This is a genomic window from Streptomyces erythrochromogenes (assembly GCF_036170895.1).
GTDB classification, from domain to species: domain Bacteria; phylum Actinomycetota; class Actinomycetes; order Streptomycetales; family Streptomycetaceae; genus Streptomyces; species Streptomyces erythrochromogenes.
The window spans coordinates 4,314,866-4,425,954 of record NZ_CP108036.1 but is presented as its reverse complement, the minus strand read 5'-3'; the positions used below and the strand labels follow the sequence as shown (position 1 = coordinate 4,425,954).

The 111,089-nt window shown below is 71.8% G+C and carries 105 protein-coding genes, 12 tRNA genes, 1 other RNA gene and 2 pseudogenes (1 of these 120 cut by a window edge); 57 read left to right on the top strand and 63 right to left on the bottom strand.

What is annotated here, in order from left to right:
* Positions 1–59: 59 nt before the first annotated feature.
* The 5 genes from OHA91_RS20135 to OHA91_RS20115 all read right to left on the bottom strand — a co-directional run bounded on the left by OHA91_RS20135 (position 60) and on the right by OHA91_RS20115 (position 4,552).
* Complete coding sequence (locus OHA91_RS20135) at positions 60–2,402, bottom strand: DEAD/DEAH box helicase (protein WP_328739694.1); 2,343 nt, start codon at positions 2,400–2,402, stop codon at positions 60–62.
* Between the two features lie 278 nt (positions 2,403–2,680).
* Positions 2,681–3,220: a hypothetical protein gene (locus tag OHA91_RS20130; RefSeq protein WP_051893597.1), complete on the bottom strand. Its 540-nt coding sequence runs from the start codon at positions 3,218–3,220 to the stop codon at positions 2,681–2,683.
* An 86-nt stretch (positions 3,221–3,306) separates the two neighbouring features.
* A complete protein-coding gene (locus OHA91_RS20125) occupies positions 3,307–3,681 on the bottom strand; it encodes a fluoride efflux transporter FluC (RefSeq protein WP_031156379.1) in 375 nt (124 codons plus the stop codon).
* Positions 3,678–4,205 carry a FluC/FEX family fluoride channel gene (locus OHA91_RS20120; protein ID WP_266499707.1) on the bottom strand — a complete coding sequence of 176 codons (528 nt, stop codon included), beginning with the start codon at positions 4,203–4,205 and terminating at the stop codon, positions 3,678–3,680. Before OHA91_RS20120 ends, OHA91_RS20125 begins: the two co-directional genes overlap by 4 nt.
* Entirely contained in the window at positions 4,202–4,552 is a 351-nt protein-coding gene (locus OHA91_RS20115) for a metallopeptidase family protein (protein WP_030012899.1), read from the bottom strand. Before OHA91_RS20115 ends, OHA91_RS20120 begins: the two co-directional genes overlap by 4 nt.
* 104 nt (positions 4,553–4,656) lie before the next feature.
* On the opposite strand from OHA91_RS20115, the gene OHA91_RS20110 reads away from it, so the two are divergent.
* The 3 genes from OHA91_RS20110 to OHA91_RS20100 all read left to right on the top strand — a co-directional run bounded on the left by OHA91_RS20110 (position 4,657) and on the right by OHA91_RS20100 (position 4,941).
* Positions 4,657–4,729 (top strand) — tRNA-Glu (locus OHA91_RS20110).
* Positions 4,730–4,768: 39 nt separating this feature from the next.
* Positions 4,769–4,842: transfer RNA gene (locus OHA91_RS20105), tRNA-Asp, on the top strand.
* 22 nt (positions 4,843–4,864) lie between these two features.
* Positions 4,865–4,941 (top strand) — tRNA-Phe (locus OHA91_RS20100).
* A 38-nt stretch (positions 4,942–4,979) separates the two neighbouring features.
* Here OHA91_RS20100 and OHA91_RS20095 read toward each other — a convergent pair.
* From OHA91_RS20095 to OHA91_RS20085, 3 genes are read right to left on the bottom strand one after another with little or no spacing between them, the layout of a single operon-like run.
* Positions 4,980–5,816, bottom strand: a complete 837-nt coding sequence (locus tag OHA91_RS20095) for a cytochrome c biogenesis CcdA family protein (protein ID WP_328739693.1) — start codon at positions 5,814–5,816, stop codon at positions 4,980–4,982.
* Entirely contained in the window at positions 5,813–6,571 is a 759-nt protein-coding gene (locus OHA91_RS20090; protein ID WP_031156375.1) for a DsbA family protein, read from the bottom strand. Before OHA91_RS20090 ends, OHA91_RS20095 begins: the two co-directional genes overlap by 4 nt.
* Before the next feature lie 52 nt (positions 6,572–6,623).
* The gene (locus tag OHA91_RS20085; RefSeq protein WP_328739692.1) at positions 6,624–7,040 is read right to left on the bottom strand and encodes a hypothetical protein; all 417 of its coding nucleotides are present in this window, start codon (positions 7,038–7,040) and stop codon (positions 6,624–6,626) included.
* 111 nt (positions 7,041–7,151) lie between these two features.
* Here OHA91_RS20085 and hrpA point away from each other — a divergent pair, with 111 nt between their 5' ends.
* Together hrpA and OHA91_RS20075 are read left to right on the top strand one after the other, a co-directional pair.
* Entirely contained in the window at positions 7,152–11,075 is a 3,924-nt protein-coding gene (gene hrpA, locus OHA91_RS20080; protein ID WP_266499698.1) for an ATP-dependent RNA helicase HrpA, read from the top strand.
* 71 nt (positions 11,076–11,146) lie between these two features.
* Positions 11,147–11,220: transfer RNA gene (locus OHA91_RS20075), tRNA-Asp, on the top strand.
* A gap of 633 nt (positions 11,221–11,853) precedes the next feature.
* Here OHA91_RS20075 and bldC read toward each other — a convergent pair.
* Together bldC and OHA91_RS20065 are read right to left on the bottom strand one after the other, a co-directional pair.
* Positions 11,854–12,060, bottom strand: a complete 207-nt coding sequence (bldC, locus tag OHA91_RS20070; protein WP_003949541.1) for a developmental transcriptional regulator BldC — start codon at positions 12,058–12,060, stop codon at positions 11,854–11,856.
* Positions 12,061–12,628: 568 nt separating this feature from the next.
* Positions 12,629–13,483, bottom strand: coding sequence for a hypothetical protein (locus OHA91_RS20065; RefSeq protein ID WP_209441549.1), 855 nt, complete (start codon positions 13,481–13,483; stop codon positions 12,629–12,631).
* Positions 13,484–13,675: 192 nt separating this feature from the next.
* Here OHA91_RS20065 and OHA91_RS20060 point away from each other — a divergent pair, with 192 nt between their 5' ends.
* On the top strand, positions 13,676–14,794 hold the full coding sequence (locus OHA91_RS20060; RefSeq protein ID WP_030664648.1) for a Leu/Phe/Val dehydrogenase: 1,119 nt from the start codon (positions 13,676–13,678) through the stop codon (positions 14,792–14,794).
* A gap of 280 nt (positions 14,795–15,074) precedes the next feature.
* Complete coding sequence (locus OHA91_RS20055; protein WP_030839703.1) at positions 15,075–15,338, top strand: DUF3073 domain-containing protein; 264 nt, start codon at positions 15,075–15,077, stop codon at positions 15,336–15,338.
* 79 nt (positions 15,339–15,417) lie between these two features.
* Here OHA91_RS20055 and purM read toward each other — a convergent pair whose 3' ends face one another.
* Entirely contained in the window at positions 15,418–16,488 is a 1,071-nt protein-coding gene (gene purM, locus OHA91_RS20050; RefSeq protein WP_031156365.1) for a phosphoribosylformylglycinamidine cyclo-ligase, read from the bottom strand.
* Positions 16,489–16,581: 93 nt separating this feature from the next.
* Positions 16,582–18,099, bottom strand: a complete 1,518-nt coding sequence (gene purF, locus OHA91_RS20045) for an amidophosphoribosyltransferase (protein WP_266499691.1) — start codon at positions 18,097–18,099, stop codon at positions 16,582–16,584.
* Positions 18,100–18,247: 148 nt separating this feature from the next.
* Here purF and OHA91_RS20040 point away from each other — a divergent pair, with 148 nt between their 5' ends.
* On the top strand, positions 18,248–18,343 hold the full coding sequence (locus tag OHA91_RS20040) for a putative leader peptide (protein ID WP_328739691.1): 96 nt from the start codon (positions 18,248–18,250) through the stop codon (positions 18,341–18,343).
* 116 nt (positions 18,344–18,459) lie between these two features.
* The gene (locus OHA91_RS20035) at positions 18,460–19,884 is read left to right on the top strand and encodes a sulfatase-like hydrolase/transferase (RefSeq protein WP_328739690.1); all 1,425 of its coding nucleotides are present in this window, start codon (positions 18,460–18,462) and stop codon (positions 19,882–19,884) included.
* Between the two features lie 101 nt (positions 19,885–19,985).
* Here OHA91_RS20035 and OHA91_RS20030 read toward each other — a convergent pair whose 3' ends face one another.
* From OHA91_RS20030 to purS, 6 genes are all read right to left on the bottom strand, one after another.
* A complete protein-coding gene (locus tag OHA91_RS20030) occupies positions 19,986–20,792 on the bottom strand; it encodes an META domain-containing protein (RefSeq protein WP_031156362.1) in 807 nt (268 codons plus the stop codon).
* 52 nt (positions 20,793–20,844) lie between these two features.
* Complete coding sequence (locus OHA91_RS20025) at positions 20,845–21,636, bottom strand: maleylpyruvate isomerase family mycothiol-dependent enzyme (RefSeq protein WP_031156359.1); 792 nt, start codon at positions 21,634–21,636, stop codon at positions 20,845–20,847.
* Positions 21,637–21,645: 9 nt separating this feature from the next.
* Positions 21,646–22,818: a hypothetical protein gene (locus tag OHA91_RS20020; RefSeq protein WP_328739689.1), complete on the bottom strand. Its 1,173-nt coding sequence runs from the start codon at positions 22,816–22,818 to the stop codon at positions 21,646–21,648.
* 225 nt (positions 22,819–23,043) lie between these two features.
* Positions 23,044–25,293 (bottom strand): phosphoribosylformylglycinamidine synthase subunit PurL, encoded by a 2,250-nt coding sequence (gene purL, locus OHA91_RS20015; protein WP_037633613.1) that lies wholly within the window; start codon positions 25,291–25,293, stop codon positions 23,044–23,046.
* Complete coding sequence (gene purQ / locus OHA91_RS20010; protein ID WP_031156354.1) at positions 25,290–25,970, bottom strand: phosphoribosylformylglycinamidine synthase subunit PurQ; 681 nt, start codon at positions 25,968–25,970, stop codon at positions 25,290–25,292. The genes purL and purQ overlap by 4 nt, the downstream gene beginning before the upstream one ends.
* A gap of 2 nt (positions 25,971–25,972) precedes the next feature.
* A complete protein-coding gene (gene purS / locus OHA91_RS20005) occupies positions 25,973–26,224 on the bottom strand; it encodes a phosphoribosylformylglycinamidine synthase subunit PurS (protein WP_008740952.1) in 252 nt (83 codons plus the stop codon).
* Positions 26,225–26,545: 321 nt separating this feature from the next.
* Here purS and OHA91_RS20000 point away from each other — a divergent pair, with 321 nt between their 5' ends.
* From OHA91_RS20000 to OHA91_RS19965, 8 genes are all read left to right on the top strand, one after another.
* Positions 26,546–26,863 (top strand): histone-like nucleoid-structuring protein Lsr2, encoded by a 318-nt coding sequence (locus OHA91_RS20000; protein ID WP_031156352.1) that lies wholly within the window; start codon positions 26,546–26,548, stop codon positions 26,861–26,863.
* Positions 26,864–26,951: 88 nt separating this feature from the next.
* Positions 26,952–27,023 (top strand) — tRNA-Gly (locus tag OHA91_RS19995).
* Between the two features lie 72 nt (positions 27,024–27,095).
* Positions 27,096–27,168 (top strand) — tRNA-Gly (locus OHA91_RS19990).
* A gap of 145 nt (positions 27,169–27,313) precedes the next feature.
* Positions 27,314–28,261: an ABC transporter ATP-binding protein gene (locus OHA91_RS19985; RefSeq protein ID WP_031156350.1), complete on the top strand. Its 948-nt coding sequence runs from the start codon at positions 27,314–27,316 to the stop codon at positions 28,259–28,261.
* The gene (locus tag OHA91_RS19980) at positions 28,258–29,022 is read left to right on the top strand and encodes an ABC transporter permease (RefSeq protein WP_328739688.1); all 765 of its coding nucleotides are present in this window, start codon (positions 28,258–28,260) and stop codon (positions 29,020–29,022) included. Before OHA91_RS19985 ends, OHA91_RS19980 begins: the two co-directional genes overlap by 4 nt.
* Before the next feature lie 21 nt (positions 29,023–29,043).
* Complete coding sequence (locus OHA91_RS19975) at positions 29,044–30,282, top strand: sensor histidine kinase (protein ID WP_031156346.1); 1,239 nt, start codon at positions 29,044–29,046, stop codon at positions 30,280–30,282.
* The gene (locus OHA91_RS19970) at positions 30,279–30,890 is read left to right on the top strand and encodes a response regulator transcription factor (protein ID WP_328739687.1); all 612 of its coding nucleotides are present in this window, start codon (positions 30,279–30,281) and stop codon (positions 30,888–30,890) included. The genes OHA91_RS19975 and OHA91_RS19970 overlap by 4 nt, the downstream gene beginning before the upstream one ends.
* A 22-nt stretch (positions 30,891–30,912) precedes the next feature.
* Positions 30,913–30,985: transfer RNA gene (locus tag OHA91_RS19965), tRNA-Gly, on the top strand.
* Between the two features lie 47 nt (positions 30,986–31,032).
* Here the strand turns inward: OHA91_RS19965 and OHA91_RS19960 are convergent.
* From OHA91_RS19960 to ffs, 6 genes are all read right to left on the bottom strand, one after another.
* Positions 31,033–31,938 (bottom strand): phosphoribosylaminoimidazolesuccinocarboxamide synthase, encoded by a 906-nt coding sequence (locus OHA91_RS19960; RefSeq protein WP_031156343.1) that lies wholly within the window; start codon positions 31,936–31,938, stop codon positions 31,033–31,035.
* A gap of 96 nt (positions 31,939–32,034) precedes the next feature.
* On the bottom strand, positions 32,035–33,522 hold the full coding sequence (locus OHA91_RS19955) for a N,N-dimethylformamidase beta subunit family domain-containing protein (RefSeq protein ID WP_266499676.1): 1,488 nt from the start codon (positions 33,520–33,522) through the stop codon (positions 32,035–32,037).
* 238 nt (positions 33,523–33,760) lie between these two features.
* Complete coding sequence (locus tag OHA91_RS19950; protein WP_266499944.1) at positions 33,761–35,584, bottom strand: M48 family metalloprotease; 1,824 nt, start codon at positions 35,582–35,584, stop codon at positions 33,761–33,763.
* A gap of 307 nt (positions 35,585–35,891) precedes the next feature.
* Positions 35,892–37,145, bottom strand: coding sequence for a phosphoribosylamine--glycine ligase (gene purD / locus OHA91_RS19945; RefSeq protein ID WP_031156337.1), 1,254 nt, complete (start codon positions 37,143–37,145; stop codon positions 35,892–35,894).
* Positions 37,146–37,205: 60 nt separating this feature from the next.
* Positions 37,206–39,428: a DNA polymerase III subunit gamma and tau gene (locus OHA91_RS19940; protein ID WP_328739686.1), complete on the bottom strand. Its 2,223-nt coding sequence runs from the start codon at positions 39,426–39,428 to the stop codon at positions 37,206–37,208.
* A gap of 63 nt (positions 39,429–39,491) precedes the next feature.
* Positions 39,492–39,590: signal recognition particle sRNA small type (gene ffs / locus OHA91_RS19935), an RNA gene on the bottom strand.
* Positions 39,591–39,719: 129 nt separating this feature from the next.
* Between ffs and OHA91_RS19930 the strand changes: the two genes are divergently transcribed.
* Positions 39,720–39,807 (top strand) — tRNA-Ser (locus OHA91_RS19930).
* A 78-nt stretch (positions 39,808–39,885) separates the two neighbouring features.
* On the opposite strand, the gene OHA91_RS39880 is transcribed toward OHA91_RS19930, so the two are convergent.
* Positions 39,886–40,041: a hypothetical protein gene (locus tag OHA91_RS39880; protein ID WP_266499669.1), complete on the bottom strand. Its 156-nt coding sequence runs from the start codon at positions 40,039–40,041 to the stop codon at positions 39,886–39,888.
* A 272-nt stretch (positions 40,042–40,313) separates the two neighbouring features.
* On the opposite strand from OHA91_RS39880, the pseudogene OHA91_RS39875 reads away from it, so the two are divergent.
* The 3 genes and pseudogenes from OHA91_RS39875 to OHA91_RS19915 all read left to right on the top strand — a co-directional run.
* Positions 40,314–40,801, top strand: a pseudogene (locus OHA91_RS39875) (WYL domain-containing protein); the annotation flags it as partial.
* A gap of 102 nt (positions 40,802–40,903) precedes the next feature.
* A complete protein-coding gene (locus tag OHA91_RS19920) occupies positions 40,904–41,119 on the top strand; it encodes a type II toxin-antitoxin system VapB family antitoxin (protein ID WP_031156329.1) in 216 nt (71 codons plus the stop codon).
* Positions 41,116–41,538, top strand: coding sequence for a PIN domain nuclease (locus OHA91_RS19915; RefSeq protein ID WP_031156327.1), 423 nt, complete (start codon positions 41,116–41,118; stop codon positions 41,536–41,538). The genes OHA91_RS19920 and OHA91_RS19915 overlap by 4 nt, the downstream gene beginning before the upstream one ends.
* A 185-nt stretch (positions 41,539–41,723) precedes the next feature.
* Here the strand turns inward: OHA91_RS19915 and OHA91_RS19910 are convergent, their stop codons facing one another.
* From OHA91_RS19910 to OHA91_RS19900, 3 genes are all read right to left on the bottom strand, one after another.
* The gene (locus tag OHA91_RS19910; RefSeq protein WP_328739684.1) at positions 41,724–42,461 is read right to left on the bottom strand and encodes a serine hydrolase domain-containing protein; all 738 of its coding nucleotides are present in this window, start codon (positions 42,459–42,461) and stop codon (positions 41,724–41,726) included.
* Between the two features lie 87 nt (positions 42,462–42,548).
* Entirely contained in the window at positions 42,549–43,325 is a 777-nt protein-coding gene (locus tag OHA91_RS19905) for a hypothetical protein (protein WP_266499666.1), read from the bottom strand.
* A gap of 92 nt (positions 43,326–43,417) precedes the next feature.
* Positions 43,418–44,221: a VOC family protein gene (locus OHA91_RS19900; protein ID WP_031156319.1), complete on the bottom strand. Its 804-nt coding sequence runs from the start codon at positions 44,219–44,221 to the stop codon at positions 43,418–43,420.
* Between the two features lie 104 nt (positions 44,222–44,325).
* On the opposite strand from OHA91_RS19900, the gene OHA91_RS19895 reads away from it, so the two are divergent.
* Together OHA91_RS19895 and OHA91_RS19890 are read left to right on the top strand one after the other, a co-directional pair.
* Positions 44,326–44,928: an HhH-GPD-type base excision DNA repair protein gene (locus OHA91_RS19895; RefSeq protein ID WP_031156316.1), complete on the top strand. Its 603-nt coding sequence runs from the start codon at positions 44,326–44,328 to the stop codon at positions 44,926–44,928.
* Between the two features lie 119 nt (positions 44,929–45,047).
* Positions 45,048–45,521: a cupin domain-containing protein gene (locus tag OHA91_RS19890; protein WP_328739683.1), complete on the top strand. Its 474-nt coding sequence runs from the start codon at positions 45,048–45,050 to the stop codon at positions 45,519–45,521.
* On the opposite strand, the gene opcA is transcribed toward OHA91_RS19890, so the two are convergent.
* On the bottom strand, positions 45,470–46,402 hold the full coding sequence (opcA, locus tag OHA91_RS19885) for a glucose-6-phosphate dehydrogenase assembly protein OpcA (protein WP_328739682.1): 933 nt from the start codon (positions 46,400–46,402) through the stop codon (positions 45,470–45,472). The genes OHA91_RS19890 and opcA overlap by 52 nt on opposite strands.
* A 20-nt stretch (positions 46,403–46,422) precedes the next feature.
* Entirely contained in the window at positions 46,423–48,036 is a 1,614-nt protein-coding gene (locus OHA91_RS19880) for a helicase HerA-like domain-containing protein (protein WP_031156311.1), read from the bottom strand.
* Between the two features lie 88 nt (positions 48,037–48,124).
* Here OHA91_RS19880 and OHA91_RS19875 point away from each other — a divergent pair, with 88 nt between their 5' ends.
* Together OHA91_RS19875 and OHA91_RS19870 are read left to right on the top strand one after the other, a co-directional pair.
* Positions 48,125–48,421: a type II toxin-antitoxin system VapB family antitoxin gene (locus tag OHA91_RS19875; protein WP_008740979.1), complete on the top strand. Its 297-nt coding sequence runs from the start codon at positions 48,125–48,127 to the stop codon at positions 48,419–48,421.
* A 92-nt stretch (positions 48,422–48,513) separates the two neighbouring features.
* Positions 48,514–49,191 carry a LytR C-terminal domain-containing protein gene (locus OHA91_RS19870; protein ID WP_037633610.1) on the top strand — a complete coding sequence of 226 codons (678 nt, stop codon included), beginning with the start codon at positions 48,514–48,516 and terminating at the stop codon, positions 49,189–49,191.
* A 37-nt stretch (positions 49,192–49,228) separates the two neighbouring features.
* Here OHA91_RS19870 and upp read toward each other — a convergent pair whose 3' ends face one another.
* Entirely contained in the window at positions 49,229–49,864 is a 636-nt protein-coding gene (gene upp, locus OHA91_RS19865) for a uracil phosphoribosyltransferase (protein WP_030647077.1), read from the bottom strand.
* Between the two features lie 163 nt (positions 49,865–50,027).
* On the opposite strand from upp, the gene OHA91_RS19860 reads away from it, so the two are divergent.
* From OHA91_RS19860 to OHA91_RS19815, 10 genes are all read left to right on the top strand, one after another.
* A complete protein-coding gene (locus OHA91_RS19860; RefSeq protein ID WP_037633607.1) occupies positions 50,028–50,969 on the top strand; it encodes a universal stress protein in 942 nt (313 codons plus the stop codon).
* A gap of 84 nt (positions 50,970–51,053) precedes the next feature.
* Complete coding sequence (locus tag OHA91_RS19855) at positions 51,054–51,233, top strand: hypothetical protein (protein WP_030647083.1); 180 nt, start codon at positions 51,054–51,056, stop codon at positions 51,231–51,233.
* Positions 51,234–51,515: 282 nt separating this feature from the next.
* Positions 51,516–52,064, top strand: coding sequence for a tRNA adenosine deaminase-associated protein (locus OHA91_RS19850; RefSeq protein WP_031156305.1), 549 nt, complete (start codon positions 51,516–51,518; stop codon positions 52,062–52,064).
* A gap of 59 nt (positions 52,065–52,123) precedes the next feature.
* On the top strand, positions 52,124–52,552 hold the full coding sequence (tadA, locus tag OHA91_RS19845) for a tRNA adenosine(34) deaminase TadA (protein ID WP_266499942.1): 429 nt from the start codon (positions 52,124–52,126) through the stop codon (positions 52,550–52,552).
* Between the two features lie 68 nt (positions 52,553–52,620).
* A tRNA-Ser gene (locus OHA91_RS19840) sits at positions 52,621–52,705 on the top strand.
* 120 nt (positions 52,706–52,825) lie between these two features.
* The gene (locus tag OHA91_RS19835) at positions 52,826–53,155 is read left to right on the top strand and encodes a hypothetical protein (RefSeq protein ID WP_136230385.1); all 330 of its coding nucleotides are present in this window, start codon (positions 52,826–52,828) and stop codon (positions 53,153–53,155) included.
* Between the two features lie 366 nt (positions 53,156–53,521).
* Entirely contained in the window at positions 53,522–53,683 is a 162-nt protein-coding gene (locus OHA91_RS19830) for a hypothetical protein (protein WP_167344740.1), read from the top strand.
* Positions 53,684–53,910: 227 nt separating this feature from the next.
* A complete protein-coding gene (locus OHA91_RS19825; protein WP_245240243.1) occupies positions 53,911–54,792 on the top strand; it encodes an RNA polymerase sigma factor SigF in 882 nt (293 codons plus the stop codon).
* 230 nt (positions 54,793–55,022) lie between these two features.
* Positions 55,023–55,865, top strand: coding sequence for an RNA polymerase sigma factor SigF (locus OHA91_RS19820; protein WP_030027569.1), 843 nt, complete (start codon positions 55,023–55,025; stop codon positions 55,863–55,865).
* A gap of 115 nt (positions 55,866–55,980) precedes the next feature.
* Positions 55,981–56,772: a hypothetical protein gene (locus OHA91_RS19815; RefSeq protein WP_031156297.1), complete on the top strand. Its 792-nt coding sequence runs from the start codon at positions 55,981–55,983 to the stop codon at positions 56,770–56,772.
* 113 nt (positions 56,773–56,885) lie between these two features.
* Here OHA91_RS19815 and OHA91_RS19810 read toward each other — a convergent pair whose 3' ends face one another.
* Positions 56,886–57,125, bottom strand: a complete 240-nt coding sequence (locus tag OHA91_RS19810) for a hypothetical protein (RefSeq protein WP_328739681.1) — start codon at positions 57,123–57,125, stop codon at positions 56,886–56,888.
* Between the two features lie 116 nt (positions 57,126–57,241).
* Between OHA91_RS19810 and OHA91_RS19805 the strand changes: the two genes are divergently transcribed.
* The gene (locus OHA91_RS19805; protein WP_031156292.1) at positions 57,242–57,673 is read left to right on the top strand and encodes a MarR family winged helix-turn-helix transcriptional regulator; all 432 of its coding nucleotides are present in this window, start codon (positions 57,242–57,244) and stop codon (positions 57,671–57,673) included.
* 13 nt (positions 57,674–57,686) lie between these two features.
* Positions 57,687–59,327, top strand: coding sequence for an MDR family MFS transporter (locus OHA91_RS19800; protein ID WP_308289017.1), 1,641 nt, complete (start codon positions 57,687–57,689; stop codon positions 59,325–59,327).
* Between the two features lie 116 nt (positions 59,328–59,443).
* Here the strand turns inward: OHA91_RS19800 and OHA91_RS19795 are convergent, their stop codons facing one another.
* The 9 genes from OHA91_RS19795 to OHA91_RS19755 all read right to left on the bottom strand — a co-directional run bounded on the left by OHA91_RS19795 (position 59,444) and on the right by OHA91_RS19755 (position 68,982).
* Entirely contained in the window at positions 59,444–60,067 is a 624-nt protein-coding gene (locus OHA91_RS19795) for a TetR/AcrR family transcriptional regulator (protein WP_328739680.1), read from the bottom strand.
* Positions 60,068–60,371: 304 nt separating this feature from the next.
* The gene (locus OHA91_RS19790) at positions 60,372–62,567 is read right to left on the bottom strand and encodes an ArnT family glycosyltransferase (RefSeq protein ID WP_328739679.1); all 2,196 of its coding nucleotides are present in this window, start codon (positions 62,565–62,567) and stop codon (positions 60,372–60,374) included.
* Positions 62,564–63,844: a bifunctional glycosyltransferase family 2/GtrA family protein gene (locus OHA91_RS19785; protein WP_266499634.1), complete on the bottom strand. Its 1,281-nt coding sequence runs from the start codon at positions 63,842–63,844 to the stop codon at positions 62,564–62,566. Before OHA91_RS19785 ends, OHA91_RS19790 begins: the two co-directional genes overlap by 4 nt.
* A 25-nt stretch (positions 63,845–63,869) precedes the next feature.
* A complete protein-coding gene (locus tag OHA91_RS19780; protein WP_328739678.1) occupies positions 63,870–65,441 on the bottom strand; it encodes a sensor histidine kinase in 1,572 nt (523 codons plus the stop codon).
* Complete coding sequence (locus tag OHA91_RS19775; RefSeq protein WP_031156280.1) at positions 65,441–66,208, bottom strand: response regulator transcription factor; 768 nt, start codon at positions 66,206–66,208, stop codon at positions 65,441–65,443. The genes OHA91_RS19780 and OHA91_RS19775 overlap by 1 nt, the downstream gene beginning before the upstream one ends.
* Positions 66,209–66,338: 130 nt before the next feature.
* Positions 66,339–67,250 (bottom strand): amidohydrolase family protein, encoded by a 912-nt coding sequence (locus tag OHA91_RS19770; RefSeq protein ID WP_408059175.1) that lies wholly within the window; start codon positions 67,248–67,250, stop codon positions 66,339–66,341.
* Positions 67,204–67,542: an antibiotic biosynthesis monooxygenase family protein gene (locus OHA91_RS19765; RefSeq protein ID WP_031156277.1), complete on the bottom strand. Its 339-nt coding sequence runs from the start codon at positions 67,540–67,542 to the stop codon at positions 67,204–67,206. Before OHA91_RS19765 ends, OHA91_RS19770 begins: the two co-directional genes overlap by 47 nt.
* Before the next feature lie 115 nt (positions 67,543–67,657).
* Entirely contained in the window at positions 67,658–68,551 is an 894-nt protein-coding gene (locus OHA91_RS19760; RefSeq protein WP_031156275.1) for a DUF2797 domain-containing protein, read from the bottom strand.
* Entirely contained in the window at positions 68,548–68,982 is a 435-nt protein-coding gene (locus OHA91_RS19755; protein WP_031156273.1) for an Lrp/AsnC family transcriptional regulator, read from the bottom strand. Before OHA91_RS19755 ends, OHA91_RS19760 begins: the two co-directional genes overlap by 4 nt.
* 130 nt (positions 68,983–69,112) lie before the next feature.
* Between OHA91_RS19755 and OHA91_RS19750 the strand changes: the two genes are divergently transcribed.
* Complete coding sequence (locus OHA91_RS19750) at positions 69,113–70,000, top strand: SMP-30/gluconolactonase/LRE family protein (protein WP_328739676.1); 888 nt, start codon at positions 69,113–69,115, stop codon at positions 69,998–70,000.
* Between the two features lie 22 nt (positions 70,001–70,022).
* Here the strand turns inward: OHA91_RS19750 and OHA91_RS19745 are convergent, their stop codons facing one another.
* The 3 genes from OHA91_RS19745 to OHA91_RS19735 all read right to left on the bottom strand — a co-directional run bounded on the left by OHA91_RS19745 (position 70,023) and on the right by OHA91_RS19735 (position 70,990).
* Positions 70,023–70,388 (bottom strand): PH domain-containing protein, encoded by a 366-nt coding sequence (locus OHA91_RS19745; protein WP_030707895.1) that lies wholly within the window; start codon positions 70,386–70,388, stop codon positions 70,023–70,025.
* Between the two features lie 191 nt (positions 70,389–70,579).
* Positions 70,580–70,652 (bottom strand) — tRNA-Arg (locus OHA91_RS19740).
* A 247-nt stretch (positions 70,653–70,899) separates the two neighbouring features.
* Positions 70,900–70,990 (bottom strand) — tRNA-Ser (locus OHA91_RS19735).
* Between the two features lie 186 nt (positions 70,991–71,176).
* Here OHA91_RS19735 and OHA91_RS19730 point away from each other — a divergent pair.
* The 3 genes from OHA91_RS19730 to OHA91_RS19720 all read left to right on the top strand — a co-directional run bounded on the left by OHA91_RS19730 (position 71,177) and on the right by OHA91_RS19720 (position 75,644).
* Complete coding sequence (locus OHA91_RS19730) at positions 71,177–71,602, top strand: SSI family serine proteinase inhibitor (protein ID WP_031156231.1); 426 nt, start codon at positions 71,177–71,179, stop codon at positions 71,600–71,602.
* Between the two features lie 120 nt (positions 71,603–71,722).
* On the top strand, positions 71,723–75,055 hold the full coding sequence (locus tag OHA91_RS19725; RefSeq protein WP_328739675.1) for a response regulator: 3,333 nt from the start codon (positions 71,723–71,725) through the stop codon (positions 75,053–75,055).
* Between the two features lie 13 nt (positions 75,056–75,068).
* Positions 75,069–75,644 (top strand): antibiotic biosynthesis monooxygenase, encoded by a 576-nt coding sequence (locus OHA91_RS19720; protein WP_031156226.1) that lies wholly within the window; start codon positions 75,069–75,071, stop codon positions 75,642–75,644.
* Positions 75,645–75,664: 20 nt separating this feature from the next.
* Here the strand turns inward: OHA91_RS19720 and OHA91_RS19715 are convergent, their stop codons facing one another.
* The 15 genes from OHA91_RS19715 to OHA91_RS19645 form a co-directional block, all read right to left on the bottom strand.
* A complete protein-coding gene (locus tag OHA91_RS19715) occupies positions 75,665–77,314 on the bottom strand; it encodes a long-chain fatty acid--CoA ligase (protein ID WP_031156224.1) in 1,650 nt (549 codons plus the stop codon).
* Positions 77,315–77,466: 152 nt separating this feature from the next.
* Positions 77,467–78,000, bottom strand: coding sequence for a SigE family RNA polymerase sigma factor (locus OHA91_RS19710; RefSeq protein WP_031156221.1), 534 nt, complete (start codon positions 77,998–78,000; stop codon positions 77,467–77,469).
* Positions 78,001–78,136: 136 nt separating this feature from the next.
* Positions 78,137–79,303, bottom strand: coding sequence for a lipid-transfer protein (locus OHA91_RS19705; RefSeq protein WP_266499608.1), 1,167 nt, complete (start codon positions 79,301–79,303; stop codon positions 78,137–78,139).
* Positions 79,300–79,683 carry a MaoC family dehydratase gene (locus OHA91_RS19700; protein ID WP_031156217.1) on the bottom strand — a complete coding sequence of 128 codons (384 nt, stop codon included), beginning with the start codon at positions 79,681–79,683 and terminating at the stop codon, positions 79,300–79,302. Before OHA91_RS19700 ends, OHA91_RS19705 begins: the two co-directional genes overlap by 4 nt.
* A complete protein-coding gene (locus OHA91_RS19695) occupies positions 79,680–80,711 on the bottom strand; it encodes an acyl-CoA dehydrogenase family protein (RefSeq protein WP_031156215.1) in 1,032 nt (343 codons plus the stop codon). The genes OHA91_RS19700 and OHA91_RS19695 overlap by 4 nt, the downstream gene beginning before the upstream one ends.
* Positions 80,711–81,658 carry a bifunctional MaoC family dehydratase N-terminal/OB-fold nucleic acid binding domain-containing protein gene (locus tag OHA91_RS19690; protein WP_328739674.1) on the bottom strand — a complete coding sequence of 316 codons (948 nt, stop codon included), beginning with the start codon at positions 81,656–81,658 and terminating at the stop codon, positions 80,711–80,713. The genes OHA91_RS19695 and OHA91_RS19690 overlap by 1 nt, the downstream gene beginning before the upstream one ends.
* Positions 81,655–82,806 (bottom strand): acyl-CoA dehydrogenase family protein, encoded by a 1,152-nt coding sequence (locus OHA91_RS19685; RefSeq protein WP_328739673.1) that lies wholly within the window; start codon positions 82,804–82,806, stop codon positions 81,655–81,657. The genes OHA91_RS19690 and OHA91_RS19685 overlap by 4 nt, the downstream gene beginning before the upstream one ends.
* Positions 82,807–82,979: 173 nt before the next feature.
* Entirely contained in the window at positions 82,980–83,291 is a 312-nt protein-coding gene (locus OHA91_RS19680) for a hypothetical protein (RefSeq protein WP_328739672.1), read from the bottom strand.
* A 608-nt stretch (positions 83,292–83,899) separates the two neighbouring features.
* Positions 83,900–84,337, bottom strand: coding sequence for a DUF6344 domain-containing protein (locus OHA91_RS19675; protein WP_031156207.1), 438 nt, complete (start codon positions 84,335–84,337; stop codon positions 83,900–83,902).
* A gap of 508 nt (positions 84,338–84,845) precedes the next feature.
* A tRNA-Ser gene (locus OHA91_RS19670) sits at positions 84,846–84,932 on the bottom strand.
* Between the two features lie 49 nt (positions 84,933–84,981).
* On the bottom strand, positions 84,982–85,938 hold the full coding sequence (locus OHA91_RS19665) for a trypsin-like serine peptidase (RefSeq protein WP_266499561.1): 957 nt from the start codon (positions 85,936–85,938) through the stop codon (positions 84,982–84,984).
* A 208-nt stretch (positions 85,939–86,146) separates the two neighbouring features.
* Positions 86,147–87,193 carry a YeiH family protein gene (locus OHA91_RS19660; RefSeq protein WP_328739671.1) on the bottom strand — a complete coding sequence of 349 codons (1,047 nt, stop codon included), beginning with the start codon at positions 87,191–87,193 and terminating at the stop codon, positions 86,147–86,149.
* The gene (locus tag OHA91_RS19655) at positions 87,193–87,741 is read right to left on the bottom strand and encodes a cysteine dioxygenase family protein (protein WP_031156196.1); all 549 of its coding nucleotides are present in this window, start codon (positions 87,739–87,741) and stop codon (positions 87,193–87,195) included. The genes OHA91_RS19660 and OHA91_RS19655 overlap by 1 nt, the downstream gene beginning before the upstream one ends.
* 79 nt (positions 87,742–87,820) lie before the next feature.
* Positions 87,821–88,726, bottom strand: a complete 906-nt coding sequence (locus OHA91_RS19650; protein ID WP_031156194.1) for a LysR family transcriptional regulator — start codon at positions 88,724–88,726, stop codon at positions 87,821–87,823.
* 89 nt (positions 88,727–88,815) lie between these two features.
* Positions 88,816–90,366: a S1C family serine protease gene (locus OHA91_RS19645; RefSeq protein WP_266499553.1), complete on the bottom strand. Its 1,551-nt coding sequence runs from the start codon at positions 90,364–90,366 to the stop codon at positions 88,816–88,818.
* Positions 90,367–90,603: 237 nt separating this feature from the next.
* Here OHA91_RS19645 and OHA91_RS19640 point away from each other — a divergent pair, with 237 nt between their 5' ends.
* The 3 genes and pseudogenes from OHA91_RS19640 to OHA91_RS19630 all read left to right on the top strand — a co-directional run bounded on the left by OHA91_RS19640 (position 90,604) and on the right by OHA91_RS19630 (position 93,271).
* The gene (locus OHA91_RS19640; RefSeq protein ID WP_209441551.1) at positions 90,604–91,392 is read left to right on the top strand and encodes a glycerophosphodiester phosphodiesterase; all 789 of its coding nucleotides are present in this window, start codon (positions 90,604–90,606) and stop codon (positions 91,390–91,392) included.
* Between the two features lie 85 nt (positions 91,393–91,477).
* A pseudogene (locus tag OHA91_RS19635) lies at positions 91,478–92,079 on the top strand (ATP-binding protein).
* 217 nt (positions 92,080–92,296) lie between these two features.
* Positions 92,297–93,271, top strand: coding sequence for a DUF5926 family protein (locus OHA91_RS19630; RefSeq protein ID WP_266499550.1), 975 nt, complete (start codon positions 92,297–92,299; stop codon positions 93,269–93,271).
* Positions 93,272–93,453: 182 nt separating this feature from the next.
* Here OHA91_RS19630 and OHA91_RS19625 read toward each other — a convergent pair whose 3' ends face one another.
* Together OHA91_RS19625 and OHA91_RS19620 are read right to left on the bottom strand one after the other, a co-directional pair.
* On the bottom strand, positions 93,454–94,026 hold the full coding sequence (locus tag OHA91_RS19625) for a hypothetical protein (protein WP_037633595.1): 573 nt from the start codon (positions 94,024–94,026) through the stop codon (positions 93,454–93,456).
* Positions 94,027–94,135: 109 nt separating this feature from the next.
* Positions 94,136–94,894, bottom strand: coding sequence for a bifunctional DNA primase/polymerase (locus OHA91_RS19620; RefSeq protein ID WP_031156185.1), 759 nt, complete (start codon positions 94,892–94,894; stop codon positions 94,136–94,138).
* A 397-nt stretch (positions 94,895–95,291) separates the two neighbouring features.
* Between OHA91_RS19620 and OHA91_RS19615 the strand changes: the two genes are divergently transcribed.
* Together OHA91_RS19615 and OHA91_RS19610 are read left to right on the top strand one after the other, a co-directional pair.
* Entirely contained in the window at positions 95,292–96,845 is a 1,554-nt protein-coding gene (locus OHA91_RS19615) for a PP2C family protein-serine/threonine phosphatase (RefSeq protein ID WP_328741150.1), read from the top strand.
* Positions 96,846–96,963: 118 nt separating this feature from the next.
* Positions 96,964–98,430 (top strand): aminopeptidase P family protein, encoded by a 1,467-nt coding sequence (locus OHA91_RS19610; RefSeq protein ID WP_031156182.1) that lies wholly within the window; start codon positions 96,964–96,966, stop codon positions 98,428–98,430.
* A gap of 90 nt (positions 98,431–98,520) precedes the next feature.
* On the opposite strand, the gene OHA91_RS19605 is transcribed toward OHA91_RS19610, so the two are convergent.
* Positions 98,521–98,964: an ATP-binding protein gene (locus OHA91_RS19605; protein WP_031156180.1), complete on the bottom strand. Its 444-nt coding sequence runs from the start codon at positions 98,962–98,964 to the stop codon at positions 98,521–98,523.
* A gap of 138 nt (positions 98,965–99,102) precedes the next feature.
* On the opposite strand from OHA91_RS19605, the gene OHA91_RS19600 reads away from it, so the two are divergent.
* The 9 genes from OHA91_RS19600 to OHA91_RS19560 all read left to right on the top strand — a co-directional run bounded on the left by OHA91_RS19600 (position 99,103) and on the right by OHA91_RS19560 (position 108,810).
* The gene (locus tag OHA91_RS19600) at positions 99,103–99,912 is read left to right on the top strand and encodes a hypothetical protein (RefSeq protein ID WP_031156178.1); all 810 of its coding nucleotides are present in this window, start codon (positions 99,103–99,105) and stop codon (positions 99,910–99,912) included.
* Between the two features lie 110 nt (positions 99,913–100,022).
* Positions 100,023–100,757, top strand: coding sequence for a YcnI family copper-binding membrane protein (locus tag OHA91_RS19595; protein WP_031156176.1), 735 nt, complete (start codon positions 100,023–100,025; stop codon positions 100,755–100,757).
* Between the two features lie 72 nt (positions 100,758–100,829).
* Positions 100,830–101,483 (top strand): SCO family protein, encoded by a 654-nt coding sequence (locus OHA91_RS19590; protein ID WP_328739670.1) that lies wholly within the window; start codon positions 100,830–100,832, stop codon positions 101,481–101,483.
* On the top strand, positions 101,480–101,959 hold the full coding sequence (locus OHA91_RS19585; protein WP_328739669.1) for a copper chaperone PCu(A)C: 480 nt from the start codon (positions 101,480–101,482) through the stop codon (positions 101,957–101,959). Before OHA91_RS19590 ends, OHA91_RS19585 begins: the two co-directional genes overlap by 4 nt.
* A 21-nt stretch (positions 101,960–101,980) precedes the next feature.
* The gene (locus OHA91_RS19580; protein WP_328739668.1) at positions 101,981–103,939 is read left to right on the top strand and encodes a copper resistance CopC/CopD family protein; all 1,959 of its coding nucleotides are present in this window, start codon (positions 101,981–101,983) and stop codon (positions 103,937–103,939) included.
* Complete coding sequence (gene efeB, locus OHA91_RS19575; protein ID WP_408059243.1) at positions 103,936–105,222, top strand: iron uptake transporter deferrochelatase/peroxidase subunit; 1,287 nt, start codon at positions 103,936–103,938, stop codon at positions 105,220–105,222. The genes OHA91_RS19580 and efeB overlap by 4 nt, the downstream gene beginning before the upstream one ends.
* 42 nt (positions 105,223–105,264) lie before the next feature.
* Positions 105,265–106,200: a prephenate dehydratase gene (gene pheA, locus OHA91_RS19570; protein WP_031156165.1), complete on the top strand. Its 936-nt coding sequence runs from the start codon at positions 105,265–105,267 to the stop codon at positions 106,198–106,200.
* A 523-nt stretch (positions 106,201–106,723) separates the two neighbouring features.
* Positions 106,724–108,001 (top strand): serine--tRNA ligase, encoded by a 1,278-nt coding sequence (gene serS, locus OHA91_RS19565; protein WP_328739667.1) that lies wholly within the window; start codon positions 106,724–106,726, stop codon positions 107,999–108,001.
* Positions 107,998–108,810, top strand: coding sequence for an HAD family hydrolase (locus OHA91_RS19560; RefSeq protein ID WP_031156162.1), 813 nt, complete (start codon positions 107,998–108,000; stop codon positions 108,808–108,810). The genes serS and OHA91_RS19560 overlap by 4 nt, the downstream gene beginning before the upstream one ends.
* Before the next feature lie 135 nt (positions 108,811–108,945).
* On the opposite strand, the gene OHA91_RS19555 is transcribed toward OHA91_RS19560, so the two are convergent.
* A complete protein-coding gene (locus OHA91_RS19555; RefSeq protein WP_328739666.1) occupies positions 108,946–109,500 on the bottom strand; it encodes a hypothetical protein in 555 nt (184 codons plus the stop codon).
* Between the two features lie 163 nt (positions 109,501–109,663).
* On the opposite strand from OHA91_RS19555, the gene OHA91_RS19550 reads away from it, so the two are divergent.
* Both OHA91_RS19550 and OHA91_RS19545 read left to right on the top strand, forming a co-directional pair.
* A complete protein-coding gene (locus OHA91_RS19550) occupies positions 109,664–110,653 on the top strand; it encodes a sensor histidine kinase (RefSeq protein WP_328739665.1) in 990 nt (329 codons plus the stop codon).
* Positions 110,654–110,663: 10 nt separating this feature from the next.
* Positions 110,664–111,089, top strand: the 5' portion of a protein-coding gene (locus OHA91_RS19545; RefSeq protein ID WP_031156155.1) for a response regulator. It continues 219 nt past the right edge of the window; only the first 426 of its 645 coding nucleotides appear in the window; its start codon is at positions 110,664–110,666; its stop codon lies beyond the right edge, outside the window.

Sequence of the window (111,089 nt, the reverse complement as noted above, 5' to 3'; positions counted from 1 at the left end):
AAAGGGCCCCCAGCGACCGGAGTCGTGGGGGCCCTGTCAGGGGTTCAGCTCAGCTGAGGTCAGCCGTTGCGCTTCCAGCGCGGCTTGTCGTCGCGGCGGCCGCCGAAGCCACCGGAGGGGCGGTCGTCGCGGCGGAAGCCGCCACGGTCGCCACCGCGGTCACCGCGGTCGTCACGGTTGAAGCCACCCGACGGACGGTCATCGCGACGGAAACCACCGGACGGACGGTCGTCGCGGCGGAAGCCGCCACGGTCGCCACCGCGGTCACCGCGGTCGTCACGGTTGAAGCCACCCGACGGACGGTCGTCACGACGGAAACCACCGGACGGACGGTCGCCACCGCGGAAGCCGCCACGGTCGCCACCGCGGTCACCGCGGTCGTCACGGTTGAAGCCACCCGACGGACGGTCGTCACGACGGAAACCACCGGACGGACGGTCGCCACCGCGGAAGCCGCCACGGTCGCCACCGCGGTCACCGCGGTCGTCACGGTTGAAGCCACCCGACGGACGGTCATCGCGACGGAAACCACCGGACGGACGGTCGCCACCGCGGAAGCCGCCGGACGGACGGTCGCCACCGCGGAAGCCGCCGGAGGGGCGGTCGTCGCGACGGAAGCCGCCACGGTCGCCACCGCGGTCACCGCGGTCACCGCGGTCGTCACGGCGGAAGCCGCCACGGTCACCACCGCGGTCGCCACCGCGGTTGTCACGGCGCTCGAAGTTGCCGCGGTCGTCGCGCTGGGCGCGGTTCTCCTCGCGGCGTTCCTGCGCGGCGATCTCGGCGGCAGCGGCAGCGGCGGCAGCCGCGACCTCGGCCTCGGCGGCCTCGGCCACCTCGGCGACAGCGGCCTCCGGGTCCTCGCCGCGCTCGCGGGCGGAGCGGGCGACGAGGCGGTCGGCCTCCTCGCGCAGCTCGCCGGCACGGCGGGTCAGGCGCTCGAGCTGCTTGGTGAGCTCGGCGACCTCGCGCTCGGCCTGCTTGGCGGCGTTGTTCGCGGAGTCGGCCTGGACCTCGGTCAGCGAACGCGCACCGGTGATCTCGGCGACCTCCGGCTCGAAGGCGCCGGCGCCCTGGACGATGTGGCGCGAGGCGTCGACGCCCGCGTCCTCCATCAGGCGGAAGATCTGGCGGCGCTGGTGCGGCAGCGCGAGGGAGACGACGACACCGGACTTGCCGGCACGGGCGGTGCGGCCCGAGCGGTGCAGGTAGTCCTTGTGGTCACCGGCCGGGTCCACGTTCAGGACCAGGTCGATGCCGTCGACGTGGATGCCTCGGGCGGCGACGTCGGTGGCGACGAGCGCGTTGACGTAGCCGTCCTTGAAGTCCGCGAGGACGCGGGTACGGGCGCCCTGCGTCATGCCGCCGTGCAGTGCGTCGGCCTTGACGCCGGCCTCGACGAGCTGCTCGGCGATGCGGTCGGCGCCCAGCTGGGTGCGGACGAAGATGATGGTGCGGCCCTTGCGGGCGGCGATGGCGGCCGTGACCGGCGCCTTGTCCTTCGGCTTCACGACGAGGACGTGGTGCGTCATGGTCGTGACGTTGCCCTGCGCGCTGTCGACCTCGTGCGTGACGGGGTTGGACAGGTAGCGCTTGACCAGGGTGCCGATCTCGTTCTCCATGGTGGCGGAGAAGAGCATGCGCTGGCCGCCCCCGGGGATCTGGTCGAGCAGCTCGGTGACCTCGGGCAGGAAGCCCAGGTCGGCCATCTGGTCGGCCTCGTCGAGGACCGCGACCTGGACGTTCTCCAGGGAGCAGGCACCGCGGTTGATGATGTCGCGCAGTCGGCCCGGGGTGGCGACGAGGATGTCGACGCCGCGCTCCAGAGCGTAGATCTGGTTGCTCATGGAGGTACCGCCGCAGACGACCTTCATCTTCAGGCCGAGGACGTCGCCGTACGGCTGGAGGGCGTCCGCGACCTGCATCGCGAGCTCACGGGTCGGCGTGAGGATGATCGCGCGGGGCTTCTTCTTCTCGGTGTGGCCGCCGGCCAGCGTGGCCAGGGTCGGCAGACCGAAGGAGAGGGTCTTGCCGGAGCCGGTGCGGCCGCGGCCGAGGATGTCCTTGCCGGACAGGGCGTCCGGGATGGTCGCGGCCTGGATCGGGAAGGGCGTGGTGACGCCGTTCTGGGCGAGCTTGCGCACGATGCCCTCGGGCAGACCCAGGTCACCGAAGGTGATCGTGGGCTCGGCGTCAGCGTCGGCGTCAGCGTCTGCATCGGCGTCGAAGTCGTCGGTGGAGTCCTCGAAGGACTCGCCGTTCACGTCCGCCTCGAGGGCCTCGATGATTCCTTCGGCCTCCGCGGCCTCGATGGCCTCGGTGACGACGAGGGCCTCGGCGTCGATGAGCTCGTTGGAGTCGTTCTCGGGCATGACGGAACGGTCAGAACTGGAAATGGACATGCGAAATGCGAAACCTTCCGGAGTCTCGGCACGCGCCCAAACTCCGTGAATCGCAAATCGACCGCCTCAATGCGGTCAGCCACGGCTAGGGAGAGTACGCGCCACGCGGCGCTCTTCGGATTCGGCGCCGGGCAATGGGATCAAACGATCTATAACCATACGCACCCTCCCCCGGGTCTGGCAAGTCGCTCCGGCGGAATCGCCCCTGACCTGCACAAATGCCCGCATCGGGAAGGCGCGCCCACACCTCCTGGAGCCGCTGACGGGTGCCGCCGCCCCTACGCCTGGGGCGCCGGCTGGGTGGTGGGCTCCGGCTGCGGGCTCGACGGAATCGGAGTGGGTTCCGTCACAGGGGGCGTCGGAATCGGGGGCGCCGGCGTCGGGCTCGCCGACTGCTGGCCGCCGCCCGGCCCGCCCGGACCGCCGGAACCCGAACCGCCGGAACCGCCCGTGGACGGCTCCTGGGGGCCCTGCCCGCCGGCGCCGCCGCCCGGTCCCGCCGACGGCGCGGGCACGCCCGGCGCCCCGCTCGGCGCACCCGGGCTGGGGGAGGCCCCGGTCGCGCCGGAGGCCTTGCCGTCCTCCTTGTGCTTGCCGTCCTGGCCCTCCGCACCCTCCTTGGCGCCGTGCCCGTTGCCGCGGATCCCGGAGCCCCGCCCGGAGGCGGCACCCGCATCCGCCCCGGAGCCGGCGCGCCGGTCCGCCGCGGCGGAGGGCCCTGGCTTCGCCGCGTCCTCACCGACACTCATGCAGCCGGCCGTCGCCGCGACCGCGAGAGCGGTGACGGCCAGTCGGAGGGAAGCGGACAACTGGCGCACGGGGGCACCTCCGGAGCCTGGGGACGAGAGGCCCGCAGGAGCGGGTCGATGTGCCCAACTCCCTTTGCCCCGTAAGGGACACGCCCTCAGGCGAACAGTTGTCGCGCCACCTGCGAGCCGAGGTGCACCGCGCCCAGCCCGACCAGCACCGACATCGCGACGTTCGCCGCCGCCAGGAAGCCCCACCCGCGCTCGGCCAGCCGCAGCGTCTCGTACGAGAAGGTCGAGTACGTGCTCAGCGCCCCGCACAGCCCGGGCCCCAGCAGCAGCACCACCCACGGGGAGGCGGCCCCGGCCCGCGCCGCGCCGGTCAGCACCCCCAGCACCAGGCAGGCGGCCGCGTTCACGACGAAGGTCCCCCAGGGGAAGACGGAATCGTGGCGCCGCTGCACCGCACGGTCCGTCAGATAGCGCAGCGGCGCACCGACGACCGCGCCCGCCACCACGAACAGCCAGTTCACCGGACCACCCGGCCCGTCCCGGGCCCCGCCTCGCGGCCCGGTCCCCGGCCCCGGACGGCGAGCCGGGTCACCGAGGCCGCCGCCCACACCGCGCCCAGGGCGGCCACCACCGTGAGCCCCGCGTACGCCAGCGCGGACCGCGCCTCCCCCTCGTCCAGGAGCCGCGAGAAGTCCATCGCGTAGGTGGAGAAGGTGGTGAAGCCGCCGAGCACGCCGACCCCGGCGAAGGGCCGCAGCAGCGGATGCGGCGCCGACCGCCCGCCCTCGCTGATCAGCACCATGAGTACGCCGATCAGCGCGCACCCGGAGGCGTTGATCCACAGGGTCGCCCACGGGAACGCCCCGGGCGCGGCCGGCCAGAGCAGGGAGATCCCGTACCGGGCCGAGGCCCCGACCGCACCGCCGGCGGCCACCGCCGCGAGCACCCGGCCCTGCGGCTCGGCCCGCTGCGCGGGCACGTGCAGGTCGACGTCCGGGTCGATCGCCTCGGCACCGGGGCCGGGTCGGGAGCGCCTACGGCTCACCCGTACCCCAGCGCGTGCAGCCGCTCGTCGTCGATCCCGAAGTGGTGGGCGATCTCGTGCACCACGGTGACCTCCGTCTCCGCGACCACGCTCTCCCGGTCCTCGCACATCCGCAACGTGGGATTGCGGTAGATGGTGATCCGGTCCGGCAGCACCCCGGCGTACCACTCGCCGCGGTCCGTCAGCGGGGTCCCCTCGTAGAGCCCCAGCAGCTCCGGATCGTCGGCGGGCGGCTCGTCCTCGACGAACACCGCCACGTTGTCCATCAGCCGCGTCAGCTCCGGCGGGATCCGGTCCAGGGCCTCTGCGACAAGCTCTTCGAACTCCTCGCGCGTCATCTCCAGCACCGGGCCATTGTCCCTCCGGGGGAAACCGTTTTGGCGATAGCTCCCCGGATCCCATATGCTTCTCACGTCCCCGACGCGCTGGAAAGCGCCCAGGCGGGCCTTTAGCCCTCATCGTCTAGTGGCCCAGGACGCCGCCCTTTCAAGGCGGTAGCACGGGTTCGAATCCCGTTGGGGGTACGCATTACCGTGTGCAAGACTTTGTCTCGCACACTGCAAGGTCCTGTGGAGCAGTTGGTTAGCTCGCCACCCTGTCAAGGTGGAGGTCGCGGGTTCAAGTCCCGTCAGGATCGCTGAGGCCGGAAACGGTCTCGTGGCTGGGTAGCTCAGTTGGTACGAGCGATCGCCTGAAAAGCGATAGGTCGCCGGTTCGACCCCGGCCCCAGCCACCACCAGGAAGGCCCCGTCCATCGGACGGGGCCTTCTGTGGTTACTCCGGCGCCCCCTCCGTCCGCGCCCGGCGGCGCCACTGCACCAGGCCGAAGACCGCCGCCCCTACGGCGACCAGCCCGAGCAGCGCCCAGTCCGGGACCGCGTCCGCCAGCGACCGCACCCGCTGCTCCACCGCGAACGAGTCGTCCACGTCCAGCAGCCCCGGCAGCGCGCTCGCCCCGTCGTAGACGAGGAACAGCACCCCCAGGGTGATGAAGAACAGCCCGGACAGCAGCGAGGTCGTGTGCAGCTCCCGGCGGCCCACGCGGAAGGCCCGGCCGCGCAGCCAGCGCCGCCGGCCCAGCTCGAACCGCTCCCACAGCAGGGCCATCACGAAGAGCGGCACGGCCATCCCCAGCGCGTAGACCGCCAGCAGCAGGCCGCCGTAGACCGGGCTGCCGCTGACCGCCGCGACCGTCAGGACGCTGCCCAGGATCGGGCCGGCGCAGAAACCGGCCAGCCCGTACACCGCGCCGAGGGCGTACACGGACACGGCGGTGGTCGGCCGGATCCTCCCGGACAGCTCCGAGATCCGCTTCGAGGCGAAGCCCAGGCCCAGGATCTGCGCCACTCCTAGGACGATGATCAGCCACCCGCCGGCGAGGACCAGCTGGTCGCGGTTGCCGTGGAAGAACCGCCCGGCGTACGAGCCGGCCGCCCCCAGCGGTACGAGGGTGCTCGCGAGGCCCGCATAGAAGATGCCGGTACGGGCCAGGAGGCGTGAGGCGGAGTCGATCGAGTACGCGAAGAAGGCCGGCAGGAGCAGCGCGCTGCACGGGCTGAGCAGCGCGAGGAGGCCGCCCAGCAGGGCGGCCAGGTATCCGATCTCGGTCACTGCTTCGCCGCCGCCTCGGCCTGCGCGATGGCGGCGGTGAAGGCGCCGAGCGGCTGGGCCCCGGCGATCGGCTTGCCGTTGACCAGGAAGGACGGGGTGGAGGTGACGCCGATGCGGTAGCCCTCCTCCTGGTCCTTCTTCAGGGCCGCCACGGCCTGCTCGCCGGCCATGTCGGCCTTGAAGCGCTCGATGTCGGGGACCCCGGCCTCGCGGGCCAGCTCCAGGAGCCGCGGCTCGGCGAAGCCCTTCTCCTTGGAGCCGTCGGCGTACGCGGCCGCGTGGAAGGCGGCGAACCGGTCCTGCTGCCCGGCGGCCCAGGCCGCCTTGGCGGCGGCCTCCGATTCGGCGCCGAAGATCGGGAAGTTGCGCCACTCGATGCGCAAGGTGCCGTTGTCGACGTACTTCTTCACCAGCTCCGGCTCGGTGTCCCGGGCGAACTTGCCGCAGTAGCCGCACTTGAAGTCGGAGTACTCGATGAGCACGACGGGCGCGTCCGCGCGGCCGACGGCGAGCTTGTCGCCGGCCTCCCGGCGGGCCAGGGCCTGCAGCGCGGCGGAGGTGTCGTTGCGGGGCGCGGCGGCGGGCGCGGAGCCGGCGGAGCCAGAGTCCTTGTCGGCGGGGGCTGTGGCCTGCCAGGAGACGAGGCCGAGGGTGACGGCGGCCAGGGCGACCCCCGCGCAGATCAGCAGGGGCTTCGCGGCGGACTTCGCCTTGGGGGCGGCCTTGGGCTTGGGATGGGTCTTGGACGAGGACATACGGGTGCTCCAGCGATGCGGTGGTGAGGTGGACCGGGGGAAACCGGTGCTCCTAGAGCCGCATCACGGACAGCTCCACCGGGCCGGGCGCCGGCCGGTCGGGACCGCGTACGAGGACCCGTACGGGCGGCGACGCGTGCGGCCGGGCGTCCGCGGGCACCGGCCGGGCCGGCGGGACCTGCGCGTGCTCGCCCCCGGCGCGCGTCGGGGCGGCGGGGGTCCCGCCGTGTTCGGGGGGTGCGGGGGCGCAGGAGGGGCCGCCGCCGTGCAGGGCCGGGGCCGCGTGGGGCCGGTCCGGGAGCCCGGGGAGCGGTTCCGCCCGGGGGTCCCCGGCAGCCGCCGGGGCCGCGGCCAGGCCGGCCGGCGCGGAATCCGGCAGGAACGGTCCGCCAGCGGCGGGGGCCGTCCCGCCCAGCAGCACCGCCAGGACCGCGAGCACGGCGCAGCCGAAGAGGCGGGGGCGGGACAAGGTGGGCTGCCTCTCATTCGTACGGCCGAGGGACTCGTCCCGAAATGGTACGGGTCCACCCGACAAATGCGTTCGCCACCCGGAGGGCCCAGGTGAGATCCTCGATCAGGTATGTCTACTTCCTTCGCCGCCCTGCAGACGCTTCTCGGTGAGATCTCCCTCCGTGACGCGCACCGCCTCGGCCGCCGCCTCGAAGGCGCCCGCCGCATCCGCAAGCCCGAGGCCAAGCAGGCCGTGCTCGACGAGATCGCCACGGAGGCCGCGAAGGCCGCCGAGCGACTGGCCGGCCGTGCCTCGCGGATGCCGGAGGTCACGTATCCCGAGAACCTGCCCGTCAGCCAGAAGAAGGACGAGATCGCCGAGGCGATACGCGACCACCAGGTCGTGATCGTCGCGGGCGAGACCGGCTCCGGCAAGACCACGCAGATCCCCAAGATCTGCATGGAGCTGGGCCGTGGCGTCCGGGGCATGATCGGGCACACCCAGCCCCGCCGGATCGCCGCCCGCACGGTCGCGGAACGCATCGCCGAGGAGCTGAAGTCCGAGATCGGGCAGACCGTCGGCTGGAAGGTCCGGTTCACCGACCAGGTGGACCAGGACGCGACCTTCGTGAAGCTGATGACGGACGGCATCCTGCTCGCCGAGATCCAGACGGACCGCGAGCTGCGCGCCTACGACACGATCATCATCGACGAGGCCCACGAGCGTTCCCTGAACATCGACTTCCTGCTCGGCTACCTGGCGACGCTGCTGCCCAAGCGGCCCGACCTGAAGGTCGTCATCACCTCGGCGACGATCGACCCGGAGCGCTTCTCCCGCCACTTCGGCGATGCCCCGATCGTCGAGGTCAGCGGCCGCACGTACCCGGTGGAGGTCCGCTACCGGCCGCTCCTCGAAGAGGATTCCGAGGAGTCCGACCGGGACCAGATCACCGCGATCTGCGACGCCGTGGACGAGCTCCAGGCCGAGGGCGCCGGCGACATCCTGGTCTTCCTGTCCGGCGAGCGCGAGATCCGCGACACCGCGGACGCGCTCATCAAGAAGAAGCTGCGCTTCACCGAGGTCCTCCCCCTCTACGCCCGCCTCTCGCACGCCGAGCAGCACCGGGTCTTCCAGCAGCACACGGGCCGCCGGATCGTCCTGGCCACGAACGTCGCCGAGACCTCGCTCACCGTCCCCGGCATCAAGTACGTGATCGACCCGGGCACGGCCCGGATCTCCCGCTACAGCCACCGCACCAAGGTGCAGCGCCTGCCGATCGAGCGGATCTCGCAGGCCAGCGCCAACCAGCGCAAGGGCCGCTGCGGCCGTACCAGCGACGGCATCTGCATCCGGCTGTACTCCGAGGACGACTTCAACGCCCGTCCCGAGTTCACCGACGCCGAGATCCTGCGCACGAACCTGGCCTCCGTCATCCTCCAGATGACCGCCGCCGGCCTCGGCGAGATCGAGAAGTTCCCCTTCATCGACCCGCCGGACCACCGCAACATCCGCGACGGCGTGCAGCTCCTGCAGGAGCTCGGGGCGCTGGACCCGGCCGAGAAGGACCCGTCGAGGCGCCTGACGCAGATGGGCCGCAAGCTGTCCCAGCTGCCCGTCGACCCGCGGCTGGCCCGCATGGTCATCGAGGCCGACAAGAACAACTGCGTCCGCGAGGTCATGGTCATCGCGGCTGCCCTGTCCATCCAGGACCCGCGCGAGCGGCCGTCGGACAAGCAGACCCAGGCCGACCAGAACCACGCCCGCTTCAAGGACGAGACCAGCGACTTCCTCTCGTTCCTGAACATGTGGCGCTACGTCCGGGAGCAGCAGAAGGAGCGCGGCTCCTCGTCCTTCCGCCGGATGTGCAAGCAGGAGTACCTGAACTTCCTGCGGATCCGCGAGTGGCAGGACATCTACTCGCAGCTGCGCACGGTCGCCAAGAGCATGGGCATCCACGTCAACGAGGCGGACGCCCCCGAGCAGGTCGTCCACGTCTCGCTGCTGGCCGGCCTGCTCTCGCACATCGGGCTCAAGGACACCGACAAGAACGAGTACCTCGGTGCGCGCAGCGCCAAGTTCGCGATCTTCCCGGGCTCGTCGCTGTTCAAGAAGCAGCCGAAGTTCGTGATGTCGGCCGAGCTGGTGGAGACCTCGCGGCTGTGGGCCCGGGTGAACGCCAAGGTGGAGCCCGAGTGGGTGGAGCCGCTGGCGCAGCACCTGATCAAGCGCACCTACAGCGAGCCGCACTGGGAGAAGGACCAGGCGGCCGTGATGGCGTACGAGAAGGTGACGCTGTACGGCGTGCCGATCGTCGCCCAGCGGAAGATCAACTACGGCCGGATCGACCCCGAGGTCTCGCGCGAGCTGTTCATCCGCAACGCGCTGGTCGAGGGCGACTGGCGGACCCACCACAAGTTCTACGCCGACAACCGCAAGCTCCTCACCGAGGTGGAGGAGCTGGAGAACCGGGCCCGGCGCCGCGACATCGTGGTGGACGACGAGACCCTCTTCGACTTCTACGACCAGCGGATCCCCGAGCACGTGGTGTCCGGGGCGCACTTCGACTCGTGGTGGAAGCACAAGAAGCGCGACGAGCCGGAACTGCTCGACTTCGAGCGGGAGATGCTGCTCACGGAGAAGGCGGCCGGGGTCACCAAGGCCGACTATCCGGACTCCTGGCGGCAGGGGCAGCTGAAGTTCCGGGTGACCTACCAGTTCGAGCCGGGCGCGGACGCGGACGGCGTGACCGTCCACATCCCGCTGCAGGTGCTGAACCAGGTCACCGACGAGGGCTTCGACTGGCAGATCCCGGGCCTGCGCGAGGAGGTCGTCACCGAGCTGATCCGCTCGCTGCCCAAGCCCGTCCGCCGGCACTACGTACCCGCGCCGAACTACGCGGGCCGCTTCCTGGACACGGCCGTGCCGCTGCAGGAGCCGCTGCCGGTCACCCTGGCGCGCGAGCTCCAGCGGATGGTCGGGGTGCCGGTCACGGCCGAGGACTTCGACCTGACCCGGATCCCCGACCACCTGAAGATCACCTTCCGGATCGTCGACGAGCGGCGCCGCAAGGTCGCCGAGGACAAGGACCTGGAGGCCCTGCGGCTCAGGCTGAAGCCGAAGGCCCGCCAGGCCCTCTCCAAGGCCGCCGCGGCCACCGCCGAGCGGGCGGGCGGGGAGTCGGTGGAGCGCACCGGGCTGACCGACTGGACGATCGGCACCCTGACCAAGGTCTTCGAGACCCGGCGTGCGGGCCAGCCGGTGAAGGCGTACCCGGCGCTGGTCGACGACGGGGGAACGGTCTCCGTACGGCTCTTCGACACCGAGGCCGAACAGCAGCAGGCGATGTGGCTGGGCACCCGCCGGCTCATCCTGCTGAACATCCCGGTGAACCCGGCGAAGTTCGCCTCGGACCACCTCACCAACCAGCAGAAGCTGGCCCTGTCCAGGAACCCGCACGGCTCCATCCAGGCGCTGTTCGACGACTGCGCGACCGCGGCGGCCGACAAGCTCATCGCCGACCACGGCGGCCCGGCGTGGGACGAGGCGGGCTTCCGCAAGCTCTACGAGGCCGTCCGCGCGGACCTGGTGGACACGACCGTGCGGGCGGTCAACCAGGTGCAGCAGGTGCTGGCCGCCTGGCAGGCCTGTGAGCGCCGCCTGAAGGCCACCTCCAGCCTCGCGCTGGTCGCGAACATCCAGGACGTCAGGACGCAGCTGGCGGCCCTGGTGCCGGCCGGCTTCGTGACGCTCACCGGGCTGCGCAGGCTGCCGGACCTGATGCGCTACCTCGTGGCGGCGGACCGGCGGCTCCAGCAGATGCCCACGGGCGTCCAGCGCGACACCACGCGCATGGAGAAGGTCCACGAGATGCAGGACGAGTACGCCTGGCTGCTGGAGCAGTTGCCGAAGGGGCGGCCCGTCCCGGCCACCGTCACCGACATCCGCTGGATGATCGAGGAGCTGCGCGTCAGCTACTTCGCGCACGCGCTCGGCACGGCGTACCCGATCTCCGACAAGCGGATCGTCAAGGCGGTGGACGCGGCCGCCCCCTGATCGGTTCGACCGCACCCCCTGAGCTGCTGTACAGTCTGATTCGCAGCCGCCGCCGAGTGGCCGCGAATCAAGGTCCTGTGGAGCAGTTGGTTAGCTCGCCACCCTGTCAAGGTGGAGGTCGCGGGTTCAAGTCCCGTCAGGATCGCAACAACGTCAGGGCCCGTATCCCCCCGGGGATACGGGCCCTGACGCGTTGGCGGACACGTCCGCCCGGGCCGGGTTGGGGAGGCGGGGCCCACGACCGCCGACGGACGCCTCCCGCGGCCTTTTCCCGCCGCTCTCTCCGCGCGGCTCGCCGTGGCTTCCCGCGGCTTCCCTCAGCCCGCACGACGGCCGCTCCGCGGCCACGACGACTCCTGCCTGCCGAGCGCCGGCCCGACCGCGTACGCGCATCGTCCCTTCGGCGGAGAATCCCCCGTTCGCATGATGGTCACCGCGACGCACTTCCCCATTACGGGGTGCATTGCCGGATATACAAGAGTGATCATCTGTGACGGGTGTCACCGCATGAGTTTTTCGGACTCACACATTTATCGCATCCATACGCCGGCTCGATTTAATATGTGCAATGGTACCTACCCCGCCAGGCATCCCGGCGGGCTTTCGGCACCCCCCTGACCTGGGCATAAAAAAGATCGCGCTGGACCCGGCGGAGTCCAGCGCGATCGAACGACCGGAGAACCTGTTGGGGCAGGTCGGGTCGTATGAAGCCATGTGGGTTTTCATCGGATTGGGGGACCCGATAGAAACCCGTTTAAAGCGGGGTGTTAACGCGACCTCAGGCCTCGCTGCGCTGCTGCGGAATTCCCGCCAGCAGTGCGCGGACCTCGGCCTCGCGGTACCGGCGGTGTCCACCCAGGGTGCGGATGGACGTGAGCTTGCCAGCCTTGGCCCAGCGGGTGACCGTCTTCGGGTCCACGCGGAACATCGTGGCAACCTCAGCCGGGGTCAGCAGCGGCTCGGCATCAGGGGTGCGAGCGGTCATGAGCGGCCTCCTCGGGAGAACCGAACCATCTCGGTTCTTTCCTCTAAATTCTGCACCTTGGCCCGCGTTGCCCGAAATGGACATACGCGGGCCGAGTCGGTTATAGGACGAACGGCTTGTCCTCGGCACTACAACTACACCATCCGTCCAGCCGCGACGGCCAAACCGACGGAATTGCCCTCCGAGGTGTTCATCAGCGGCGGAAGCCCGATGGACCGTCCCATAACGGACAGTCACCCCACTGTGACGATCAGTCACAGAGCGATCAGGAGTCGTCAGACCCCCCGTAGAGTGCAATGCCGAGCATTCCGCCCTTAGTTGGGCGGAAGGAACCCTCCCCGGACTCCTTGTCCTATTTTGGCACGAGGGTAGGGGAAGGGCGCAAGGGTGTGGTTAGTGCGGTCCGTCACGCTTGGGCCAATGGCCCGTATCGGGACGTAGGTCCTGGCACTACGTCCCAAATGCCACGATCAGGGCTCTGATCAGCCAGTTTTGACCGAACGACCGATACGCGGCGGTACGTACGGACCTCCGAAAGGTGAAACCAGCCACACCGGCGACTTTCGGCCTAATTCGCAAAAAGTCGCTCCCGGACCGCCCGCCACCGCTCCGCGAGCCCCCAGTAGACCTCCTCCGCACCCTCGGCGTCCCCCGCCCGCAGGGCCGCGATACCCGCCGCGAGGTCCCCCGCCGAGCGGTCGGCCGCGAGCCGGTCCGCCGACAGGGCGTGCACCAGCCCGCCGTAGTCCAGCTCGACCATCGAGCGCGGATGGAACTCCTCCAGCCAGCTCCCCACCTCGACCAGCCCCTCGGCGAGCATCCCGTACCCCTCCGCGGCGCGCAGCGTGCGCAGGGCCCGGGCGAGGCGCCGGCGCGCCTGCACCATCGGCGTCCGGTAGCGCAGCCGCTCCCCCGGCACGTACTCCCGCTCCTCGTCCGCGACCAGCACGAACCAGCGCAGCGGGATCTGCCACACCCCCGTACGGATCCACGGGCGCGCGTCCGGGTTCCGCTCGCGCCAGCGCTCGTACTCCTCGGCCGCCCGCCGGCGCGCCACCGGCGGGAGCGCCGCGTCCAGCACCGGCAGCGGGAACTGGTCGACCAGCTCCTCCAGCGCCAGCCAACCGCGCAGCCGGGTGCGCCACGGGCAGACCAGCAGCACCCCGTCGACCTCCGCGGTGAAGGCGTCGGCACTCTCGTGCTCCGGCACCCCCACCAGCGGGACCCGCACCAAGTCCGCCAGCGACCGGCGCAGTTCGTCCTGGGCGGTCGGGGCCGTCCCGCGCCGGGCGTACTCCGCCCAGTGCGTGCGCTCCGGCTCCGCGAAGGCGGCCAGGGGTTCGTAGACGCGCAGGTAGGAGGCGTACGGGACGGCCGGCGCCGAGCGCGCGGAGGGCAGCAGGGGATCGGGGGATTCGGTCACCCTCTCGTACTCCCCTCTTCCGGGGCCCGCTTCACCTCCGGCCCGCCTGTCGCCGGGCCCGGACCGCCTCCCGTACTCCAGGAGTGTTTCGATCCCCGGACAGGACACCCCCATCCGGCCCACAGGTCTTACTCTGCTCCCAGCACGTCCTCCCCCACCCGCAGGGGGGCGTCTTCCCGCCGCATCTCTTCCATGGGAGTCACCACCGTGACCGAAATGACCGACGGCGTCCTGCACACCCTGTTCCGCACGGAGCAGGGCGGCCACGAGCAAGTCGTGCTGTGCCAGGACCGAGCCACCGGCCTGAAAGCCGTCATCGCGATCCACTCCACCGCCCTGGGCCCCGCCCTCGGTGGTACGCGTTTCCACGCCTACGCCTCCGACGAGGAGGCCGTGCGCGACGCGCTCAACCTCTCGCGCGGCATGTCCTACAAGAACGCCATGGCCGGTCTCGGCCTCGGCGGCGGCAAGGCCGTGATCATCGGTGACCCCGACGTCATCAAGACCGAGGAACTCCTGGAGGCCTACGGCCGTTTCGTGGAGTCCCTCGGCGGCCGCTACGTGACCGCCTGCGACGTCGGCACCTTCGTCGCCGACATGGACGTCGTCGCCCGTGAGACCCGCTGGGCCACCGGCCGCTCCCCCGAGAACGGCGGAGCCGGCGACTCCTCGGTGCTCACCGCCTACGGCGTCTTCCAGGGCATGCGCGCCAGCGCGCAGCACCTGTGGGGCGACCCGACCCTGCGCGGCCGCAAGGTCGGCGTCGCGGGCGTCGGCAAGGTCGGCCACTACCTGGTGGAGCACCTGCTCGAGGACGGCGCCGAGGTCGTCATCACCGACGTCCGCCAGGAGTCGGTGCAGCGCATCCTCGACAAGCACCCGGGCAAGGTCACCGCGGTCGCCGACACGGACGCCCTGATCCGTGTCGAGGGCCTCGACATCTACGCCCCGTGCGCGCTCGGCGGCGCCCTGAACGACGAGACGGTCCCGGCCCTCACCGCCACCATCGTGTGCGGCGCGGCCAACAACCAGCTCGCCCACCCGGGCATCGAGAAGGACCTCGCGGACCGCGGCATCCTCTACGCCCCGGACTACGTGGTCAACGCGGGCGGGGTCATCCAGGTCGCCGACGAGCTGCACGGCTTCGACTTCGACCGGTGCAAGGTGCAGGCCACGAAGATCTTCGACACCACGCTGGAGATCTTCGCTCGTGCGAAGGCGGACGGCATTCCGCCGGCCGCCGCGGCCGACCGGATCGCCGAGCAGCGCATGGCGGACGGCCGCCGGACCCTCCCGGTCACGGCCTCCTAAGGGCCCGTCGGGGGGCCCGCCGGGGTGCGGCGAGACGGAACTCACTGCACTTCGGCGGGTCGCCCGCCAGGAAAGGGTTAAAATCGCAGCTGACCAGCGAGGACGGGGCGCCTTGTTGGTTCTGCACCGGGGCGCGTCATGCGGGCGGCGTACCGTATGGCCGCGGAAGCAGGTACCGTTAAACCCCTACGGACGGTCTCTCCACGGAGAGCCCGCTCCGAACCATGAACGCGTGTCAGACTCTGGGGCCGTCGAGCCCCGTCACCGAGGGGGTCGAGCCATGGGGCGCGGCCGGGCAAAGGCCAAGCAGACGAAGGTCGCCCGCCAGCTGAAGTACAGCAGCGGCGGGACTGACTTGTCGCGTCTGGCCAACGAGCTGGGCGCATCGACCGCGGAACCGCTGCCTGTCAGCGAGCCGGTCGAGGTAGACGACGACGAGCTGGACGAGGACGACCCGTACGCTCGGTACGCGGACCTCTACAACAGCGATGACGACGACGAGGACGACGAGTCCGGTCCGTCGGCACAGCGTCGCGGCGCTTGACGCCCTGAGGCGTCTGCACGGCACATCAAAGACTGAAACCCGGTCCAGGGCATAGCCCCGGGCCGGGTTTCAGTGCTGCTCAGCTCGCGTAGGAACCGGTGAGGGTCGCGCCCTCGGTGCGGTCGCCGCGGTCCAGGATCTCGCCAGCGACCCAGGCGTCGACGCCCCGGTCGGCCAGCGCGGTCAGCGCCACGTCCACCGACTCGGCGGGCACGACGGCCATCATGCCGACGCCCATGTTGAGGGTCTTCTCCAGCTCCAGCTGCTCCACCTGCCCGGCCTTGCCGACCAGGTCGAAGACCGCGCCGGGGGTCCAGGTCGAACGGTCGACCGCGGCGTGCAGGTGGTCCGGGATCACCCGGGCCAGGTTGGCCGCGAGACCGCCGCCGGTGATGTGCGAGTAGGCGTGCACCTCGGCCGTCCGGGTGAGGGCCATGCAGTCCAGCGAGTAGATCTTGGTGGGCTCCAGGAGCTCCTCGCCGAGGGTCCGGCCGAGCTCCTCGACGTGGCTGTCGAGGGACATCCCGGCGCGGTCGAAGAGGACGTGGCGGACCAGCGAGTACCCGTTCGAGTGAAGGCCGGACGAAGCCATCGCGATGACGGCGTCCCCCGTACGGATACGATCCGCGCCGAGCAGGCGGTCGTACTCGACGACACCCGTGCCGGCTCCCGCCACGTCGAAGTCGTCCGGGCCCAGCAGGCCGGGGTGCTCGGCGGTCTCGCCGCCCACCAGGGCGCAGCCGGCGAGGACACAGCCCTCGGCGATGCCCTTGACGATGGCCGCGACACGCTCGGGGTGCACCTTGCCGACGCAGATGTAGTCGGTCATGAAGAGCGGCTCGGCGCCGCAGACGACGATGTCGTCCATGACCATCGCGACCAGGTCGTGGCCGATGGTGTCGTACACACCCATCTGGCGGGCGATGTCCACCTTGGTGCCGACCCCGTCGGTGGCCGAGGCGAGCAGCGGGCGCTCGTACCGCTTGAGGGCGGAGGCGTCGAAGAGGCCGGCGAAACCGCCGAGGCCGCCGAGGACCTCGGGGCGCTGCGTCTTCTTCACCCACTCCTTCATCAGCTCGACGGCGCGGTCTCCCGCTTCGATGTCGACGCCCGCGGCTGCGTAGCTGGCACCGGTGGTCTTCTCTGTCATGACAGGAGAGAGCTTTCGTGTCGTTACTGCGGTTGGTGCGGGGCCCTGGGAAAAGCCTGAAAGACAGGGCCCCGCGCAGGTCGAGCCGGGAACCTACGGGCGGCGGAGCGCGTCGGCGGCGTCCGTGCCGCCGGCCAGCTCGGTCTCCAGGAGCTGCTTGCCGAGGAGCTGCGGGTCCGGGAGCTCCATCGGGTACTCGCCGTCGAAGCAGGCGCGGCAGAGGTTGGGCTTCTGGATCGTCGTCGCCTCGATCATCGAGTCGAGCGAGATGTACGAGAGGGAGTCCGCACCCAGCGACGTGGCGATCTCGTCGACCGTCATGCCGTTGGCGATGAGCTCGGCCCGGGTGGCGAAGTCGATGCCGAAGAAGCACGGCCACTTCACCGGCGGCGAGGAGATCCGGATGTGGACCTCGGCCGCGCCGGCCTCGCGGAGCATCTTGACCAGGGCGCGCTGGGTGTTGCCGCGGACGATCGAGTCGTCCACGACCACCAGGCGCTTGCCCCGGATGACTTCCTTGAGGGGGTTGAGCTTCAGGCGGATGCCGAGCTGGCGGATCGTCTGCGAGGGCTGGATGAAGGTCCGGCCGACGTAGGCGTTCTTGACCAGGCCCGAGCCGTACGGAATCCCGCTGGCCTCGGCGTATCCGACCGCGGCGGGCGTACCGGATTCCGGCGTCGCTATCACCAGGTCGGCGTCGACCGGGGCTTCCTTCGCCAGGCGCCGGCCCATCTCGACACGCGAGAGGTAGACGTTGCGGCCGGCGATGTCGGTGTCCGGGCGCGCCAGGTAGACGTACTCGAAGACACAGCCCTTGGGCTTCGCTTCCGCGAATCGGGAGGTGCGCAGACCGTTCTCGTCGATGGCGACGAGTTCACCCGGCTCGACCTCGCGGACGAAGCTGGCGCCGCAGATGTCGAGGGCGGCGGTCTCGCTCGCGACCACCCAGCCGCGCTCCAGGCGGCCGAGGACCAGCGGGCGGATGCCCTGCGGGTCACGGGCGGTGTAGAGGGTCCCCTCGTCCATGAACACCAGCGAGAAGGCGCCCTTGACCTTCGGGAGCACCACGCGGGCGGACTCCTCGATGGTCAGCGGCTTGCCGTCCGCGTCCACCTGGCCCGCCAGCAGGGCCGTGACCAGGTCGGTGTCGTTGGTGGCGGCCACCTGGGTGGCACGGCCGTCCTGACGAGGGAGGTCGGCGACCATCTCGGCGAGCTCGGCGGTGTTCACCAGGTTGCCGTTGTGTCCCAGGGCCAGGGAGCCGTGGGCGGTCGCGCGGAAAGTGGGCTGCGCGTTCTCCCACACGGATGCGCCGGTGGTCGAATAGCGGGCGTGACCGACCGCGATATGACCTTGGAGCGAGCCGAGGGAGGTTTCGTCGAAGACCTGGGAAACGAGGCCCATGTCCTTGAAGACGAGGATCTGGGAACCGTTGCTCACAGCGATTCCCGCGGACTCTTGTCCACGGTGCTGCAGCGCATACAGTCCGAAGTAGGTGAGCTTGGCGACCTCTTCACCCGGAGCCCAGACACCGAAGACGCCACAAGCGTCCTGGGGGCCCTTTTCGCCGGGGAGCAGGTCGTGGTTGAGTCGTCCATCACCACGAGGCACGCTTCCGAGTGTAGGCGAGATCGACCACTGGTCCGAATTGGGGACGGCCGGGAAATGTCACAGCACAGAGGGTGACCGCACGCCCCCGTCTCGGTATTCGGATCACCTTGTTGACATGTACGAAGGCATTCGTACAGGCTCTCGGTCCATGCAGCCTCTCGGTGACCGCACCGTCACCCTCTTCGAGCGCCGGCACGTGGACCTGGTCCGTGTCGCGAGCGCCATCTGTCGCTGTTCCGCGTAGCCACAACTCTTCCTGCGCTTTCCCCTTTTCCGCTCCGCCCCGCCCTGCTCCGCCGTGCCGCGCGCCGTCCCGCGCCCCGCCCGGAGCCGGCCGGCGGACCGTGCTTTGGAGTATCTGTGTCTTCGTACGAGAACAAGCTGTCCCGGCGCGCCTTCACAGGCGCCGTCGGCGTGACCGCGGCCGCCGCCGCCACGGGGCTGGGAGCCGCCCCCGCCCAGGCCGCCGAGGGCCCGCAGGCGGGTCCCGCCGAGCGGGATTTCCGGGCCTCCCGGGTCCGTCCGTCGCGCCGCCCGAACATCCTGTTCATCCTCGGTGACGACCTGGGCTGGGCCGACCTCTCGGTGTACGGCTCCCCGCACATCAAGACCCCGAACCTGGACCGGCTCGCCCGCCAGGGCGTCCGCTTCACCGACGCCTACTCGGGCTCCGCCACCTGCTCGCCGACCCGGTTCAGCCTCTACACCGGCCGCTACCCGGCCCGGACCAGGGGCGGGCTGGCCGAGCCGATAGCCGACAAGTCCGTCGGCCTGGAGCCCACCCACCCCACGCTGGCCTCGCTGCTGAAGGCGTCCGGGTACGCGACCGCGCTCATCGGCAAGTGGCACGCCGGCTACCTGCCCGACTACAGCCCGACGAAGTCCGGCTGGGACGAGTTCTTCGGCAACTTCGGCGGGGCCCTGGAGTACTACTCCAAGCTGGGCCTGGGCGGCGAGTACGACCTCTACGAGGGCGACGCCGAGTACAAGGACCTGCGCTACTACACGCGGATCATCACCGAGCGGGCGAGCGAGTACGTCTCCCGCGACCACCACGGCAAGCCCTGGCTGCTGAACCTGAACTTCACCACCCCGCACTGGCCGTGGATCGCCGACGGGGACACCGCGGAGAGCGCCGAGATCGTCCGGCGCATCAAGGCGGGCGACGGGCGCGCCCTGTGGCACCAGGACGGCGGCTCGGTCGAGAAGTACAAGGAGATGGTCGAGGACCTCGACCGGTCGGTCGGCGAGGTGCTGAAGGCCCTGAAGCGCTCCGGCCAGGAAGAGCACACCGTCGTGGTGTTCTCCAGCGACAACGGCGGCGAGCGGTTCTCCTACAACTGGCCGCTGTCGGGCAACAAGGCCTCGCTCCAGGAGGGCGGCATCCGCGTGCCGAACATCCTGCGCTGGCCCGCGAGGCTGGACGGCGGCCAGGTCAGCCGCGTGCCGGTGTTCAGCCCGGACTGGACCGCGACCCTGCTGGAGGTGGCCGGTGCGCGCCCGCACCCGGCCTACCCGCTGGACGGCGTGAGCCTGGCCGGATACCTGCTGCGCGGCGAGAAGGCCGCCGAGCGGGACCTGTTCTGGCGGGTCCGCGGGGAGCGGGCCCTGCGCCGCGGGGACTGGAAGTACTACCGCGGCAAGACGGGCCGCGACCAGCTGTTCAACCTGGCCGGGGACATCCGCGAACAGGCCGACAGGGCGACCGTGGAGCCCGCCCGGCTGGCGGAGCTGCGCACGGCCTGGGAGGCCGTGGACGCGGGCCTGCTGCCCTACCCGGCGTGAGCCGGCCGGGGCGGGACGGGCGGCCGTGCACCGACCGCCCGTCCCGGACGCCCCGTCCCGGACGCCCCGCCCCGGACGCCCCGGCCCGGACGCGGACGGCGCTATTCGACGTCGGACGGCGCCTCGGCGATCAGGCCCTTGCCGTCCGCGGCGGTGAGGGTCAGCCGGCGGCCCTCGATCCCGGAGACGAGGGGTCCGCTCGCGAACAGGTCGGTCAGCTTCGCCTCGACCTCGCCCGCCGGGCCGTCGCACGCCATCCGCGTGGTGGTGAGCGGCCCGAAGGTGAGCCGGTCGCCGTCGCGAGTGACCTGGGCGCTGAACCGGTTGCAGCCGAGGGTCCCGCTCACGGACAGGTCGGCGGCGATGGTGAACCGCGCCGTGCCGGCGGCCCCGGCGGGCAGCGAGGACACCGACGTGCCGCTGATCAGGGACTGGACGGTCCATTCGACCGCGGTGAGCGGTGCGTCGGGGGTCGCGGGCGCCGAGGTCATGGCGATGGTGCTCCCGTCGGCGGTCTTCAGGGTGAGCCGGTCGGGCCCCCGGTCGATGGTCAGGCGCCCGGTGAACAGCTTGGCGAAGGCCGTCTCGAACTCCATGTCCGCGCAGGCCATGGTGGTCGAGGCGCCGGGGGTCACGGTCACCGCGGAGGTGCCCGCGAAGGAGACGGCCGCCGTGAAGCCGTTGCAGCCGTAGTTGCCCTTGACCTGGTTGTCGCCGAAGTCGAGCCGGGCCGCTTCGGGGGCGTGCAGGGTGCGGCCGCCCGTGGTCAGGGACTCGACGGCCCAGCGGCCCACGGGATCGGGGAGCACCGCGCCCGCGCCTTCCTCGGCCCGGCCGCAGCCGGCCGCGGCGAGCGCGAGGACGAGGGCCAGCCCCGCGGGGATGGAGACGTGCCGGAGGGTACGCATGCCCCTGGGACGAACGCGGTCTCCGGTCGGTTCCACCACGGCCGCGCCCCGCTCAGCGCATCAGCGGGAGCAGCGCCGACAGGTCGGCCCGTTCACCGCCGGCCCGCACGTGGGCCGCGTCGAGCGCCTCGGCCCATGCCGTACGGCCGGTCGCGAGCCGGATCCAGGTCAGCGGGTCGGTCTCCACCACGTTCGGCGGGGTGCCCCGGGTGTGCCGCGGGCCCTCGATGCACTGGACCACAGCGAAGGGCGGGATCCGTACCTCGACCGAACCGCCCGGGGCCTTCAGGGCGAGGGAGTCGGCGAGCAGCCGCGTACAGGCGGCCAGCGCCTGCCGCTCGATCGGGATGTCCAGTCCGGCGGCCCGGTTCAGGTCGTCGGTGTGGACCACCAGCTCCACGGTCCGGGTGACCAGGAAGTCGGCCAGGGTCATGTCCCCGATCCACAGCTGGAGCACGCGCCCGCCGGGGTTCGCCGCGAGCGCCTCGGCCATGGCGCCGGCCGCCCGCTCGTACAGCTCGGGCAGGGGGGCGCCGGTGAGGGTCTCCCGGGCCGCCTCGGAGATCTTCCCGGCGAGGGACGCGGTGGCGAAGGGCCATTCGGTCGCGGTCAGTTCGGGGACGGCGGCGGGCGGCCGGGCGAGGCCGGCGGCCAGCGAGTCCGCGATCCACGCGATGTGTGCGGCGAGGTCGGCGACGGTCCAGTCCCCGAGCCCGCTGGGGCGCTGCAGCTGCTCGGGCCCCAACTCCCTTACGGCTCGCCCGACATGGGCGAACTGCGCGGTCACGGCCGCACGGATCTTCACGGGGTCGTAGGCGCGCGGCTTCTTCCTGGCGGGCGGCATGCCCCGACCCTACTCGGGCGGCGGGAGCACGAGGCCGGTACATCCGCGCCGCGCGGCCGCGTCGGTGGCGTACGCCGTGAACAGCTCGTCGAGGCGCGTGCCGAGGACGGACCGGTAGCGGTACGGGACGGTCATCGTCAGGGTGGCCGGCCGGCCCTGGCAGGTCGCCGAGCCGTGGAGCACGTCGCCGAGGCGGCCCGCGGTGCCGGGGGCCACCGGGTCGGGGATCCGCTTGCCGGGGGTCTCGACCGCGAACGCGGCCGCGTCGTCGCCGAAGTAGGACCTGGTCCGGACCCACCAGGACGAGATCCGCAGGACGGCGTCCAGGTCCAGGTGGGCACGCTGCTCCTTGCCCAGCGTCGGATGGATGCGCCGGGTCGCCCCGGGACCCACGGCGAGCAGGCAGCCCTCCTCGCGGGCGGCTCCGCCGAGGGGCACTCCGGCCGCCCGGTCGGGCAGCGTTCCGCCGTCCGCCGTCCGCAGGTGGGCGGCGTACCAGCCGCAGCTGTCCGACCGGTCACCGGCTGCCGGACCGAGATCGACGACGGGTGCCGGCAGCCGGTCCGGGAGTTCGGGGAGCTGCGCCCGGCAGCCGTACTTCGCGGCGGCGCCCACGGCCGCCTGGCGGGCGAGGCGCGCCAGGACCGGACGGTCACCGGCCTCGTCCCGGGTGCTGGGGGAGGTGGCGGTCACGATCAGGGTCGTGGTGGCGGCCTCGGCCGGCTGCTCGCAGCGCGCCACGACGGTGACGTCGTCGGGGCCGTAGTCACCGAGCCGGCCGTCGCCGAGCGGCATCCGGTCCGGAAGCCTGGTCCGGGCGGTCATGTCGCCCTGCGAGCCGAGGCCCAGGGTGGTGAAGGGCTCGTCCGGGAAGTCTTCGACGGTGTGCAGGACGCGCTCCTGGGGCAGCCCCTTGATGTCGAGGGTGAACTGGCCGATCCGCACCTCCCGGCCGTGGCGTTCCTCCACGCGGCTCAGCACGCAGCCGTCCGGGATCCCCTCGAAGTCGACGGTGCGGGGCTCGTCGCCACCGAGCACCACCCGGTCGGTGCCCCCGTCCAGGCGCATGACCGCGTCGGCGTCCACCAGCCCGGCGCACGCCCGGGTGATCAGCCCACGGGAGGCCTTGGCGTACTGGTGGGTCGTGTACGTGTCGTGCAGCGCCCAGCCACCGAACACCACGCCGCCCACACCTGCCGTGCACAGCAGCAAATTGACCGCATTGCGCCATCGGCCCCGATCGGGCAACGGCCCGCCCCTGGACGGCCCCAGTGGTTCGAACATCCCCGCCCCCCGCTCTTGCACCTGCGATTCCGGCGCCGACCGTACCAACAGGGGCGGCGCCCCGGAAACCGCCGAGCCCCCGGCCGGTGGGGCAGGCCGGGGGCTCGTACGAAAGCGGCGGGATCAGGCCAGCAGGGCCGGGATCGTCGCCTCGTGGGCCTCGCGGAGTTCGGCCAGGGGCAGGCTGAACTCGCCCTGGATCTCGATCTCGTCGCCGTCCACCACGCCGATGCGGGCGACCGGCAGGCCGCGCGCACCGCACATGTCGGTGAAGCGGAGCTCCTCGCTGCGCGGGACGGCCACGATGGCGCGACCCGCGGACTCGGAGAAGAGGAACGTGAAGGCGTCCAGGCCCTCGGGGACCACGACGCGCGCGCCGTTGCCGCCCTTGAGGCAGGACTCGGTCAGCGCCTGGATGACACCGCCGTCGGACAGGTCGTGCGCGGCGTCGATCATGCCGTCGCGCGAGGCGGAGATCAGGATCTCGGCGAGGAGCTTCTCGCGGCCCAGGTCCACCTTCGGCGGCAGGCCGCCGAGGTGGTCGTGGACGACCTGGGACCAGGCCGAGCCGCCGAACTCGGCGGCGGTGTCGCCGAGCAGGTAGAGCAGCTGGCCGGCCTCCGCGAACGCCATCGGCGTACGGCGGTTGACGTCGTCGATCACGCCGAGCACGGCCACGACCGGGGTCGGGTGGATCGCGACGTCGCCGGTCTGGTTGTAGAGCGAGACGTTGCCGCCGGTCACCGGGGTGCCGAGCTCCAGGCAGCCGTCCGCGAGACCGCGGGTGGCCTCGGCGAACTGCCACATGACGCCCGGGTCCTCGGGGGAGCCGAAGTTCAGGCAGTCGGAGATCGCCAGGGGCTTGGCGCCGGTCGCGGCGACGTTGCGGTACGCCTCGGCCAGGGCCAGCTGCGCGCCCGTGTACGGGTCGAGCTTGGCGTAGCGGCCGTTGCCGTCGGTGGCCATGGCCACGCCGAGGTTGGACTCCTCGTCGATGCGGACCATGCCCGCGTCCTCGGGCTGCGACAGCACGGTGTTGCCCTGCACGAAGCGGTCGTACTGGTCGGTGACCCAGGACTTCGAGGCCTGGTTCGGGGAGGAGACCAGGGCCAGGACCTGCGCGCGCAGCTCCTCGGCGGTCTGCGGGCGGGGCAGCTTGCCCGCGTCGTCCGCCTGGAGCGCGTCCTGCCACTCGGGGCGGGCGTAGGGGCGGTTGTAGACCGGGCCCTCGTGGGCGACGGTGCCCGGGGGCACGTCCACGATCTGCTCGCCGTGCCAGAAGATCTCCAGGCGCTCGCCGTCGGTCACCTCACCGATGACGGTGGCGATGACGTCCCACTTCTCGCAGATCTCCATGAAGCGGTCGACGTGCTGCGGCTCGACGATCGCGCACATGCGCTCCTGCGACTCGCTCATGAGGATTTCCTCGGGCGAGAGCGTCGCGTCCCGCAGCGGGACGGTGTCGAGCTCGACGCGCATGCCGCCGGAGCCCGCGGAGGCCAGCTCGGAGGTGGCGCAGGACAGGCCGGCGCCGCCGAGGTCCTGGATGCCCGCGACCAGCTTCTCCTTGAAGATCTCCAGGGTGCACTCGATGAGGAGCTTCTCCTGGAAGGGGTCGCCGACCTGGACGGCGGGGCGCTTGGTGGGCTTGGTGTCGTCGAAGGTCTCGGACGCGAGGACCGAGACGCCGCCGATGCCGTCGCCGCCGGTGCGGGCGCCGTAGAGGATGACCTTGTTGCCGGGGCCGGAGGCCTGGGCGAGGTGGATGTCCTCGTGCTTCATGACGCCGATGCAGCCGGCGTTGACCAGCGGGTTGCCCTGGTAGCAGGCGTCGAAGACGACCTCGCCGCCGATGTTGGGCAGGCCCAGGCAGTTGCCGTAGCCGCCGATGCCCGCGACGACGCCCGGCAGGACGCGCTTGGTGTCGGGGTGGTCGGCCGCGCCGAAGCGCAGCGGGTCGACGACGGCGACCGGGCGGGCGCCCATGGCGAGGATGTCGCGGACGATGCCGCCGATGCCGGTGGCCGCGCCCTGGTAGGGCTCGATGTAGCTCGGGTGGTTGTGCGACTCGACCTTGAAGGTGACCGCGTAGCCCTGGCCGACGTCGACAACGCCGGCGTTCTCACCGATGCCGACGAGCATGGCGTCGTTCTGGGGGACCTTCTCGCCGAACTGCTTCAGGTGGACCTTGCTGCTCTTGTACGAGCAGTGCTCGGACCACATGACCGAGTACATGGCGAGCTCGGCGCCGGTCGGGCGGCGGCCGAGGATCTCCCGGATCCGGGCGTACTCGTCCTCCTTGAGGCCGAGCTCCTTCCAGGGCTGGGAGGCGTCCGGGGTTTCGGTGGCGTTCTTGACGGTGTCGAGGCTCATGCGCTGACCAGCTTCTTCAGGACCGACGTGAAGAACGGGAGGCCGTCGGTGCGGCCGGTCCCGATCAGCGGCTCGACCGCGTGCTCGGGGTGCGGCATCAGGCCGACGACGTTGCCCTCGGCGTTGGTGATGCCGGCGATGTCGCGGAGCGACCCGTTCGGGTTCACGTCCAGGTAGCGGAAGGCCACTCGGCCTTCGGCCTCCAGTTCGTCGAGCGTGCGCTCGTCGGCGACGTACCGGCCGTCCATGTTCTTGAGCGGTACGGAGATCTCCTGGCCGGCGGTGTAGTCGCCGGTCCACGCGGTCTCCGCGTTCTCCACCCGCAGCTTCTGGTCGCGGCAGATGAAGTGCAGGTGGTTGTTGCGGAGCATCGCCCCCGGCAGCAGGTGGGCCTCGGTGAGGACCTGGAAGCCGTTGCAGATGCCGAGGACCGGCATGCCGGCCCTGGCCTGCTCGATGATGGTCTCCATCACCGGCGAGAAGCGGGAGATGGCCCCGGCGCGCAGGTAGTCCCCGTAGGAGAAGCCGCCCGCGAGGACGACCGCGTCGACCTGGTGGAGGTCCTTGTCGCGGTGCCAGAGCGAGACCGGCTCGGCCCCCGCGAGGCGGACGGCGCGCAGCGAGTCACGGTCGTCGAGCGTTCCGGGGAACGTGACGACTCCGATGCGAGTGGTCACCGTCAGGCCTCGACCTTCACGGTGAAGTCTTCGATGACGGTGTTGGCGAGGAACGTTTCGGCCATCTTGTGGATGCGGTCGAGGGCGGCCTGGTCGACCGGTCCCTCCACTTCCAGTTCGAAGCGCTTCCCCTGACGGACGTCGGCGATGCCCTCGAAGCCCAGGCGCGGCAGTGCACGCTGCACCGCCTGGCCCTGGGGGTCGAGGATCTCCGGCTTGAGCATGACGTCGACTACGACGCGTGCCACTGGCACTCCCGATGAGGTGGTTGGTGCAAGGCGGTTCCATCAGCGTACCCGGCCGAAATTTCTACGCGGGTAGATATCCGGCGGCCTTGATCACCGCGCCGTTTCGGCTTCACCAACGCTTCGCAAAATCCGCAGGAAAACCACGTACCCGGCATTGCGGCGGGACACGCGGAGAGAATTAACTGAGCTTCGCAATGCAATGAGAATCGAGGTACAAAGGAATCAACCGGGATTCCGGTCGAAAGTTGCATTGCCCCAAAACATCCGAACAGGCGACATCGCCGCACGTCATGCAGGTGGCGGCGTCGCACGAAGGGACCGATATCCGTGGCGCAGCGCGTAGTGGTCACGCTCTCCGACGACATCGACGGCGGAGAAGCGGCGGAAACGGTCATGTTCGCCCTGGACGGTAAGTCGTACGAGATCGACCTCAATGCGGCCAACGCAAAGAAACTGCGGAAGGGCCTCGCGCCCTTCGTGGCCGCCGGGCGCCGCCAGTCGCGCTCGGGGAAGACCTTCAAGCACACCTCGGTCGCACCCGACCCGGCGGTCGTCCGCGCCTGGGCCCGGTCCAACCAGCACGACGTGCCGCCGCGGGGCCGCATCCCGAAGAAGATCTACGAGGCCTACAACGCGGCCCACTGAGGGCCGATTTGCCAAGGCCCCCCATCCGTCCGCTAGTGTGTGGATCACGCCGAGGGGCGAGGCCGCAGGTCAGAGCCTCCGAGGTCGTGCGGGTGTAGTTCAGTAGCAGAACATCCCTCTTCCAGAGGGAAGGCGCAGTGTGCGATTCCTGTCACCCGCTCTGCATGGCTTTCCGACCACTCCGGTGGATCGGGTAGAGTGATGCACGTACTGCCCCGGCAGTGCACTGCTTGCGGACGTAGCTCAGTTGGTAGAGCACCACCTTGCCAAGGTGGATGTCGCGCGTTCGAGTCGCGTCGTCCGCTCTGTAAGAAGAAGGCTCCGATCATTGCGATCGGGGCCTTCTTCTTATTTCCCCCGCCTCCGGCCACGGGGCTCCCTGACAAATGTCATCGCCGGTCGTGACAGCGCGCACTGCCGACCCGCCCCGGCCGCCGTGACGCTTGAGCCATGACTGACACCGTGATCGAAGCCCGGGACCTGCGCCGCGGCTACACCGGAGGATTCGAGGCCGTACGGGGCGTCTCGTTCTCCGTGGCGCGGGGCGAGATCTTCGCCCTGCTCGGCACCAACGGCGCGGGCAAGACCTCCACCGTCGAGCTGCTGGAGGGACTCGCCGCGCCGAGCGGCGGGCAGGTCCGCGTCTTCGGCCTCGACCCCCTCACCCGGCGGGCCGAGGTCCGGCCGCGCACCGGGGTGATGCTCCAGGAGGGCGGCTTCCCCTCGGACCTGTCGGTCACCGAGACGGTGCGGATGTGGGGCGGGGTCACCACCGGCGCCCGCCCGGCGGCCGAGGTGCTGGAGCTGGTCGGCCTGGCCGCACGGTCCTCCGTACGCGTGAAGCAGCTGTCCGGCGGTGAGCGGCGGCGCCTGGACCTGGCGCTGGCCCTGCTCGGCCGGCCCGAGGTGCTCTTCCTGGACGAGCCCACCACCGGAATGGACCCCGAAGGGCGCCGGGACACCTGGGCCCTGGTGCGCGAACTGCGGGAGCAGGGCACCACGGTGCTGCTGACCACGCACTACCTGGAAGAGGCCGAGGAACTCGCAGACCGGCTGGCGATCCTCCACGAGGGCGAGCTGGTGCTGTCCGGCACCCCGGCCGAGGTGACCGCCACCCGCCCGGCCCGGATCCGCTTCACCCTGCCCGCCGGGGTGCCCGCGGCCCGGCTCCCGCTGGCACTGCGGGCCGCCGCCTTCGGGCAGCGCGTGGAGATCCGTACCGAACGGCTCCAGGAGGACCTGACCGAGCTGCTCGGCTGGGCCCGGGAGAACGGCGTGGAGCTGGCCGGGCTCGACGCCCGGTCCGCCTCCCTGGAGGAGGCCTTCCTGGAGATCGCCCAGAACCGCCGGAGCGCCGGCGACCGCACCGACGACGACACGATGGCGGGGACCCGATGAACACGCTCACCCTCAACGCCGGCCGGATCACCGCGCTCGGCCGCTTCGAGCTCACCCTGCTGGTGCGCAACCGGGCCACACTCGGCGTGGCCCTCCTGATGCCCCTGCTGACGGTGTTCGTCCTGCGCTCCTCCCTCAGCGGCGTCGAAGGCGCCCAGGCCGTCGGCGAAGCCACCCTGACCGGCGGGATCGGCATGGTCCTGCTCCTCGTCGTCTACATGAACCTGGTCTCCGCCTACGTCGCCCGGCGCGAGGAGCTCGTCCTCAAGCGGCTGCGCACCGGCGAGGCCCGGGACCTGGAGATCCTGGCCGGGACCGCGCTGCCGGCCGCCTGCCTGGCCCTCGGCCAGATCGTCGTCCTCGCGGTCGCCGGGGCGGTCGCCCTGGACGTGCGCATGCCGCAGAACCCGCTGCTCCTCGTGGCGGCGGTCCTCGCCGGCCTCCTGCTGCTCGCCGCGCTGTCCGCGGTGACCAGCTCCTTCACCCGCACCGTGGAGACCGCCGGCCTCACCACGCTGCCGCTGTTCCTGGCGACCGTGCTCGGCTCGGGGCTGTTCTCGCCGACGGACGCGCTGCCCGACCTGGCCGCCTCGCTCTGCGAACTGCTGCCCCTGAGCGGCGTGATGGCCCTCGTACGGGCCGGCTGGAGCGGCGGCGCGGAGAGCGGGGACCTGCTGGGCGCCGGGCTGAACGCGCTGGCCTGGATCGTGATCAGCGTGTTTGCTGTCCAGCGGTGGTTCCGCTGGGAACCGCGCCGCTAGGACGAGTCGGGGGACGGGGCCGTGTCGAAGCTGACCGGGTGGTGGAAGAACCGCAGCACCGCGGGGAAGGTCGAGCTGTACACCCGGGGGTCGTTCTACCTCTTCGTGTTCCTGGAGATCCTCTCCTTCGGGCTGACCCCGCTGGCCGCCGCGGCCCCCGAGCGGACCTCCTTCGTGGTGCCCCTCTCGCTCTTCCTGATGATGTGCGTGCACGCGGTCCTGTGCGGCGTGCTCACCTCCCGGGCGCTGCACTGGGTGGTGGGACGGCGTGAACGCCCCACCCGGCTGGCGGTGGCCACCGCCCTGGTGACGGCGGGATGCATCCTGGCCGTCCTCACCCTGCGGACCACCGGCGGGTCCGAGGCGACCGTGGCACCGACCATGGTGGCCGGACTGGCCTGGTTCACCTCCGGATCGCTCGTCCTGTGCCTGAAGTCGGTCCGGCGGATGTGGTACGTCTCGGCGGCTGCGGGCGTCGCCACCGGGCTGGCCGCCCTGGGCCTCGGGATGCCTGTGGGGAAGGCGCTCGGGTACGCCGTCGGAGTACTGCTGGGAGGCCTGTTCTTCGGCGCCACCTGCGGGTTCTCGGGCTGGCTGCTGAGGACGGTCTACGAGCTGGACCGCTCCCGCGAGGTCCAGGCGCGGCTGGCGGTGGCCGAGGAGCGGCTGCGCTTCGGCCGCGACCTGCACGACGTGATGGGCCGCAACCTGGCCGTGATCGCCCTCAAGAGCGAGCTGGCCGTCCAGCTGGCCCGGCGCGAACGCCCCGAGGCGGTGGATCAGATGATCGAGGTCCAGCGGATCGCCCGGGAGTCCCAGCGGGAGGTGCGGGACGTGGTGCGCGGCTACCGGGAGGCGGATCTCGCGGTGGAGCTGGAGGGCGCGCGCGGGGTGCTGAGAGCGGCCGGGATGGACTGCCGGGTCGACTTCCGGCCGGACCGGGAGCTGCCCTCCGAGGTCCAGTCGGCGCTCGGCTGGGTGGTCCGCGAGGCCACGACGAACGTGCTGCGGCACGGGGACGCGCAGCGCTGCCGGATCCGGCTGACGGCTCCGGCGAGCGGGCCCGTGACGCTGGTGGTGGAGAACGACGGCGCGCCGGAGGCCCCTGCCGGGCCGCCCGGCTCGGGACTGGCCGGGCTGCGGGAACGGCTCGCCGTGCTGGAGGGGACGCTGGAGGCGGGGCTGGTCGGCGACGGCCGGTTCCGGCTGCGTGCGGAGATACCGGGCCCACGGCTCGATGGACTGGAGGTGCGGGCGTGAGCCCCGTACGTGTACTGCTCGCCGACGACGAGCACTTGATCCGCGGGGCGCTGGCCGCGCTCCTGGCGCTGGAGGACGACCTGCTGGTCATCGCGGAGGCGGCGTCCGGCCCCGAGGCACTGGCGATGGCACGGGCGCACCGGCCGGACGTGGCGGTGCTGGACCTGCAGATGCCGGGGGCGGACGGTGTGAGTGTCGCCACAACCCTGCGGGCCGAACTCCCCGACTGCAGGACGATGATCGTGACCAGTCACGGGCGCCCCGGACACCTGAAGCGGGCCCTGGCGGCGGGGGTGCGGGCCTTCGCCCCGAAGACGGTCTCGGCGCAGCGGCTGGCCGAGCTGATCCGGACCGTGCACGCCGGGGGCCGTTATGTGGACCCGGAGTTGGCGGCCGACGCGATCAGCGCCGGGGACTCCCCGCTGACCGCCCGGGAGGCCGAAGTGCTGGAGCTGGCGGCGGACGGGGCGCCGATCGCGGAGATCGCGGAGCGGGCCTCGCTCTCGCAGGGGACCGTCCGCAACTACCTGTCCTCGGCGGCCACGAAGCTGGGTGCCGAGAACCGGCACACGGCAGTGCGTCTCGCGAGGGAGCGGGGTTGGGTATAGTAGGTCTCGCCTTACGGCGCTTGCGGACATAGCTCAGTTGGTAGAGCACCACCTTGCCAAGGTGGATGTCGCGCGTTCGAGTCGCGTTGTCCGCTCTGTAAGGAAGAAGCCCCGGTCCTCGGACCGGGGCTTCTTCGTTTTCCTACGACCAGTCCAGGCCGGTCAGGCGCTCGTAGGCCTCGATGTACTTCGCGCGGGTCTGCGCGACGACCTGCGTCGGGAGGGCCGGCGGCGGCAGCTCGCCCTTGGGGTCCCAGCCGGAGGCCGCGGAGGCCAGCCAGTCGCGGACGTACTGCTTGTCGAAGGAGGGCTGCGAACGGCCCGGCTCCCACTGGTCGGCCGGCCAGAAGCGGGAGGAGTCCGGGGTCAGCACCTCGTCCGCGGCGACCAGCGTGCGGTCCTTCGGGTCGAAGCCGAACTCGAACTTGGTGTCGGCCAGGATGATCCCGCGCTCGCGGGCGATGTCCCGGGCGCGGCTGTACACGGCGAGGGTGGTCTGGCGCAGCAGCGCGGCCGTCTCGGCGCCGGTGGTGCGCGCGACCTCCTCGTAGGAGACGTTCTCGTCGTGCTCGCCGACCTCGGCCTTGGCGGCCGGGGTGAAGATCGGGCCGGGCAGCTCGGAGCCGTCCACGAGGCCCTCGGGGAGGCCGAGTCCGCAGACCGTGCGGGTCTGCTTGTACTCGGCGAGGCCCGAGCCGGTGAGGTAGCCGCGGGCCACGCACTCCACCGGGACCATGTCGAGGTTCTTGCAGATCAGCGTGCGGCCGGCCCAGTCGGCGGGGGCGCCGGCGGGCAGGTCGGTGGAGATGACGTGGTTCGGGACGAGGTCCGCGAGCTGGTCGAACCACCACAGGGAGAGCTGGGTCAGGACGCGGCCCTTGTCCGGGATCTCGGTGGGCAGCACCCAGTCGAAGGCGGACATGCGGTCGCTGGCGACCATGACGAGGCGGCCGTCCTCGTCCTGGTAGAGGTCGCGCACCTTGCCGGTGTGGAGGTGGACGAGGCCCGGAACCTGAACCGGCTCGGGCTTTTCGACGAATCCGGACACGGGGTCTCCCTGTGGTTCTGTATGAAGCGCACACCGATTCTCGCGCACCTGGCCGCCCTCCCGGGTACAGGGGTGGGTCGGCCGTGCGCGGCCGTGTCAGTCGTGCTTGCAGATCCGGTCGAGGAGATTGGCCGTCGCCCGCTGCACGCGCTCGTCGACGTGGCCGGGGCGATCGAGGGCCGGGGACCAGGCGAACGTGCCGGAGGCGAAGACCAGCGAACCGCTGGGCGCCCGGTAGAGGGAGGTCTCCTGGTGGCGGCGCTGCCCCTCGGTGTCGAGGTACGGGGAGTGCGCGAGCAGGATCCGGTCCTGGTGCTCGGGGAGCTGGGTGCGCGGGAAGTACCGGTCGGCCTCGCCCGCGACCAGGCCGGGCAGTTCGTCGTTCTCGCCGGCGCCGGTGGCGTCCCACAGCCAGTGCGTGGCGTTGCGCACGATCATCGGCGCGGGCTCGGGGACCCGGCCGGCGTACTGGATGCCGAGCAGCTGCTGCTCCGGGCGGTCGACCTCGCGCCAGAGGCTGGGGCGGCCCGGTCCGCGCCGTTTTCGGCAGGTGAGCAGCCGGTCGGCGACCCCTGAGGGCGAGGGGCCGAGCTCGACCTGCCAGTACATCGTGTTGGCGGAGAGGAAGACGAGCGAGGTCCCGTGGTTGCGGGCCCGCTCGACGGTGCGGCGCATCGGCGCCGACCAGTACTCGTCGTGGCCGGGGAAGACCAGGCCGCGGTAGCGGGTGGGGTCGACGCGGCCGGCGTGCAGGTCGCGGGTGTCGGCGTAGGCGATGTCGTAGCCGTAGCGCTCGGCCCAGCGGATGAAGTCGTAGGCGTGGCCGACGTGGAGGGGCAGGCCGGCGCCCGCGTAGGGCCGGTCGAAGGACACGGTGACGGCCGCGTCCTGCTCGCCGAGGAGCCGGCCCGCCTCGTCCCAGGCGTGGTAGAGGCTGGCGCCGGTCCGGCCGTCCTCCGGGTAGAGGTTGTAGGCCTGCCACGTGATGTCGGGAAGCAGGAGCAGCAGGTCGGCGGGGTGGTCGTCGCGGACCGTGAAGGGGATGTGGGAGCGGTAGCCGTCGCCGGTGGTGAGGACGGCGACGTACGCGCCGACGCTCCAGTAGGACGGGACCTGGAGCCGCCAGGAGAGCCACCAGTGGTGGCAGGAGACGGTGCGGTCGGCGGCGAGGGGGGCGGGCTGGACGATGCCGGAGAGGCGGGGGCTGGTGGTGATCTTCGAGGCGCCGTCGCCGCCGTAGTGGCCGATCCGGTAGACGTCGACGGAGAACTGCTGGGGCGGGTCGACGGTGATGTGGAAGTCGATGGCCTCGCCCGGGGCGACCGCGCCGGTGGAGGCGAAGCCCTTGATCTGGCGGTGCACGTCGTCGGCCGTGCGGGGGCCGCCGTTCCCGCGGGCCCGGGGGATCTGGCCGGTGCCGGCGGCCGCGGCGGCCGGGTCCACGTACCAGGGGACGACCTGGCCGGTGTCGTCGAAGTAGAGCTCGCTGCCCCGGAACCAGGGCAGGGGGCCCTGCCCGAAGGGGTCGTTCACCGCGTGCGCGAGCGCACCCGACTCCCAACGCCGGATCTGGTCCGTACCCATGACCGCTCCCCTCCCTCGCTCCCCGGCCGGCGTGCGTCGCCTCGGAGCGTGGCGCCCTTTGCGCCGGTACGGCGCTTCTCGGACATCCGCTTCGGGAGCATCCAGCCGCGACCGGTCCCAGCACATCACATTACGCACGCAGTCCGTCACCGTTCGTCGCGAATTGACGAGACCGGAACATTGAAGTCCGCTTGCGTGTGCGATCCGTCGCCCCTCCGGGGGCGGGGCAGGGGGTGTCTCAGACGAGCCGGACCGGCTTCTCCGTGCGGACGCCGAGGGCCGACAGCCAGTCCCGCAGGGGCTCCGGGTCGCCGTCCTCGACCAGGCAGAGCACGCGGGGGGCCAGGTCGGTCCGGCGGTCGCCGCCGACCAGCAGGACCGGTCCGTCGAGCCAGTCCATCCCGGGTGCGGCCCCGGCCGAGTCCACGGCCGCGCAGCACACCATCGCCGTCACGTGGTCGGCCAACAGGTCCCGGCCGCTGCGCGGCGGCTGGAGCGGGAACAGCGGTACGGCGTCCGCGCCGCGCGCCTTCCCGGCCCCGCCGGTCGTGCCCGCGGCCCGCTCCTCACGGGCCAGGTCGGCGCTGAGCCGGCCGGCCAGGGCCTCGCCGAGCGCTCCCTCTCCCGAGGCGCCCGTGAGGCAGCCCAGCACCCGCTCCAGCGTGGGCCCGGCGAAGCCGTCCGCGGCGGGGGGCGCCGCGGCGGCGGCTTCGATCGTCGCGGATCCCGCCGTAGCGGAGGGGCCGGACGGTACGGGTGAGCCGGAGGCACCCGCAGCGGCGGCGGGAGGCACCGAGGCGCCGGGGGCGGCGGAACCGGCACCGGCCGGGCTCACGGAGCCGGCGGACGCGGTGGGTCCGGTCGTTCTGGTCGTTCCGGTCGTTCCGGTCGTCCCGATCGGTCCGGCGGGCAGTCCCGCCGGGCCGGCGAGCGCGTCCAGCGCCGTGTGCAGGCGGGCGGCCTCCGCACGCCACTTGCGGTCCACGACCTCTTCCGGATACGCCGTCCACTCCACCGGGGACCATTGCGGCCCGGCTTCGGCCGGGCCGCCGTGGAAGAGCCGCGCTGCCAGCAGCGAGGTCGCCTCGTCGATCACGCCGGGCTGCTCCAGCAGGTCACAGGCGGGCCGCTCGCCGAGGCGCGAGGTGAAGCCCTCGGCCAGCCGGTCCCGCCGCGACAGCTCGGTCAGCGCCGAGACCACCCCGGCGTCCAGGTGCGCGGGCCAGCGGCCCATCCGCCAGGCGGGCAGGGCCACCCTGGTCAGCAGCCGGTCCCAGCCCGCGTAGGCGAGGCCGACCTGCTCCTGGGCGACGATGCGCAGCCCGTAGTCCACACCCTGTGCACGGTCCGACGCGGCGGCGGCCACCCCGCGCTCCATCTCGGCGGCGTCCGTCCGACACAGTCTCAGCAGGAGCCGGGCCGGCGCGGCGATCCAGCCGAGGCCCCGGCGGCTGCCCACGTCCACGGCCGCGTCCAGGCCCCGTACGAAGCCTCGGGCGTCGGCTATGTCCGGGTGCGCGGAAGGACCCGTGCCGGCGACGACCGGCGCCAGGACCGCCCGCAGCTCGGCGACCCGCATCCACCACAGGAACGGCGAGCCGATCACCAGCACAGGCGCCGCACCGGGCGCGGACTGGGGGCCGCCGGCTATGCCGCCGCGGCGGTGGGCCGCATGCGTGCGGTCCTCCAGCCAGCTGTCGCAGTCCGGCGTCAGGGCTATCGCCGAGGGCGGCGGCACGTCCATCCGGTCGGCAAGGTCCCGCACCAGCCGGTAGAGATCGGGGGCGGCGGCCTCGGACAGCGGCACCGTCGGCGTCACCGCCGGGCTCGCCCGCAGCACCACCGTGGCGAAGACCCCGCCGAGGAGCAGCACCAGCGCCGCGACCGCGCACACCACGAGCGTCACGGTGCCCCACGGCTCGCCGGCCAGCCGGCCCGTCGCCCGGGCGGCCACCAGCACCACCGCGAGAGCGGCGGGCAGCAGCGCGACGGCCAGGGCCCGGCTGCGCACGCGCAGCACGGCCAAGGCGCGGGACCGCGCGGACGGAACGCCCGCTTCCATGATCGAACCGATTCCGGACACGGCCGGTCTCACCCCCTCTGCCCTGCGGCTGCGTTGCTCACTCCCCCACTGTGACACCCGCCACTGACATCGCAAGGTCGGTGGGCCAAGTGCCGGAATGCTTGCGCCGCACCCTAGTTGGGGCACGCCCGGCCGTCAGGCAGACGAGGTGACGATCACCCGATGGAATGGCTTTGGGTAAAGGTGGATGCGTTCGAACGAGGCCGGATGCAGTCGCACGCGGACACGCCCGCGGGCCCGGGCGCAGGGGGTGCGCACCGGGCCCGCGGGTCCGTGGAGCCGCTGGTCAGCCGAGCCCGGCCGCCTTGGCGGCGATGTCCGTACGGTGCTGCGAGCCGTCCAGCCGGATGCGCGCGACGGCCGTATACGCCTTCTCGCGCGCCTGCGCCAGATCAGAACCGGTCGCCGTCACCGACAGCACGCGACCACCCGCGCTGACGACGGCGTCGCCCTCGCGCCGGGTCCCGGCGTGCAGCACGTAGGCGTCGGGCGCGTCCTCGGCGGCCACCTCGGCCAGGCCCTCGATCGGGTCCCCGGTGCGGGGGGTGTCCGGGTAGTTGTGGGAGGCGATGACGACCGTGACGGCGGCGTCCTCGCGCCACACGAGCGGCGGCTCGTCGGCCAGGGTGCCCTTGGCGGCGTTCAGGAGCACGCTCGCGAGCGGGGTCCGCAGCCGGGCCAGGACCACCTGGGTCTCGGGGTCGCCGAACCGGGCGTTGAACTCGATGACCCGGGTGCCGCGACCGGTGATCGCGAGGCCGGCGTAGAGCAGCCCCGAGAAGGGGGTGCCGCGGCGGCGCAGCTCGTCGACGGTCGGCTGGAGCACGAGCTCCATGACCTCGTCGACCAGCTTCGGGTCGGCCCAGGGCAGCGGGGAGTACGCGCCCATGCCGCCGGTGTTGGGGCCCTGGTCGCCGTCCAGCGCGCGCTTGAAGTCCTGCGCGGGCTGGAGCGGGACCACCGTGACGCCGTCGGTGATGGCGAAGAGGGAGACCTCGGGGCCGTCGAGGTACTCCTCGATGACGACGCGGTCGCAGCCGAGTGCGTGCGCGCGGGCCGCGTCCCGGTCCTCGGTGACCACGACGCCCTTGCCGGCAGCCAGACCGTCGTCCTTGACGACGTAGGGGGCGCCGAAGGCGTCGAGGGCCGCGTCCACCTCCTCCGGGGTGGTGCAGACGTAGCTGCGCGCGGTCGGGACCCCGGCCGCCGCCATCACGTCCTTGGCGAAGGCCTTGGAACCTTCGAGCTGCGCCGCCTCGGCGGACGGGCCGAAGACGGGGATGCCGGCCGCGCGCACGGCGTCGCCGACCCCGGCGACCAGCGGGGCCTCCGGGCCGACGACGACCAGGTCGGCGCCGAGTCCGGTCGCGAGAGCGGCGACGGCTTCGCCGTCGAGGGCGTCGACCGGGCGGAGCTCGGCCACCTCGGCGATGCCGGCGTTGCCGGGAGCGCAGTACAGCGCGGAGACGTCGGGGTCGAGGGACAGAGAGCGGCACAGGGCGTGTTCGCGGGCGCCGCCGCCGATGACGAGGACCTTCACGCTGCTCAGCCTAGCCCGGACGGCGGCGCCGCCTTCGTGCGGCCACCCAACTGGGGCCGCCTACTCGTTTGTGTATTCCTCCACAACGGTGGCTCCGAGCTCGCGCACGATCAGGTCGTGTCCGGTCAGCGCGCTCTCGACGAGGTCGGGGTCGTCGTCCTCCGCGAAGTCGTCCTCGGGAGCGACCGGCGGGGGCGCCTGCTGTACGGGGGGCTGCGGCGGGGAGACCGACTGCTGGGGCTGCTGAGGCTGCTGGGACGGCTGCTGCTGCGGCGCGGCCGGGGCCTGCGGGGCCGGGGCGTGCTGCTGCGGGGGCGGCGGGCTGTAGGCCGGGGCGGGCGCGGACGGCCCGCCGTACGACTGGCCGGGGGCGGATGCCGGGCCGCCGCCGCCCACGACGGCTTCGATCTTCCAGTTGACCTGGAACTGCTCGGCGAGGACCGCCTTGAGCACGTCCTCGCTGCCGCTGCTGGCGAAGTTGTCGCGGGCTCCGGCGTTGGGGAAGCCCAGCTGGAGGGTGGTCCCGTCGAAGCCGGTGACCTGGGCGTTCTGGCTGAGCAGGATCCAGGTGAAGCGACGGCGGTTCTTGACGGCCTCCAGGACGCCCGGCCACATCGCCTGGACCTGCCCGGCGCCGGCGGCCATGCCGGGGGAGGGAGCGGGTGCGGCGGCCGGGGCGGCCGGGGCGGCGGGCGCCGGTGCCGGTGCCGGGGTGGCCGGAACGTGCGCGGGTGCGGGCGCGCCCTGACCGGGCGCGGCCGCGCTGGGCCAGGCGCCGGGCGCGGAGGCCGCGGCGGCGGGCCGGGCGGCCGGGGCCCCGCCGCCGGGCTGCGCGGCCCCGGGCCACGCACCGGGCGCGGGCGCGGCCTGGACGGGTGCCGCGGCGGGCTGGGCCTGCACGGGAGCGACTTCCGGCTGTACGGGAGCGGCGACCGGCGCGGGGGCCTGCACGGGAGCGGAGACGGGCGCGGCGACCGGCGCGACGGGAGCCGGAGCCGGCGTACGGGCAGCGGCGGCGGCCCGCGCGGCGGCGGGACCCCCGCCAGGACCGGCGGGAGCCATGGCGTGCGCCTCGGGCCCGGGCACGTAGCCCATGGCGGGCGGCCCGGCGGCGAAGGCGGCGGCCCCGCTGCGCTCCAGGCGGTCCAGGCGGGCCTGGAATGACCGCTCGTCGTCGAAGGCGGCGGGGAGCAGCACGCGGGCGCAGATCAGCTCCAGCTGGAGCCGCGGCGAGGTGGCGCCCCGCATCTCGGTGAGGCCGGCGTTGACCAGGTCGGCGGCGCGCGAGAGCTCGGCGGCTCCGAACACGGACGCCTGGGCCTGCATCTTCTCCACGACGTCGGCGGGGGCGTCGATCAGCCCCTTCTCCCCGGCGTCGGGCACGGCGGCGAGGATGACCAGGTCGCGCAGCCGCTCCAGCAGGTCGGCGACGAACCGGCGCGGGTCGTTCCCGCCCTCGACGACCCGGTCGACGACCTCGAAGGCGGCAGCGCCGTCCCCGGAGGCGAAGGCGTCGACGACGGAGTCGAGGAGCGAGCCCTCGGTGTAGCCGAGCAGCGAGGTGGCCATGGCATACGTCACACCCTCCTCGCCGGCGCCGGCGAGGAGCTGGTCCATGACGGACATCGAGTCACGCACGGAGCCGGCGCCGGCGCGCACGACGAGCGGCAGCACGCCGTCCTCCACCTGGGCGCCCTCGCGTCCGCAGACCTCGCCCAGGTACTCCCGCAGGGTCCCCGGCGGAACCAGGCGGAAGGGGTAGTGGTGCGTCCGGGACCGGATGGTCCCGATGACCTTCTCCGGCTCGGTGGTGGCGAAGATGAACTTGAGGTGCTCCGGCGGCTCCTCGACCACCTTCAGCAGGGCGTTGAAGCCCGCCGAGGTGACCATGTGGGCCTCGTCGATGATGTAGATCTTGTAGCGGCTGGACGCGGGGCCGAAGAAGGCCTTCTCGCGCAGGTCGCGGGCGTCGTCCACACCACCGTGCGAGGCGGCGTCGATCTCGATGACGTCGATGGAGCCCGGCCCGTTCCTGGCGAGGTCGCGGCAGGACTGGCACTCCCCGCAGGGGGTCGGAGTGGGACCCTGCTCACAGTTCAGGCACCGGGCGAGGATGCGCGCGCTGGTGGTCTTTCCACACCCGCGCGGCCCGCTGAACAGGTACGCGTGATTGACCCGGTTGTTCCGCAGGGCCTGCATCAGGGGTGCAGTGACATGCTCCTGACCGATGACCTCGGCGAACGACTCGGGGCGGTAGCGGCGGTACAGCGCAAGGGACGACACGTCTACGAGGTTATCCGGGCCCACCGACAACAGCGGCCCGCCGGCGCCACGAAGGCCCCCGGAACGCAAAGCGCCCCCCACGCACCCGCCAGAGCCCACTTACCCTTGCTGCCTTCCGGCCCTGGGGGAGTTGGGTGAGATAGCGCCACGTGAGGGGCTGGCCCCACCCTAGCGGATCCACGCCCCCGGAATCGACCCCGCCCCCGCCCGCGCCCCCGATCCGACCCCGCCGGATCCCCGCCGGACGATCACGTTCGCGAGCACCCCTCCACGTCTTGTATTGTTTGCGGCGGAGGATTCGCCTAGAGGCCTAGGGCGCACGCTTGGAAAGCGTGTTGGGGGCAACCCCTCACGAGTTCGAATCTCGTATCCTCCGCCAGTGCCTCACCGGGCACGATGTCGAAAAGCCCCGCTGCTTGCAGCGGGGCTTTTCGCTTGCCCCGTCTCAGTTTCCGTCTCAGTTGGGGTCGGGAGCCTCCTCGGCGGCACCCCAGAGCGCGTCCCCGATCTGCTTGGCGACGTTCTTGAGCATGGGTCCCGTCACGTGCATGTACCGGGCCCTCATCCTGGAGAAACTGCTGGCGGGCGCGACCTGGGAGGAGCTGCGCGCCATGCTGGTGGCACTTGGTATCAAGCCGCCGAGCACCAAGCAGCAGCGACTGGCGGCCCTGGTGGAACACCACAGCGACCCGGAAGCCGTCGCCGAAGTCGTGGCACGGGCTCCCGCGATCACCCGGAAGCTGCTCGCCCGCCGAGCGGACTCCACCACGGGGCAGCGGCAGTTCATCATGTTCGGGTCGCCCGGACCCGAGCTCGAACCCGGCGCGCGATGGACACTCGACCGGGGACTCCTGATCGTGGACCGCCACCGGTACGGCCCCGCGCGCCCCCGTCGCCGAGACCGCCGACGGAACCGTACGCATCGAGAAGAAACGACCGCAGAGGGCGGCCGCCCCCTTACCGACCCCGCGACGGGCCGACGCGGGCGCCGATCGCCGCAACGCGGTCCGCGACACCACAAGGAAACCGGCCACCGCAGACCCGAAGTCCTTGGCCGCCCGCCTGCTCACCGCTCCATCGACCACCCCGGACCCCGACCCTTCGGCGGCGGAGTCCCGTTCGGAACGGACACCGAGGAGGTCGTCGCCGGGTGGGCGAAGCGGTTGTCCTACACCGATGTCCACCAGCTCGCGCATGCCATCGACACCGGAACGCCCCTCACCGTCGAATACGTCGCCACCTCTGGCAACCGGACCGTGCGCACCCTCAGCCGCCTCGAACTCGACCCGCCCTACCTCGAAGCCTGGTGCCACCTGCGAGAAGACGAACGCGTCTTCACCCTCTCCCGGATCCACAGCGTCATGCCGACGTGAACGTCCATCCAGCGCTCCTGGATCTCGGCCCGAGGGACGTCCCCAGAGTCGATGAACCATAGTAGGTATACTTGTCTCCATAGTTGATATAAGGAGGTGCACATGAGCCGGACAGTGATTGATCTCGATGACGAGCTGGTGGCAGAGGTAGCCAAAGCCCTGGGGACCAGCACCAAGAAGGAGACGGTCAACACAGCCCTGCGCGAGGTACTGGAGAACAGGCGGCGGGCACTGGCCCTGACCCGCCTGCGCGCCGCCGCCGACGAAGGCGCGTTCGATCTGACACTCTTCGAGGACAAGCGGAACTACCGACGGTGAACGCCGCTCTCTACCTGATCGACACCAGCGCCCTGGCCCACTTCATGCGGGGCGACGCGGAGCAGTACGGCTGGGACCAGGCAGCGGCCGCCGGCCTGATCGCCACGTGCCCCATCACCGAGCTGGAGTTCTTCTACAGCGCCCGATCGGCTGCCGACCGGGCACGCGGCATCGAGGACATGCGGCTGCTCTTCGGCTGGGTCTCCGTCGACGACCGGGCTTACGACCGGGCCTGGCAGGTCCAGGAGGCCCTCACCAAGCAGGGCAAGCACCGCAGCGCAGGTGCGGTGGATCTCGTTGTCGCCGCGACTGCCGAGTTGCAGGGGCTCACCCTCCTGCACCGTGATCACGACTTCGAATGCATCGCCGCGGTAACCGGCCAGCCCCTCCAGTGGTACGGCCCGGAGGGCCGCAAGTAGTCGACGGGTGGTTGCAGTCCTGGTTGCGTTCGCCTCCGCCCGGGACCGTTTGGGCGAGGCCTCCCTGGACAGTCCGCCGCAGGTCAGGACAGGCACGACCCCCGCCGGACCCCCGTACGAACATTTGGAAAGCGTGTTGGGGACAACCCCTCACGAGTTCGAATCTCGTATCCTCCGCCAGTGCCTCACCGGGCACGTCGTCGAAGGGCCCCGCTGCTTCCAGCGGGCCCTTCCGTCCAGTCCCGGGAGGCGGACAGCGTGCCGTCCTCGTTGAGGTCGTGGCCCGCCGCGGTGTTCCCCGTCCGGCCGCCGGGCAGGTCGCCGGCGTCGAAGCCGGTGCGCGACAGCCCCAGCGGCCGCAGGACGAGCTCGGCGACCGCCTGCTCGTACGTCAGGCCGGTGACCTTCTCGATGATCCGCCCGGCCAGGTTGAACCCGGCCTGGCTGTACGAGGCCCGGGCGCCGGGCGGCGCGATCAGCTGCAGCTCCGCCATCGCGGCGACGAAGCCGGCCAGCGCGTCGTCACCGTCACTGGTGTCGGCGATGACGTTCCAGTCCAGGCCGGCGGTGTGGTTGAGCAGCTGCATCACCGTGATCTCCGCCGCGGCCCGCTCGTCGGCGAGGACGAGCTCGGGGACGTACCGGCGCACCGGCGCGTCCAGCTCCACGCGGCCCTCCGCGACCAGCCGCATCAGCGCGGTCGCCGTGTACGTCTTGGTGACCGAACCCAGCTGGAACAGGGTGTTCCGGTCCACCGGGACCGGGTCGGCGGCGCCCGCGTCGGTCACGCCGTGGCAGGTGTGGATCTCGCGGCCGTCCACCCACACGCCGACGGCGGCGCCCGGGATCCCGAACGCGGCGGCCTCCGCCCGGACGCACTCGGCCAGCGCGGCCTGCGAGATCTGGTCGTTCCTGCTGCTCATCACGTTTCTCCCGACTGTCGCCCCCTTGGTGAGCAGGACGATGCCCGGACGTGCTGACAGGCCGCTGACAGCCCGCTGAGCCCCCGGCTAGCCGACGTAGGCGTCGAGGGCCGGGAAGCAGACCGCGTTGTCCGCACTGCAGATGTACTGGTCACCCGGGGTGCTGACCCCGGTGGGGCGCTCGTACGTCAGGAGGCTCAGCGTCCGGCCCGAGGCGAAGGCGGCCGTGGCGTCGTGGACCGGGCCCATGTCGGGGCCGGGAGCGGCCGCGCCCCGATACCCGTACGGGCCGTGGCCGCCGTCCACGACGGCGAAGAAGACCGTACGGGCGCCGGGCGCGCCGCCCTTGGTCACCAGCCGGATGCCGACCCGCGCCCAGGACTTCGGCAGGGGCTTGCAGCTCGTCTCCGCCCGGGCCCCGCGGATCACGGCCAGGCAGTAGTTCCGGTCGTCCGGCATCCAGGCGAGCTCGCCCGCGCCCTCCGGACCGCGGTTGATCACGATCACGGCGGCGTCGTCCGGCACGGCCGCGGCGGATGCACGCCGGACCGCCGCCAGGAGCGGTTGGTCGGCGGCCGTGGCCCTGCCGTCCCCGACCGGCTCGGCGGGCCCGGACTCCGACGGCGGCTCGGGCGGCGCCGAAGGCGTGGGGGAGAGCGAGGGCGACGCCGGAGCGGAGGCGGAGGCGGAGGGAGAAGGCGGCTTCGGCGAAGGCCAGGGCGAAGGCGCGGCCGTGGCCGTGGCCGTCGGCAGCGCCCGCGGTGACGGCGGCGGCGCCGGGGGCATCGTGCACGAGGCCGTCGCCAGCACCGCCAACCCGCAGCCGGCCGCCGCCACGGCCGCCGCACGTCTTCCACGTCTCATCGGATCCGCCCCCGCACGCTCGAACTCACTTATCAGGGGCGAAGTCTGCCGGGTCGGACGGCGTCACGGCCCGGCGGGGCACGCGGCCGGGATCAGCCGAAGCTCGGCATCTCGCCGACCGTCGTCGACAGGTCGATCACCGCGAAGGCGGCGCCCTGCGGGTCGGAGACCGCCGCGAACCGGCCGAACGGGCTGTCCATCGGGCCGAAGTGCAGCTTCCCGCCGTGCTTCTGGGTCTTCGACACCGCCTCGTCGCAGTCCGGGACCCCGAAGTAGACCTGGATGTACGGCGGAACCTCCGGCGGGAAGTCGTCGTCCATCTTCATCCGGCCCAGCACGGGCCGCCCCGGGTCGCCGGCGCTGAAGACCATGAAGTCCATGTCGGCCGCATCCGGGTCGTCCATCCGCTCGGCGCTGTACGGGAAGACCTTCGTCAGGAAGGCGTCCGGCTTGGCCGGCTCCCGCGTGAAGACCTCCGCCCAGGCGTAGGAACCCGCCTCGCCCATCTTTTCGAAGCCCTTGTGCTCGCCCGGCTGCCAGACGCCGAAGACGGCGCCGCTCGGCTCCTTCGCGATGAGCATCGTCCCGAAGGATCCGACCTGCATCGGGCCCATCAGGACATCGCCGCCGTTCGCGGTCACCTTCCCGGCCGTGGCCGACGCGTCGGCCGAGGCGAGGTACAGACACCACTGCGAGGGGGCGTCGACCCCGGGCATCGGCGGTACGACGGCCGCGACGGCCTTGCCGTCCGAGTAGGCCTGCGTGTAGTTGCCGTACTCGCTGCTGGACTCGCCGAAGGTCCATCCCAGCACGTCGCCGTAGAAGGTCTTGGCGCCCTCCACGTCCCTGAACATCGCGTCCACCCAGCACGGCGCGCCTTCGGGGAACTCAAACATGATCGATCGACTCCTCGGCTCGTTCCTCGCTGTCGTCGTGACTCACGCTAGGCGCGCGGTGTGCCGACCGCGCGGGGAGCGCGCCCGCGCGGGACGCTGGAGCCATGGACAAGGACATCACCATCCGGTTGGCACAGCAGCCGGAGGCCGACGCGCTCCTCGGCCGGAGCCCGCTCGCAGCGCTCGTCGGCATGCTGCTGGACCAGCAGGTGCCGATGGAGTGGGCGTTCTCGGGTCCCTGGACGATCGCCCGGCGGCTAGGCTCCGACGACCTGGACGCGCACGCCATCGCCGCGTACGACCCAGAGGCCTTCGCCGCCCTGCTCTCCGAGAAGCCGGCCGTGCACCGGTACCCCGGGTCGATGGCGACCCGGATCCAGCAGCTGTGCGCGTACCTGGTCGAGCACTACGGCGGGAACGCCGAGGCCGTCTGGGCCGACGCCGCCACGGGGCAGGAGCTGCTGGGGCGCCTCAAGGCGCTGCCGGGCTTCGGGGCGCAGAAGGCGCAGATCTTCCTCGCCCTGCTGGGCAAGCGGTTCGGGGTGCGGCCGACGGGCTGGCGGGAGGCCGCGGGCGGCTACGGCCAGGCGAACGTCTACCGTTCGGCGGCCGACATCACCGGGCCCGAGTCCCTCGCCAAGGTGCGCGCGCACAAGCAGGAGATGAAGGCCGCCGCCAAGGCCGCGAAGGCCGCAGGCGGCTCCTGACCCGCTTCGGCCGTTTCCGCTCCGCCCCTGGTCAGGCGGGGGAACAGCCACAATTGACCGGCCGTACGGGGTCCTGATTGACCCCTGTCACCGGTCGATCAGGCTCGTAGATTGAAGACATGACACAGATCGCGACCCGCGCCGCCACCGCCGAAGCCATCCAGGACGCCCCCGGCAGCCTCATCACCCAGCTGACCGACACCGCCGAGCTCACCTGCAACACCGCCACCTTCGAGGAGGGCGCGGCGGGCGCCCCGGTGCACTTCCACACCAAGGCCACCGAGTTCTTCCACGTCACCGCGGGACGCCTCGACGTCCTCGTCGGCGACGAGATCCAGACCCTGGACGCCGGCGACTTCATCGCGGTCCCGCCGGGCGTGAAGCACGCCTTCGCCCCCGCCGCCGGCCACACGGCGAGCGTCTTCGTCGGCTTCACCCCCGGCATGGGCCGCTTCGACTACTACCGGCTCCTCGGCCGGGTCAACGCGGGCGAGGCCACCGTGCAGGACATCAAGGACAGCTCGGCGACCTACGACAACCACTACGCCGAGAGCCCCGCCTGGAGCGGGCGCCGCCGCAGCGCGGAGCCGTAGACCACGTCCGCGTCGAGGCGGCGCAGTTCCTCCGCGATCAGTTCGGCGCCGCTGCGGATCTTCAGGGCCACCCTGCGGTCGGGGCTCCCCGGCAGCGTCAGGGTGGCCAGCGCGCCCGCGGGCCGGTCCACCCGGACGTCCCCGCCCGTAGTGCGCAGCACCACCCCGGTGATGACCGGGCCGCCGGTCGCCACCCGGTCCACCGGCACCCCGAGCCGGTCCTCAAGCCAGCGCGCCAGCAGCTCGGCGCTCGCGTTGTCGGGCTCGCTCTCCACCGCCGCACCGGTCACCGGCAGCGGCTTCTGGTCCAGGGCCGCGGCCAGCAGGGCCCGCCAGGGCGTGAGCCGGGTCCAGGCCAGGTCGGTGTCGCCGGGCTGGTAGCCGGTGGCCCGCTCGTCGAGCACGCCCACCGGGTCGAAGGCGGCGGCCGCGTCCGTGATCCGGCGCTGCGCGAGCGCGCCCAGCGGGTCGTGCGCCAGGTCGGCGGGAGCAGCGGCCGGCCACCACGCCACCACCGGTGCGTCCGGCACCAGCAGCGGCAGGACGACCGATCCGGCCTGCTCGGTCAGCGCCCCGTGCAGGCGCAGCAGCACGAGCTCGCCGGTCCCGGCGTCCGACCCGACCCGCAGTTCGGCGTCCACGCGGCTCGCGCGGAGCTTGTGCGGGCCGCGCGAGACCCGCTTGATGACCACGATGATGCGGCAGGGGTGCTCGCGCGAGGCCTCGGAGGCGGCGCGTACGGCGTCGTAGGCGTTCTCCTCGTCGGTGACGACGACGAGCGTCAGCACCAGCCCCATGGTGGGGCTGCCTATCGCCCGGCGTGCTGCGAGCAGGGCCCGGTTGACCTTGCTGGACGTGGTGTCGGTGAGTTCGGTCCGCATGCCCCGAGTCTGTCACCGCGTCATCTGCGCCTGCGCGCCGTACCGAAGACGGAGCGCGAGATCTCCCGGCCCAGCTGCGTGCCGATCGACCGGGCCAGCGAACGGAACAGCCCGCTGCCCACCACCTGCTGGGCCAGCGAGGGGTCCGCCTTCGGGGCGCCGCGCCCGGTCGCCCGCGCGGCCTCCTTCTCCGCCGCCTTGGCCTGCTTCTCGGCCTCGGCCGCCGCCGCGGCGGCCTCCGCCTGCGCCTCGGCGGCGGCCTGCTCGGCGCTGATCTTCTCGTACGCCGACTCGCGGTCGACCGGCTCCGCGTAGCGCGACCAGAGCAGCGAGGCCTTCACGGCCTGCTCCAGGTCCGCCGCCGCGATCGGTCCCATCAGCGACTGCGGGGCGCGCAGCCGGGTCGCCGCGACCGGCGTGGGGGCGCCGTTCTCGCTGAGCACGGTGACCACCGCCTCGCCGGTCCCGAGCCCGGTGAGCAGCTCCTCCAGGTCGTAGGCGGAGTGCGGGAAGGTCTTCACGGTCGCCTTCAGCGCCTTGGCGTCGTCGGGGGTGAAGGCGCGCAGGGCGTGCTGCACGCGGTTGCCGAGCTGGGCGAGCACGTCGGCCGGCACGTCCTTGGGGGTCTGCGTCACGAAGAAGACGCCGACGCCCTTGGAGCGGATCAGCCGGACGGTCTGGGTGACCGACTGAAGGAAGGCCTTCGAGGCCCCGCTGAAGAGCAGGTGGGCCTCGTCGAAGAAGAAGACGAGCTTGGGCTTCTCCAGGTCGCCGACCTCCGGCAGGTCGTTGTACAGGTCGGCCAGCAGCCACATCAGGAAGGTGGAGAAGAGCTGCGGCTTGTCCTGGACCGCCGGGAGTTCCAGTACGGAGACCACCCCGCGGCCGTCGGCGGCCGTGCGCAGCAGCTCGCTCGTGTCGAACTCGGGCTCGCCGAAGAACTCCGTGGCACCTTGCGTCTCGAAGGCGGTCAGCGCCCGCAGGATCACCCCGGCGGTCACCGTGGACAGTCCGCCGATGCCCTTGAGCTCGGCCTTCCCCTGGTCGGAGACGAGGAAGGCGACGACCGCGCGCAGGTCCTTGAGGTCGATCAGCTCCAGGCCCTTGGTGTCGGCGTAGTGGAAGATCAGGCCGAGGGACTGCTCCTGGGTCTGGTTGAGCTGGAGCACCTTCGACATCAGCACCGGGCCGAAGGCGGTGACGGTCGAGCGGACCGGGATGCCGGGGCCGATCCCGCCCAACGAGTAGAACTCGCCCGGGTATCCGGTGGGCTCCCAGCTCTGGGCCACGTCCCGGGCCCGCTCGTCGATCCGCTCGCCGGGCGTGCCGGGCGCGGTGATCCCCGAGACGTCGCCCTTGATGTCCGCGAGGAAGACGGGGACCCCGTTCGCCGACAGCTGCTCGGCGATGAGCTGGAGCGTCTTGGTCTTGCCGGTGCCGGTGGCGCCGGCGACCAGCCCGTGCCGGTTGAGCATCGCCAGCGGGATGCGGATCTGACGGTCGGGCAGGCACGCGCCGTCCCACAGGAGGGCCCCCAGATCGAGCGCGGGTCCGGTGAAGGCGTACCCGGCGGCGATCTGCCCGGCCGGGTCCGTCCGGTCCGCAGCGGCGTCGGCGTCGGTGCTCTCGCTCATGGATCACTCCCCAAATAGCACTGTCTGCCACTTTTGCACCGCCCTTGCGAGGCTGCGCCCGCAGGCGCGGGCCCGGTAGGCTTTCCGTGTGATCTTCAAGCGCATCGGAAGCGGGCGGCCGTACCCCGACCACGGCAGGGAAACCACCCGGCAGTGGGCGGACGTCGCGCCGCGCCCGGTCCGGCTCGACCAGCTCGTGACGACCAAGGGCCAGCTGGACCTCGAAACGCTGCTCGCCGAGGACTCGACCTTCTACGGCGACCTCTTCGCCCACGTCGTGAAGTGGCAGGGCGACCTCTATCTGGAGGACGGGCTGCACCGCGCCGTCCGCGCGGCCCTGCAGCAGCGTCAGGTGCTGCACGCCCGCGTCCTCGAGATGGACTGACGCTTCGCGTAGATTGCGCCTTTCGGGTCACCATTGACCTATCAGCAGATCATTTAGTAGGCATCGCCACCGGGTCGCATTACGCTGCGCCCATGAGCATGCTCACTCCCCCCGGCATGGGCGGAAAGTACCGCGTCACGGGGACCGCCTACCCCCGCATGAGCCGTAAGCGGAGCCGACGTCGGATCGTCCTCGCCGTGCTCGGCTCGGTCCTCGCGCTTGCCCTGGTCGGCTACGGGGCACTGCAGCTCATCGACGTGTTCCGGGGCGATGGCCCCAAGCGGAACACGGCTGCCGGTGCCAAGGACTGCCCGACGAAGTCACCCGAGGCCGCTGCCAAGGGCGGTGCCCCCGCGGCCGCCTCCACGGCGTCCGCACCCGCCAAACCGGCGGTCGTGCTCCCCCAGCCCGGCACGATCACGGTCAACGTCTACAACGCGACCCCGCGTGCGGGCCTGGCCAAGGCCGTCGGCGACGAACTCGCCAAACGCGGCTTCCTCATCGGCACCGTCGGCAACGCCCCGGCCGACTTCGACAAGAAGGTCCCCGGGACCGGGATACTGCTGGGCTCACCGACGACCGACAAGGCCGTCTTCGCCGTCCTCGGCACCCAGCTCCCCGGCACCACCCAGCAGACCGACACCCGTGAGACCGCGGACGTCGACCTGATCCTGGGCGACGCGTTCAAGGAGCTCAGCACGAAGGAGGACGCGGACAAGGCGCTGGCCCTCCTGGCCAACCCCGCGCCCGCGCCCGCCAAGAACTGCTGAGCGGACGGCCCGGCGTCAGACGCCGGGCCGCCGGGAACTACTCCGCCGAGCCGTACATCCGGTCGCCGGCGTCGCCCAGGCCCGGCACGATGTAGCCGTGCTCGTTGAGCCGCTCGTCCACCGCGGCCGTCACGACCGTCACCGGCGTGCCCGCCAGGTCGCGCTCCATGACCTCGACGCCCTCGGGCGCGGCGAGCAGCACCACGGCCGTGACGTCGTCGGCGCCGCGCTTGATCAGTTCCTGGATCGCCGCGACGAGCGTGCCGCCGGTGGCGAGCATCGGGTCCACGACGTAGACCTGGCGGCCGGAGAGGTCCTCCGGCATGCGGGTCGCGTACGTGGAGGCCTCCAGGGTCTCCTCGTTGCGGACCATGCCCATGAAGCCCACCTCGGCGGTCGGCAGCAGCCGCACCATGCCGTCCAGCATGCCCAGGCCCGCCCGCAGGATCGGGACGATCAGCGGCCGGGGGGCCGAGAGCTTCACGCCCGTGGTCGGGGCGACCGGCGTCTCGATGTCGGCCTGCTCGGTGCGCACGTCACGGGTGGCCTCGTACGCGAGCAGGGTCACCAGCTCGTCCGCGAGCCGCCGGAAGGTGGCGGAATCGGTGCGCTTGTCGCGCAGGGTGGTGAGTTTGTGCGCCACCAAGGGGTGATCGACGACCTGCAAACGCACAACATCCTCCAAAACTCAGCCTGCGACCAGCAAAAACGGCCGCACGACGCGACCTGCACCCAAAAGGCTACGCGCTGACGCCGCCCCTTCGCGTCCCCGGCGGCGGCCACGCCCGCGACGGCCTGCGGATGCGACCCGCCCGGACGCCCAGCACGCTGGACTGGTGAGCAACGCACCGGTGATCGCAGCCGTCGACGGGTCCGAGCACAGCCTCAAGGCCCTCCGGTGGGCGCGGGGAGCCGCCCTGCGGCACGGTACCGGGCTCCTCGTCGCCCATGTACTGCCCGATCACGCCCAGTTGTACGCCGGCCGGCGGGCTTCGCTGCACGACGCCTCCGAGCCGGCGGAGTACCCCGACCCCGTGCACGACTGGGTCCGGAGCATGATCGGCGGGGGCACCGCGCTGCCGGACGGGGTCCGGTACGAGTCGCTGGAGGGCTCCGTCCCCGAGGCGCTGCGGGTGATCGGGGCGGGAGCCCTGATGCTCGTGATGGGCTCGCGGGGCCGCGGCGGCTTCGCCAGCCTGCTGCTCGGGTCGAGCAGCAGGGCGGTGGCCTCGACCGCGGCGTGCCCCGTGGTGGTGGTCCCGCACGCCGAGCGCCACGCCGGGGCGGCCGCCCCGGAGGAGTCCGCCGGACGCGTCGTGCTCGGGCTGCACGCCGCCGAGACGCCCGACGACGTACTGTCCTTCGCCTTCGAGGAGGCGGCCGTGCGGGGGACCACCGTCCAGGTGGTCTCCGCGTACGCCGTCCCGCCCGCGCCGGCCCTGGTGATCGACCGGCCCTTCGAGGTGATCCCGCCGGAGGGCCTCGCCGACGAGGGGGACGGCGTACCGGCCGAGCGGGAGATGCTCCGCTCCCAGACGCAGCGGCTGGCGCCCCTGCGCACGCGCTACCCGGACGTCCCCGTCGAGCAGGCCGCGGTCCCCGGCGACCCGGCGGGCCGGCTGGTCGACGCCTCCCGGTCGGCGGCGCTGGTCGTGGTCGGCCGCCACCACCCAAGGCGCACCGCCATGTCGCTGCAGATCGGCTCGGTGGCCCATGCCGTACTGCACCACGCGCACGGCCCGGTGGCGATCGTCCCGACCCTCAAGGACGACGTCTGACCTGCACGGGGGTGGCATCAAACGCCCTGTCCGGGGGAAGGTGGGTGCAGGGGGAAACGACCGACCAGCCCAGGGTGGTGGCCGATGCCCGACACGCAGCCGAGCGACGACACTCCGGAGACCGCGGCGCAGCGCCGAGCACGCCGCGCGCAGTTCCTGCGTGACCTGATGGAGGCCCGCGCACTGCGCGATCGCGTACAGCCCCGCCGCGCCCGTGCCGCCCGTATGCGCCAGCAGATGCGGATGCGCACTTTCCGTTGGTGATCCGCGCGCATCCCGGGAGTGTCGCCGGCGCGACACGAGCGGCCGGTCGGGCAACCGGCACGGCCCCGCCACCCCGGAACGCCCCGGCGCCACAACCCCGCACCGGCCCCGTCGGGACACGGCGCGGCACGACGCAAGCGCGGAAGACCTCTCGCAAAGCCGCTGTTTCTGCCACGATGCCGATTGGGCGGGGCAGGGCGGCGAGCAGCACGGCCGTTCCGCTCCAACCTCCGGCCGGGGGGACCTCCAACCGGCACGCCTAAGACCAGTGGGAGAGTCACGGTGTATTTCGCCGCACTGCTCGCGCGCACCGAAGACGGGTGGGAAGCGAGCGACATGGAACTCGACGACGTCGAGTCCCTCAGTGATCTGATCGATCTCGCCCGTTCCGCCGCTGTCGACGACGACACGGTGGTCGCCCTCATCGAGCAGGAGGACGCCTGGTTCGGCGTCGTCCGCGTGGACGGCGAGGAGGACCCGCGGTACTTCGTGTCGAACGCCGCAGCGGCCGCCCGCAGCTCCTACGGCTCGATGCTGACCAAAGAGCTGCTGGGCAGCGACGAGGAGGACGACGAACTCGACGAGCTGGACCTGGACGGCACCGAGGACGGCGAGGAGGAATCCATCTCCGCGTTCACGGACGAGGACGACGACGAGGACGGGGAGCGCGGGGCCGGCTCGGAGCCGGTACCGGCCGGTCCGCTCGGCGATCCCCGGCTGCTGGACGACCTCGGCGTGTCCAACAAGCAACTGATGACCCTGGACGGGGACGCGCTCTCGGAGATCGCCGAGTCCCTCGGCGCCACCGAGGTCCTGGAGGCCGTCCGCTAGTGCTCACCACGAACACCACCGATCCCGTCGATCCCGTACGGGACCCGTGGCGGGCCTCCATGCGCCTGGCGCTCCAGGAGGCCGCCCGGGCGGTGCCGGCCGGCGACGTGCCGGTCGGCGCCGTCGTGCTGGGCCCGGACGGGGAAGTCCTCGCCACCGGGTACAACGAGCGCGAGGCGAGCGGCGACCCCACGGCGCACGCCGAGGTCCTGGCGTTGCGCAGGGCCGCCGCCGAGCTCGGGGAATGGCGGCTCCCGGGGTGCACCCTCGTGGTCACCCTGGAGCCGTGCGTGATGTGCGCGGGCGCGCTCGTGCAGTCGCGGATCGCCCGGGTCGTCTACGGCGCGGACGACGAGAAGGCCGGCGCCGCCGGCTCGCTGTGGGACCTCGTACGGGACCGCAGGCTCAACCACCGGCCGGAGGTGGTGCGCGGTGTGCTCGGCGACGAGTGCGCACGGCAGCTGACGGACTTCTTCCGCGACCTGTGAGCCCCGCCGGGACGCCCCCGGGCCCACCGATTTCAGCGGATGGGGTTCCTTAGGCTAGGATCCATCTCGGTAGTGTGTCCGAGTGGCCGAAGGAGCTCGCCTCGAAAGCGAGTATGGGGCAACCCATCGGGGGTTCAAATCCCTCCACTACCGCTTCGATCGAGAGCCCCGCCCCGCAAGGGTCGGGGCTCTCGGCGTATTCCGGGGGCGTTTCCCGAGGTGTTGCGGGGCGTTCCGGAGGTGTCCCCGATCGTCTCTCCGGAGGACAGCGGCGTGACCGCCCGCCCCCTCGGCCGTTGTCACGGCATGACCAAGACCCAGCGCATCCTCGCCGCCTTCGCCCTCGCGGGGGCCGCCGCGGGCCTCGCCGCACCCGCCGCCTCCGCGGACACGGCCCCGATCTCCCCGCTGACCCTCCCGGACGTGCCGATCCCGTCGCCCGGTACGCCCGCGGGGGTCCAGCCCGCCTCCGTCCAGGAGGTCGTCGGGAAGGTCGGCGACGGCGCGAACGGGCTCAACGCGCTGACGGACCTGCCCAACCAGCTGGCGCCCGTGATCGCCCCCGTACAGCCCCTCACGGACCTGGCCGGCGCCATCCAGTAGCGGCGGCTGCGCGGGCGGACACGGAGAAGGCCCCGACCGGGGGTCGGGACCTTCGACGCGTGGGACGGGGGGAGCGGCATCGGGGGGACAAGCCGCTCCCCCCGACGAGGACGGGCCCGCCGGCCCGGGCCGCAGTCAGGGGGAAGCTCGCGGCCCGGACCCCGCAGTGAGGCCCTGTCCCTCACCCACCGGTTTCCTGCCAGAACCGGTGGGCTCACATCAATCGTGCGCCCGCAACGACCGCCGGCCGCCCGGCAAAGGGCCCGGAGCACCGGGTCATTGGTCCTTAAAGGACAGGTGAGTGCCCAATCCTGACCGGTTAGACTCACCCGACTTGCAAGGACCGGTTGGGGAGGCCGCCCGCACGTGGACACCAAGAAGCTCATCACGGGTGCCCTCACCGTATTCGCCCTCTTCGTGATCATCACCCAGCCGAAGCGAGCCGCCGAGATCGTGGAAATAGGCTTCCAGGGCATATCGGATGCCGCATCCGGCATCGGCGAGTTCATAACCGAACTGGTGCGCTGACCCGTACGCCGAAGCGGTTCCCGGACTTCCGGCCCCCCACTCGACGGGTGGGGGGCTTTTGCGTACCCACACCCGGGCATAATGCCCGGATATGCCCAACTTGCCATCAACACGGCTATATACGGTGCTTGCACACAGTGCACATCTCTTGTGATGCTATGACCGCTTTTGACGGATGAGTTGACTGAAGGGGTGGCGTGACCGTGCCGGCCAGTACTGCGCCTCAAGTGCCACCCCAGCAGGACCCCCAGGTGCCGCCCCAGCAGGAACCCCGGGAGGGACCCCGGGAGGGACCCCTCCCGGGGCAGCCGCCGGAGGAGCCCCCGGCAGCCCCGAGACCCGCGAGCCGGGGTGCGGACACCCGGGCCCTCACCCAGGTCCTGTTCGGCCAGCTGAAGGGCCTACAGCCGGGTACCAGCGAGCACGCCCGGGTGCGCGGGGCCCTGATCGAGGCGAACCTCCCGCTGGTCAGGTACGCGGCCGCCCGCTTCCGCAGCCGCAACGAGCCGATGGAGGACGTGGTCCAGGTCGGGACGATCGGGCTGATCAACGCCATCGACCGGTTCGACCCGGAGCGCGGCGTGCAGTTCCCGACCTTCGCGATGCCGACGGTCGTGGGCGAGATCAAGCGGTACTTCCGCGACAACGTCCGCACCGTCCACGTACCGCGCCGCCTCCACGAGCTGTGGGTGCAGGTCAACGCCGCCACCGAGGACCTCACCACCCTCCACGGCCGCACCCCGACCACCGCCGAGATCGCCGAGCGGCTGCGCATCACCGAGGACGAGGTGCTGTCCTGCATCGAAGCCGGGCGCAGCTACCACGCGACCTCGCTGGAGGCCGCCCAGGAGGGCGACGGCATGCCCGGGCTGCTCGACCGGCTCGGCTACGAGGACCCGGAGCTGGCCGGGGTCGAGCACCGCGACCTCGTCCGCCACCTGCTCGTACAACTGCCCGAGCGCGAACAACGGATCCTGCTCCTGCGGTACTACAACAATCTGACGCAGTCACAGATCAGTGCGGAGCTCGGCGTCTCCCAGATGCACGTCTCGCGCCTGCTCGCCCGGAGCTTCGCCCGTCTGAGATCCGCAAACAGGATCGAGGCGTAACCGGAACGGGTGTAGATCAATCACGCGTTTCCCGACAGAACGGGCTGATCACGTTCTGCCCCCTTCTGTCGTCGGAGCTATATGTCGACATGGCGCTACAGCGTGTTGCCGACATGTGACATTCTGCGTGAACCGCGTTTGCCGCGGCCCCGCCTCCGGTATTCAGGTGGAAGCTGCGTTCCTCTGACGGGCGCGCCGTACGCGACCGTCCGCGACCTCAAGGGGGTGGCATGTCCGTAGACCAGGGCAGCTCCAAGGTGCTCACGCTCGTAAAGCCCGTGACGCCGCCGGCAGTGTCCGAACGCTCGGAAGCCATCGACACCCGCACCCTCTCCCGCTCGCTCTTCCAGCGACTTGCCACCCTGGACGCGGACAGCCCCGAACGGGCGTACGTGCGCGACACCCTGATCGAGCTGAACCTGCCCCTCGTGCGGTACGCCGCCGCCCGCTTCCGCAGCCGCAACGAGCCGATGGAGGACATCGTCCAGGTCGGCACCATCGGGCTGATCAAGGCGATCGACCGGTTCGACTGCGAACGCGGGGTGGAGTTCCCGACGTTCGCCATGCCGACCGTCGTGGGCGAGATCAAACGATTCTTTAGGGACACCTCCTGGTCCGTGCGCGTCCCGCGCCGGCTCCAGGAGCTGCGCCTGGCGCTGACCAAGGCCAGCGACGAGCTCGCCCAGAAGCTGGACCGCTCGCCGACCGTGCCGGAACTCGCCGCCGTGCTCGGCGTCTCCGAGGAGGACGTCGTCGACGGCCTCGCCGTCGGAAACGCCTACACGGCCTCCTCGCTCGACTCGCCCTCCCCGGAGGACGAGGGCGGCGAGGGCTCGCTCGCGGACCGCCTCGGCTACGAGGACACCGCACTGGAGGGCGTCGAGTACCGCGAGTCCCTGAAGCCGCTGCTCGCCAAACTCCCGCCCCGGGAGCGGCAGATCATCATGCTGCGCTTCTTCGCGAACATGACGCAGTCGCAGATCGGCGAGGAGGTCGGCATCTCCCAGATGCACGTCTCCCGACTGCTGACGCGCACGCTCGCACAGCTGCGCGTGGGCCTCATCGGCGACTGACCCAAGGGCCTGCGGGCCGGGTCGCCGGATCGCTCCGCGGGGCGATCCGGCGCCGACCGCTTCCCGACGCTGCCCAGAGCTTCCCAATTGACGGGCCGTCAGGAACACTGGCGCGATGCGAAAGGGATCGCGCGCGGCCACCGCGCTGCTCGCCCTGTGCTGCACCGCCGCCGCCGGCCTCACCGGCTGCGGCGGCCCGGCGCGCGAGGGCTTCTCCGCCGTGGGCGCCGCAGCCCCGGGCCCCGAGCGGGGCGCGGGGGAGAACGTCGCCCCGCAGGGCGGAGTGGAGTTCCAACAGCTCGGCGACCCGTCCGCGACGGGCGGATCCGCCGGATCGTCCAGTACGTCGACCGCTCCCGCGGGATCGGGAACCGCGGGCGGCCCCACACCGGGCGGAGCCACGAGCACCGCCCCCGGCGGCTCCGCAGGCGCCCCCGGCACCACCGCCGGCCCGGGCCGCGTGCCCACGCCACCCGGCATTCCCGGCACTCCCGGCACGCCGACGAACCCCGCGAACCCCACTGGCCCCACAGGTCCGCCGAGCCCCACCGGACCTCCGGGCAAGCCCGGCACGACGCCCCCGGCACCGCCCCCGGCCACCCCGGCGCAGCTGACGCTGTCCGCGCCGGCCCGGTCCGCCGCGGCCGACCGCTGGTGCGAGCGGGTCACGGTGACCTTCACCAACACCGGCACCACCGCGGCCCGTTCGGGCACGGTCAGCTTCGCGACGCACGTCATCGGCGCCCTCGGCGTCGACTGGGCCACGGTCACCACGACCCAGCCGCTGCCCGCGCCCGTCGCGGGCGGAGCCTCGAAGACGCAGACCTACACGGTGTGCCTGGAGGCCTGGCGGGTGCCGCTGGGCATGCACGTGGACACCCGGAAGGTCACCGCGACCTGGAACTGACCGGCCCCGGCGACGTCAGCGACCTCAGCGACCTCAGCGACCTCAGCGACCTCAGCGACCGCCAAGGCTTGCACGGCCTGCACGGCGGGGCCGGCCTGCACAGCCTCGCGGCCTCAGTGCAGGACGACCCAGGCGGCCGCGCCGATCATGAGCACGAGCGCGAGGACCAGCCCCACCTTCACGGCCGGGCCGGACGACTTGGACGCCTCCTGCTCGGCACGGCGCTGCTGGCGCGACCCCGGGCCCGCCTGCCGGGCCGGTGCGGCCTCCTCGACGAAGGCCCGGAACATCTGGGTGCTGCCCGCCGGGTCGTAGTTGCCCTCGGGGACCTGTGAGTTGTGGTTCTCAGCCATGGAGCAGGACCCTAGCCGGTTTTCCGATTCCTTTACCGCCCCACCCCCGGATTCATTTGCCTGTAGCAACCACCGGCTTCTATGGTTGCCTGAAGCAACAAGATGGGGGTCGCCCGGTGCCTACACAGACGACGCGGACCACTCCGCACGAGGAGCTGGCACGCCGGCTGACCGGAATCGGTGCGGTCAAGCGCGAGCTCTCCCGCAACCTGCCCCCGGACTGCCCGCCCGGCGCCGCCGCCGTACTCACCGTGCTCGACCGGCACGGAGAGATGCGGCTGAGCCGGCTCGCCGACCTCATGGCCGTAGACATCTCGGTCACCAGCCGGCACGTCAGCCACATCACCGCCCGCGGCTGGATCGAGCGCGAGCCGGACCCGGGCGACGGACGCTGCCGCATCCTGCGGCTCACCCCGGCCGGAAGGGCGCTGCTCGCCGAGATCGGCGCCCGGTACTCGGCCGCCCTGGAGAGAGCCCTCCACGACTGGTCCGCCCAGGACATCGACGTACTCAACACCCTGCTGGCCCGACTCCGATCGAGCTTCTAGAGGAAGGAAAGACATGGCCCAGTCGGAGACGACGACCGACGCCGTGTCCACATCCGTGGACATGACCCATCCCCAGATCATGAAGGCGCTGTCCGGGCTCATGCTCGGCATGTTCGTGGCGATCCTGTCCTCCACGATCGTGTCCAACGCCCTGCCCCAGATCATCAGCGACCTCGGCGGCACCCAGTCCTCGTACACCTGGGTGGTCACCGCCGCCCTGCTGTCCATGACGGCGGCCACCCCGCTGTGGGGCAAGCTGTCCGACCTCTTCAGCAAGAAGCTGCTGGTCCAGATATCCCTGGTGATCTACGTACTCGGCTCCGTGGTCGCGGGCATGTCCCAGAACACCGGCATGCTCATCGCGTGCCGCGTGGTCCAGGGCATCGGCGTCGGCGGCCTCTCGGCCCTCGCCCAGATCGTGATGGCCGCGATGATCTCCCCCCGCGAACGCGGCCGGTACAGCGGCTACCTCGGCGCGGTCTTCGCCGTCGCCACCGTCGGCGGCCCGCTCCTGGGCGGCGTCATCACCGACACCGCGTGGCTGGGCTGGCGCTGGTGCTTCTACGTCGGCGTGCCCTTCGCGATCATCGCGCTGATCGTCCTCCAGAAGACGCTGCGGCTGCCGGTCGTGCGGCGCGACGTCAAGGTCGACTGGCTGGGCGCCTTCCTGATCAGCGCCGCCGTCTCGCTGCTGCTGATCTGGGTCACCCAGGCCGGCGACTCCTACGAGTGGATCTCCTGGCAGACCTGGGCGATGACGGGCGGCTCGGTGGTCCTCGGACTGCTCTTCGTCCTCGTCGAGTCCCGTGCGAGCGACCCGATCATCCCGCTGCGGTTCTTCCGCAACAAGACCATCACCCTCGCCTCGGCCGCGTCGCTGTTCGTGGGCATCGCGATGTTCTCGGGGACCGTGTTTTTCAGCCAGTTCTTCCAGTTGGCCCGCGGCGAGTCCCCCACGATGTCCGGAATCCTCACGATTCCGATGATCGCCGGGCTCTTCGTCTCCTCCACCGTTTCCGGTCAGGTGATCACCAAGACCGGTAAGTGGAAGGCCTGGCTCGTCTCCGGCGGTGTGCTCCTGACGGCCGGCCTGGGTCTGCTCGGCACCCTCCGCTACGACACCCCGTACTGGCACATCGCGATCTACATGGCGGTGACCGGCCTCGGTCTCGGCATGATGATGCAGAACCTGGTCCTCGCCACCCAGAACCAGGTGGCCCCCGAGGACCTGGGCGCGGCCAGCTCGGTCGTCACCTTCTTCCGCTCCCTGGGCGGCGCCATGGGCGTCTCCGCGCTCGGCGCGGTCATGGCCAACCGGGTCACGCACTACGTCCAGGACGGGCTCACCGCCCTCGGCCCGAAGGCCGCGGCCCTGGGCCAGAGCGGCACCGCCGGCGGCGGGATCCCCGACCTCGACAAGCTGCCCGCGCCCATCCGCGAGGTCATCGAGTCCGCGTACGGGCACGGCGTCGGCGACGTCTTCCTCTACGCCGCTCCGTTCGCGCTCCTCGGGCTGGTCCTGGTGGTGTTCATCAAGGAGGTCGCCCTGAAGTCGAAGCCCGCGGTGCACAGCCCGGCGGCGGCTTCGGACGGCGCCTCGCCCTCCGGGACCGTCAGGATCGGCGAGGTCGCGGACACCGCCGTCAAGGCCTGATCCCCCACACCCCTGCGCCGCCCGGTCATCCGGGCGGCGCTCAGGCCGTTCCCGGCCGTTCTCGGGCCGCGCTGAGGCCGCGCCCTGGCCGCGTCCGGGCCGCGTCCGGGCCGTGCTCAGGTGGTGGCGGCCTTGGCCTCGATGCCCGCGATCAGGACGTCGAGCGCCAGGCAGAAGTCGCCCTCGGGCGTCCGCCGGACCGCGGCCCCGCAGCCGTGCAGGAACTGCCGGACGGCCACGTGGGCGCCGGTCCGGGCGGCTCCCGCCAGGCCCGTGGCGTCCATCAGCCGCTGGAGGGCGGCGTCGAAGGCCCGCGCGTGCGGGCCGATGTTCGGGTAGGCAGCGCTGAGCGGAGCCACCCACGGGTGGTCCGCCAGCACCCGCCGGTAGCCCCGGGCCAGCTCCTTCAGCCCGCCCGGCCAGCCCGCCCCGCCGGCCCCTGGCTGCTCGGCGGGCAGGGCCAGCTCGCCCAGGGCCCGGTCCAGGGCCAGTTCGAGCAGAGCGTGCTTGGTGTCCACGTACCAGTACAGGGACATCGCGGTGACGCCGAGCCCGGCGGCCAACCGCCGCATCGAGAACCGGGCGAGCCCGTCGGCGTCGAGCAGCCGCACGGTGGCGGTGGTGATCCGGTCCCGGTCGAGCCCGGAGGGCGCCTCGGTGCGACGTCTGCCGGACGGGGCGGGCCTGGCCACCAGCCATACGCTGGTCCGGGTCTCGCCCGGATCGGCCGCGGTCACCATGCAGGCACACTCCTCGCGACAGCCGGACCAGCCCGGAATGCCCGGTCCGCCCTCTTGATGCTAGGGGGTGTGCCGTCGATCGGGCCGGATCGGGGAGCGGTGTCCGGTGCCGTGCATCGCAAGGCGGACGAGGGAGGCGACGCGGAGCGTCGTCGACCGAGGACAACGCGGCCTGGTGCGGCACCGGACACCGCGAGCCCGGCCTGATCGACGGCACACCCCCTGAGGGGTGTGCCGGACGTTCCGGGCTGATCGGCGGGAGACCCGCAGGGGTGTCCGCTCGCTCGGGCCGCATGACGCGGGGTCAGGACGTCGGGGCCGTCAGGTCGTAGAAGGTGGCTCCGCCGACCGTGGACTCCTTGAACGTGGCCTTGACCCAGTTCTCGATCTCCGTGCTGGTTCCACCGCCCGGGCCTCCGGGGCCTCCGGGGCCACCGCCGCCACGGCGTCCACCGTCCTCGCCGGCGCCCGCGGTCGTGCCGCCCTGCCCGATGAACCAGTGGATCTTCCCGTCCCGCACGTACTCCTTGAACTGCTCCAGGGTCGGCGAGGGGTCGCTGCCGTTGAAGCCGCCGATCGGCATGACGGGCACGCCGGAGGCCAGCTGGTAACTCGCGGCGTTCTGCGAGCCGATGGCCGCCGCCGCCCAGGTGTAGGCGTCGGAGTCGGCCGTGAGGGCCGCCTTGGCCTCGGCACCGACCCGGGCACCGTTGAGCAGGCCCCCGGCACCGCCGGCTCCGCCCGGGCCGCCGCCCGTCATGCCGCCGGGGAAGCCTCCCGGCCGCTCGGCTCCGCGACCGTCCGCTCCGGGCATACCGCCCTGGCCCCGGCCCGGCGGTACGGCGCCCTGCGGCAGCGCGCCACCGGCCTGCTGCCCGCCGCCCGGCCACGTACCGCCACCGCCCTGGCCACCGCCCGGACCGCCCTGCCGCATTTCGCCGAACCCGCCGGACCCGCCCGGGCCGCCCATCATCCCGCCGGGGCCGCCCCGGCCACCCGCCACCGCCGGTCCGGCGGTCACGATGGAGCCGGTGTGGCCGGTGCTCACGGTGGTCATGCAGTACGCGAACGGCCCGGCCAGGGCCGCAGCCACCCCGAGCCCCGCGGTGGCCTGCAGCATCCGCCGGCCGGCCCGCCCCGCGAACGGCAGTGCGACCGCGGCGAGCAGCCCGCCCACCAGCACCGCCCAGCGCAGCCACGGCAGGTAACCGGTGGCGCGGCCGAGCAGTACGTACGACCAGACCGCCGTCAGTGCGAGCGTGCCGGAGAGGGCGACGGCGGCCGTCGTGCTGCCGCGCTCCTCCCACAGCACGGCGACGCCCATCCCGATCAGCGCGGCCACGAAAGGCGCCAGCGCCACGGTGTAGTACTCGTGGAAGATGCCCTGCATGTAGCTGAAGACCACCGCGGTGATCAGCAGCGAGCCGCCCCAGGCCAGGAAGGCCGCGCGCGCCATGCCGTCCACCGAGTCGGTGACGCGGCGGGCCCGCCAGGTGATCACCAGCCCGGCCACGAGCAGCACCAGAGCCGCCGGCAGCAGCCAGGAGATCTGCCCGCCGATGTTGCCCGAGAAGAGCCGGTCGATCCCGCTCTCCCCCCAGCGCCCGCCACCGCCGCCGGCGCCTCCGGGGCCACCCGCTCCGCCGCCGCCGACGCTGCCGGTCTCATTGCCGTTGATCCGGCCGAGGCCGTTGTAGCCGAGGGTCAGTTCCAGGAAGGAGTTGTTCTGCGAGCCGCCGATGTACGGGCGGGATGAGGCGGGCCACAGCTCGACGACGGCGACCCACCAGCCGCCCGCCACCACCATCGCGCCGCCTGCGAGCAGCAGCTGACCGATCCTTCGGCGCAGCCCGGTGGGTGCGCAGACGGCGTACAGCACGGCGAGCGGCGGCAGGATGACGAAGGCCTGCAGGGTCTTGGTGAGGAAGGCGAAGCCGACCGCGACTCCGGCCCAGACCAGCCAGCTGGTGTGCGCCCCTTCGAGGGCCCGCAGCAGGCAGTACACGGTGACGGTGAGCAGCAGGGTCAGCAGCGCGTCAGGGTTGTTGAAGCGGAACATCAGCGCGGCGACGGGTGTCAGCGCGAAGGCGGCGCCGCTCAGCAGCGCGGCTCCCGGCCCGAACTGGCGGCGTACGGCGGCGTAGAGCACGCCGGTGGTCGCCACACCCATCAGGGCCTGCGGGACGAGGATCTGCCAGGAGCCCAGCCCGAACAGCCGGACCGACAGCATCATCGGCCACAGGGCGGCAGGGGGCTTGTCGACGGTGATGGAGTTGCCCGCGTCGGAGGAGCCGAAGAAGAAGGCCTTCCAGCTCTCGCTGCCGGCCTGCACGGCGGCCGAGTAGAAGGAGTTCGCGTAGCCGGAGGCTCCCAGGTCCCACAGGAGCAGGGCCGCGGTGGCGAGCAGCAGCCCGGCGAGGGCGGGGCGTTCCCAGCGGGGCCGGGCGGTACGGGCGCCGGCCACGGCGGCCGGGAAGATCGGGAGTGCTGCCGTGGTCATCGGCCCTCCTTGGATGTCGATGTGCGGGCATGGGTGCCGCGCCGCTCGGGGAAGACCCAGGCACGCAGGAGCAGGAAGCGCAGCACGGTGGCTGCGAGGTTCGCGGTGATCAGGACGGCCAGCTCGGTGCCGTGCGCGGGATGGGGCGTGGCCGCTGTAAGAGCGGCCAGGGAGCCGCTGGTGAGGGCCAGCCCGATGCCGAAGACCACCAGGCCCTGGGCCTGGTGGCGTACGGCGCGCTCCCGGCCGCGGACGCCGAAGGTGAGCCGGCGGTTGGCCGCCGTGTTGGCCACGGCGGAGAGCAGCAGGGCCGCGCCGTTGGCGACCTGGGGGCCGGCCCCGCCCCGGAAGGCGGAGTACAGCACCAGGTAGAGCAGGGTGGAGAGGATTCCGACCGTGCAGAAACCGATGAGCTGGCGGGCCAGTCCGCCGTCCACCCCCGGCACCGCGGTGCGGTCGCGCGGATCGTCGCCGAAGGGGCGGGCGAGCCGGTCGAGCGGGAGCGCTCCGACGGCCAGCGCCCGGCCAACGCGCCAAACGCCCTTGAGGTCCTCGCCGGCGGTCTTGACGATGTGCACGGTGGAGTCGGGGTCGTCGACCCAGTCCACGGGCACTTCGTGGATCCGCAGCCCGGCCCGCTCGGCGAGCACGAGCAGCTCGGTGTCGAAGAACCAGCCCGTGTCCTCCACCAGCGGCAGCAGTCGCTCGGCGACCTCGCGCCGGATGGCCTTGAAGCCGCACTGCGCGTCGCTGAAGCGGGCGGCGAGGGAGGACCGCAGCAGGAGGTTGTAGGCCCGGGAAACGAACTCCCGCTTGGCTCCCCGCACGACCCGCGAGGAGCGGGCCAGACGGGTGCCGATGGCGAGGTCGGAGTGACCGGAGATCAGGGGGGCGACCAGCGGCAGCAGCGCGTTCAGGTCGGTGGAGAGGTCCACGTCCATGTAGGCCAGGACGGGGGCGTCGGAACCGGACCAGACCGTGCGCAGGGCCCTGCCCCGCCCCTTCTCCTCCAGGCGGGTGCTGCGTACGCCGTCCAGGGCCGCGGCGAGCCCGGCCGCGACCTCGGGGGTGCGGTCGGTGCTCGCGTTGTCGGCGACCGTGATCCGGAAGGGGTAGGGAAAGGTCCGGGTGAGGTGCTCGTGCAGTCGGCGCACGCACGGCCCGAGGTCCTTCTCCTCGTTGAAGACCGGGATCACCACGTCGAGGACGGGCTCGCCGGGCAGGGGCGCGAGGGGCGCCCGTGCCGGAAGGGCCCCGGGAGAGGTGTCGGTTGGCATGCTCCGACACTCGCGGAGCCGCCTGTCACCTCAGTGTGCTGAGCCTGTGGCCCGTCTGTGAGTCCGGAGCCGCCGCTCCGGTCGCCCCGGCGATCGGCAGGACGACCTCGAAGCGGGTCTGTCCCGGCTCGCTCTGCACGCCGACGCTCCCGCCGTGGGCCGTGACCACGGCCTGGACGATGGCCAGCCCTAGGCCCGTGGAACCGGCGGCACGGGAGCGGGAGGCGTCCCCGCGGGCGAAGCGCTCGAAGACGCGGGGGAGCAGCTCGGGCGCGATGCCGGGCCCGTCGTCCTCGATGCGCAGCCGGACGGCGGATGTTTCACGTGAAACATGGGCGGTGACGGTGGTGCCGGGCGGTGTGTGCGTACGGGCGTTGGCGAGCAGGTTCACCAGCACCTGCTGGATGCGGGCCGCGTCGGCGCGTACGGAAGCGGGCTCTTCGGGCAGGTTCAGGCGCCAGTGGTGATCTGGCCCGGCGGCCCGGGCGTCGCTGACGGCGTCGATGACGAGCGGGGCGAGGTCGGTTTCGGTATCGGCGGTGGACAGCGGGCGGCCCGCGTCGAGCCGGGCCAGCAGGAGCAGGTCCTCGACCAGGCCGGTCATCCGGGTGGCCTCGGACTCGATCCGGCCCAGGGCGTGCCGGGTGTCGGGGCCGGGCTCCTCGCGGCCCCGGCGGGTGAGTTCGGCGTAACCGCGGATGGAGGCCAGCGGCGTACGCAGTTCGTGGCTGGCGTCGGCGACGAACTGCCGCACCCGCATCTCGCTCTGCTGACGCGCCGTGAGGGCGGAGGAGACGTGGCCGAGCATCCGGTTGATGGCGGCGCCGACCTGTCCCACCTCGGTGCGGGGGTTGGCCTCGGCGTCCGGGACCCGTTCGTGGAGCGCGGGCTCGCCCTTGTGCAGGGGGAGTTCGGAGACCCGGGTGGCGGTGGCGGCGACCCGGCGCAGCGGGCGCAGCGCAACCCCGACCAGGGCCTGCCCGGCGAGCGAGGCGGCGATCAGCCCGGCCAGGGTGACGCAGGCCTCGACCCCGACCAGGGTGCGGACGGTGGAGTCGACCTCGCTGAGCGGATAGGCGAGGACGACCGCCCGGTCCGGGGAGGCGAGCACCCGGTAGCTGCCCAGGCCCGGCACCTCCGCACCCACCGCTCGCCCGGGCGAGCCCTGCACGGCCTTCTGGGAGGTCTGGGAAGCCTGGGCAGCCTGGGCGAGGGCCGTGCTCTGGGCTTCGGTGAGGGACGGCGGCACCTGGTCGGGAGACCATTCCTCGCCGCGGGTGTTGCGGGCGCTGGCCACGACCGCGCCGTTGTGGTCCAGGCGGATCCCCACGGCGTCCAGCGGGCTGCCGGGGGCCATGACGAAGCCCGCGCCGCCCTCCCGGGCCGCCTTCCCGCCGGGTACCCGGGCGGCCATCCGCATGGACGTGTCCAGCTGCTCGTCGAGCTGGGTGACCAGGTACGAGCGCAGCGCGAGGGTGGTGACGGTTCCGATGGCCGCTCCCACCACGGCGATCAGGGCCACCGCCGAGACGACGAGCCGGGTCCGCAGCGACCAGGGCCGGCGCCCGCCCGGTGGCCGGCTCCTGCGCCGTGCCACTACTCGGCCGGCTTGATCAGGTAGCCGGCGCCGCGCCGGGTGTGGATCATCGAGGGCAGGCCGAGGCCGCTCTCCAACTTGCGGCGCAGGTAGGAGATGTAGAGCTCGACCACGTTGGCCTGGCCGCCGAAGTCGTAGGACCAGACCCGGTCCAGGATCTGCGCCTTGCTCAGCACGCGCCGCGGATTGCGCATCAGGTAGCGCAGCAGCTCGAACTCGGTGGCGGTCAGGTGGACGTCCTGGCCGCCCCGCACCACCTCGTGGCTGTCCTCGTCGAGGCGCAGATCGCCGACGGTCAGCACCGAGCCGCCGCGCGCCGCCTGTGCCGCGCCGGAACGCCGCACCAGGCCGCGCAGCCGGGCCACGACCTCCTCCAGGCTGAAGGGCTTGGTGACGTAGTCGTCGCCGCCCGCGGTGAGGCCGGCGATCCGGTCCTCCACGGAGTCCTTGGCGGTCAGGAACAAGACGGGGACCTGGGGGATCTCCCGGCGCAGCTGCCCGAGGACGGTGAGACCGTCCATGTCGGGAAGCATGACGTCGAGGACGACCACGTCCGGGCGGAAGCCGCGCGCTGCCCGCAGCGCCCCGGCGCCGTCGCCGGCGCTGCGGACCTCGCAGCCTTCGTAGCGCAGGGCCATGGACAGCAGCTCGGAGAGCGAGGCCTCGTCGTCGACGACGAGCACCCGGCAGGGCCCGCCGTCGGGCCGAACCAGGGCCGTGTGGTTGCCGGTGGACGTGGACGCTTGGGAGGTGGTCGTCGCAGTCATACGGACACGCTCCCCGGCGCCTCTGAGAGCGTTCTTGCCCCAACCTGTGAATTTCCTGAGAAAGGGTCGGCCCGTCGGGAGCCCGCTCGGGCGGGCGAGCCCGGGCTGGGCGGGTCTGGGCGCGCGCGGGTCAGCCGTCGAGACGGAACAGCCGGGCGCCGTTGTCGTGGCAGACCGCCCGCAGCCAGTCGTCGCCCAGGCCCAGTCGTTCGAGGGCGGCGAGCTGGTGCTCGTACGGGTAGGGGATGTTCGGGAAGTCGGTCCCGAACAGGATCCGGTCGCCGAGGTCCGCGAGCCGTCCGAGATCCGCCGGCGGGAAGCCGCTGAACCGCTCGGAGAAGTCGGTGAAGGCCATGGTCGTGTCGAGGCGCACCGCCGGGTGGCGGTCGGCAAGGTCGAGGAAGTCTGCGTACTCGGGCATGCCCATGTGGGCGACGACCAGCGGCAGCCGCGGATGGCGGGCCAACAGCCGGGCGACCGGGTCGGGGCCCGTGTACTTGCCGGGGACGGGACCGGAGCCGCAGTGGATCACGGTGGGGATGCCGGCCTCGGCCAGCAGGCCCCAGACGGGGTCGAGCAGATCGTCGTTCGGGTCGTAGCCGCCGACCTGGAGGTGTGCCTTGAAGATCCGCGCACCCGACTCCACGGCCTGGCGGACGTACGCGTCCACGCCCTCCTCCGGGAAGAAGGTCGCGGTGTGCAGGCAGTCCGGGGTGCGGGCCGCGAACTCGGCGGACCAGGCGTTGAGCCAGGCGGCCATCTCCGGTTTGTGCGGGTAGAGCATGGAGGTGAAGGCCCGTACCCCGAACTCCCGCAGGAGCGCGACGCGCTGCTCCTCCTCGTGCCGGTAGGTGATGGGCCACTCGACGCCGGTCAGCGGGCCGATCGCGTCGAAGTAGTCCCACACCTTGTCCAGGACCCGCTCGGGCATGAAGTGCGTGTGGACGTCTACCAGTCCGGGCAGCCCGAGCCGCTCCCGGAAGGCACGGACCGCATCAGCCGTTGCGGACAAAGCCGTGGCTCCGCTCGACGGTCGCGACATGCAGGGTGTAGCTCTCGTACCAGTCGGCGCGGCCCTTCTTCATGGCCGCCTGGTGCTCCATGTTCTCGCGCCACACCGTGAGGGACTCGTGGTCCCGGAAGTAGGCGACGGTGATGCCCAGGCCTTCGGGATTGCGCGCGGACTCGTAGCCGAGGTAGCCGGGGATCGCCTGGACGATCTCCTCCATCCGGTCGTTGAGCTCGTCGAGTCCGGTGTCGTCCGCGGTGCGGACGCTGCTGAAAACGGCCATGACATAGGGCGGTTCGAAGGCCGCCACCGGCTGAGTGGTCATGCCCACCACCCTCGGCGGAACGACCCCGGCATGTCCACCCGAAGCGGCCCCGGAAGGCCAAAGGGATCCAAGACTTGACCATGGCACCGGCCTCGTGGATCCCCGTCCCAGGATGTCAGAACAGCCCGTCCTGCTCCATGGGAAGGGCGGCCGCGGACGGGATCTGCGCCACCGGCACCGAGGTCACCGCCCCCTCGTCCGGGGCGGCGAGCTCCCAGCCCGCCAGCAGGCGGGTATCGACCACGAGCCCGTCCTCGAAGTGCAGGTCGGGCCCGGCGGCGCCGACCAGCCGCCCCACGACGGCCCGGTCGGCCGCCATCTCCGCGACCACCCGGTCCGGAGCCGGGAGCCCCTCCCAGCCGTCCATCCCGAACACCGCCGCGTGATCGGCTACTTCGCACCCCAGCCGCTCCAGGGACTCCGGCCAGCCTGCCAGCGCCGCCGCCCGGCCGTGCAGCTCGGTGACCTCCCGCGCCCGCTCCGGCGCACCGGGCAGATGTGCCCGCACGGCGCGCTTGCGCGCGTACGCGATCCGGTCGGGCACCCCGAGCGCCGACCGCAACAGCTCCTCGGTACGCCGGGTGGCCATCAGCGGCCCGCGTCCCAGCCAGGTCCACGACATCGCCCCCTGCTCCAGCAGCCGGGCCGAGCCGCGCTCCTCGGCAGTGATCCCGACCTTGACCATGCCGGGCCCGAACCAGGCCAGATAGACCCGGTAGGTCCGAGGATCGGCGGCGTTGGTGTCGGCGGCAACGGAGAACGACCGGTCGAGGCGCGCGCATTCGGGACACTGCGCACTGCCTCCGCGGCCGGGAACGATGGCGGACGCCGGACAGGGGGTCCGCTTCCCGGCCCTCCACACGCCCAGGCAGTGCCGCTCCCCGCGCGCGACGAAGGCCAGCCGCTGCCCGTACGCCGGCGTGCTCACGCGCTCGCCGCGCCCCTGGCCGTACCAGCCGATGACCGGGGCGGAGCCCTTCCACCGGATTCCGGTGCACCACCAGGTCACAGGGGGAGCGGTCGCTCGAAGAAGGTGTCCAGCACGACGGTCGCGTGCGTACCGCTGACGCCGTTGATGGCGTAGAGGCGGCGCAGGACGTCCTGCAGCTGCTCGGTCGACGCCGTGCGCACCTTCACCAGCACCGACGCGCTGCCCGCGATGATGTGCGCCTCCTGGATCTCCGGGATCGCGGCGAAGTCGTCCGCGGACTCGCCCATCCACGCGTTGGAGTCGACCATCACGTAGGCGAGAACCCCGCTGCCGACCGCCGCCGGGTCGACGTCGATGGTGGTCCGCCGGATCACCCCGCGCTCGCGCAGTTTGCGTACGCGCTCGTGGGTGGCCCCGGCCGAAAGCCCGACGGCCGTGCCGAGAGCCGCGTAGGACTGCCCGGCGTCCTGCTGCAGGCGCAGGACGAGCGCCCGGTCGATGTCGTCCACGCAATCTCCCTCTCTTGGGCCTGACAACCCTTGCGAAGACCGTACCTGATCCTGCAATCTCACCATCGGACCGAACAGAATTCGGCAATCTACTCTCAGGGGGAATCATGTCTGCCATTGCCGACCTCACTTGTACGAGATCCTGGACGAGCGCTTCAAGACCGGCCGCTGCGCCAACGGCGACGCCCGACTGGACCGGCTCTACGACGACTGCCGCTGGGCGGAAGGCCCTCTGTACCTGCCGGCCTGGCGGCAACTGGTGTGGAGCGACATCCCCAACGACCGGATGCTGCGCTGGGACGAGGCGACCGGCGCGGTCTCCGTCTTCCGCTCGCCCGCAGGGCACTCCAACGGCAACACCCTCGACCGCGAAGGCCGCCTGATCTCCTGCGAACAGGGCAACCGGCGCGTGACCCGGACCGAACCCGACGGCAGCATCACCGTCATCGCCGACCGCTTCGACGGCAAGCGGCTCAACAGCCCGAACGACGCGGTGGTCCGCTCGGACGGGTCCGTGTGGTTCTCCGACCCGGACTTCGGCATCACCAACGACTACGAGGGCCACCGCGCACCCGGCGAGATCGGAGCCTGCAACCTCTACCGGGCCGATCCCTCGACCGGCGAAGTGCGCATGGTCGCCGACGGCTTCCTCGGCCCCAACGGGCTCGTCTTCTCCCCCGACGAGAGCGAGCTGTACGCGGCGGACACCAGGGCGGGCCACATCCGCGCCTTCAAGGTCACCGACGACGGCGCCCTCGCCGACGACCGGGTCTTCACGACCTGCCCCGGCATCGACAACATCCGCTTCGACGACGAGGGCCGGTTGTGGGCGGCCGCGATGGAGGACGGCGTCCACTGCTACGCCGCGGACGGCACCCTGATCGGCCGCCTGCGCGTCCCCGAGCCCGTCTCGAACATCGCCTTCGGCGGCCCCAAGAACAACCGCCTCTTCATCACCGCCACCACCTCCCTCTACTCGCTGGTGATGTCGGTGACCGGCCTCCCCCGGGTCCTCTGACACCGGCAGGCCGGACGTCGGGCTACCGGGCGACGAACTGCGTCAGGATCGCCTGCACCTCGTAGATGTCGACGCCCTTGGTGAAGGTCTTCTCGATCGGCGCCGAGCTGCCGGATATCCAGATCTTCAGCTCGGCGTCCAGATCGAAGTGGCCGGCGGTCTCCACCGAGAAGTGCGTGATGCTCCGGTACGGGACGGAGTGGTACTCCACCTTCTTGCCCGTGAGCCCCTGCTTGTCGACGAGCACCAGCCGCCGGTCCGTGAACAGGATCGTGTCCCGAATCAGCAGGAAGGCGGCGTGCACCTGCTCCCCCTGCCCCAGCAGCCGCGCGTAGTCCCGCTGCGCCGACACCGGGTCGACGGTGTGCGCATTCCCGAACAGTCCCATGGTTGCCCCCGTTTTCCAGCTTCGGACGATCTTCAAGAACCGTACCGACGCCGCCGGGTAGCCGACGTCCCCCGCCAGAGCCATCCCGCCCCTGACATCTCCCGGGGAATCCCCTCCCCACCAAGGAGGACATCCCGCCCGGCACATACGACAGAGGCCCCGGACTTTCGTCCGGGGCCTCTTGCCTGCTGTGCACTCGGCAGGATTCGAACCTGCAACCTTCTGATCCGTAGTCAGATGCTCTATCCGTTAAGCTACGAGTGCTTGGGCTTCCCGGGGTTTTTCGCCCCGTTGACCTTGCGAGAACAACAATACATGGACCTCGCCGGGACGCGAAATCCATTAGCCAAACCCACACTGACCTGCGGAAACGCCCCGGATGAAGATCGTCCACATGAGTCAGCGCACGGGGGCGGCACGGCTCGGAACGCACCGGCACGCCCCAGTCGGCGTGCGGTCCCCGGAACGCATCGAAGCCCCGGTCCTGACGGACCGGGGCTTCGATGAACTGCGGAGGCGGAGGGATTTGAACCCTCGATGGGTGGTAAGACCCAAACCGCATTAGCAGTGCGGCGCCATAGACCGGACTAGGCGACGCCTCCAGCACACCCCCGCGTACGAAGGTGCGTGCAGATGATGACACAGGCGCAGGGCCCCTCACCAATCCGCTCCCACGGTACTAGGCGGGACGGGCCGAGGGCAAAGCCTTAAAGGACCCGCCGCACGCAACATCGGCGCGTCCGCGTCGTTGGTCAGGCGTATGACGTACGGACGACCTGGAGTGCCCCATGCTGCGTCTCGCCGCCTTCGCCGTCACCTCGGCCCTGGCCACCGCGGCCGCCGGGCCGCTGCCCCCACTGCCCCTGGGACAGCTGCTCGCCGCACCCGACCGGCTGACCATGACCATGGCCGACACCGGCAACCGTCAGCTGGACCGCGAGTACAAGCTCGAATGCGGCCCCGTCGGCGGCGACCACCCGGAGGCCGAGGGCGCCTGCGCGCGGCTGGACCAGTTCGCCGCAGAGGGGCGAAACCCCTTCGTCCCCGTCCCCCCGGACCAGATCTGCACCAAGCAGTACGGCGGACCCGCCACCGCCCGTGTCACCGGAACGTGGAACGGACACAAGGTGAACGCCACCTTCCGCCGGACGGACGGATGCGAAATCAAGCGCTGGGACGAGTTGGAACCTCTGCTTCCGAGTGGGCGTTCCTGACCTGGGAGGATGACCGGAATGGGCGTTGTCGGCCGCACATCGGCCACCCCGCCGCGAGCCTGTGGCCTTAGACTCCTCCCGTGACTTGCCGGTAGTCGTTGGTCAGGGAGGAAGCTCGTCGTGAGCAGCAGGCCATCCCGAGGCGCTGCTCGCCTCGCAGCAATACTCGACGCCCTTCCGGACGCGCTGTTGCTCGTCAACGCCAACGGCACGGTCGTCAACGCCAATTCGATCGCGCTCGAGGTCATGGAGAGCCCCGGCACCGGTCTGGTCGGCCGGGGCGTGCTCGACCTCCTGCCCGAGTTCGACTCCAAGCTGATCCCCGGCTCCATGCGCCGGCCGGGCGAGGACGAGGGCGGCCGTACCAAACCCAAGCGGATGGTCGCCCGCCGCACCGACGGCTCCGAGTTCCCCGTCGAGGTCACCAGCGCCCACCTCGACGGCCGCGACGCCTACCGCGAGCCGCAACCCGCCTACACCGGTGACGAGCTGCTGATGCTCGTGGTCCGGGACCTCTCCCAGACCGTCGACACCGAGGCCGAGCTGGCCCGCTCCCAGCGGCAGACCGAGATGATCCTGCGCGCCGCCGCCGAGGGCGTCGTGGGCACCGACACCGACGGACGCGTGGTGCTGGTCAACCCGGCGGCCGCCCAGATCCTCGGTTACCGCGCCACCGACCTCGGCAACCGCGAACTGCACGGCCTGGTCCAGCACTCCCGCGCCGACGGCTCGCCCTTCCCCTTCGAGGAGTCCCCGCTCGCCGACACCCTGCGCAGCGGACGCAAGCACCGCGTGCGCGGGCAGGTGCTGTGGAACAAGGCCGGGCAGCCGGTCGCCGTCGATCTGACCACCTCCCCCGTACGGGACGGGGAGCAGCTCGTGGGCGCCGTCATGACCTTCACGGACCGCCGGCCCTACGACGCCCTGGCCGCGCGGCACGCGCAGCTGATCGCCGTCCTCGGGGACTCCTTGCGCGGACCGCTGGACGAGCTGCGCGGCGAGCTGGCGACCCTGGCCGCCGACGACGCCGGACAGCTGTGGCCCGAGGCCAACCAACTCCTGCACCACCTGGCCGCCGGGTACTCGCGGATGACCACCCTGGTGGACAACGTGCTCGGCTTCCAGCGCCTGGACTCCGGCCGCGACAAGCTCTCCAAGAAGAAGGTCCTGATCAACGGCGTGGTCACGGCCGGCGTCGACGGCGCGATCGAACTGATCGGCCCGGGTCGTGCGCAGTTCGCCGTCCACGCACCCACCATCGAGGCCGAGGTGGACGCCGAGCGGATCTCGACCGCCCTCGCGCACTTGGTCGCGGACGTCGCCGGCGTGGACGCCACCGGCAAGACCCGTCAGGGCAGCGGGTACAGCGACTCGACGATCGTGGTGGCCGCCGCGCAGCGCGGCGACGTCGTACGGATCGAGGTGCGCGGCCCCTACGAGGGCGGCAACCCGGTCCACGAGCCGATCGTCCGGGGCATCGTGGCCGCGCACGGCGGTGTGCTGCAGACGGTGGAGGTGCCGGGCGCGCCCGGCGGGGCCTACGTGCTGGAACTCCCCCTCGGCGCGGGTGCCGGGACGGTGACCCTGCCCGAGCCGCCGGAGGAACCCCCGGCGGGCACCGGCCCGGACGGCGCCGGAACGGCCGCGGGCGCCGCCCCCGGCAAGGTCTCCGGCGGCCGGCGGGCCCGGCGCGGAGTGGACGCCTTCCTGGAGGACGAGACCCCGGGCCCCGAGGCCGCGCAGGCCGGCCAGGGCGGGGGCGCGCTGGCGCTGCCCTCGGGCCGGCGACGGGCCGGCGAAGCCGCGCCGCAGGCGGGTCCCGAGCTCGCGCAGTCCCCGGTGAACCCCGCGGGCCTCGGTACCGGTCGCAGGCGCGGCCGGGCCGGTGACGACAGCGGTCAGAGCGGCGGCCCCGAGAGCCAGGGCCGCCCCGTGCAGCCGCAGGGCACCGCCATGCCCGCGCTCCCGCCCGTTCCCGCGGTGCCCCCGGTTCCGGTGACCGATCACCCCGCCGGCCGGCGGCGGGCGCTGGGTCCGGCAGGTCCGGTGCAGCCCGGCGGTCCCGTCCCGGCGACGGGGCTCGGCCCGACGCCCGCTCCGGCACGGCCCATCGCCCCCGAGGGCGGCTTCGCGCTGCCCGCCGGACCGGCCCCGGTTCCCCCCGCCGCACAGGTCCCGGCGGAAGCCGGCCCCGCCGCCGCTGCCTCCGAGGGCCAGCCCGGCCCCGACGCCGCGGCACCGGCCGGGCGCCGCGGCCGCCGCGCGCTGGGCGCCCCGGGCGCCGAGCCCGAGGCGCCGGCCGCCCCCTCCGACGCGCCCGCCGAGAACCCGACCGGGCGGCGGCGCGCGCTGTCCGGTGCTCCCGCGTGGCCGGTCCCGGCGGCCCGCACCGCTGCCGAGGACGACGGTGCCCCCGGCCAGGCCGCTGTCCCCGGAGCGCGCCAGCCGCAGGACACCCCGGCGCAGGGACAGGCCGCGCAGCCGATCAGCGTGCGCGCTCTGGGCACCCTCGGCCAGGGCATCGCCGTCGATCCCGCCGGGGCGGTCCCCGCCACCAGCTCCGGCTCCGGCCGCCGTCGCCGGCTCGCCGAGCCCAGCCCGCAGGGCCGGGCCTTCGCCATAGGGGCCCCCGAGGCGGGTTCCGACGAGGGCCCCGAGCCGCTGGACGGCCCGGGCGGTGCGGTCGAGGTGGTCAACCGGCCCGTGCCGCAGCCCGTGGACGACGAACTCCCGCCGGAGCCCCTGGACAACCCGCGCCGGCTCCTGGTGTGGCCGGCGCCCGATGTCCAGACGCAGCAGGCGCTCAGCGACCGCGGCTACCGCCCGGTGGTCGTGCACTCCCGTGAGGAGGTGGACGCGCAGATCGCCGCCTTCCCGGCCGCGCTGTTCGTCGACCCGCTGACCGGGCCGATCACCCGGACCGCCCTGCAGTCGCTGCGGCAGGCCGCCGTGGCCGCCGAGGTGCCCGTACTGGTCACGGCCGGGCTGGGGCACGCCACGCGCGAAGCGGCGTACGGCGCCGATCCGGCCGTGCTGCTCAAGGCCCTGGCACCGCGCGACAGCGAGCAGCACCCCTCCCGGGTACTGCTGATCGAGGAGCACGACGAGATCGCGACCGCGCTGACCGCGGCCCTGGAGCGGCGCGGCATGCAGGTCGCCCGCGCGGGCGCGGACACCGACGCCGTGGAGCTCGCGACACGAATGCGGCCCAACCTGGTGGTCATGGACCTGATGCAGGTGCGCCGCCGGCGGGCCGGGATCGTGGACTGGCTGCGGGCGAACGGGCAGCTGAACCGCACCCCGCTGGTCGTCTACACGGCGACCGGCATCGATCCGGCCGAACTGCCGCGTCTGGCCTCGGGCGAGAGCGTGCTCTTCCTCGCCGAGCGGGCCACCACTACGGACGTTCAGGGCCGCATCGTGGACCTGCTGGCCAAGATCGGCACCAACTAGCGATCCTGGCCCGATGGCCATCACCAACACGACCGAGCACACCGTCCCCGCCGACAACGGGGAGGTGAACCTGCTCATCGCACGGCAGGTCGAGCCCGGGCACGAGGAGACGTTCGAGGCCTGGGCCCACGGGATCCTGGAGACGGCCGCCGGTTTTCCGGACCACCTGGGCTACGGGCTCTTCCGCCCGGCGACCGAGGGCGGGCCGTGGTTCCTGGTCCACCGCTTCCGCAACCAGGCCGCCTTCCAGCGCTGGCAGGACTCCCCGGAGCGGGCCCAGTGGTTCTCCAACTGCCTGGGCCACCACCACACGGAGATAGCCCGGCGGGAACTGCACGGCATGGAGACGTGGTTCGCCAAGCCGGGTACGACCCGGCCCGCGCCGCCGCGGTGGAAGATGGCGATCAGCTCGGGACTGGCCATCTTCCCGATCTCGCTCGCGGGCAACGCGGTGCTCGGGCCGTACCTGGTGGATCTGCACTTCGTGCTGCGAACGGCCGCCTTCGCCGTCGTCTTCAGCACGCTGATGACCTACGTGGCCATGCCCGCCGTCAGCAGGCTGCTGCGGCCGTGGCTCACGCGGGGCTAGGCCGTCGGGGCCGGCGACCGTCAGGCGATCTTGGTGACCTCCAGTGCACCGTCCGCGTACTGCTGGCGGATCACCTTCTTGTCGAACTTGCCGACGCTGGTCTTCGGCACGGCGTCGATGATCGTCCAGCGCTCCGGCAGCTGCCACTTGGCGATCGACTGCGAGAGGAACTCGCGCAGTCCCGTGTAGTCCACGGTCGCGCCGTCCTTGAGGACGACGGTCGCCAGCGGCCGCTCGCCCCACTTCTCGTCGGGGACGGCAACCACCGCGGCCTCGGCGACCTCGGGGTGCGCCATGAGCGCGTTCTCCAGCTCGACACTGGAGATCCACTCACCGCCGGACTTGATGACGTCCTTGGCGCGGTCGGTGAGGGTGAGGTAGCCGTCGGGGCTGATGACGCCGACGTCCCCGGTCTTGAGCCACCCGTCGGCGCTGAACTTGTCCTCGGGCTGGAAGGGTTCGCCGGAGGCGCCGCCGTAGTAGGCGTTGGCGATCCAGTTGCCGCGCACCTCGAGCTCGCCGGCCGACGCACCGTCCCAGGGCAGCAGGTCGCCGCCGGGGCCGACGAGACGGGCTTCGACACCTGCGGGAAAACGGCCCTGCGTGATCCGGTAGGGCCACTCTTCCTCGGCGCTCAGACCGGCCGGCGGGTGCGCCATCGTGCCCAGCGGGGAGGTCTCCGTCATGCCCCAGGCGTGGCAGACGCGGACCCCGAGCTTGTCGTAGGCCTCCATCAGGGAGGGCGGACAGGCCGCGCCTCCGATGGTGACCTGCTTCATCGAGGACAGGTCGCGCGGGTTGGCGGTGACCTCGGCCAGCAGCCCCTGCCAGATGGTGGGGACGGCCGCGGCGTGCGAGGGCTTCTCCCGCTCGATCATCTCGGCGAGCGGGGCGGGCTGCAGGAAGCGGTCGGGCATCAGCATGTTGATGCCCGTCATGAAGGTGGCGTGCGGCAGACCCCAGGCGTTCACGTGGAACTGCGGAACCACCACGAGGGTGGTGTCCTTGTCGGTCAGCCCCATCGACTCGGCCATGTTGACCTGCATGGAGTGCAGGTAGAGCGAGCGGTGGGAGTAGACGACGCCCTTCGGGTCCCCGGTCGTGCCGGAGGTGTAGCACATCGCGGCCGCCTGGCGCTCGTCCAGCTCGGGCCAGTCGTAGCTGTCGGAGCGGCCCTCCAGGAGCTCCTCGTACTCGTGCACGCGCACGTTCAGGCCGTCGAGCGCGGAGCGGTCGCCGATGCCGGACACGACGACGTGCTCGACGGTCGGCAGGTGCGGCAGCAGCGGCGCGAGCAGCGGCAGCAGCGTGCCGTTGACCAGGACGACCCGGTCGGCGGCGTGGTTGACGATGAAGACCAGCTGCTCCGGGGGAAGCCGCAGGTTCAGCGTGTGCAGGACCGCGCCCATGGAGGGGATCGCGAAGTACGCCTCGACGTGCTCGGCGTTGTTCCACATGAGGGTGGCGACCCGCTCGTCCTGCTGCACTCCGAGCTCGTCGCGCAGGGCTCCGGCGAGGCGGGTGGCTCGGAGGCCGATCTCGGCGAAACTGCGTCGGTGCGGCTCGGCCTCCCCGGTCCAGGTCGTGACCTGGGACTTCCCGTGAATCGTCATCCCGTGACGGAGTATGCGGGTGACGAGGAGCGGTACGTCCTGCATGGTGCTGAGCAAAGCGTCCTCCCGGTGAGCGCTGCGGCGCTGCGGCGGCTACGGATGCTGCCGATTCTGCGCACGTACCGGTCGGTCTGTCACTACCCGAGGGTAGAAACAGCTTCGTGTTTCACGTGAAACATCCTCTGGTTTCACGTGAAACACCGCCCGACTCAGCGGACCGGGGTGAGCTCCGGGTCCTCACGGAGCTTGCCCAGTGCGCGGGAGACGGCGCTCTTGACCGTGCCGACCGAGACTCCCAGCAGCTCGGCGGTCTGCACCTCGCTCAAGTCCTCGTAGTAGCGCAGGACGACCATGGCTCGCTGCCGGTCGGGCAGCCGCGTCACCGCACGCCACATCGCGTCGCGCAGCGCCTGGGCCTCGGCGGGGTCGGAGGAGGGGGCCCCTTCGGCCTCCGGGAGTTCGTCGCATACGAACTCGTCGACCTTGCGCTTGCGCCACTGGGAGGTACGGGTGTTGACGAGGGTCCGCCGGACGTAGCCGTCCAGGGCGCGGTGGTCCTCGATGCGGTCCCAGGCCACGTACGTCTTCGCGAGGGCCGTCTGGAGCAAGTCCTCCGCGTCGCACGGGTTGGCGGTGAGGGAGCGCGCGGTGCGCATCAGGACGGTGCCGCGGGTACGGACGTACGCCGAGAACGACGGGTACGACGTCGGATTCGAGGCGAGCGTGCACACAGGCGGGGTCATGTCTCCACGCTAGGAGCGCCCGTCATCGCTGGAATCGCCCGCAGGTGCCGATGGGGGATCCATCTCAGGTTGTAGGAGTAGGGCCATCCCCACCCCCTGAAGGTGGAGGGGGCGGGGCCGTGCAGGGACCGGGGTCTCAGCCGTCGGCGCCGAGGATCAGCCCGGACGTCGGCACCCCGGTGCCTGCCGTGACGAGTGCGCGCGAGGCTCCCGCCACCTGGTTGACGGAGGTGCCGCGCAGCTGGCGGACGGCCTCGGCGATGCCGTTCATGCCGTGCAGGTACGCCTCTCCGAGCTGGCCGCCGTGGGTGTTGAGCGGGAGCGCGTCCGCGGCCACGAAGTCGGCGGCCTCGCCCGGCTGGCAGAAGCCGAACTCCTCCAGCTGCATCAGGACGAAGGGTGTGAAGTGGTCGTAGAGGATGCCGACGTCGATGTCGGAGGGCCGCAGCCCGCTGGTGCGCCACAGCTGGCGCGCGACCACGTCCATCTCCGGCAGCCCGGTCAGGTCGTCACGGTAGAAGGAGGTCATGCCCTCCTGGCGGCGTCCGGCGCCCTGCGCCGCCGCGGTGATCACTGCGGGCGCGTGCCGCAGGGAGCGGGCCCGTTCGATCGTGGTGACGACGAGGGCTTGGCCGCCGTCGGTCTCCTGACAGCAGTCCAGCAGCCGCAGCGGCTCGACGATCCAGCGCGAGGCGGCGTGGTCGGCGAGGGTGATCGGCTTGCCGTGGAAATAGGCGGCCGGGTTGTTCGCGGCGTGTCGGCGGTCGGTGACCGCGACGTGCCCGAAGGCTTCGGGGGTGAGGTTGTAGGTGTGCAGGTAGCGCTGGGCGGCCATGGCCACCCAGGAGGCGGGGGTCAGCAGGCCCCAGGGCAGCGACCAGCCCAGCGCCGCGCCCTCCGCCGAGGGCTCGCGCTGCTGGACGCCGGACCCGAAACGGCGCCCGGAGCGCTCGTTGAACGCGCGGTAGCAGACGACGACCTCCGCGACCCCGGTGGCGACGGCGAGGGCGGCCTGCTGGACGGTGGCGCAGGCGGCGCCCCCGCCGTAGTGGATGCGGGAGAAGAAGGACAGCTCCCCGATGCCCGCCGCCTGCGCGACGGTGATCTCGGGGCTGGTGTCCATCGTGAAGGTGACCATGCCGTCGACGTCGGCAGGGGTGAGCCCTGCGTCGTCGAGGGCGGCATGCACGGCTTCGACGGCCAGCTTGAGCTCACTGCGACCGGAGTCCTTGGAGAACTCGGTCGCACCGATGCCGGCGATCGCGGCCCGGCCACCGAGCTGGTCCCGGGTGCGGACGCTCATGCGGCCACCTCCGCGGTGACCGTCCCGGAGACGTGGTGGCCGATGCCGTTGGCTCCTACGACCCGGATCTCGACGATGTTGCCGAGCACGGCCGTCACGGTGCCGGTGAGGGTCATGGTGTCCCCCGGGTAGTTGGGGGCGCCGAGGCGGATGGCCACCTTGCGCAGGGCGGCCCGCGGCCCGAGGTGGTCGGTGATGTAGCGGCCGACCAGACCGTTGGTGGTCAGGATGTTCATGAAGATGTCCGGGGAGCCCTTTTCCCGCGCGAGCGCCGCGTCGTGGTGCACGTCCTGGTAGTCGCGGGAGGCGATGGCGCCCGCGACGATCAGGGTGCGGGTGACCGCGATCTCCAGCGGCGGCAGCGTGTCGCCGACGTTCATGCCTGTTCCCCCTCGGCTATCGAAGCTCCCAGCTCGGCCAGCAGCTCGCTGCCGCAGCCCAGGTACGCGTCCAGCTGGCGTCCCCACAGGAAGTGCCGGTGCACGGGGTGGTCCAGGTCTGCGCCCATGCCGCCGTGCAGGTGCTGGCCCGCGTGCACGACGCGCTTGCCCGCCTCGGAGGCCCACCAGGCCGCCGTCAGCGCGTGCTCGTGCGCCGCGAGCCCCTGGTCGATGCGCCAGGCCGCTTCGTACGTGGTCACCCGGATCGCCTCGGTGTCCATGTACGCGTCGGCCGCGCGCAGCATGACCCCCTGGTTGGTGGAGAGCGGCCGCCCGAACTGCTCACGGGTGGAGGTGTACTCGACCGCGCGGGCGAGCGAGCCCGCACAGACGCCCGCCTGGAGCCCGGCGAAGGCGGTGCGCGCGGCGGCGAGGGTGTGCTCGTAGGCGCCGTCGGAGCCGATGCGTTCGGCGTCGGCCCCGCTCAGCACCAGCCGGCCCGCCGACCAGGGCGCGGTCGTCTCGACGGGGGACGTCCGCACGCCGGGCGCGTCGGTCCGTACGAGCCACAGGGCCCGCTCGGCGTCGGGGACCAGGACGTGCGTGGCGTCGCGCAGCCAGGGGACGGTGGGGGCGGTCCCGGTGAGCCGGCCGCCCTCGGCGGTGATCCGGCCGCGGGCGGGGAAGGCTCCGGTGGCCACCGCGTCCCCGCTGCCGAGCGCGGGCAGCAGGCGGGCGCGCTGCTCCGGGCTGCCGTGGGCCGCCACGGGGAGGATCCCGTACACGCAGGTGGCGGCGTAGGGGACCTGGGCGGTGGTGCGGCCCTGCTCCTCCAGCAGCAGGACCAGTCCGAGCAGGCCGATCTCCTCGACCGCGGCCGTCAGTCCGGCCGCGGTGAGGGCCTTCCAGAGTTCTGCGTCGCTGCCGGTGCCGGTGGCGGCGAGCCGTTCGTGGGTGGCGAGGTCGGAGAAGATCCGGGCGGCGAGACCGGCCGCGGCGGCCTGTTCCTCGGTGGGGTGGAAGTCCATCAGCCCTCGCTCCCGCGGAAGACGGGGAGTTCGAGGTCGTCGTCGACGCGCAGGAACTCCAGTTGGACGGGGAGGCCGATGCGCACCTTGTCGTACGGGACACCGGTGATGTTGCTGATCATGCGGACCCCTTCGGCGAGCTCGACGAGCGCGACCGCGTAGGGCGGGTCGAAGGCCGGGAACGGCGGGTGGTGCATGACGACGTAGCTGAACACCGTGCCGGCGCCGGAGGCCTCGACCGTGTCCCAGTCGGGGCTCGCGCAGGTGTTGCAGCCGGGGAGCCAGGGCAAGCGGAGGGTCGCGCAGGAGGTGCAGCGCTGGATCAGCAGCCGGTGCTCCCGGACCCCGTCCCAGAAGCCCTGGTTGTCGCGGTTGACCACGGGGCGGGGGCGCTGCGCAGCGGCTTTCGTCCGGGGCGCGGCCTCCTTCGCCGGCCGGGCGGCCGGGGCGTACTTCAGGATCCGGAAGCGGTGGGTGCCTGCGGGCTCCCCGCCCGCCCGGACGTCCATGCGGGTCGTCACGAAGTGGCCGGTGCCCAGCTTGGTCGTCTTGCGCGGCGACACGGACTCGATGACGGCGTCGAAGGTGATCGTGTCGCCGGGGCGCAGCGGGCGGAGGTACTCCTGTTCGCAGTCGGTGGCGACGACGGAGGTGAAGCCGGCGCCGTCGAGGAGCGCGAAGAGCTCGTCGTAGGCGGAGGAGCGGTCGGAGTGGCCGGAGAGCCCGCCCATGGTCCAGGCCTGGAGCATGGTGGGGGGAGCGATGGCGTCCGGCCCGGTGTAGGCGGGGTTGGCGTCGCCCATCGCCTCGCACCAGTGGCGGATCATCGGCTCGTTGACCGCGTCCTTGCCCCGGCCGGCGGTGGCGGCCGGGGCTCCCTCGAAGGCCGCCAGCAGCGCGTGGAACCTGGCCGCCTCCTCGGCCGTGCCGGTTGCGTCCGCCGTCATCGCTTCCTCCCCTTCATGCCGAGCCGCATCATGGCGACGATCTCCCGCTGGACCTCGCTCACCCCGCCGCCGAAGGTGTTGATCTGTGCGGCTCGGTTCATCCGCTCGAGCTCGCCGCCCGCGAAGGCCGCGGCCCCCCGTACGAGCGCCTCCTCGCCCACCACCTCCTGGCACATCCGGTACACCTCGACGGCCGACTCGGTGCCGAGGAACTTCACGCCGCTGGCGTCGCCGGGCGCCAGGCTGCCGCCGCCCACGTCCTGGACGAGACGCCAGTTGAGGAGGCGTACGGCGGCCAGCCGGGCGTGGGCCTCGGCGAGGCGGGACCGGACCCAGGGAAGGTCTGCGGGCCGCTCTCCGGTGGCCGGGTCGGGGGTGCGGGCGTGCCGGAGGGCGAGCTCGTAGAAGTCCTCGGCCTGCATGCCGATGGCGGCGAGGGCCACGCGCTCGTGGTTGAGCTGGTTGGTGATCAGCCCCCAGCCGCCGTGTTCGGGGCCGACGAGGTTGCCGGCCGGCACGCGGACGGAGTCGTAGTACGTCGCCGTGGTCGTGAGCCCTCCGACGGTGTCGATCGGGGTCCACGAGAAGCCGGGGTCGTGGGTGGGAACGAGGATGATCGAGATGCCCTTGTGCTTCGGGGCCTGGGGCTCGGTGCGGCAGGCGAGCCAGATCCAGTCCGCGTTCTGGGCGTTGGAGGTGAAGATCTTCTGCCCGTCGATCAGCCAGTCCGCTCCGTCGCGGACCGCACGGGTTCGCAGTGAGGCGAGGTCGGTGCCGGCCTCGGGCTCGGAGTAGCCGATGGCGAAGACGATCTCGCCCGCGAGGATCCGGGGCAGGAAGTAGTCCTTCTGTTCCTCGGTCCCGTACTTCATCAAGGTCGGGCCGACGGTGTTCAGCGTGACCATGGAGACGGGGGCGCCGGCCCGGTAGGCCTCGTCGAAGAAGACGAACTGCTCGTCCGCGCCGCGGCCCTGCCCGCCGTACGCGACGGGCCAGCCGAGGCCGAGCAGCCCGTCGGCGCCGATGCGGCGCAGGAGTCCGCGCTGGTCGGCCGGGTCCTCGGGGACCCCGTCGGGCAGCAGTTCCTTGAAGTACGCGCGCAGTTCGGCACGGAGCCGCAACTGGCCTTCGGTCGGGGCGAGGTGCACGGCGCAGGCCTCCCGGCGTCCACATCAACAAGGTAACTGACTGTCCGTCAGATTTACCCGCGGTGTCAAGGTCGGGAAGCCGGCGGGACATGCGCGAGGGCGCCCGCGCTACCGGACCCCAGCCGGTCCGGTCGCACAGGCGCCCTCAAGATTCGGCGCGGCTGGTGCCGCTACTACCACCAGGGGTGGAAGTTGACCGCCACGTTCGAGTTGCCCTGGTTGAGTGCGGTGAAGGCCGAGCCGTTGACCTGCGCGGTGTTGTTCTGGTTGGAGGCACCGGAGCCGGTGGTCACCTGCTGCGAGGTGGACGAGTTGCCGTTGTTGTCGCCACCCACGCCGCTGCCGATGATGCCGGCGGCGCTCGCATTCGATCCGTCGTTCGCGAAGGCGCCGTTGTCGGCCGTTGCCACCCCGCCGAAGAGCGCGACGGCGAGGGGAAGGGCGGCGACAGCGGCGATGACGCGGGCGGTACGGATGCTTGCCATGTCTTCATTCCTCCAGAAAACGGAAGTGGGAATTACTCCGAGGCAGTTGGCCGACCGCCTCGGTCGTTCCTTTGTGCTGACGACGTCGCGAGACCAGAGTTGCCCACCGAATCCCCGGCGAACCACCCCGGACTCTCCGATTCCCCTGCAAGTATGACCAACATTGGATAAACCCCATTCACGCCCCCGAAGCCCCAGGTCAGCACCCTGAAACCGGCTGAACCCCGCGTCACACAAGGGATGAAGCCGTCTGTCAGACCGACGCTCCCGGACATGCCGAAAAGGGCCGCGCCGTCCGGGAACCCCACCGTCTCCCGGGCCTGCGGCCCTGCAATGCCAAGCTCCACGCCCCTGCACGCTCCCCGGCGCACGCCGGGGTGATCCATCCGCGCCCCGCTGCCGGGGCACCGCGCGGCGCGATCCGCGGTCACGACCGACCGGGCTCCAGCGCCTGCCTACATTCCTGCGTCTGCGTCCCTGCTACTGCCCGCGTACCTGCTTCTGCCGCGTCTGCCGGTCCTGCCTCTTCTGCCGCTTTTTGTTCTGCTGCTGCTTGCACACCTTGCTTCTGCCTGCGGTCCCGCTTCGTCCTGCCTGCCCGTACGGGGCTACGCGGCGAGCGCCAGCGTCTCGCGGGTGGCACGGGCGGCGCGTCCGGCGCGGGGGACATGGGGGGCACGGGGGGCGGGCACCGCGGAAGGCGTCAGGACGCGAGCGGCGGTTCCCGGGGCGGCGCCCATGGCTGCGGCGGTGGTGGAGCGACGGACACCGGGGGTCTTGCCGTGGGCCTCGGCCCGGATGCGCTGCTTCAGGGTCGGCGGCAGCGAACCGCCCCGCATCATCTCCCGCCAGCTCCGCGGAGCCGTGACGGCCGGCCGGCGCACGGGGGCGGCGGCGACAGTGGCAGCAGTGGCAGTCGCGCCACCGGCGGTGGAGGCAGCGGCGGCCGGAGCCACCTTGCCGCCGAAGCCGAGGGAGGAGAGGACGGCCACCAGGGCGGCCAGGACCGAGGTCCAGATCGACGTGAGGATGTTGCGGTGAGCCATGACTGAGTGCCTCGATTCGCGTTGTTCCGACGGGCGGATCTGAATACATTCGTCATGATGTGGGGGCAACTGCACTGCGCTCATCACACGCGCCGATCTTCCGACTAACACCACCCGGAAGGATCAATCCGACTTTTCAGCCCGCCTCGGGGCCCCTGGTGACCAGCCTTCCGGGGCCGCCTGGGACCAGGTCAGGCCTGGAACGCCGTTCCGGCACACCGACTGCCGACCCGCAAGCCGAAAATCGCACCGCGCGCCTTACCCCGACGGAGATCCCCCAGCCCTCGAGCCCCCTCATGCCGGCGTCGAGCCCGCCCCTCTGTTGTCAGCACTTTCGGGACCTCGGCAGAGATCTCGACCCCCGCCTCGGCCCCGACCCATGCCGTCGCCGACGGCATGCGCTCGGCCATCGTGCGCGCCCCCAAGCCGACTCCGCCGCAACCACGCGGCTCCCAGAGGGCATGAAAGCGGCCCCTGACCGTTCGTACCGGTCAGGGGCCGTTCACTGCGGTGGGTGTGGGATTTGAACCCACGGTGACATCGCTGCCACGACGGTTTTCAAGACCGTTCCCTTAGGCCGCTCGGGCAACCCACCTGGCCGGTACAGAGTACCGGCCGGGCGGGGGTGGCGGGCGACTGTGTGGTCAGGAGGTCTGCGCCTTGTCGTAGGCCGCCTTCGCCTCGTTGCCGAGGTACGGGCCGTACATGCGGTTCGGCAGGAAGGTGTAGCCGAAGCTGTTCACCGAAACCTGGGTGCCGAGGCCCGTGGCCTCGTTGAAGTCCTGGAACCAGGGGCCGCCGCTGGAGCCGCCGGTCATGTTGCAGCCCAGGCTGTGGTCCTTGGTGAGCAGGAAGTCCTTGCCGCTGTTGCCGCTGCAGTAGACCAGCTTCGTTCCGTCGTACGGGGCCGCCGCGGGGAAGCCGAAGGAGTACATCTTCTTGTTGTAGCCGCCGTTGAAGAGGACTCCCTGCGCGCCGACGGCCTGGCTGAGGGTCTGGCCGTTCAGCGGGGCGACGACGGCGAGGCCGACGTCCATGTTCATGTCCTCGCTCGCCGCCCACTGGTCGGTGGCGAAGGTCTTGGTGGCCGACCACTGGCCGTAGGGCGCCGACCCGTTGTTGTAGGCGGGCACGAAGACCCAGTTCGTGTGCCAGGCACCCTGGTACTTCACGCAGTGGCCGGCCGTCATGACCGTGCTGCCGTTGGCGCTGGTGATCGAGTTGCCGGAACAGGAGGCGGTGCGGCTGCCCATCGTGAAGAAGACCCGGCCCGAGGTCTTCACGACCGCGCCGCCGCCCGTCCAGGCCCCGCCCGCCTGTGGGAACGCCGTGGGCGATGCGGCAGGGGCGGCGGTCGTCGGGGCGACGGCGGTGGGGGTGGCGGAAGTGGCCACCGCGGTACGGGCAGCGCCGGGGACCGCCGTCACGTCGAGCGGGGTGGCCGCCCGCATCCTCTCGGCGGTCCAGAAGCCCTGGGTGTGCTGCGGCCGGAAGGACGTCGGGGCGTCCGCAGCGATCGAGGGGGTGGCCGCCGTCAGGACACCCGCGACCAGGGCGCCCGCCGAGAGCAGGACGGACAAGGCCGTGCGATGACGATTCACGCATGACTCCTTCTGCCGTGCCCGGACCGGTCGGAGCCGGGCAGGGTGGGGGTGAAGAGCGGTCGGTGCGGATCGGCTGTGCGTGGTGCGTCGTACGTGGTGCGGCTTGCCGGGGCAGAGTGGCACGGCCCCGCGTCAATGTCAGCGGGCAGTCAGAACGTTCGGTCGGTTCCGGCCAGGAAATGGCCAACTCCCGGCCGTTGCAGCGTCATACGGTGAGCATCACGCCCGCATACGAGACGCCGGCGACGACCACCCATGCGCCCAGTCCCAGCGCCGCCGCGCGCCCCCCGGTCCGGGCCAGTGTCGGCAGATGGACCGCGCTCCCAAGGCCGAACAGGGCCGCCGCCAGCAGTGCCTCCTGCGCGGTGTGCGCCCATTCCAGCGCTACGTCGGGCAGCAAGCCGGTGGCGCGCAGCCCGGCCGCGGCCAGGAACCCTGCCACGAACAGCGGCACCGGGGCGGGCCGGCGCCCCGAGGGGGTGCGCACCCCGCGCCGCCGGGCCCGTACCGAGAAGGCGACCGCCGCCACCAGCGGGGCGAGCAGGGCCACCCTCATCAGCTTGACCAGCACCGCCTCTCCCAGGGCGTCCGGGCCTGCGGTCTGCGCGGTCGCGACCACCTGGCCGACGTCGTGGACACCGGCGCCGACCCACCGTCCGAAGGCCGGGTCGGAGAGCGCCAACGGGTCCTGGAAGATGGGGAGTACGGCGATGGCGAGCGTCCCGCACAGGGTGACCAGTGCCACCGAGGCCGCCACGTCCTCCTCGTCACTGCCCGAGACCTGGCTCACCGCGCCGATGGCCGAGGCCCCGCAGATCGAGTACCCCGTGGCGATCAGCAGCGGCTGATCGCCCGGAAGTCCCAGCCTGCGGCCCAGCCAGAGGGTGCCGAAGAACGTGGCCGCGACCACTGCGACCACCATGGCCACCGTGGCCCAGCCCAGCCGGAGCACCTGGTCCAGCCCCAGGCCGAGGCCCAGCAGGACGATGCCGATCCGCATGAGCCGCCGGCCGGCCAGGGAGAGGCCCGTGCGCCCGGCTCCCCGTACGAAGGTCCGCGGTCCGGGGAGGTGCGCGACCGCAATGCCCAGCACCACCGACGCGGTCAGCATCGGTACGGCCGGTATGAGGTGGTGGATGCACCAGGCGCCCAGGGCTCCGCCGACGGCCAGTGCCAACCCGGGCCAGGGAGTGGATGTTTCACGTGAAACATGCCGAAGCGCTGGGCTCTGGGGGCGATGGAGGAGGGCCATCAGTCGACGGGGAGCTTGTAGACGCGACGGATGCTGGTCCCCAGCCGGGACACGTCGGCGCCGTACACGTGCACCGATATCGCCTTCGTGGAACAGGAGTTGCGCACCTTGTGGATGTCGCCGGGCGGGGCGAATCCGCAGACCTCGCCTTGGGCGTTGACCACGTCCTCCGTCGCCACCAGGCGGGCGGGACCGGCACCGGGTGCGAGGCGGAAGCGGCGCTCACTCTCCTCGCCCTGGTGCACCCCGGCCACGCACCACGACACATGGTCGTGGATGCAGGTCTCCTGGCCGGGCAACCACACCAGCGCCACCACGGAGAAGCTGCCGTCCGACTCCGCGTGCAGGACGTGCTGCCGGTAGCGCTCGGGGTCGCCCTCCTGCTGCGTCGGCGTCAGCAGGTCGGACGCCCCCAGATGCGGGGCGAGCCTTTCGCCCACGAGGTAGGCGGTGAGGTCGGGAGCCAGTCCCCGCTCCACGACCGTGCGGATCTCACTGACGAGGGCGGCCATCCTCGTGGTGGTACGGGCCGGTGTGGTGGTGGTCATACGGGCAGCGTGCGGGCGTCTTTCCATCGCGTCCAACGACAGTTGTGACGTGAAATCCCAAGCAGTGCTTATGGGTTGGTCAGCAGCCGACCCGGTTGGCTGCCACCTGCTTCAGTGCGTTCAGCACCACGGCCGTCGCCGGGATCCGCAGATGGTCCCGATAGACGTACGCGGCGATGTGTCGGCGGGCGGCAGGCTGGAGCGCGCGTCCGCAGACCCGGCTCAGCGAGAGCGAGGGCAGGACCAGCGCGGGCATCATGGCCACGCCCAGCCCCTGGGCGACCAGGCTCTGCACCACGAGGTTGTCGTCGGTGGCGAAGCGGATGTCGGGCACGAAGCCCAGCTCCGCGCACTCGTGCAGCAGATTCGCCCGGCAGCGCGGGCAGCCCGCGATCCACCGCTCCTCGGCGAGGTCGGCCAGGTGCACGGCGCGGCGCCGGGCCAGCGGATGCCCGGTCGGGAGGAGCACCGTCAGCTGGTCCTCAAGCAGCCTGACCTCGGCGACCTCCTCCGGCACCTCCTCGTGCAGGCCGGGATAGGTGAAGGCCAGGGTGATGTCGCACTCGCCGCGCTCCAACCGGCGCAGCGACTCCGGGGGCTCTCCCTCCAGCAGTTCCACCTGTATCCCGGGGTGGTCCTTGGCCAGTCCGCTCAGGGCTTCCGGGACGAGGGTGACGTTGGCGCTGGGGAAGCCGCACAGTCTGACCCGGCCGGTGCGCAGGCGTGCGTACGCCCTCAGCTGGGCCTCGGCGGCGGAGAGGTTGCCGAGGATGGTCTCGGCGTGCCGGGAGAGGGACTCCCCGGCCTCGGTGAGCTGCATCTTTCGGCCCACGCGGGTAAACAGCGGGGTTCCGACGGCGCGTTCGAGCGCCTTCATCTGCTGGGTGATGGCGGGCTGGGTGTACCCCAGCACGCGCGCGGCCGCCGAGTACGAGCCGGAGGCGACCACCGTGTGGAACGTCCGTATGTGCCGAGAATCGAACACCAGCGAAGCATAAGCGGACGTTGGAGGGGCCGTGGGCGAAATCGCGCCCACGGCCCCTCGTCACCGGGCCACTGCCGTGGCCGGTGGTGCTACTTGTCGCCGACCCTGGAGCCGAGCGTGATGTCGACGGTGTTCGGCTTGCCGTCGCGCAGGTAGGTCAGCTTCACCGTGTCGCCCGGCTTGTAGGTCCAGATCATGCTGATCAGGGTCGGGCCGCTGTCGACCGGCTTGCCGCCGAAGTCGGTGATGATGTCGCCCGGCTTGAGGCCCGCCTTGCCGGCCGGACCGTTGGGGTCGACGAGCTCGTTGGCGGCCGCGCCCTGCTCGGAGATCTTCGCGCCTTCGGTCTTGGCCTGGAGGTCCACGGAGACCGAGATCACCGGGTAGACCGGCTTGCCCGTCTTGATCAGCGATTCGGCCACGTTCTTGGCCTGGTTGATCGGGATGGCGAAGCCGAGGCCGATGGAGCCGGCCTGGCCGCCGCCGAAGCCGCCGTTGCCGGCCGACTGGATCGCGGAGTTGATGCCGATGACCGCTCCGCGGCCGTCGAGCAGCGGACCGCCGGAGTTGCCCGGGTTGATCGAGGCGTCCGTCTGGAGCGCGCTCATGTACGAGTTCTTGCTGCCGGTGCCGTCACCGGAGGCGACCGGGCGGTTCTTGGCGCTGACGATGCCGGTGGTGACCGTGTTGGACAGGCCGAAGGGGGCGCCGATCGCGATCGTGGCGTCGCCGACCGCGACCTTGTCGGAGTCGCCGAGCGCCAGCGGCTTGAGTCCGGCCGGCGGGTTCTTCAGCTTGAGCACGGCGACGTCGTAGCCCTGGGCGCGGCCGACGACCTCGGCGTCGTACCGCTTGCCGTCGGAGAAGGTCGCGAAGAGCTTGCCGCCGTTCGCGGCGGAGGCCACCACGTGGTTGTTGGTGAGGATGTGGCCCTGCTGGTCGTAGACGAACCCGGTGCCGGTGCCGCCCTCGCCGTCTCCGGCCGAGGCCTCGATGGTGACCACGCTGGGCAGTGCGCCCGCGGCGAGCCCGGCGATGGAGCCGGCCTCGCGCTTGAGGTCCTTCGGGGTGTTGGTGGCGCTGATGGTGGTCGAGCCGCTGCCGTCGTTGCTGCGCTCGGCGGCCCAGTAGCCGACGCTGCCGCCGATGCCGCCCGCGAGGAGGGCCGCCACGAGCACGGCCGCGATCATGCCGCCCCTGCCCTTCGGCTTGGGCGCGGGAAAGCCCTCGGCGGCCGGGGGAGCGCCCCAGACGGGGCCGCCGCCGCCGGCGCCGTACGCCGGCACGGTGGGCGGCGGGGGCGGCCAGCCCTCGGCTCCGTGCGCGGCCGGCGCGGGGGGCTGACCGTAGCCGGGAGCCTGTGCCGCGGGCACGGGCGGGATCTGCTGGGTCGGCTCGGTGCCCGGCGCGGCCGTGGGCGGAAGCTGCTGGGTCACCTGCTCACCGGCGGCGGGCGCCGGAGCAGGGGCGGGTGCCGCAGGCGGGGCCGGCGGCACGGCCGGGGCGGCGTCCTGCGGGGCGTGGCCCGGCTGCGGAGCGGGCGCGGAGGCCGCCGGCGCCGTCTCGGAGCCCTGAGCAGGGGTCACGGACGGGGCCGCGGGGGGTGTGGGGGCCGCGGTGCCCTCGTTCTCGGTGCTCACAGCTCTCTCTCCTCGTCACACACAGCTGCAGAAATCCGGCGATGTCGATCCGGCTGAACGTTCGACGTGCCGTACAAGTTCCAGGGCAAAGCTTTTCCCATGCCCCGTCAGAGCACTGTAAGCCGGACCTGTGCATCTCCCCCCATTCTTTATGTCCGGCATTTCGGATGCACTCGCAGGATAGGACCCCGACCCCCGGTGGGCTGACGGTGGCACCATGACCCGGTGACCCACGCAATGCCGCGCACCATCCAGGTCGTCGCCCACCGCGGCGCTTCGGAGGATGCCCCCGAGCACACCCTGGCCGCCTACCGCAAGGCCATCGAGGACGGCGCAGACGCCCTCGAATGCGATGTCCGGCTCACCGCCGACGGCCATCTGGTCCTGGTCCACGACCGCCGGGTGAACCGCACCTCGAACGGCCGCGGCGCCGTCTCCGCCCTGGAGCTGGCCGATCTCGCCGCCCTCGATTTCGGCTCGTGGAAGGACCGCGAGGAGTCCCCCGACTGGGACGCCGACCCCGAGCGCACCTCCGTCCTCACCCTCGAGCGCCTCCTGGAGCTGGTCGCGGACACCGGGCGGCCCGTACAGCTCGCGATCGAGACGAAGCATCCGACCCGCTGGGCCGGACAGGTGGAGGAGCGCCTCCTCTTCCTCCTCAAGCGCTTCGGCCTGGACGCCCCGCCGGCCGAGGGCCCGCACCCTGTCCGGGTCATGAGCTTCTCCGCGCGCTCCCTGCACCGGGTACGGGCCGCGGCGCCGACGGTCCCGACCGTGTACCTGATGCAGTTCATCTCGCCCCGGATGCGCGACGGGCGACTGCCGGCCGGGGTGACGATCGCCGGTCCCGGTATGCGGATCGTCCGCAATCATCCCGGATTCATCCGCAAGCTCCAAGGGGCGGGCCATTCCGTTCACGTATGGACAGTGAACGAGCCAGAAGACGTTCAGCTCTGCGCTGATCTAGGTGTGGAAGCGATCATCACGAACAGACCCCGTCAAGTTCTGTCCCAACTGGGGCGCTGACGTCCCGATTTGCGCACTCGCCGCCCCCATCACCTCCGTCACAGGGTGTGCTCCGGCGCATCCGCTCCGCATTCGGTCGGCGCGAATGCGTCAGCGCGGCCTGCTTCGGCGGTTTCCGGTCCAGGCCAAGGGGGCATCCAGACCATGCGTGGGGCTAAGGAGGTTCCGGGGGTGGCGTTGGTGGTGGCACAAGAAGTGCCCACGTCGTCGTGCATGGACGTACGCCATGGTCCTGCGGGCGTGGGTGAGGCCAGGCACCGGATGCGCGAACAACTGCGTATCAGCGGGGTGGCCGAATCGGTCGTGGACGATGCCGTACTGATCCTTTCCGAACTGCTCAGCAACGCCTGTCGACACGGCAGGCCCCTGGGCGCGCGGGAAGTCGGGGACGGGGAGATACGCGCCGCATGGCGCATCGACAGAGCGGGGCGGCTGACGGTCGAGGTCACGGACGGGGGTGGGCCCACCCGGCCTGTTCCTTCCACGCCCTCGGTCACCGCACGCGGCGGCCGGGGGCTGAACATCATCAGCACCCTCGCCCAGGACTGGGGTGTCCGGGACGGAGCGGCAGGGGAGGTCACCGTCTGGGTGGTCGTCGCCTGTGGGCCCCGGCACGAGGATTTCGCTACGCGCGTCGCGCCCCCGGCGATCGACTTCAGCACGGCATTCGACGATCTCGATGTCTGATCCCGCGGACCCGGGAGCCAGGACCTTCTGGAACCGGGACCCCTGACCGCACAACAGCTCAACATCAGCACAGCAGTACCGGTCATCCGTACAGGCGGCCGTCCGGGAGCGCACGCCGACCGTGCTCCCGGCCGCACCCCACCGGTTCCGGCGGTACGAACGGCTAGGCTCGCGCCCAGACACGACGCCGTACCGCCGCAACCGGGAGACACGCACGATGGCCAAGAAGCGCCCCGCAGCCAAGTCTGTAAAGCCGCAGCTCAACAACGGTGAGATCCCCGTTGTCGGCGCACGCGAGCCCTGCCCCTGCGGATCCGGGCGCCGCTACAAGGCCTGCCACGGCGCAGCCGCCGCGCACGCCGTCACCGAGCACGTCCAGCGGCCCTTCGAGGGCCTGCCGGGCGAGTGCGACTGGGTCGCGCTGCGCGAACTCGTGCCCGCGGCCACCATCCCGCTGTCGCTGAAGGGCGGCCTGCCCGAAGGCGTCCCCTCCGTCACGCTGGTGACCGTACTGCCCATGGCCTGGCCGGCGCTGCGCCGCGAGGACGGGTCCGTGCTGCTCGGCCTGCAGAACGAGACGACCACCGGGGACCTGAGCCGCGACATGGCCGACACCCTGGAGCGCGCGCTCGTCGCGGAGCCGGGAACTCCGGTCGCCGCCCGCCGGGTCCCCGCCGAGGGTCCCCGACTTCAGGATCTCCTCGACGCCGACGGCGGTTTCGAGCCGGTTGTGCACAGCGGCTTCGAATTCTGGATTCCGGAATCCGAGGGCGGCCAGAACGCGTCCCCGGAGATCGCCGCCTCGCTGGAGCGCGCCAACGCGGCCGCCATCCCCACCGTCAAGCTGACCGGCGTCGACGCCGCCTACTGGTGCGAGACCCCGGACAAGAACCACCTGCGCTGGGTCATGCCGCACCCCGAGGAGAAGCTGCTCGACGCCCTCGCCCGGCTGCACGCGGCCGGCACGTCCTCGCTCGGCGAGGGCACGAAGCTCGTCGGCTCCTTCCGCGCCCACGGTCTGATGGTCCCGGTCTGGGACCTGCCGACCGGAGTGACGGCCGACGACGTCGAGAAGCCGGCGGCGGAGTTCGCGGAGCGGCTGGCCAAGGCGCTGGCCACGGATGCTCCGCTGACCACGGAGGAGCGCCGGGCGCGCGGCGGTCTCACCAACCGCCAGGTGACCCTCAGCTGACGTCGCGCGTACGCGCGGAGCCGGTGACCGGAGTCACAACTCCCGCTAATCGTCTGCAAATCGGTGTCTGAATATCAGAGATCGAATTTGCGAACAGGCGATCTCTTGTTACCGTTCTTGTAGCCCGGTCGCTGGTGCATCCCCCGTCGCCAGCGACCGGGCCCTTCCTTTTACGGCGGTGGTCAACCGTCACCCGGTGCCGGTGAGTTGCTCCCGGACCGCAAGAGCAGCTGCCCTTCATCATCCGGAACTGCAAACTCCGCAACTGCCGAGTAACTCTCGGGCTCTCCGGCGGAGTCCTCCTTCGGCGTCTCGCACAGACCGGGTTCGTCACCGGCGCCGACCGAACAGCGGATCTGCACCGTGCGCCCGGCCGGACCCATCACCGTCAGCACGGCATCCAGCGCGTGACCACTAGCGTTCCTGTAGTAACTCCTGCCCCACGTCTGGCCGTCGGCCACCAGCACGCACGTCTGCGCCTCCACTCCGTGGGGCGAGGACAATTCGGGACCGCAGCGGGAATCCGTACGGGGCTGCTCCGCCGGGCCGGACCGCTGGATCGCGGCCGGCGCCGCCGGGCGCCCGGCCGGCGAGGGAGAGGTACGGGCGGGATCCGAAAGGCCGAGGGTCTTGAACAGGCCGCCGCCCTTTCCGTCGTCCTGACCGGCGAAATCAGGCCCGGCGATCGCGCCGGCGAGCGGGAGCGACAAGATGATCAGCACACCGGCGCCGATACCGATCAGGCGGAGATTCATTCGCCGAAGATAGCGACGCGGGAAAGGGGCGCGGAGATCCCCGCGCCCAATTCCCTTGGAAAATCGTCCCGCTGGCACCCGTACGAGTGATCCTGCAGGACCTCGCGGGTCAGTACGCGAGCCGGCTGCCGCCGCCGGGCGCACTGCTGCTCGCCTCGACCAGCGCGTCCACTACCGCCTCTACATCGGGCAGCCAGAGCTTCGCCCCCGCGGTCTGCAACGGCTGTGCGCCAGGGGACTTCGGATCGGCCGGATCCTGCGGCAGCGCTCGCGGTTCGCGCTCCCAGCGCACCCGGCCGCCACTGGACGCGGCGGACGGCGGCAGGAGCAGGTAGCCGCCCTCGCCGTGGAACCGCAGCGAGGAGGGCACGTGGTCCTTCGCGTACAGGAGTTCCCCGAGCCGCTCCAGCGAGTACGGCGCCACGAGCAGCGCCCACCGGGTCGGCGTGGCGACGACCGGGCCGAGCCTCAGGCCCTGCGCGTCCAGGCGTACGAGGGCCCGCGCGGCCGCGCCGGCCGGGAGGCTCACGGCGCACGGGGCCGTTCCGCCGGTCGCCATCAGGACGGGTGCGGTGGGCCGGTTGGTCCACCACCAGGACACCATGCGGGGGTCGGTGGAGGCGGCGAGCAGGCCCGGGTCGAAGGGATGGGCGCCGGGGACGACGCAGTCGGGGTCGGGGCAGGCGCAGCGCGTGCCGTCCGTACCGGACCGGCCGACGCCGGGCAAGACGGGCCACTGCCATGTGGTGGCGCAGGTGAGCGCCGCTTCGAGGAGAGCGGAAGTGCCGCCGCTCCGACCCCGGTCGGGGCGCAGGGATTGAAAGCGATCGCGGAGCCGCTGGAGACGCCTTCCGAGGATCTCGCGCATGAGCGCTCGTTCCTTTCCGTTGAACGCCGAGGGCCACATCACACCATGTAACCGGTGACTCACCACACGTACAGATTTCGCGTCACTGTCCGCCAGGGGCAGGTTCACACGGTTCGTGCAGTTTTCTTACGGGTCCATCAAACGTCCGGCGGGGATGGAGCGCGACCCGCGCCGACTGCCGAGACCGGCTGCCGCCGCTTAGGACGACAGACCGCGACCGAGCGGTTCCCGGTACGCCAACTGACCTCGGCCACCACCGAGTACGTACCCGACCCCCCTGCGGAGCTCGTCCAGTCGACCCCAAAAACCGACTGCTTCCAGCTTTTTCCGGCCAAGTTCTAGCCTTGGCCCGACAGTGAGTTGCCGCCTCATGGACACCAGGATTCCCACCTGGGCAATGCTGGACATGCATCCATGTGTGCGTGTAGATGTGGATTCCTTGATGGCGGCGCAGCACGGTCTGGGGGTTTGCGATGCTATTTGGCGAATCGCACCAGGTGGAAAGGCGGACGTCATGAGCGCCCCGCATCTGCCGAAAGTGGCTGGAATCGATCCAGCAGTCACCGCGTCACCGCACACTGCGGCGCCCGCGCCCGCCCGAACCACCCCCGCTCCGGCCCCTCCGACCGCACCGGGCAGCGTCATCCAGGACCGGCTGGCGGGCATGGTCTCGGACCTCACCACCCTGCACGAGCTCACCGAGCGACTGGCCCGCGCCGGCGACCTCGACACCTCACTCCACGAATTCCTGCGCGCCGGAGCCGCACTCGTCGGCGCCCGCCGCGGCCTGATCGTCCTGGAGCCCTCCGACGGGCTCGGCCCCACCGCCACCATCGGCCTCGGGCTCGGTCACGCCGACCTGGGCCACATCGAGACCGTGCCGCGCAGCGCGACCTGCTACGGGCGGATCCTCGACGGGCTGCCCGACGCCCAGGGCGGCTCCGAGGTCCTCCCCGAACCGGACGCGCCCCCCGGCACCGGCGGATTCGCCACCCCCGTGGACCCCCGGCACCGGGAGGTCGCCGCCCGGCTCGGCTACGCCGCCAGCTACGCGCTCCCGCTGACCGCCGAGGCCACCGGCCGGCTCGGCGCCGCCGTGTGGCTCTACGACGAGCAGGCCGAGCCGAGCGACCGCCAGCGCGACCTGGCCGGACTGTACGTGCGGCACGCCGCCGAGCACCTGGCCCGGATGCTTGAGGTGGAACGATCCCGCACCCGGCTGGCCACCCTCGCGGAGGAACTGCTGCCCAGCCGGCTCCCCCGGATCCCCGGGGTGCAGCTCGCGGCCCGCCACCACACGGGACCGCGCGGCGGGGGCGACTGGTACGACGCGCTGCCGCTGCCCGAGGGCGCCCTGGGACTGGCCGTGGGCTCCGTCACCGGCTCCGGGCCGAGCGCCGTCGCCGCCATGGGACGGCTGCGCGCGTCGCTGCGCGCCTACGCCGTCATGGAGGGCGAGGACCCCGTAGCCGTCCTGTCCGACCTGGAACTGCTGCTGCGGCTGACCGAGCCCGCCCGCTGCGCCACCGCGCTCTTCGCCTACTGCGAGCCCGCCGGAGGACCGCAGGCCGACGGCCAGGGCAGCAAGATCATCCTGGCTGGGGCCGGACACACCCCGCCGCTCCTCATCGGCGAGCACCGCACCGAGTACGTGGAGACCTCGCTCTCCGCTCCCCTGGGCATGCTGTCCTGCTGGGAGGCGCCGAGCATGGAGATCGAACCCGCGCCCGGAGAAACGGTGCTTCTCTACACCGACGGGCTGCTGCGCCACACCGGCGACGCGATGGACCGGGCGTACGCGCGGCTGCACGCGGCGGCCGCAGGGGTGCCCCGCGCCGCCCGGGAGGACCCGGCCGCCCTGTGCGAGCACATCCTGCGGACCGTGCTGCCCGACGGGCGGCCCGCTGACGCCCCCGAGGACATCGTGCTGCTCGCAGCCCGCTTCGAGTGATCCGCCGCGGGTCCCGGACCGTGACAACCCGCACGATCCGGACCACGCCTTCCCCGTACACGCATACGATGGATGAGGTCCACACCCAGGTCCGTACCGTCGTAGCTGAGGAGAAGACGTGGCTGACGAGCTCACCCCGGAGACCCCGGAAGAAGAGCAGCCCAAGAAGACGCACAAGCAGCGCAAGAACGGTCTGTACCCGGGCGTCAGCGACGAACTCGCCGAGAACATGCGCACCGGCTGGGCCGACACCGAGCTGCACGGCCTGGAGCCGATCGCGCAGGCCGCGCACACCGCCGCCCGGCGGGCCGCGCTGTCCGAGCGTTTCCCGGGTGAGCGCCTGGTCGTCCCCGCGGGCCGTCTGAAGACCCGCTCGAACGACACCGAGTACCCCTTCCGCGCTTCGACCGAGTACGCGTACCTCACCGGCGACCAGACCGAGAACGGCGTCCTGGTCCTGGAGCCGGCCGGCGCGACCGGGCACACCGCGACCATCTACCTGCTGCCGCGCTCCGACCGGGAGAACGGCGAGTTCTGGCTGTCCGGCCAGGGCGAGCTGTGGGTCGGCCGCCGCCACTCCCTCACCGAGGCCGAGCAGCTCCTGGGCATCCCCGCCCAGGACGTGCGCGAACTCGCCGCGGCGCTCACCGAGGCCGAGGGCCCGGTCCGCGCCGTGCGCGGCCACGACACGGTGATCGAGTCCGCCCTCACCGACAAGGTGACCAAGGAGCGCGACGAGGAGCTGCGCGTCTACCTCTCCGAGGCCCGCGCGGTGAAGGACGAGTTCGAGATCGGCGAGCTGCAGAAGGCCGTCGACTCCACCGTCCGCGGTTTCGAGGACGTCGTGAAGGTCCTCGACAAGGCCGAAGCCACGTCCGAGCGCTACATCGAGGGCACCTTCTTCCTGCGCGCCCGCGTCGAGGGCAACGACGTCGGCTACGGCTCGATCTGCGCCGCCGGCTCGCACGCCTGCACCCTGCACTGGGTGCGCAACGACGGGGACGTCCGCTCCGGTGACCTGCTGCTGCTCGACGCCGGTGTGGAGACCCACTCCCTCTACACCGCCGACGTCACGCGCACGCTGCCTATCAGCGGCACGTACACCGACATCCAGCGCAAGATCTACGACGCGGTCTACGAGTCCCAGGAAGCCGGCATCGCCGCGGTGAAGCCGGGCGCGAAGTTCCGCGACTTCCACGACGCCTCCCAGCACGTGCTGGCCGAGAAGCTCGTCGAATGGGGTCTGCTGGAGGGCCCGGTCGAGCGTGTCCTGGAGCTCGGCCTGCAGCGCCGCTGGACCCTGCACGGCACCGGCCACATGCTCGGCATGGACGTCCACGACTGCGCCGCCGCGCGCACCGAGGCGTACGTGGACGGGACGCTGGAGCCGGGCATGTGCCTGACCGTCGAGCCGGGTCTCTACTTCCAGGCCGACGACCTGACCGTGCCCGAGGAGTACCGCGGCATCGGCGTCCGGATCGAGGACGACATCCTCGTCACCGAGGACGGCAATCGGAACCTGTCGGCCGGGCTGCCCCGCACCTCGACCGACGTCGAGGCATGGATGGCGCGGCTGAAGGGCTGACGCCGGCCGGACCGAGGTCGACAGGACCGACGTCCGCGCCGCAGCGTGTCGGTGGGCGGGATCCCGGACGGGGTCCCGCCCACCGGCGTACTACGACGCCTTCAGCAGCGCGTCGTCACGCCACTTCAGCACCTTGTCGAAGCTCACCACGGCGCCCCGGCCCGGACGGTTGCGGAACCGGACGTGGTCGGAGAGTTCGGCGATCAGGTGCAGGCCCCGGCCGTGTTCGGCCAGGGCGGGTCTCCGGCGGGCCACCGTGGCGGGCGGGAATCCCGGCCCGGAGTCGGTCACCTCGATGCGGCAGCAGTCCCCGTCCAGATAGGCCGTGACGTGGTATGCCTCGGTCTCGTCCGGGACGCCGCCGCCCCCGCCGTGCTCCACCGCGTTCGCACAGGCTTCGCTCAGCGCCACCGAGAGATCGAAGGAGATGTCCGGGTCCACCCCCGCGGTCTCCATCGTCCCCAGCAGCAGTCGCCTGGCGAGCGACACGCTCGCGGCTTCGCGCCTCAAGTGGAGAGACCACCAGATGCTCATACGGTTACCTATTGCCGCCCGCGAGGGGCCGTAAGCGCCCTTGGGCCGTCCGGGACCTCATTGCACACGTCCGGCGGATGCGGATCTTCCGGACCTGCCGTATGGAGGGCATCAGCGCAGTGCGATGATGTCCCGGCCATGTCTGACCCCCACGCGACGCACGCCGGAGCCGGCCTCCGGCTGATACGGGCCGCGGTGTTCACCGCGGTCTGTGTCGTGCTGTCCGCGGCCGGGCACGCCCTGGCGTCCTGCGCCACCGTGCCCTGGTGGTCCCTGTGCATCGGCTTCCTCGCCGTCTTCGCGATCGCGGCCCCGCTCGCGGGACGCCGCCGGACGCTGTCCGGCCTCGCCGCCGGGCTCACCGCCGGGCAGCTCTCGCTGCACGCGCTGTTCGGCCTCGGCCAGCACAGCACCTCGGCCGCCCAGACACCCGGGGGTGCCTCCGACGCCTCGCTCGCGGAACTCGCCGCCCGGCTGGTGTGCGGAGGCAACTCCGTACCCCTGAGCCCGGCCGACGCCCGCCGGATCCTGGAATCCGCCGGCCTGGACCCGGCCGCCCTGGCCGAGCAGGCCGCGGAGCAGGGCCATGGCGTGCACGTGGCCCAGGCCGTCACCACCGCTCCCGAGACCGGCCTGTTCAGCCCGGCCATGCTGCTCGGACACCTGCTGGCCGCGCTGGTCGCCGGCTGGCTGCTCGGCCGCGGCGACGCCGCGCTCTTCCGGCTCGTCGAACTGTCCCGGCTCACCGCCGAAGCGGCCCCGATGCGCCCGCTGCGCGCCGCACTCGCCTTCGTACGCGCCCTCGGCGCCGGACTCGGCACGTCCGCCCGCACCCCGCGGACCGGCCGCCGGACCGGAACCGACCCCGCGGCCTCGACGGGCCGGGAGGCACTCCAGCACACGGTGATCCGCCGCGGGCCGCCCGCGGCGTTCGCCCTCGCAGCCTGACGCGGCACCCGCCTCCCCGGGACACACAGCGGGAGCACCGGTGCCGCGTACTCCGCGCGCGCCCGTGCGCGGAGCCACCGCCACCACTGCTTCCGTGGAGTGTTTCTGCCATGAAGACCTCTCGCGTCTCCTTCGCCGCCGCCCTCGCCGCCGGCTCCGTCCTCGTCCTCTCCGGCACCGCCTTCGCGCACGTCGGCGTGCAGCCGATCGGCGAAGCCGCCAAGGGCGGTTACGCGACGCTCAACTTCAAGGTCCCCAACGAGCGCGACAACGCCTCGACCACGCAGCTCGAGGTCAACTTCCCGGTCGACCAGCCCCTCACGTCCGTCATGCCGCAGGACATCCCCGGCTGGACCGTGAACGTCGAGAAGACGAAGCTCGACAAGCCCCTGACCGTGCACGGCAAGCAGGTCAACGAGGTCGTCACCAAGGTGACCTGGTCCGGCGGCAAGATCGGCCCGGGCATGTTCCAGCAGTTCCCGGTCTCCGTCGGCAAGCTGCCCGAGAACGCCGACCAGATGGTCTTCAAGGCGATCCAGACCTACGACAACAGCGAGGTCGTGCGCTGGATCGAGGAGGCCAAGGAAGGCGCCGCGGAACCGCAGACCCCGGCACCCGTGCTGAAGCTGACCGCCGCGAAGGGCGACGACCACCACGCCGGCGCCAAGACCGACGAGGCGAAGAACTCCGGGAAGGACGCCGGCAAGGACGCGGGCCACGGCCACGACGAGGCCGCCGCCGACCACGGCTCCGACACCACCGCGCGCGCCCTCGGCATCGCCGGCATCGTCGTCGGACTCGGCGGCGTCGCCTTCGGCATCGCCTCGCGCCGCCGCTCCGCCTGACCGGCCGCGCCCCGGGCGCTGTCGCTCCGTACATCCCCCTCCCTACATCCCCGATCCCAGGGACATCTCTCCATGCGCACCACACGTGTGACGGTCGCCGCGCTCCTCGCCGCGGCCGTACTCACCCTCACCGCCTGTGGCACCGAACCCGCCAAGAACAGCGGGGTCACCCAGATCTCCGGCGGTCAGGACGCCAAGAAGGCGGCCACCGTCCTGGACCGCCCGTTCAACAAGCCGGAGCTCGTCCTGACGGACACCACCGGCAAGCCGTGGAACCTCCGCGAACAGACCAAGGGCAAGCCGACGCTCATCTACTTCGGCTACACCAACTGCCCCGACGTGTGCCCGCTGACGATGAGCAACGTCGCCGTCGCCAAGAAGAACCTCCCGAAGGAGGACCAGGACAACCTCCGCGTCGTCTTCGTCACCACCGACCCCGAACGGGACACTCCCGAATCCCTCGGTGCCTGGCTCAAGGCGCAGGACCCGTCCTTCATCGGGCTCACCGGGGACTTCGCGACCATCCAGGCCGCCGCACGAAGCCTCGGCATCGGTATCGATCCCGCCAAGAAGGAGGCCGACGGCAGCGTCGTCTCCATGCACGGCGCGCAGGTCATCGCGTTCTCGCCCAAGACCGACGAGGGCTACGTCCTCTACGGCGAGGGCACGACCGTCGACGACTACGCCAAGGATCTGCCGAAGCTCATCAAGGGGGAGAACCCGTGAACACCCGCACCATCCGTACCCTCGCCGCCGCCCTCTCCCTGACGGCAGCGCTCGCCATATCCGGCTGCTCCGGCGACAGCGAGCCCGAGATGACCGTCAGCGGAGCCTTCATGCCGCAGCCCGTCAACGACAAGATGGCCGGCGGCTTCATGGTCATCAAGAACGGCTCCGGCACCGCCGACAAGCTCACCGGTGCCACCTCCTCCCTCTCCGACGATCTCCAGATCCACGAGACCAAGGACCAGAAGATGCAGCAGGTCCAATCGATGGACGTGCCGGCGAACGGCGAGCTCAAGCTGGAGCGCGGCGGCAACCACATCATGTTCATGGGGCTCAAGAGCACTCCCAAGGTCGGCGACAAGGTCGCCGTCGAACTCCGCTTCGAGAAGGCCGGCTCCGTCAAGGTCGAGCTGGACGTGAAGGAACGCACGTACAACGCGCAGGCTCCGACATCCACGGCCGGCCACGGCCACTGACGGACCGAGGACTGACACGCCATGACGGCCACCGCCCCCGCCCCCTCCACGGCCCGCGCCCGTGCCACGGCATTCCTGCCACGGCTCGCGCTGGTCCTCGCAGCTCTGCTGGCGACCCTGTTCACCGCGGCCGCACCGGCCACGGCGCACGCCGCACTCACCGCGAGCGACCCCACGGACGGGGCGGTGGTCGCCACGGCACCCGCCCAGGTCACGCTCTCCTTCTCGGAGCAGGTCGCCATGGGCGACGATTCGATCCGCGTCCTCGACCCGCAGGGGCGACGGGTGGACACCGGTGAACTGCGCGACATGTGCAGCGGGAACACCATCCGCTACGGCACCGCGCTTCACTCCGGCCTGCCCAACGGCACCTACACCGTCGCCTGGCAGGCCGTCTCGGCAGACAGCCACCCCATCTCCGGCGCGTTCACCTTCTCCATCGGCGCGCCCTCGGCCACCGAGGTCTCCCTCCCCACCACGACGGCGGGCGGCGGGCCCGTCGGGATCGCCTACGGTATCGCCCGCTACGCCGCCTACGCCGGCTACACCGTCCTGGTGGGCGGCGCGGCGTTCGTCCTGCTGTGCTGGCGCCGGGGCGCCGCCGAGCGGCCGCTCCAGAAGCTCGTCGTGCGGGCCTGGGTCACCCTGACCGCCGCCACCCTGGCGATGCTGGTGCTGCGGACTCCGTACACGGGGTCCGGCCGGTTCGCCGACGCCTTCGACCTGGAAGGGCTCCGGGCGGTCCTGGAGACGAAGACGGGCGCGTCGCTGGTCTCCCGGCTGCTCCTGCTGGGCGCGGCCGCCCTCTTCGTCGCGGTCCTCTTCGGCGTGTACGCGCGCCGCCTGGAGGACGGCCGGAGCGAAGAGGAGGAGGCCGGGGACATCAACGACCTCACATTCGGCCTCGCCATCGGCGGCGCCGTGGTCTCCGGCGGCATCGCGGCCACCTGGGCCCTGTCCGAGCACGCGTCGACCGGTATCCAGGCCGGTCTGGCCATGCCCGCCGACATCCTCCACATGCTGGCCGTGGCCACCTGGCTCGGCGGTCTCTGCGCGTTGCTCGTCGCTCTGCACAAGGTGCCGGGGATCGAGCGCTCGGCGGTCCGGCGGTTCTCCCGAGTCGCCTTCGTCAGCGTGGTGGTCCTGGCCGTCACCGGGGTCTACCAGGCCTGGCGACAGACCGGCACCTGGTCCGCGCTCACCGGCACCGAGTACGGGCGGCTGCTGCTCCTCAAGGTCGCCCTGGTGGCGCTTCTGCTCGCCGTCGCCTACACCTCGCGGAAGTGGACCGCCCGGCTCGCCGAGTCCCCCGCCGTGCTCGAAGCGGCCGACGTGAAGGTGGGCACGCCGGTCACCGCAGCCGACGATGTTTCACGTGAAACAGAGCCCGCGGCCGTACCCGTGGACCGGGAGCGCGCCGCGCAGCTCGCCCGGCAGCGGGCCGCTCTGGACAGCGCACGCGAGAAGCGGGTGCGTGACGCGGACCCGGACCGCGCGGGCCTGCGCCGCTCCGTCCTGGCCGAGGCGGCGATCGCCGTGGTCCTGCTCGCGGTGACCACGGTCCTCACGAGCACCGAGCCCGGGCGCACCGTCGAGCAGGAGGCGGCCCGCGGCTCCACCGCCACGGCGGTTCCCGACCGTGCCGTGAAGATCACCCTGCCGTTCGACACCGGCGGCTCGAACGGCAAGGGATCCGTCCGGCTGGAGCTCGACCCGGGCCGGGTCGGCGCCAACACCCTGCACCTCTGGGCGGACACCGGCGACGGGCAGCCCTTCGACCTCCCCGAGGTCAAGGTCGCCTTCACCCTCCCGGCCAAGGACATCGGCCCGCTGCCGGTCGTCCCCGACCAGGCCGCCCCCGGGCACTGGACCGCATCCGGCGTCCAACTGCCGCTCGCCGGCGAATGGCGCATCGATGTGACCGTCCGTACGTCCGACATCGACCAGACCACCGTCCAGAAGACCGTGAAGATCGGCTGACCAGCGTGACCGAGAGCAACCCCGACATCGAGATCTCCCGGCGCCGGCTGCTGGGCACCGTCGGCGCCGCAGGCGCCGCCGGCCTGGCCCTCGGCGGCGCGAGCGGCGCCCTCGCGCACTCCGCGCTCGCCGGCTCCGGCAGCGGCTCGGCCACCGGAGCGGCAGGGAGCCTTTCCTCCCTCGGAGCCACACAGGTCGCATTCCACGGGGACCACCAGGCCGGCATCACCACGCCCCTGCAGGCCAAGGGGCACGTCGTCGCCTTCGACCTGGCCCCCGGGGCGGGCCGTACCGAGGCCGCGGCGCTGTTGCGGCGCTGGTCGGACACCGCGCGGCGGCTCATGGCGGGCGAGACCGCCCCGACCGCCGACAGCGGTATCGCCCTCGACGCCGGACCGTCCTCCCTCACGGTCACCTTCGGCTTCGGACACTCCTTCTTCGAGCGCACCGGCCTCGGCGCCCGCCGCCCCTCCGCCCTCGACCCGCTGCCCGACTTCTCCTCCGACCGGCTCGACGCCCAGCGCAGCAACGGCGACCTGTGGGTCCAGATCGGCGCGAACGACGGACTCGTCGCCTTCCACGCCCTGCGCGCACTCCAGAAGGACGCCGGGGACGCCGCGCGCATCCGCTGGCAGATGAACGGCTTCAACCGGTCCCCCGGCGCGACCGGCACCCCGATGACCGCCCGCAACCTCATGGGGCAGGTCGACGGCACCGGCAACCCGAAGCCCTCCGAGCCCGACTTCGACAAGCGGATCTTCGTTCCCGCCGCGGGCCCCGGGCCCGCGGAGCACGCCTGGATGGGCGGGGGCTCGTACGCCGTCGTGAGGCGCATCCGCATGCTCCTCGACGACTGGGACAAGCAGTCGCTCGCGCAGCAGGAGCAGGTGATCGGCCGGACCAAGGCCACCGGCGCCCCGCTGACGGGGGGCGGTGAGACCACCGAGATGGAACTCGACAAGATCGGCCCCGACGGCAAGCCCGTCATCCCGTCCAACGCCCACGCCCGTATCTCGGCCCCCGAGCAGAACGGCGGGGCCGCCATGCTGCGGCGCCCCTTCTCCTTCCACGACGGGATCGGCTCCGACGGCGCTCCCGACGCCGGGCTCCTGTTCATCTGCTGGCAGGCCGACCCGCTGCGCGGGTTCGTACCCGTACAGCGCAAGCTCGACCGCGGGGATGCGCTGTCGGCGTTCATCCGGCACGAGTCCAGCGGCCTGTACGCGGTGCCGCCCGGGCCGCGCAGCGGCGAGTACGTGGGTCAGCGGCTGCTCGAAGGATGAACAGCGCCGCGGTGGCCGGCACCCCGGCATTAGGCTGATCGCATGTCAGCCACCCGCTTCACGTATCTCGGTCCCGAGGGCACCTTCACCGAGGCCGCCCTGCGCACCCTGCCGGAAGCCGCGACCCGGGAGCTCGTCCCGATGGTGTCGGTGCCGGCCGCCCTGGACGCCGTGCGCAACGGCGAGGCGGCCGCCGCCCTCGTGCCGATCGAGAACTCGGTGGAGGGCGGGGTCACGGCCACCCTCGACGAGCTGGCCTCGGGCGAACCGCTGATGATCTACCGCGAGGTGCTGCTGCCCATCGCGTTCGCCCTGCTCGTACGGCCTGGCACCGCCCTGTCGGACGTGAAGACCGTCACCGGGCACCCGGTCGCCCAGCCACAGGTACGGAACTGGCTGCGGGCGAACCTGCCCGACGCGGTGTGGGAGTCTGCGGCCTCGAACGCCGACGGCGCCCGGCTGGTCCAGGAGGGGCGCTTCGACGCCGCCTTCGCGGGCGAGTTCGCCGCCGCCACCTACGGCCTCGTCCCGCTGGTCACCGAGATCCACGATGCGGAGAACGCCGAGACCCGGTTCGTACTGGTGGGACGCCCTGCGCGGCCGGCCGCACCGACCGGCGCCGACAAGACGTCCGTCGTGCTGTGGCTCGGCGACGACCACCCGGGTGCGCTGCTGGAGCTCCTCCAGGAGTTCGCGGTCCGCGGGGTGAACCTGATGCTGATCCAGTCCCGTCCGACCGGACAGGGCATCGGCAACTACTGCTTCGCCGTCGACGCGGAGGGCCACATCTCGGACCGGCGGGTCAGCGAGGCGCTCATGGGCCTCAAGCGGACCTGTCCCCAGGTCCGCTTCCTCGGCTCCTACCCCCGTGCCGGTGTCGCGCAGAGTGACGTCCGCTCCCCGCGGCACGGAACCACCGATGGCGACTTCACGGCCGCCTCCGACTGGCTGGCGCGCTGCCTCGACGGCCGGGCGTAGCGTCGTCCACTGTCCACAGAGTTATCCACAGGCCGAGATGGGGACCTGGGGACAAGTCGACAGAGCGGTACGACAAGGTCGACAAATCGGTCGGGTGGCTCAGGTTTCGCCCTGGGAAGCGGTAGGTGAACGGTGTCACCCCTGTATCGCCGATCAACTCTTTGGAGCGAGTCATTCCCACCCGAATGAGTGTGTGAGGGCGGTTTGAACCCTGATTCACCTCGGCCATCCACCGATCAGGAATGATCTATTCCTGTGTCCACAGATGCAGCACACAGCCTGTGGATAAGCTGCGGACGGTCACAATTCCTGTGGACAAGAACCCCTCCGGCCCTGCTCAGGGACAGCTCGGGATCCGGCATTGTGCCCCTTTTCGGGGAATGGGCCCGCTTTTATTGACAGCCCGAGAAGGGTCACTTCCGGTCAGCGATCAAGACTTATCCATTCGTTGCAATTGGGACATAGCGACACGCAGCGTGATATCGGTGTGATCCCAGGAAGCCCAGCCCGGTAGCCTGGAGGGGTGATTGACCTCCGGCTGCTCCGTGAAGACCCTGACCGTGTCCGCGCCTCGCAGCGCGCTCGTGGAGAGGACGTCGAGCTCGTCGACGCCCTGCTCTCCGCGGACGAGCGCCGCAGGTCCTCTGGCATGCGCTTCGACGAACTGCGCAATGAGCAGAGGTCGCTCGGCAAGCTCATCCCGAAGGCCTCCCCGGAGGAGCGGGCGGAGCTGCTGAAGAAGGCCGAGCAGCTGAAGCAGGACGTCAAGGCCGCCGAAGCCGAGCAGAACGAGGCCGACGAAGCCGCCAAGAGCCTTCTCCTCCAGCTCGGCAACATCGTCCACGAGGACGTTCCGGTCGGCGGCGAAGAGGACTTCACCGTCCTGGAGACGCACGGCACCATCCGCGACTTCGCCGCCGAGGGCTTCGAGCCCAAGGACCACCTGGAGCTCGGCGAGCTCCTGGGTGCCATCGATGTCGAGCGCGGTGCCAAGGTCTCGGGCTCGCGCTTCTACTACCTGACCGGTGTGGGCGCCCTGCTGGAGCTGGCGCTGGTCAACGCCGCGATCGCGCAGGCCACCGAGGCCGGCTTCATCCCGATGCTGACCCCGGCGCTGGTCCGCCCGCGCGCCATGGAGGGCACCGGCTTCCTCGGCCAGGCCGCGGAGAACGTCTACCACCTGGAGAAGGACGACTACTACCTGGTCGGCACCTCCGAGGTCCCGCTCGCCGCGTACCACATGGACGAGATCATCGAGGGCGACAAGCTGCCGCTCCGATACGCCGGCTTCTCCCCGTGCTTTCGCCGCGAGGCCGGTACGTACGGCAAGGACACCCGCGGCATCTTCCGCGTCCACCAGTTCGACAAGGTCGAGATGTTCTCGTACGTCGCGCCGGAGGACGCCGAGGCCGAGCACCAGCGACTCCTGGAGTGGGAGAAGCAGTGGCTGACCAGCCTGGAACTGCCGTTCCAGGTGATCGACGTCGCCACCGGTGACCTGGGCGCCTCCGCCTCGCGCAAGTTCGACTGCGAGGCGTGGATCCCGACCCAGGGCAAGTACCGCGAGCTGACCTCCGCCTCGAACTGCGACAGCTTCCAGGCCCGCCGCCTGTCGATCCGCTACCGCGACGGCAAGAAGACCCAGCCGCTGTCCACGCTGAACGGCACCCTGTGCGCGGTTCCGCGCACGATCGTGGCGATCCTCGAGAACCACCAGCTGGCCGACGGTTCCGTGCGGGTGCCCGAGGCGCTCCGTCCGTACCTCGGCGGCCGCGAGGTCCTGGAGCCGATCAACAAGTGAGCCCGGCCCCGTTCCCGTACAAGCTCGTCGCAACCGACCTCGACGGCACGCTGCTGCGTGGCGACGACACCGTCTCGGAACGAACCCGTGAAGCGCTCGTCGCGGCCACCGCGGCGGGCGCGGCGCACATCATCGTCACCGGCCGTGCCGTGCCCTGGACGCGTCACGTACTGGACGATCTCGGCTACAAGGGGATCGCCGTCTGCGGACAGGGCGCCCAGGTCTACGACGCGGGTGCGCACCGGCTGTTGACCTCGGTGACGCTGGACCGGCAGCTGGCCGGACTGGCGCTCTCGAAGCTGGAGGCCGAGGTCGGTCCGCTGGCCCTGGCCGCCAGCCGTGACGGGGTGGACGGCGAGGTCCTGTTCGGGCCCGGCTACCAGGTGCAGGAGGGCCTCCCGGCGCTCTACCTGGAGGACACCGCCGCAGTGTGGACGGCTCCGCTCAACAAGCTGTACATCCAGCACCCGGAGCTGGACGACGACCAGCTCGTCAAGGCGGCCCGGGAGACCGTGGGCAGCCTGGTCGACGTCGTCATGGCGGGTCCCGGCATAGTCGAAATACTGCCGCTGGGCCTGACGAAGGCCACCGGCCTGTCCCTGGCCGCGCGCCGGCTCCGGGTGAAGGCGGCGGAGACGATCGCCTTCGGCGACATGCCGAACGACATCCCGATGTTCGGCTGGGCCGCCCACGGCGTGGCCATGGCCAACGCCCATCCGGAACTCAAGGCAGTGGCCGACGAGGTGACGACCTCCAACGAGGAGGACGGGATCGCGGTGGTGCTGGAGCGTCTGCTGGGCGCCGCATAGCCCGCGGAATGTACGAGAGGTCCGGGGCAGCCCGCGCCAGAAGGCGCGCTCGAAGTGGCTGCCCCGGACCTTTTTGTTGCTCCCCGCACGACTCACTCTGCCCCGCCCCGAAGCCCCTTACCAGCGAATTTCCCATCAGCCGTGAAACCGACGGCGCCGCCAGTAGGCGACGGTGAGCACGCCCAGCAGCGGCCCCCACAACAGCAATGGCGCGTAGGACAGGCTGAAGATCCGCAGGGCGAGCCCGGTGGGCGCGTCGGGATTCGCAGCGTTGACGTCGGTCCACGTCACGGCGCCGAGGCAGGTGATGCCGGTGAGCGCGAGCGCGCCCAGCGCCGCGGGGACCACCGCCACCAGCGGGTGGAACCGGCGCCCGCCCAGCCTGGGGATCCAGCGGGGCAGCTCCTCGCCCCAGCGCCGCACCAGGCCGAGGCTCAACAGGCCCAAGCCCTCCTGCAGGAGGGTGACGAGGACGAGGACCAGGGATTCCCGGCCCGGGTAGTACGAGTGGTGCAGATCGCTACCCGGGCCCCAGCCCATGGGGATGCCGGCCGCGATCGCGAGCCGCCACACACAGCTGGGGAGCACGGTCAGCGAGGCCAGCATGGCCAGCCGCCGCAGGTGTGGGGAGACTCCGGGCAGGGCGTCCGAGGCCGGCGCGAGGGCGGCGGAGGCGGGGGCCGAGGTCATCGTCCAATTCCTTTCAGGGTGGGGATGGTTGACGGATCCGAGCCTCGTCGGCTTCGGCTTCGCGGGCCATACGCCGATCAGCAGGGTCGGGGGCGCCGTCGGGCGTGTGGATCTGCCGGACGGCAGATGGTCGGGCGTCGACATGTGTTCGTAGGGTCGGCTCATGACCGTCAACCTCCGTGCCGTATGCGCCCCGTTACTGGCTTCGGCCGCGCTCGCGAGCATCGTCGGCACCCTCCTGGGGGTGCCCGCGACATGGCTGATGCTCTGGGCGGGCTTCCTGCTCCTGCTGCTCGCCCTGGTGGCCCGCTGGTCGCCGGTGCGTCCGGGGGCCGTCGCGGGTGGTCTGGGCGTGGTCGCGGTCTCGGTGTGGCCCGTTCCACTGGTGTGGGAGAGCGGTTCATGGCTGGAGCTCAGCGGCGTGGCGGGCTTCTGGGCCGTCCCGGCACTCGGGGCGGCGCTGGCCGGCGGCTACCTGCGCCGCCAGGCGTCCCGGATGGAGCAGGCCGTTCGGGATGCGCGGCGCGGCCAGCAGCTGGAACTGGCCCGCGATCTGCACGACTTCGTGGCACACGACGTGAGCGCCATCGTCGTCCAGGCCCAGGCCGCGAGGTTCGTGGCCGAACAGGATCCCGGGCAGGCGGTCCGCGCGCTGGAGCGGATCGAGACGGCGGGGTTGAGCGCACTGGCGTCGATGGACCGCACCGTGCACGCGCTCCAGGAGGCCGCGGGTGGGCCGACGGCTCCGGTTCCGGGCCTGGCCCAACTGCCGGAGCTGGTGGACCGGTTCGAGGGCGGAGCCCTGGAAACCGACCCCGTGGCCGTACGGGAGCTGTCGCGGGAGGCGGACACCACCGCCTACCGGGTGGCCGTCGAAGCGCTGACGAACGTACGCCGGCACGCGCCCGGGGCAGCCGTGGTCCGGGTCGCCGTACGCCGGGCCGGCGCGGGCACCGAGCTCAGCGTGACCAACTCTGCCGCCCCGCGCGGCGGGGGCGGGCTGCTGGCCCGCCGCAGGCGGGGCGGTACCGGGCTCGCCGGTCTGCGCGCACGGGTGGAGGCGGCGGGCGGAACCCTGCGGGCCGGGGCGGCCGAGGACGGCGGATGGCGGGTTTGTGCCGTCTTCCCGGCGGAGGGGACCGCCCTCAGGTGATCACGCCGGCGTGACCACACGCATCCTGATAGCCGATGACCAAGAGGACATCCGCAGCGGTTTCCGGCTCATCCTCGATTCGCAGCCGGACATGACCGTCGTGGGGGAGGCGGCGGACGGGGAGCGCGCGGTGGTGCTGGCCCGGCAGCTGCGGCCCGACGTGGTGCTCGCGGACATCCGGATGCCACGGCTCGACGGGCTGGAGGTGACCCGCCTGCTGGCACCCGAGACGCGGGTGGTGGTCGTGACCACCTTCGACCTCGACGAGTACGTGCATACCGCGCTGCGCAACGGCGCCTGCGGCTTTCTGCTGAAGCGGTCCGGACCGGCGCTGCTCATCGAGGGCGTACGGGCCGCGATGGCGGGGGACACCCTGATCAGTCCGCAGATCACGGTGCGGCTGCTGAGCCGGCTGACGCAGCCGGCTCCGGTCGCC

What these genes read in the sequence shown, in the direction of transcription:
- OHA91_RS19775 (WP_031156280.1), bottom strand. Translation starts at nt 66,208, where the DNA reads ATGACTGCGACGACCACCTCCCAAGCGTCCACGTCCACCGGCAACCAC.
- OHA91_RS19700 (WP_031156217.1), bottom strand. Translation starts at nt 79,683, where the DNA reads ATGAACGTCGGCGACACGCTGCCGCCGCTGGAGATCGCGGTCACCCGC.
- OHA91_RS19800 (WP_308289017.1), top strand. Translation starts at nt 57,687, where the DNA reads ATGGCCCAGTCGGAGACGACGACCGACGCCGTGTCCACATCCGTGGAC.
- OHA91_RS19790 (WP_328739679.1), bottom strand. Translation starts at nt 62,567, where the DNA reads ATGACCACGGCAGCACTCCCGATCTTCCCGGCCGCCGTGGCCGGCGCC.
- OHA91_RS19620 (WP_031156185.1), bottom strand. Translation starts at nt 94,894, where the DNA reads ATGCGCGAGATCCTCGGAAGGCGTCTCCAGCGGCTCCGCGATCGCTTT.
- OHA91_RS19590 (WP_328739670.1), top strand. Translation starts at nt 100,830, where the DNA reads ATGCGCACCACACGTGTGACGGTCGCCGCGCTCCTCGCCGCGGCCGTA.
- purM (WP_031156365.1), bottom strand. Translation starts at nt 16,488, where the DNA reads ATGACAGAGAAGACCACCGGTGCCAGCTACGCAGCCGCGGGCGTCGAC.
- OHA91_RS19720 (WP_031156226.1), top strand. Translation starts at nt 75,069, where the DNA reads ATGGCCATCACCAACACGACCGAGCACACCGTCCCCGCCGACAACGGG.
- OHA91_RS19690 (WP_328739674.1), bottom strand. Translation starts at nt 81,658, where the DNA reads ATGACGGCGGACGCAACCGGCACGGCCGAGGAGGCGGCCAGGTTCCAC.
- OHA91_RS19765 (WP_031156277.1), bottom strand. Translation starts at nt 67,542, where the DNA reads ATGACCACTCAGCCGGTGGCGGCCTTCGAACCGCCCTATGTCATGGCC.
- OHA91_RS20040 (WP_328739691.1), top strand. Translation starts at nt 18,248, where the DNA reads ATGCAGCCTCTCGGTGACCGCACCGTCACCCTCTTCGAGCGCCGGCAC.
- purL (WP_037633613.1), bottom strand. Translation starts at nt 25,293, where the DNA reads ATGAGCCTCGACACCGTCAAGAACGCCACCGAAACCCCGGACGCCTCC.
- OHA91_RS20025 (WP_031156359.1), bottom strand. Translation starts at nt 21,636, where the DNA reads ATGCCGCCCGCCAGGAAGAAGCCGCGCGCCTACGACCCCGTGAAGATC.
- OHA91_RS19810 (WP_328739681.1), bottom strand. Translation starts at nt 57,125, where the DNA reads ATGGCTGAGAACCACAACTCACAGGTCCCCGAGGGCAACTACGACCCG.
- OHA91_RS19640 (WP_209441551.1), top strand. Translation starts at nt 90,604, where the DNA reads ATGCCGCGCACCATCCAGGTCGTCGCCCACCGCGGCGCTTCGGAGGAT.
- OHA91_RS19920 (WP_031156329.1), top strand. Translation starts at nt 40,904, where the DNA reads ATGAGCCGGACAGTGATTGATCTCGATGACGAGCTGGTGGCAGAGGTA.
- OHA91_RS19605 (WP_031156180.1), bottom strand. Translation starts at nt 98,964, where the DNA reads ATGAGCATCTGGTGGTCTCTCCACTTGAGGCGCGAAGCCGCGAGCGTG.
- OHA91_RS19550 (WP_328739665.1), top strand. Translation starts at nt 109,664, where the DNA reads ATGACCGTCAACCTCCGTGCCGTATGCGCCCCGTTACTGGCTTCGGCC.
- OHA91_RS19955 (WP_266499676.1), bottom strand. Translation starts at nt 33,522, where the DNA reads ATGGGTACGGACCAGATCCGGCGTTGGGAGTCGGGTGCGCTCGCGCAC.
- OHA91_RS19680 (WP_328739672.1), bottom strand. Translation starts at nt 83,291, where the DNA reads ATGGCAAGCATCCGTACCGCCCGCGTCATCGCCGCTGTCGCCGCCCTT.
- OHA91_RS19870 (WP_037633610.1), top strand. Translation starts at nt 48,514, where the DNA reads ATGAGCATGCTCACTCCCCCCGGCATGGGCGGAAAGTACCGCGTCACG.
- OHA91_RS19950 (WP_266499944.1), bottom strand. Translation starts at nt 35,584, where the DNA reads ATGGAAGCGGGCGTTCCGTCCGCGCGGTCCCGCGCCTTGGCCGTGCTG.
- OHA91_RS20055 (WP_030839703.1), top strand. Translation starts at nt 15,075, where the DNA reads ATGGGGCGCGGCCGGGCAAAGGCCAAGCAGACGAAGGTCGCCCGCCAG.
- OHA91_RS19655 (WP_031156196.1), bottom strand. Translation starts at nt 87,741, where the DNA reads ATGACCACCACCACACCGGCCCGTACCACCACGAGGATGGCCGCCCTC.
- OHA91_RS19600 (WP_031156178.1), top strand. Translation starts at nt 99,103, where the DNA reads ATGTCTGACCCCCACGCGACGCACGCCGGAGCCGGCCTCCGGCTGATA.
- OHA91_RS19710 (WP_031156221.1), bottom strand. Translation starts at nt 78,000, where the DNA reads ATGACCCCGCCTGTGTGCACGCTCGCCTCGAATCCGACGTCGTACCCG.
- OHA91_RS19795 (WP_328739680.1), bottom strand. Translation starts at nt 60,067, where the DNA reads ATGGTGACCGCGGCCGATCCGGGCGAGACCCGGACCAGCGTATGGCTG.
- OHA91_RS19900 (WP_031156319.1), bottom strand. Translation starts at nt 44,221, where the DNA reads ATGTTTGAGTTCCCCGAAGGCGCGCCGTGCTGGGTGGACGCGATGTTC.
- OHA91_RS19615 (WP_328741150.1), top strand. Translation starts at nt 95,292, where the DNA reads ATGCTGGACATGCATCCATGTGTGCGTGTAGATGTGGATTCCTTGATG.
- OHA91_RS19625 (WP_037633595.1), bottom strand. Translation starts at nt 94,026, where the DNA reads ATGAATCTCCGCCTGATCGGTATCGGCGCCGGTGTGCTGATCATCTTG.
- pheA (WP_031156165.1), top strand. Translation starts at nt 105,265, where the DNA reads ATGTCAGCCACCCGCTTCACGTATCTCGGTCCCGAGGGCACCTTCACC.
- OHA91_RS19785 (WP_266499634.1), bottom strand. Translation starts at nt 63,844, where the DNA reads ATGCCAACCGACACCTCTCCCGGGGCCCTTCCGGCACGGGCGCCCCTC.
- OHA91_RS19695 (WP_031156215.1), bottom strand. Translation starts at nt 80,711, where the DNA reads ATGGACTTCCACCCCACCGAGGAACAGGCCGCCGCGGCCGGTCTCGCC.
- OHA91_RS19580 (WP_328739668.1), top strand. Translation starts at nt 101,981, where the DNA reads ATGACGGCCACCGCCCCCGCCCCCTCCACGGCCCGCGCCCGTGCCACG.
- OHA91_RS39880 (WP_266499669.1), bottom strand. Translation starts at nt 40,041, where the DNA reads ATGGCGCGCAGCTCCTCCCAGGTCGCGCCCGCCAGCAGTTTCTCCAGG.
- OHA91_RS20135 (WP_328739694.1), bottom strand. Translation starts at nt 2,402, where the DNA reads ATGTCCATTTCCAGTTCTGACCGTTCCGTCATGCCCGAGAACGACTCC.
- OHA91_RS19770 (WP_408059175.1), bottom strand. Translation starts at nt 67,250, where the DNA reads ATGTCGCGACCGTCGAGCGGAGCCACGGCTTTGTCCGCAACGGCTGAT.
- hrpA (WP_266499698.1), top strand. Translation starts at nt 7,152, where the DNA reads ATGTCTACTTCCTTCGCCGCCCTGCAGACGCTTCTCGGTGAGATCTCC.
- OHA91_RS19730 (WP_031156231.1), top strand. Translation starts at nt 71,177, where the DNA reads ATGCTGCGTCTCGCCGCCTTCGCCGTCACCTCGGCCCTGGCCACCGCG.
- OHA91_RS19595 (WP_031156176.1), top strand. Translation starts at nt 100,023, where the DNA reads ATGAAGACCTCTCGCGTCTCCTTCGCCGCCGCCCTCGCCGCCGGCTCC.
- OHA91_RS19815 (WP_031156297.1), top strand. Translation starts at nt 55,981, where the DNA reads ATGCGAAAGGGATCGCGCGCGGCCACCGCGCTGCTCGCCCTGTGCTGC.
- bldC (WP_003949541.1), bottom strand. Translation starts at nt 12,060, where the DNA reads ATGACCGCTCGCACCCCTGATGCCGAGCCGCTGCTGACCCCGGCTGAG.
- opcA (WP_328739682.1), bottom strand. Translation starts at nt 46,402, where the DNA reads ATGCGGACCGAACTCACCGACACCACGTCCAGCAAGGTCAACCGGGCC.
- tadA (WP_266499942.1), top strand. Translation starts at nt 52,124, where the DNA reads ATGCGCCTGGCGCTCCAGGAGGCCGCCCGGGCGGTGCCGGCCGGCGAC.
- OHA91_RS19555 (WP_328739666.1), bottom strand. Translation starts at nt 109,500, where the DNA reads ATGACCTCGGCCCCCGCCTCCGCCGCCCTCGCGCCGGCCTCGGACGCC.
- OHA91_RS19895 (WP_031156316.1), top strand. Translation starts at nt 44,326, where the DNA reads ATGGACAAGGACATCACCATCCGGTTGGCACAGCAGCCGGAGGCCGAC.
- OHA91_RS19745 (WP_030707895.1), bottom strand. Translation starts at nt 70,388, where the DNA reads ATGGGACTGTTCGGGAATGCGCACACCGTCGACCCGGTGTCGGCGCAG.
- OHA91_RS19630 (WP_266499550.1), top strand. Translation starts at nt 92,297, where the DNA reads ATGGCCAAGAAGCGCCCCGCAGCCAAGTCTGTAAAGCCGCAGCTCAAC.
- OHA91_RS19820 (WP_030027569.1), top strand. Translation starts at nt 55,023, where the DNA reads ATGTCCGTAGACCAGGGCAGCTCCAAGGTGCTCACGCTCGTAAAGCCC.
- OHA91_RS19660 (WP_328739671.1), bottom strand. Translation starts at nt 87,193, where the DNA reads ATGGCCCTCCTCCATCGCCCCCAGAGCCCAGCGCTTCGGCATGTTTCA.
- OHA91_RS20090 (WP_031156375.1), bottom strand. Translation starts at nt 6,571, where the DNA reads ATGTCCTCGTCCAAGACCCATCCCAAGCCCAAGGCCGCCCCCAAGGCG.
- OHA91_RS19880 (WP_031156311.1), bottom strand. Translation starts at nt 48,036, where the DNA reads ATGAGCGAGAGCACCGACGCCGACGCCGCTGCGGACCGGACGGACCCG.
- OHA91_RS19675 (WP_031156207.1), bottom strand. Translation starts at nt 84,337, where the DNA reads ATGGCTCACCGCAACATCCTCACGTCGATCTGGACCTCGGTCCTGGCC.
- OHA91_RS19980 (WP_328739688.1), top strand. Translation starts at nt 28,258, where the DNA reads ATGAACACGCTCACCCTCAACGCCGGCCGGATCACCGCGCTCGGCCGC.
- OHA91_RS19855 (WP_030647083.1), top strand. Translation starts at nt 51,054, where the DNA reads ATGCCCGACACGCAGCCGAGCGACGACACTCCGGAGACCGCGGCGCAG.
- OHA91_RS19910 (WP_328739684.1), bottom strand. Translation starts at nt 42,461, where the DNA reads ATGAGCAGCAGGAACGACCAGATCTCGCAGGCCGCGCTGGCCGAGTGC.
- OHA91_RS19905 (WP_266499666.1), bottom strand. Translation starts at nt 43,325, where the DNA reads ATGAGACGTGGAAGACGTGCGGCGGCCGTGGCGGCGGCCGGCTGCGGG.
- OHA91_RS20060 (WP_030664648.1), top strand. Translation starts at nt 13,676, where the DNA reads ATGGGAGTCACCACCGTGACCGAAATGACCGACGGCGTCCTGCACACC.
- OHA91_RS19890 (WP_328739683.1), top strand. Translation starts at nt 45,048, where the DNA reads ATGACACAGATCGCGACCCGCGCCGCCACCGCCGAAGCCATCCAGGAC.
- OHA91_RS20030 (WP_031156362.1), bottom strand. Translation starts at nt 20,792, where the DNA reads ATGCGTACCCTCCGGCACGTCTCCATCCCCGCGGGGCTGGCCCTCGTC.
- OHA91_RS19985 (WP_031156350.1), top strand. Translation starts at nt 27,314, where the DNA reads ATGACTGACACCGTGATCGAAGCCCGGGACCTGCGCCGCGGCTACACC.
- OHA91_RS19705 (WP_266499608.1), bottom strand. Translation starts at nt 79,303, where the DNA reads ATGAGCGTCCGCACCCGGGACCAGCTCGGTGGCCGGGCCGCGATCGCC.